Annotated in this window: 111 protein-coding genes, 2 tRNA genes, 1 other RNA gene, 2 pseudogenes and 2 riboswitches (2 of these 118 cut by a window edge); of the genes and pseudogenes, 43 read left to right on the top strand and 73 right to left on the bottom strand. The window is 64.0% G+C overall.

Going from position 1 to position 112,837, the window contains the following annotated elements; translation table 11 throughout:
• On the bottom strand, position 1 holds a 1-nt sliver of the coding sequence (locus tag LB554_RS06635; RefSeq protein ID WP_224523199.1) for a CbtA family protein. It extends 800 nt beyond the left edge of the window; only 1 of the gene's 801 nt is visible here; the start codon is cut by the window's left edge — 1 of its three bases falls inside, at position 1; the stop codon falls past the left edge of the window.
• 15 nt (positions 2-16) lie between these two features.
• Entirely contained in the window at positions 17-196 is a 180-nt protein-coding gene (locus LB554_RS06630; RefSeq protein WP_015317373.1) for a CbtB domain-containing protein, read from the bottom strand.
• 35 nt (positions 197-231) lie between these two features.
• A riboswitch (cobalamin riboswitch) is annotated at positions 232-431 on the bottom strand.
• 143 nt (positions 432-574) lie between these two features.
• Here LB554_RS06630 and LB554_RS06625 point away from each other — a divergent pair.
• Positions 575-1,750, top strand: a complete 1,176-nt coding sequence (locus LB554_RS06625) for an aromatic ring-hydroxylating oxygenase subunit alpha (RefSeq protein ID WP_224583673.1) — start codon at positions 575-577, stop codon at positions 1,748-1,750.
• 3 nt (positions 1,751-1,753) lie between these two features.
• Here LB554_RS06625 and LB554_RS06620 read toward each other — a convergent pair whose 3' ends face one another.
• A complete protein-coding gene (locus LB554_RS06620) occupies positions 1,754-2,953 on the bottom strand; it encodes an MFS transporter (protein ID WP_224583671.1) in 1,200 nt (399 codons plus the stop codon).
• 235 nt (positions 2,954-3,188) lie between these two features.
• On the opposite strand from LB554_RS06620, the gene LB554_RS06615 reads away from it, so the two are divergent.
• A complete protein-coding gene (locus LB554_RS06615) occupies positions 3,189-4,187 on the top strand; it encodes a heparan-alpha-glucosaminide N-acetyltransferase (RefSeq protein ID WP_224583669.1) in 999 nt (332 codons plus the stop codon).
• Positions 4,184-4,690 (top strand): methyltransferase family protein, encoded by a 507-nt coding sequence (locus LB554_RS06610; RefSeq protein ID WP_224583667.1) that lies wholly within the window; start codon positions 4,184-4,186, stop codon positions 4,688-4,690. Before LB554_RS06615 ends, LB554_RS06610 begins: the two co-directional genes overlap by 4 nt.
• 6 nt (positions 4,691-4,696) lie before the next feature.
• On the opposite strand, the gene LB554_RS06605 is transcribed toward LB554_RS06610, so the two are convergent.
• Together LB554_RS06605 and mgtE are read right to left on the bottom strand one after the other, a co-directional pair.
• Positions 4,697-5,083 carry a MerR family transcriptional regulator gene (locus tag LB554_RS06605; protein ID WP_006203215.1) on the bottom strand — a complete coding sequence of 129 codons (387 nt, stop codon included), beginning with the start codon at positions 5,081-5,083 and terminating at the stop codon, positions 4,697-4,699.
• 139 nt (positions 5,084-5,222) lie between these two features.
• Entirely contained in the window at positions 5,223-6,641 is a 1,419-nt protein-coding gene (gene mgtE, locus LB554_RS06600; RefSeq protein ID WP_224583665.1) for a magnesium transporter, read from the bottom strand.
• 388 nt (positions 6,642-7,029) lie between these two features.
• Here mgtE and LB554_RS06595 point away from each other — a divergent pair, with 388 nt between their 5' ends.
• The 7 genes from LB554_RS06595 to lipB all read left to right on the top strand — a co-directional run bounded on the left by LB554_RS06595 (position 7,030) and on the right by lipB (position 13,266).
• Positions 7,030-7,698: a LuxR C-terminal-related transcriptional regulator gene (locus LB554_RS06595; protein ID WP_140661014.1), complete on the top strand. Its 669-nt coding sequence runs from the start codon at positions 7,030-7,032 to the stop codon at positions 7,696-7,698.
• Between the two features lie 123 nt (positions 7,699-7,821).
• The gene (locus tag LB554_RS06590; RefSeq protein ID WP_140723999.1) at positions 7,822-9,012 is read left to right on the top strand and encodes an aminotransferase class V-fold PLP-dependent enzyme; all 1,191 of its coding nucleotides are present in this window, start codon (positions 7,822-7,824) and stop codon (positions 9,010-9,012) included.
• Between the two features lie 11 nt (positions 9,013-9,023).
• Positions 9,024-9,986: an HpcH/HpaI aldolase/citrate lyase family protein gene (locus LB554_RS06585; RefSeq protein WP_015317365.1), complete on the top strand. Its 963-nt coding sequence runs from the start codon at positions 9,024-9,026 to the stop codon at positions 9,984-9,986.
• Between the two features lie 21 nt (positions 9,987-10,007).
• Entirely contained in the window at positions 10,008-11,192 is a 1,185-nt protein-coding gene (locus LB554_RS06580) for a malate--CoA ligase subunit beta (protein ID WP_224583663.1), read from the top strand.
• A 13-nt stretch (positions 11,193-11,205) separates the two neighbouring features.
• The gene (gene sucD, locus LB554_RS06575; RefSeq protein ID WP_015317363.1) at positions 11,206-12,105 is read left to right on the top strand and encodes a succinate--CoA ligase subunit alpha; all 900 of its coding nucleotides are present in this window, start codon (positions 11,206-11,208) and stop codon (positions 12,103-12,105) included.
• A 189-nt stretch (positions 12,106-12,294) separates the two neighbouring features.
• Positions 12,295-12,379: transfer RNA gene (locus LB554_RS06570), tRNA-Leu, on the top strand.
• A 143-nt stretch (positions 12,380-12,522) separates the two neighbouring features.
• A complete protein-coding gene (lipB, locus tag LB554_RS06565) occupies positions 12,523-13,266 on the top strand; it encodes a lipoyl(octanoyl) transferase LipB (protein ID WP_224583661.1) in 744 nt (247 codons plus the stop codon).
• Positions 13,267-13,286: 20 nt separating this feature from the next.
• On the opposite strand, the gene LB554_RS06560 is transcribed toward lipB, so the two are convergent.
• The 6 genes from LB554_RS06560 to mce all read right to left on the bottom strand — a co-directional run bounded on the left by LB554_RS06560 (position 13,287) and on the right by mce (position 19,814).
• Entirely contained in the window at positions 13,287-14,537 is a 1,251-nt protein-coding gene (locus LB554_RS06560) for a site-2 protease family protein (protein WP_140615838.1), read from the bottom strand.
• 647 nt (positions 14,538-15,184) lie between these two features.
• Complete coding sequence (locus tag LB554_RS06555) at positions 15,185-15,865, bottom strand: ABC transporter ATP-binding protein (protein WP_140615836.1); 681 nt, start codon at positions 15,863-15,865, stop codon at positions 15,185-15,187.
• A complete protein-coding gene (locus LB554_RS06550; RefSeq protein ID WP_015317359.1) occupies positions 15,865-17,151 on the bottom strand; it encodes a lipoprotein-releasing ABC transporter permease subunit in 1,287 nt (428 codons plus the stop codon). The genes LB554_RS06555 and LB554_RS06550 overlap by 1 nt, the downstream gene beginning before the upstream one ends.
• Complete coding sequence (gene proS, locus LB554_RS06545) at positions 17,148-18,476, bottom strand: proline--tRNA ligase (protein ID WP_015317358.1); 1,329 nt, start codon at positions 18,474-18,476, stop codon at positions 17,148-17,150. Before proS ends, LB554_RS06550 begins: the two co-directional genes overlap by 4 nt.
• A gap of 652 nt (positions 18,477-19,128) precedes the next feature.
• Positions 19,129-19,413 (bottom strand): DUF1467 family protein, encoded by a 285-nt coding sequence (locus tag LB554_RS06540; protein ID WP_224583658.1) that lies wholly within the window; start codon positions 19,411-19,413, stop codon positions 19,129-19,131.
• On the bottom strand, positions 19,410-19,814 hold the full coding sequence (mce, locus tag LB554_RS06535; protein WP_015317355.1) for a methylmalonyl-CoA epimerase: 405 nt from the start codon (positions 19,812-19,814) through the stop codon (positions 19,410-19,412). Before mce ends, LB554_RS06540 begins: the two co-directional genes overlap by 4 nt.
• Positions 19,815-19,940: 126 nt before the next feature.
• Between mce and LB554_RS06530 the strand changes: the two genes are divergently transcribed.
• The gene (locus LB554_RS06530) at positions 19,941-20,831 is read left to right on the top strand and encodes an MBL fold metallo-hydrolase (RefSeq protein WP_224583656.1); all 891 of its coding nucleotides are present in this window, start codon (positions 19,941-19,943) and stop codon (positions 20,829-20,831) included.
• Here LB554_RS06530 and LB554_RS06525 read toward each other — a convergent pair.
• From LB554_RS06525 to LB554_RS06445, 17 genes and pseudogenes are all read right to left on the bottom strand, one after another.
• Complete coding sequence (locus LB554_RS06525) at positions 20,821-22,491, bottom strand: ribonuclease J (protein WP_015317353.1); 1,671 nt, start codon at positions 22,489-22,491, stop codon at positions 20,821-20,823. The genes LB554_RS06530 and LB554_RS06525 overlap by 11 nt on opposite strands.
• 91 nt (positions 22,492-22,582) lie before the next feature.
• Entirely contained in the window at positions 22,583-23,404 is an 822-nt protein-coding gene (locus tag LB554_RS06520) for a biotin--[acetyl-CoA-carboxylase] ligase (RefSeq protein ID WP_224583654.1), read from the bottom strand.
• 4 nt (positions 23,405-23,408) lie between these two features.
• Complete coding sequence (gene nuoN / locus LB554_RS06515; protein WP_015317351.1) at positions 23,409-24,845, bottom strand: NADH-quinone oxidoreductase subunit NuoN; 1,437 nt, start codon at positions 24,843-24,845, stop codon at positions 23,409-23,411.
• 19 nt (positions 24,846-24,864) lie between these two features.
• Entirely contained in the window at positions 24,865-26,370 is a 1,506-nt protein-coding gene (locus LB554_RS06510; RefSeq protein ID WP_015317350.1) for an NADH-quinone oxidoreductase subunit M, read from the bottom strand.
• Positions 26,370-28,343: an NADH-quinone oxidoreductase subunit L gene (nuoL, locus tag LB554_RS06505; RefSeq protein ID WP_224583652.1), complete on the bottom strand. Its 1,974-nt coding sequence runs from the start codon at positions 28,341-28,343 to the stop codon at positions 26,370-26,372. The genes LB554_RS06510 and nuoL overlap by 1 nt, the downstream gene beginning before the upstream one ends.
• A gap of 10 nt (positions 28,344-28,353) precedes the next feature.
• A complete protein-coding gene (gene nuoK, locus LB554_RS06500; RefSeq protein WP_023798863.1) occupies positions 28,354-28,662 on the bottom strand; it encodes an NADH-quinone oxidoreductase subunit NuoK in 309 nt (102 codons plus the stop codon).
• A 1-nt stretch (position 28,663) separates the two neighbouring features.
• A complete protein-coding gene (locus tag LB554_RS06495; protein WP_015317347.1) occupies positions 28,664-29,284 on the bottom strand; it encodes an NADH-quinone oxidoreductase subunit J in 621 nt (206 codons plus the stop codon).
• A 233-nt stretch (positions 29,285-29,517) separates the two neighbouring features.
• Positions 29,518-30,009 (bottom strand): NADH-quinone oxidoreductase subunit NuoI, encoded by a 492-nt coding sequence (nuoI, locus tag LB554_RS06490; RefSeq protein ID WP_015317346.1) that lies wholly within the window; start codon positions 30,007-30,009, stop codon positions 29,518-29,520.
• Positions 30,009-31,052, bottom strand: a complete 1,044-nt coding sequence (nuoH, locus tag LB554_RS06485) for an NADH-quinone oxidoreductase subunit NuoH (protein WP_015317345.1) — start codon at positions 31,050-31,052, stop codon at positions 30,009-30,011. Before nuoH ends, nuoI begins: the two co-directional genes overlap by 1 nt.
• A 2-nt stretch (positions 31,053-31,054) precedes the next feature.
• Positions 31,055-33,136, bottom strand: a complete 2,082-nt coding sequence (nuoG, locus tag LB554_RS06480; RefSeq protein ID WP_140615823.1) for an NADH-quinone oxidoreductase subunit NuoG — start codon at positions 33,134-33,136, stop codon at positions 31,055-31,057.
• A gap of 74 nt (positions 33,137-33,210) precedes the next feature.
• Positions 33,211-33,906, bottom strand: a complete 696-nt coding sequence (locus LB554_RS06475) for an NADH-ubiquinone dehydrogenase (RefSeq protein ID WP_224583649.1) — start codon at positions 33,904-33,906, stop codon at positions 33,211-33,213.
• A gap of 65 nt (positions 33,907-33,971) precedes the next feature.
• A complete protein-coding gene (gene nuoF / locus LB554_RS06470) occupies positions 33,972-35,276 on the bottom strand; it encodes an NADH-quinone oxidoreductase subunit NuoF (protein ID WP_015317342.1) in 1,305 nt (434 codons plus the stop codon).
• A 22-nt stretch (positions 35,277-35,298) separates the two neighbouring features.
• Positions 35,299-36,300 (bottom strand): annotated as a pseudogene (gene nuoE / locus LB554_RS06465) (NADH-quinone oxidoreductase subunit NuoE); the annotation flags it as partial.
• A complete protein-coding gene (locus LB554_RS06460) occupies positions 36,301-37,491 on the bottom strand; it encodes an NADH-quinone oxidoreductase subunit D (protein WP_224583645.1) in 1,191 nt (396 codons plus the stop codon). It lies immediately after the preceding pseudogene.
• Complete coding sequence (locus LB554_RS06455; protein WP_015317339.1) at positions 37,491-38,093, bottom strand: NADH-quinone oxidoreductase subunit C; 603 nt, start codon at positions 38,091-38,093, stop codon at positions 37,491-37,493. Before LB554_RS06455 ends, LB554_RS06460 begins: the two co-directional genes overlap by 1 nt.
• A gap of 4 nt (positions 38,094-38,097) precedes the next feature.
• Positions 38,098-38,679: a NuoB/complex I 20 kDa subunit family protein gene (locus LB554_RS06450; RefSeq protein WP_015317338.1), complete on the bottom strand. Its 582-nt coding sequence runs from the start codon at positions 38,677-38,679 to the stop codon at positions 38,098-38,100.
• Positions 38,670-39,035 carry an NADH-quinone oxidoreductase subunit A gene (locus LB554_RS06445; protein WP_010910112.1) on the bottom strand — a complete coding sequence of 122 codons (366 nt, stop codon included), beginning with the start codon at positions 39,033-39,035 and terminating at the stop codon, positions 38,670-38,672. The genes LB554_RS06450 and LB554_RS06445 overlap by 10 nt, the downstream gene beginning before the upstream one ends.
• A gap of 335 nt (positions 39,036-39,370) precedes the next feature.
• Here LB554_RS06445 and LB554_RS06440 point away from each other — a divergent pair, with 335 nt between their 5' ends.
• The 8 genes from LB554_RS06440 (at position 39,371) to LB554_RS06405 (ending at position 49,342) form a co-directional block, all read left to right on the top strand.
• Complete coding sequence (locus LB554_RS06440) at positions 39,371-40,570, top strand: winged helix-turn-helix domain-containing protein (RefSeq protein ID WP_224583643.1); 1,200 nt, start codon at positions 39,371-39,373, stop codon at positions 40,568-40,570.
• Positions 40,571-40,599: 29 nt separating this feature from the next.
• Positions 40,600-40,807: riboswitch (cobalamin riboswitch) on the top strand.
• Between the two features lie 37 nt (positions 40,808-40,844).
• Complete coding sequence (locus LB554_RS06435; RefSeq protein WP_224583685.1) at positions 40,845-41,273, top strand: DUF1636 family protein; 429 nt, start codon at positions 40,845-40,847, stop codon at positions 41,271-41,273.
• A gap of 2 nt (positions 41,274-41,275) precedes the next feature.
• Positions 41,276-42,313, top strand: a complete 1,038-nt coding sequence (gene cobW / locus LB554_RS06430) for a cobalamin biosynthesis protein CobW (RefSeq protein WP_224583642.1) — start codon at positions 41,276-41,278, stop codon at positions 42,311-42,313.
• A 19-nt stretch (positions 42,314-42,332) separates the two neighbouring features.
• Positions 42,333-45,857, top strand: coding sequence for a cobaltochelatase subunit CobN (locus tag LB554_RS06425; protein ID WP_224583639.1), 3,525 nt, complete (start codon positions 42,333-42,335; stop codon positions 45,855-45,857).
• Complete coding sequence (gene cobG / locus LB554_RS06420; RefSeq protein WP_224583637.1) at positions 45,854-47,191, top strand: precorrin-3B synthase; 1,338 nt, start codon at positions 45,854-45,856, stop codon at positions 47,189-47,191. The genes LB554_RS06425 and cobG overlap by 4 nt, the downstream gene beginning before the upstream one ends.
• Before the next feature lie 2 nt (positions 47,192-47,193).
• Positions 47,194-47,826, top strand: a complete 633-nt coding sequence (locus tag LB554_RS06415; RefSeq protein ID WP_224583634.1) for a precorrin-8X methylmutase — start codon at positions 47,194-47,196, stop codon at positions 47,824-47,826.
• Positions 47,823-48,581: a precorrin-2 C(20)-methyltransferase gene (locus LB554_RS06410; protein ID WP_224583633.1), complete on the top strand. Its 759-nt coding sequence runs from the start codon at positions 47,823-47,825 to the stop codon at positions 48,579-48,581. The genes LB554_RS06415 and LB554_RS06410 overlap by 4 nt, the downstream gene beginning before the upstream one ends.
• A complete protein-coding gene (locus LB554_RS06405) occupies positions 48,578-49,342 on the top strand; it encodes a precorrin-3B C(17)-methyltransferase (protein ID WP_140822121.1) in 765 nt (254 codons plus the stop codon). The genes LB554_RS06410 and LB554_RS06405 overlap by 4 nt, the downstream gene beginning before the upstream one ends.
• On the opposite strand, the gene LB554_RS06400 is transcribed toward LB554_RS06405, so the two are convergent.
• Complete coding sequence (locus LB554_RS06400) at positions 49,306-50,073, bottom strand: cobalt-precorrin-6A reductase (RefSeq protein WP_224583631.1); 768 nt, start codon at positions 50,071-50,073, stop codon at positions 49,306-49,308. The genes LB554_RS06405 and LB554_RS06400 overlap by 37 nt on opposite strands.
• Before the next feature lies 1 nt (position 50,074).
• Between LB554_RS06400 and cbiE the strand changes: the two genes are divergently transcribed.
• The 8 genes from cbiE (at position 50,075) to LB554_RS06360 (ending at position 56,903) form a co-directional block, all read left to right on the top strand.
• Positions 50,075-51,316: a precorrin-6y C5,15-methyltransferase (decarboxylating) subunit CbiE gene (gene cbiE, locus LB554_RS06395; RefSeq protein ID WP_224583629.1), complete on the top strand. Its 1,242-nt coding sequence runs from the start codon at positions 50,075-50,077 to the stop codon at positions 51,314-51,316.
• Positions 51,313-51,699, top strand: a complete 387-nt coding sequence (locus LB554_RS06390) for a cobalamin biosynthesis protein (RefSeq protein WP_224583627.1) — start codon at positions 51,313-51,315, stop codon at positions 51,697-51,699. Before cbiE ends, LB554_RS06390 begins: the two co-directional genes overlap by 4 nt.
• Positions 51,696-52,460, top strand: a complete 765-nt coding sequence (cobM, locus tag LB554_RS06385; protein ID WP_224583625.1) for a precorrin-4 C(11)-methyltransferase — start codon at positions 51,696-51,698, stop codon at positions 52,458-52,460. Before LB554_RS06390 ends, cobM begins: the two co-directional genes overlap by 4 nt.
• Positions 52,457-53,275 carry a uroporphyrinogen-III C-methyltransferase gene (gene cobA / locus LB554_RS06380; protein WP_140873428.1) on the top strand — a complete coding sequence of 273 codons (819 nt, stop codon included), beginning with the start codon at positions 52,457-52,459 and terminating at the stop codon, positions 53,273-53,275. Before cobM ends, cobA begins: the two co-directional genes overlap by 4 nt.
• Positions 53,272-54,585: a cobyrinate a,c-diamide synthase gene (locus LB554_RS06375; RefSeq protein ID WP_224583623.1), complete on the top strand. Its 1,314-nt coding sequence runs from the start codon at positions 53,272-53,274 to the stop codon at positions 54,583-54,585. The genes cobA and LB554_RS06375 overlap by 4 nt, the downstream gene beginning before the upstream one ends.
• A gap of 4 nt (positions 54,586-54,589) precedes the next feature.
• Positions 54,590-55,366, top strand: a complete 777-nt coding sequence (gene cobS, locus LB554_RS06370; RefSeq protein WP_140724064.1) for an adenosylcobinamide-GDP ribazoletransferase — start codon at positions 54,590-54,592, stop codon at positions 55,364-55,366.
• Between the two features lie 37 nt (positions 55,367-55,403).
• Positions 55,404-56,414 (top strand): nicotinate-nucleotide--dimethylbenzimidazole phosphoribosyltransferase, encoded by a 1,011-nt coding sequence (cobT, locus tag LB554_RS06365; protein WP_224583620.1) that lies wholly within the window; start codon positions 55,404-55,406, stop codon positions 56,412-56,414.
• A 90-nt stretch (positions 56,415-56,504) separates the two neighbouring features.
• The gene (locus LB554_RS06360; protein WP_224583618.1) at positions 56,505-56,903 is read left to right on the top strand and encodes a hypothetical protein; all 399 of its coding nucleotides are present in this window, start codon (positions 56,505-56,507) and stop codon (positions 56,901-56,903) included.
• A gap of 72 nt (positions 56,904-56,975) precedes the next feature.
• Here LB554_RS06360 and LB554_RS06355 read toward each other — a convergent pair.
• Positions 56,976-57,051 (bottom strand) — tRNA-Lys (locus LB554_RS06355).
• A gap of 106 nt (positions 57,052-57,157) precedes the next feature.
• Complete coding sequence (locus tag LB554_RS06350) at positions 57,158-58,066, bottom strand: PhzF family phenazine biosynthesis protein (RefSeq protein ID WP_224583617.1); 909 nt, start codon at positions 58,064-58,066, stop codon at positions 57,158-57,160.
• A 100-nt stretch (positions 58,067-58,166) separates the two neighbouring features.
• Here LB554_RS06350 and LB554_RS06345 point away from each other — a divergent pair, with 100 nt between their 5' ends.
• The 3 genes from LB554_RS06345 to LB554_RS06335 are packed head-to-tail and all read left to right on the top strand — an operon-like array spanning position 58,167 to position 61,379.
• The gene (locus tag LB554_RS06345) at positions 58,167-59,453 is read left to right on the top strand and encodes an efflux RND transporter periplasmic adaptor subunit (protein WP_224583615.1); all 1,287 of its coding nucleotides are present in this window, start codon (positions 58,167-58,169) and stop codon (positions 59,451-59,453) included.
• A gap of 4 nt (positions 59,454-59,457) precedes the next feature.
• Positions 59,458-60,165, top strand: a complete 708-nt coding sequence (locus tag LB554_RS06340; RefSeq protein ID WP_015317319.1) for an ABC transporter ATP-binding protein — start codon at positions 59,458-59,460, stop codon at positions 60,163-60,165.
• On the top strand, positions 60,162-61,379 hold the full coding sequence (locus LB554_RS06335; RefSeq protein WP_224583613.1) for an ABC transporter permease: 1,218 nt from the start codon (positions 60,162-60,164) through the stop codon (positions 61,377-61,379). The genes LB554_RS06340 and LB554_RS06335 overlap by 4 nt, the downstream gene beginning before the upstream one ends.
• A gap of 63 nt (positions 61,380-61,442) precedes the next feature.
• Here the strand turns inward: LB554_RS06335 and LB554_RS06330 are convergent, their stop codons facing one another.
• The 4 genes from LB554_RS06330 to LB554_RS06315 form a co-directional block, all read right to left on the bottom strand.
• Positions 61,443-61,868, bottom strand: coding sequence for a type II toxin-antitoxin system VapC family toxin (locus tag LB554_RS06330; protein ID WP_224583611.1), 426 nt, complete (start codon positions 61,866-61,868; stop codon positions 61,443-61,445).
• The gene (locus LB554_RS06325; RefSeq protein ID WP_224583609.1) at positions 61,865-62,119 is read right to left on the bottom strand and encodes a FitA-like ribbon-helix-helix domain-containing protein; all 255 of its coding nucleotides are present in this window, start codon (positions 62,117-62,119) and stop codon (positions 61,865-61,867) included. Before LB554_RS06325 ends, LB554_RS06330 begins: the two co-directional genes overlap by 4 nt.
• Before the next feature lie 81 nt (positions 62,120-62,200).
• Positions 62,201-62,917, bottom strand: coding sequence for a hypothetical protein (locus LB554_RS06320; RefSeq protein WP_224583607.1), 717 nt, complete (start codon positions 62,915-62,917; stop codon positions 62,201-62,203).
• A gap of 6 nt (positions 62,918-62,923) precedes the next feature.
• Complete coding sequence (locus LB554_RS06315) at positions 62,924-64,036, bottom strand: endonuclease/exonuclease/phosphatase family protein (protein WP_015317313.1); 1,113 nt, start codon at positions 64,034-64,036, stop codon at positions 62,924-62,926.
• A 189-nt stretch (positions 64,037-64,225) separates the two neighbouring features.
• Between LB554_RS06315 and LB554_RS06310 the strand changes: the two genes are divergently transcribed.
• A complete protein-coding gene (locus tag LB554_RS06310; protein WP_140724080.1) occupies positions 64,226-64,807 on the top strand; it encodes a BA14K family protein in 582 nt (193 codons plus the stop codon).
• A 79-nt stretch (positions 64,808-64,886) separates the two neighbouring features.
• On the opposite strand, the gene ilvC is transcribed toward LB554_RS06310, so the two are convergent.
• From ilvC to LB554_RS06295, 3 genes are all read right to left on the bottom strand, one after another.
• On the bottom strand, positions 64,887-65,906 hold the full coding sequence (ilvC, locus tag LB554_RS06305) for a ketol-acid reductoisomerase (protein ID WP_140788742.1): 1,020 nt from the start codon (positions 65,904-65,906) through the stop codon (positions 64,887-64,889).
• A 26-nt stretch (positions 65,907-65,932) separates the two neighbouring features.
• Positions 65,933-66,586, bottom strand: coding sequence for a TetR/AcrR family transcriptional regulator (locus LB554_RS06300; RefSeq protein ID WP_224583605.1), 654 nt, complete (start codon positions 66,584-66,586; stop codon positions 65,933-65,935).
• 148 nt (positions 66,587-66,734) lie between these two features.
• Complete coding sequence (locus LB554_RS06295) at positions 66,735-67,193, bottom strand: MarR family winged helix-turn-helix transcriptional regulator (protein ID WP_140822154.1); 459 nt, start codon at positions 67,191-67,193, stop codon at positions 66,735-66,737.
• A gap of 100 nt (positions 67,194-67,293) precedes the next feature.
• On the opposite strand from LB554_RS06295, the gene LB554_RS06290 reads away from it, so the two are divergent.
• Positions 67,294-68,031 (top strand): glutathione S-transferase family protein, encoded by a 738-nt coding sequence (locus LB554_RS06290; protein ID WP_140615768.1) that lies wholly within the window; start codon positions 67,294-67,296, stop codon positions 68,029-68,031.
• Here LB554_RS06290 and LB554_RS06285 read toward each other — a convergent pair.
• Together LB554_RS06285 and LB554_RS06280 are read right to left on the bottom strand one after the other, a co-directional pair.
• Positions 67,979-69,244 (bottom strand): FAD-dependent oxidoreductase, encoded by a 1,266-nt coding sequence (locus LB554_RS06285; RefSeq protein ID WP_224583683.1) that lies wholly within the window; start codon positions 69,242-69,244, stop codon positions 67,979-67,981. The genes LB554_RS06290 and LB554_RS06285 overlap by 53 nt on opposite strands.
• Positions 69,245-69,296: 52 nt before the next feature.
• Positions 69,297-69,707 (bottom strand): winged helix-turn-helix transcriptional regulator, encoded by a 411-nt coding sequence (locus tag LB554_RS06280; protein WP_224583603.1) that lies wholly within the window; start codon positions 69,705-69,707, stop codon positions 69,297-69,299.
• A 135-nt stretch (positions 69,708-69,842) separates the two neighbouring features.
• Here LB554_RS06280 and LB554_RS06275 point away from each other — a divergent pair, with 135 nt between their 5' ends.
• Complete coding sequence (locus LB554_RS06275) at positions 69,843-70,733, top strand: SDR family oxidoreductase (RefSeq protein WP_224583601.1); 891 nt, start codon at positions 69,843-69,845, stop codon at positions 70,731-70,733.
• Positions 70,734-70,767: 34 nt separating this feature from the next.
• Here the strand turns inward: LB554_RS06275 and LB554_RS06270 are convergent, their stop codons facing one another.
• From LB554_RS06270 to LB554_RS06255, 4 genes are all read right to left on the bottom strand, one after another.
• Entirely contained in the window at positions 70,768-71,808 is a 1,041-nt protein-coding gene (locus LB554_RS06270) for an SDR family oxidoreductase (protein WP_224583599.1), read from the bottom strand.
• Between the two features lie 36 nt (positions 71,809-71,844).
• A complete protein-coding gene (locus LB554_RS06265) occupies positions 71,845-73,764 on the bottom strand; it encodes a potassium transporter Kup (protein WP_224583597.1) in 1,920 nt (639 codons plus the stop codon).
• Positions 73,765-73,956: 192 nt separating this feature from the next.
• A complete protein-coding gene (locus tag LB554_RS06260; RefSeq protein ID WP_015317303.1) occupies positions 73,957-75,870 on the bottom strand; it encodes a potassium transporter Kup in 1,914 nt (637 codons plus the stop codon).
• Between the two features lie 96 nt (positions 75,871-75,966).
• Positions 75,967-76,707, bottom strand: a complete 741-nt coding sequence (locus tag LB554_RS06255; RefSeq protein ID WP_015317302.1) for a pyridoxine 5'-phosphate synthase — start codon at positions 76,705-76,707, stop codon at positions 75,967-75,969.
• A 160-nt stretch (positions 76,708-76,867) separates the two neighbouring features.
• On the opposite strand from LB554_RS06255, the gene LB554_RS06250 reads away from it, so the two are divergent.
• Complete coding sequence (locus LB554_RS06250) at positions 76,868-77,296, top strand: STAS/SEC14 domain-containing protein (protein WP_015317301.1); 429 nt, start codon at positions 76,868-76,870, stop codon at positions 77,294-77,296.
• 25 nt (positions 77,297-77,321) lie between these two features.
• Here LB554_RS06250 and LB554_RS06245 read toward each other — a convergent pair whose 3' ends face one another.
• From LB554_RS06245 to LB554_RS06205, 9 genes are all read right to left on the bottom strand, one after another.
• On the bottom strand, positions 77,322-78,449 hold the full coding sequence (locus LB554_RS06245; protein ID WP_015317300.1) for an ATP-dependent RecD-like DNA helicase: 1,128 nt from the start codon (positions 78,447-78,449) through the stop codon (positions 77,322-77,324).
• Positions 78,450-78,575: 126 nt separating this feature from the next.
• Complete coding sequence (locus LB554_RS06240; protein ID WP_015317299.1) at positions 78,576-78,941, bottom strand: nitrile hydratase accessory protein; 366 nt, start codon at positions 78,939-78,941, stop codon at positions 78,576-78,578.
• On the bottom strand, positions 78,928-79,587 hold the full coding sequence (gene nthB, locus LB554_RS06235; protein WP_224583595.1) for a nitrile hydratase subunit beta: 660 nt from the start codon (positions 79,585-79,587) through the stop codon (positions 78,928-78,930). The genes LB554_RS06240 and nthB overlap by 14 nt, the downstream gene beginning before the upstream one ends.
• On the bottom strand, positions 79,584-80,189 hold the full coding sequence (gene nthA / locus LB554_RS06230; RefSeq protein WP_140788760.1) for a nitrile hydratase subunit alpha: 606 nt from the start codon (positions 80,187-80,189) through the stop codon (positions 79,584-79,586). Before nthA ends, nthB begins: the two co-directional genes overlap by 4 nt.
• A 77-nt stretch (positions 80,190-80,266) precedes the next feature.
• The gene (locus LB554_RS06225; protein ID WP_224583593.1) at positions 80,267-83,428 is read right to left on the bottom strand and encodes an efflux RND transporter permease subunit; all 3,162 of its coding nucleotides are present in this window, start codon (positions 83,426-83,428) and stop codon (positions 80,267-80,269) included.
• Positions 83,425-84,687, bottom strand: a complete 1,263-nt coding sequence (locus LB554_RS06220) for an efflux RND transporter periplasmic adaptor subunit (protein ID WP_140615751.1) — start codon at positions 84,685-84,687, stop codon at positions 83,425-83,427. The genes LB554_RS06225 and LB554_RS06220 overlap by 4 nt, the downstream gene beginning before the upstream one ends.
• A 235-nt stretch (positions 84,688-84,922) precedes the next feature.
• Positions 84,923-85,519: a LysE family translocator gene (locus LB554_RS06215; protein WP_015317294.1), complete on the bottom strand. Its 597-nt coding sequence runs from the start codon at positions 85,517-85,519 to the stop codon at positions 84,923-84,925.
• 424 nt (positions 85,520-85,943) lie between these two features.
• Positions 85,944-86,519 (bottom strand): acetolactate synthase small subunit, encoded by a 576-nt coding sequence (gene ilvN, locus LB554_RS06210; protein ID WP_013894763.1) that lies wholly within the window; start codon positions 86,517-86,519, stop codon positions 85,944-85,946.
• Between the two features lie 78 nt (positions 86,520-86,597).
• On the bottom strand, positions 86,598-88,394 hold the full coding sequence (locus LB554_RS06205) for an acetolactate synthase 3 large subunit (RefSeq protein WP_224583591.1): 1,797 nt from the start codon (positions 88,392-88,394) through the stop codon (positions 86,598-86,600).
• A gap of 444 nt (positions 88,395-88,838) precedes the next feature.
• Here LB554_RS06205 and LB554_RS06200 point away from each other — a divergent pair, with 444 nt between their 5' ends.
• A complete protein-coding gene (locus tag LB554_RS06200; RefSeq protein WP_224583589.1) occupies positions 88,839-90,647 on the top strand; it encodes an NAD(P)/FAD-dependent oxidoreductase in 1,809 nt (602 codons plus the stop codon).
• On the opposite strand, the gene LB554_RS06195 is transcribed toward LB554_RS06200, so the two are convergent.
• From LB554_RS06195 to LB554_RS06185, 3 genes are read right to left on the bottom strand one after another with little or no spacing between them, the layout of a single operon-like run.
• Complete coding sequence (locus LB554_RS06195) at positions 90,635-90,829, bottom strand: hypothetical protein (RefSeq protein ID WP_224583588.1); 195 nt, start codon at positions 90,827-90,829, stop codon at positions 90,635-90,637. The genes LB554_RS06200 and LB554_RS06195 overlap by 13 nt on opposite strands.
• Positions 90,830-90,857: 28 nt before the next feature.
• Positions 90,858-91,442, bottom strand: a complete 585-nt coding sequence (locus LB554_RS06190; RefSeq protein WP_015317289.1) for an HD domain-containing protein — start codon at positions 91,440-91,442, stop codon at positions 90,858-90,860.
• Complete coding sequence (locus tag LB554_RS06185) at positions 91,439-92,590, bottom strand: gamma-butyrobetaine dioxygenase (protein ID WP_224583586.1); 1,152 nt, start codon at positions 92,588-92,590, stop codon at positions 91,439-91,441. The genes LB554_RS06190 and LB554_RS06185 overlap by 4 nt, the downstream gene beginning before the upstream one ends.
• Positions 92,591-92,708: 118 nt before the next feature.
• On the opposite strand from LB554_RS06185, the gene LB554_RS06180 reads away from it, so the two are divergent.
• Positions 92,709-93,590: a LysR family transcriptional regulator gene (locus LB554_RS06180; RefSeq protein WP_224583584.1), complete on the top strand. Its 882-nt coding sequence runs from the start codon at positions 92,709-92,711 to the stop codon at positions 93,588-93,590.
• 10 nt (positions 93,591-93,600) lie between these two features.
• On the opposite strand, the gene LB554_RS06175 is transcribed toward LB554_RS06180, so the two are convergent.
• From LB554_RS06175 to LB554_RS06165, 3 genes are read right to left on the bottom strand one after another with little or no spacing between them, the layout of a single operon-like run.
• Positions 93,601-94,131 carry a GNAT family N-acetyltransferase gene (locus tag LB554_RS06175; RefSeq protein ID WP_015317286.1) on the bottom strand — a complete coding sequence of 177 codons (531 nt, stop codon included), beginning with the start codon at positions 94,129-94,131 and terminating at the stop codon, positions 93,601-93,603.
• A gap of 42 nt (positions 94,132-94,173) precedes the next feature.
• Positions 94,174-94,482 carry a hypothetical protein gene (locus LB554_RS06170; protein ID WP_224583582.1) on the bottom strand — a complete coding sequence of 103 codons (309 nt, stop codon included), beginning with the start codon at positions 94,480-94,482 and terminating at the stop codon, positions 94,174-94,176.
• Positions 94,483-94,486: 4 nt separating this feature from the next.
• Entirely contained in the window at positions 94,487-95,050 is a 564-nt protein-coding gene (locus tag LB554_RS06165; protein WP_224583579.1) for a helix-turn-helix domain-containing protein, read from the bottom strand.
• Between the two features lie 154 nt (positions 95,051-95,204).
• Here LB554_RS06165 and LB554_RS06160 point away from each other — a divergent pair, with 154 nt between their 5' ends.
• The gene (locus LB554_RS06160; protein ID WP_140822185.1) at positions 95,205-97,037 is read left to right on the top strand and encodes an ATP-binding protein; all 1,833 of its coding nucleotides are present in this window, start codon (positions 95,205-95,207) and stop codon (positions 97,035-97,037) included.
• 253 nt (positions 97,038-97,290) lie between these two features.
• Here LB554_RS06160 and LB554_RS06155 read toward each other — a convergent pair whose 3' ends face one another.
• Entirely contained in the window at positions 97,291-98,085 is a 795-nt protein-coding gene (locus tag LB554_RS06155; RefSeq protein WP_140660958.1) for a GGDEF domain-containing protein, read from the bottom strand.
• Positions 98,086-98,190: 105 nt separating this feature from the next.
• Positions 98,191-99,156 (bottom strand): tRNA (adenosine(37)-N6)-dimethylallyltransferase MiaA, encoded by a 966-nt coding sequence (gene miaA / locus LB554_RS06150; RefSeq protein WP_140788793.1) that lies wholly within the window; start codon positions 99,154-99,156, stop codon positions 98,191-98,193.
• On the opposite strand from miaA, the gene serB reads away from it, so the two are divergent.
• Complete coding sequence (serB, locus tag LB554_RS06145) at positions 99,146-100,033, top strand: phosphoserine phosphatase SerB (RefSeq protein WP_224583576.1); 888 nt, start codon at positions 99,146-99,148, stop codon at positions 100,031-100,033. The genes miaA and serB overlap by 11 nt on opposite strands.
• Positions 100,030-100,602 carry a GNAT family N-acetyltransferase gene (locus tag LB554_RS06140; protein WP_224583574.1) on the top strand — a complete coding sequence of 191 codons (573 nt, stop codon included), beginning with the start codon at positions 100,030-100,032 and terminating at the stop codon, positions 100,600-100,602. The genes serB and LB554_RS06140 overlap by 4 nt, the downstream gene beginning before the upstream one ends.
• Before the next feature lie 41 nt (positions 100,603-100,643).
• On the opposite strand, the gene LB554_RS06135 is transcribed toward LB554_RS06140, so the two are convergent.
• The 6 genes from LB554_RS06135 to LB554_RS06110 all read right to left on the bottom strand — a co-directional run bounded on the left by LB554_RS06135 (position 100,644) and on the right by LB554_RS06110 (position 106,256).
• Positions 100,644-102,161 carry a DegQ family serine endoprotease gene (locus tag LB554_RS06135; protein WP_224583571.1) on the bottom strand — a complete coding sequence of 506 codons (1,518 nt, stop codon included), beginning with the start codon at positions 102,159-102,161 and terminating at the stop codon, positions 100,644-100,646.
• A 144-nt stretch (positions 102,162-102,305) separates the two neighbouring features.
• Positions 102,306-102,494, bottom strand: a complete 189-nt coding sequence (locus LB554_RS06130; RefSeq protein WP_015317277.1) for a DUF2065 domain-containing protein — start codon at positions 102,492-102,494, stop codon at positions 102,306-102,308.
• A 6-nt stretch (positions 102,495-102,500) separates the two neighbouring features.
• A complete protein-coding gene (gene hflC / locus LB554_RS06125) occupies positions 102,501-103,454 on the bottom strand; it encodes a protease modulator HflC (protein WP_224583568.1) in 954 nt (317 codons plus the stop codon).
• A complete protein-coding gene (gene hflK, locus LB554_RS06120) occupies positions 103,454-104,569 on the bottom strand; it encodes an FtsH protease activity modulator HflK (RefSeq protein WP_224583566.1) in 1,116 nt (371 codons plus the stop codon). The genes hflC and hflK overlap by 1 nt, the downstream gene beginning before the upstream one ends.
• Before the next feature lie 149 nt (positions 104,570-104,718).
• On the bottom strand, positions 104,719-105,243 hold the full coding sequence (locus LB554_RS06115) for a dihydrofolate reductase (RefSeq protein WP_140615719.1): 525 nt from the start codon (positions 105,241-105,243) through the stop codon (positions 104,719-104,721).
• A complete protein-coding gene (locus LB554_RS06110; protein WP_224583564.1) occupies positions 105,243-106,256 on the bottom strand; it encodes a DUF4424 domain-containing protein in 1,014 nt (337 codons plus the stop codon). The genes LB554_RS06115 and LB554_RS06110 overlap by 1 nt, the downstream gene beginning before the upstream one ends.
• A 181-nt stretch (positions 106,257-106,437) precedes the next feature.
• Here LB554_RS06110 and cobF point away from each other — a divergent pair, with 181 nt between their 5' ends.
• A complete protein-coding gene (gene cobF, locus LB554_RS06105; RefSeq protein WP_224583562.1) occupies positions 106,438-107,199 on the top strand; it encodes a precorrin-6A synthase (deacetylating) in 762 nt (253 codons plus the stop codon).
• A 166-nt stretch (positions 107,200-107,365) separates the two neighbouring features.
• On the opposite strand, the gene LB554_RS06100 is transcribed toward cobF, so the two are convergent.
• The 4 genes from LB554_RS06100 to modA form a co-directional block, all read right to left on the bottom strand.
• Complete coding sequence (locus LB554_RS06100) at positions 107,366-107,707, bottom strand: winged helix-turn-helix domain-containing protein (protein ID WP_015317271.1); 342 nt, start codon at positions 107,705-107,707, stop codon at positions 107,366-107,368.
• A 75-nt stretch (positions 107,708-107,782) separates the two neighbouring features.
• Positions 107,783-108,895, bottom strand: a complete 1,113-nt coding sequence (gene modC / locus LB554_RS06095; protein ID WP_224583559.1) for a molybdenum ABC transporter ATP-binding protein — start codon at positions 108,893-108,895, stop codon at positions 107,783-107,785.
• Positions 108,892-109,596, bottom strand: coding sequence for a molybdate ABC transporter permease subunit (gene modB, locus LB554_RS06090; RefSeq protein WP_224583557.1), 705 nt, complete (start codon positions 109,594-109,596; stop codon positions 108,892-108,894). The genes modC and modB overlap by 4 nt, the downstream gene beginning before the upstream one ends.
• A 41-nt stretch (positions 109,597-109,637) precedes the next feature.
• Positions 109,638-110,432, bottom strand: a complete 795-nt coding sequence (gene modA, locus LB554_RS06085; RefSeq protein WP_140615709.1) for a molybdate ABC transporter substrate-binding protein — start codon at positions 110,430-110,432, stop codon at positions 109,638-109,640.
• Between the two features lie 153 nt (positions 110,433-110,585).
• Between modA and LB554_RS06080 the strand changes: the two are divergent.
• A pseudogene (locus tag LB554_RS06080) lies at positions 110,586-110,793 on the top strand (TOBE domain-containing protein).
• A gap of 11 nt (positions 110,794-110,804) precedes the next feature.
• On the opposite strand, the gene LB554_RS06075 reads toward LB554_RS06080, so the two are convergent.
• Both LB554_RS06075 and LB554_RS06070 read right to left on the bottom strand, forming a co-directional pair.
• Entirely contained in the window at positions 110,805-111,599 is a 795-nt protein-coding gene (locus LB554_RS06075) for a thymidylate synthase (protein ID WP_224583680.1), read from the bottom strand.
• A gap of 173 nt (positions 111,600-111,772) precedes the next feature.
• A complete protein-coding gene (locus LB554_RS06070) occupies positions 111,773-112,084 on the bottom strand; it encodes a DUF2853 family protein (RefSeq protein WP_015317265.1) in 312 nt (103 codons plus the stop codon).
• Between the two features lie 168 nt (positions 112,085-112,252).
• Between LB554_RS06070 and ssrA the strand changes: the two genes are divergently transcribed.
• Positions 112,253-112,613, top strand: a transfer-messenger RNA (tmRNA) gene (gene ssrA / locus LB554_RS06065).
• Positions 112,614-112,719: 106 nt separating this feature from the next.
• Positions 112,720-112,837 carry the beginning of an AAA family ATPase gene (locus tag LB554_RS06060; protein WP_224583555.1) on the top strand. 449 nt of this gene lie beyond the right edge of the window, so only the first 118 of its 567 coding nucleotides appear in the window; it begins with the start codon at positions 112,720-112,722; the stop codon falls past the right edge of the window.

Genomic DNA, 112,837 nt, shown 5'->3' with positions numbered 1-112,837 from the left:
TGATGTCGGATCCTCGTTAGTGGCAGGGAAACGCCATCGAGTGGCGATAGTCGTGGGCAGCATTGTGGACCGCATCGATATGCGAGAAGCCGACAAAGCCGACGACGAAGATGCCGAGCAGCGCCGCGAGCGCGAGCTGCATGAAGCGCGACTGCGAGGAGACGGAGGCGCCGAGGGAGACGGAAGCGGTAGTCATGTCTTGTCCTTTCGCCCTCCACCCGAGGGCATCGAAGTCAGTTTCCTGTCGCCGGCAGGTCTCCTGGCTCGCGGATAAGCGCCCTTCCCCACCTTCCCGAAGAAAAATCTTCAGTGGCATATGGAGAGGACTACCGCACACAGTTGCGGGGGCAGCCACGGCATTGGGCAGGAATTCCTGCCCGCACCGCATTCCCTCTTGGCTCCAAAAAGGAACCGACGACATCGGGGACTATAGGGAAATTCGCCGCGCCCGGCAAACCAAATTCCGACAGCCGCCAGCGCAGGAGCGCCGTATCGGCGAAGCTGCCCTCATCCCGTCCCGATTGACAAACTTCATGGCCGGGTGTCGGCTGGCACCCCTCACGGGAAGCCAGCCATGCAGCCCAATGCCAGCGAGCGCGAGCCCTACAACGGCCTGACTCGAACGGAGCCGACGCTGCCCTCGTCGGCCTATTGGGACCAGGACAACTATCAGCGCGATCTCGACGGCATCTGGTACAGGAACTGGCTGCTCGTCTGCCGCGAGGCCGACCTTGCCCAGCCTTTGGCGTTCCGCACCTTCCGCGTCGGTACGCAGGAAATCCTCCTGCTGCGCGACGACACCGGCGAGTTGCATGCCTTCCACAACACCTGCCGGCATCGCGGCTCGCAGCTTTGCCAGGAAAGCGAGGGCCGGCTGAAGGCGCGGCTGATCACCTGCCCGTATCATGCCTGGTCCTATTCGCTGCGTGGCGATCTGGTGCGCGTGCCGTCGAAATCGCTGCCTGACGGCTTCGACAAGGCCGATCACCCGCTTTATCGCGTCGCGCTCTCGGTGTGGCGGGGCTTCGTCTTCGTCAATCTTGCGGAAGATGCCGCCAGCTCGGCGCAATCCTCCTTCGACCCGGCCTCCGGCGACTTCGGCAACTGGCCGCTGGAAACGCTGGTATCAGGGCACGTGCTGCGCAAGGTGATGAACTGCAACTGGAAGATTTTTTGGGAAAACTTCAACGAGTGCCTGCACTGCCCGGGCGTCCACAAGGACCTGTCGCGGCTGGTGCCGATCTATGGCCGCGGCCTGATGAGCCGGCATGACGATCCCGAATGGCTCCGCCACGCCGACAATGACGCGCCGGAATTTTTCGGCGGCCTGCGCGCCGGGGCTGAGACATGGTCGCGTGATGGGCAGGCGCACGGGCCGATCTTCCCGGGCTTGACGCCGGCGGAACGCAGCGCCGGTCAGACCTATGCCACCAGCCTGCCGTCGATGTTCATCGTCGGCCATGTCGACTATGTCAGGACCGTGCGGCTTACGCCGCTCGGTCCCGAACAGACCGAATTGACCGCGGAATGGCTGTTCGCGCCCGAGGCGCTCGCCGAGACCGACATCGACAACATCGTTGCCTTCGGCACACAGGTGCTGGAGGAGGACGCGGCAATCTGCGAGGTCAACCAGAAGGGCCTGCGCTCGATGCGTCATACAGCTGGCGTGCTGATGCCCGAGGAGTACGACCTGCACCGTTTCCACAACTGGGTGCGCGAACGGCACGCTGCGCGCTCACCCGAGGCCTGAAGATCACAGCGACTTCGGCAGATATCGCCAGGTCATGAAGCCGCAAAAGGCTGCCAGTAGCCCAAGCGTGACGAACACCGAGCCCAGGCCGAAGAAGGCCAGCACCACCGAATAGACCAGCGGCGGCGTCAGTTCGGAAAAATCGAGATAGGTGCGGTAGACCGCCGCCATCTGCGCGCGCTCATAAGAGCGCACCGAGCGCATGAAGGCGGTCGAACCCAGCGCGTCGAGCGCGATGGTGAAGAAGGCGCCGCACAGCAGGAAGGCACCGGTGAGCAACGGCACGGTTTCGCCCACGGCACCGGCCGCCAGCAGCGTCGCCGACATGGCGAAATAGGCAAATGTCATGGTCCTGCGGCCGCCGAAGCGTTTCCCCGCCTTGCCCCAGAAGATCGCCATGAACAGCAGCGCGTTGCCGGCCGAGACCAGCAGGCCGCCGGCCAATTCGCCCTCGCCGGTGATGACCATGAACAGCGGTCCATAGACGAAGAAGGTCGTCCAGAAGCAGGAACGGCCGAAGGCTATCAGCCAGGCCAATATCAGCCTCGGCTGGGCGACGAAGCGGCCGATGTTGGCGAGCGGATTGGCCGGTCGTGTCTTGCCCGGGCGGATCGACTGGTTGTCGCTCAGCCGATAGGTCCAGAACAGCGCCAGCAAAGCCATGGCGAACACCGCCACCGCGCCATGCGCGGCATAAATGCCGAAGCGCGTATAGAGAAAAATGCCGAGCGTCGGCCCGCAGGTCCAGGCAACCATCGACCACGCCATCCGCAGCGATTCGGCCTGCATGAAATCGGTCTTGCGGATGTGATCCATGATGTAGAGGTTGAGCGTGATCGACAGCGCGCTGGCGCCCATTACCCGGCACAGCATCCCGGCCAGTTGCCCGGCGAGCGTATGGGTGACGAAGAACAGCGAGCCGATAGCGAGCAGGCAGGCGCCCGCCGTGTAGACCCAGCGCCGCGCGAAGCGGCGGATCAGCATCGGCATGAATAAGGTCACCGACAGGCCGAGCAGGGACACGGCGGTGTAAAGTATGGAGACGATCTGCTCGTTGTGGAGAATCTCGTAGGCCTGGATCGGTATGACGCTCGACACCATGGCGCGGGCGAAGGATTCGACCGCGTAAAGCGAGGCGAAGGTGCGCGCATCCGCGGCCTTGAGGGCCGGAAGCCAGATCGGATGGCGAACATGGGTGGACATTGCTTCCCCAAAGCAGAATCGCGGCGTCGAATCTGCCGTGGACATTTCAGGCCCATTAAGAGGAAACCGACGCACATCCGGCAAAAGCGAAGCCGGTCAAAGGCTTTTCCGCGCTGGCCCAACCCGGCGGCTGGCGCGGACCCCGCCGCGTGGTCCAGGCCAAGGCGCCCGGTCTTCTTCTATCCGGTGCAACCGTGATAGTCGTCGTGGAGGGGCTGAATCAGATCGCGAGACCATGAGCATCCACACGCCGACCGTACCCGTCCCGCAGCCATCGAAGCGCATCGTCGCCATCGATATCTTGCGTGGCATCGCGCTGATCGCGATGGCGAGCTACCACTTCACCTGGGACCTGGAATTCTTCGGTTACACCGATCCCGGCCTCACCGCCTTCGGCTGGTGGAAGTTCTACGCCCGCTGCATTGCATCGACCTTCCTGTTCCTGGTTGGCGTCAGCCTCTATCTCGCCCATGGCCGACAGATCCGCTGGAACGGCTTCTGGAGACGGTTCGCCATGATCGCCGGCGCGGCGGTCGCCATTTCGGTCGTCACCCGCATCGCCACGCCCGACGGATTCATCTTTTTCGGCATCCTGCACGAGATCGCGCTCGCCAGCCTGCTCGGCCTCGCGTTCCTGCGCCTGCCGGCGCTGCTGACGCTTGCCGTCGCCGCGCTCGTCATCGCGGCACCAGTCTACCTGCGCTTCGAGGCCCTCGATCATCCCTGGCTCTGGTGGATCGGCCTGTCGGCGATCAACCCGCGCTCCAACGACTACGTTCCGCTGTTCCCCTGGTTCGGCGCCGTGCTTACGGGCATTGCGGTGGCCAAATTCGCCTCCACCTCCGGCATAAGGGCACGCCTGGCGAACCTGGCGCCCGGACGCTGGTCCAACCCGCTGGTCTTCATCGGCCGCCACAGCCTGGCTTTCTACCTGATCCACCAGCCGCTGCTGATCGGCTGCGTCTGGCTGTTCTCGCAAGTGATGCCGGCGCAAGTCGAAACCCCGCAGGTCAATTTCCTGAAAACCTGCCAGCGATCGTGCGAGCAGATGCGCAACGCAACCTTCTGTTCGAGCTATTGCGGCTGCATGCTCGAAACGCTCGAAGGCGAAGCCTCTCTTGATCGGCTCTTCAACAACGACCAGACTGCGGACTTCAGGGCGCATCTGTCCGATCTTGCCGCAACGTGCACCGCCAAGACCGAGGACAAGATGACGGAGGGAGGGACACAATGATCGGGCCAAAACCTGGGATCGAACCGAAGCCTGGGACCGGGCCGAAGCCTGGGCTGGTACCGTGGCCGCCGGTGATCTACGCCGCCGCCATCCTCGTCAGTGTCGTGCTCGGCCTCTACATCCCGCTGCCCTGGATCGGCGATCTCCTTGGCGACATCCTGTTCGCCGCCGGCTGGGTGGCATTGTTCGCCGTGGCCGTACTCTGGTTCACAGCGATCCGCACCATGATACGGGCCAGGACCACGCTCAATCCCAACGCCGTGCCCGATCATCTCGTCACGACCGGCCCCTTCGGCGTCAGCCGCAATCCGATGTACCTGGCCAACACGCTGCTGTTGATCGGCGTCGCCTTCGTCTCGGGCATCGCCTGGTTCTTCCTGCTTGCCTTCGTCGCCGCCTTCGTCACCCAGAAGGTCGCGATCGAGGGCGAGGAAAAGATATTGGCGGCGAAATTCGGCAAGAAATACCGCGACTATGCAAAAAGAGTCCGGCGCTGGATTTGAGCAGGGCTACGTGTTGACGCCGAGCTCGACCAGCCGCTCGACGCAAGACTCCTCGGCCTGGTCGAGTTCGGCCAGTGTCTCCTCGAGGTCGCGACGTTTCTGCCTGAGGTCTTCGCGCTTTTCCTCGATGCGCTTGATCATCAGCTTGAGCTGCCCGACCTCGCCCGGCGGCTCCTTGTACATCTGGATGATCTCGCGGATCTCGTTGATCGAGAAGCCGAGGCGTTTTCCGCGCATGATCTGCCGGATGAGGTGGCGGTCGGAAGGGCGAAACAGGCGTGTGCGGCCGCGCCGCACCGGCTGCACCAATCCCTCGTCTTCATAGAAACGCAGCGTCCGCGTCGACACGTCGAATTCGCGGGTCAGCTCGGTGATCGAATAATATTCCCGCATTGTCACTCCCTGCCGGAATTCCAGGCGATCGCCATGCGGCGTCTCCCTTCTGTCCCGAACCAAACCCTTGTCCGCCGGAATCGACGCAACACCCCGCACAAGCCTCGCACGGCATTTACGTAAAAGTCAATTGAGACACTTACCGGACGCCGAACCACCAACTCGCGAGGCCGAGGAAGGCAAAGAATCCAACGACATCGGTGACCGTGGTGACGAAAACCGCCGAAGCGACCGCGGGATCCACCTTGAACCTATGGAGCAGCAGCGGGATCAAGATGCCGGCAAGGGCCGCCACGAACATGTTGATGATCATAGCCGCCGCGATGATGCCGCCGAGATTAGGGTCGTGGAACCAACTTGCGGCGACGATGCCGATCAGCACGGCGAAGACGATGCCGTTGATGAAGCCGACGCCCATCTCGCGGCGGATGATGCGGCCGGCATTGTAGATGTCGAGATCCCTGGTCGCCAGCGCCCGCACGGTGACGGTCATGGTCTGCGAACCGGCATTGCCGCCCATGCCGGCCACGATCGGCATCAGCACGGCGAGTGCCACGATCCGCTCGATCGTGTGGTCGAACAGGCCGATCACCGATGCCGCCAGGAATGCCGTCAGCAGATTGACGAGCAGCCACGGAACGCGCGAGCGCGAGGTCGCCAGAATGCTGTCGGAGAGCTCTTCGTCACCGACGCCGCCCATGCGCAGCAGGTCTTCCTCCGCCTCCTGCTGGATGACGTCGACGACATCGTCGATGGTCAGCACGCCGACCAGCCGTTCGTTCTCGTCGACGACCGCGGCCGACAGAAGGTCGTATTGTTCGAATTCCCGCGCCGCCTCTTCCTGGTCCATGGTGGCGGGAATGGCGTGCCGCGTCTCATGCATGACCTCCCCCACCTTGACCGCGCGCTTGGCGCGCAGGATCTGGTCGAGATCGATGGCCCCCAACAACTTGAAGGTCGGATCGATGACGAAGATCTGGCTGAAGCGGTCCGGAAGGTTCTTGTCCTCGCGCATGTAGTCGATGGTCTGGCCGATGGTCCAGAAAGGCGGCACAGCGACGAACTCGGTCTGCATGCGCCGCCCGGCGGTCTCTTCCGGGTAGTCGAGCGAGCGCCGCAGCCTGATCCGCTCGGTGAACGGCAGCTGCGACAGGATCTCGTCCTGGTCTTCCGGCTCGAGGTCTTCGAGAATGTAGACCGCGTCGTCGGAATCGAGTGCCTGCACGGCCTGCGCGATCTGCGCATTGGGCAGATTGTCGACGATATCCATGCGGATCGCCTCGTCGACTTCGGTCAGCGCGGAAAAATCGAAGTCGGCGCCCAGCAGCTCGACCAACGCGCGCCGCTGCTCGGGATGCAGCGCCTCGATGAGGTCGCCAAGTTCCGACTGGTGCAGGTCGTCGACTTCGCGCTTGAGGGTCAGCGTATCGCGGTCGGCGATCGCCGCACCGATCTGGGCAAGGAAGGACGAAAGGACCGCGCCGTCCTCGCCATAGATGTCGGCGTGGGCGTCGTCAGCCGCCTTGGCGGAGGTCGTCTGCTTGTCCTGGCCTTCCACCAGCGTCTCCAGCCATCAGAATCCCGGAAAGGTTGCCAGTCAGGTCTAGACCATGATTCCGAAAAGTGGAAATCGGTTTTGGGTCCGACCACAAACAAGAAATTTGGAGCGGCGGCATGATTCGATTTCGCAGCCCGTCGCTCCAACGCACGGGAATTCCAGCCGAAAAGTCCCGCTTGCGCAACGGCGTCGTTTTCCGCCGACGCGACATTGTCCGGCGTGCGCGACTTGGTCGATTCCGTCAAAAGCGGGTGTGCTTGTCGCCCGGCCACGCGACAGCGCATGTCGCTGGGGAAAGAGCACCCGTGCGCGATTGGGGCAGAATTGTCATGATGCAGGTCCAGGCATCGGCTGGACCCCCAAGCCGCAACAAAAAAGCCGGAAGCCCTTGAAGATCAGGTCGCGGACAGAAAACAAGGCAATCGACGAGCGGCGCGTTCGCGTGGTCGTGGCCGAACGCAATCCGCTCGTCATATCGGCTCTGCGCGAAATGCTGGACTGCGACGGGCGCTTCGAGCTTTTGGCTTCCGTACAAAGCGGCAGGCATTTCCTGGAGCTGGCAGCGGTCCAGGAGTTCGATGTCGCCGTGATCGGCTGGAAGCTCTCCGACATGGACGGCGCTGATGTCCTGGCCGAGGTCCAGACCCGCAAGCTCGACGTTCGCATCGCGGTCTTTTCAAACGACCATGACATCGGCATCCTGAAACAGTGCGTGCGCCTGGGGGCCCAGGGCTACTGCTTCCAGTTCGACGATCCCGCCATCATCTTCGACACGATCCTGGCTGTCGCGCACGGCCGCATCTGCATCCCCTATATCGACATCAACAAGGTCAACGATACGCCTCTATCCCGGCTTACCGTGCGCGAGCGTGAACTGCTGGCGGTATTGTCCGACGGCTGGACCAATTTGCAGATCGCCACCCGGACCGGCATCTCCGAAAACACCGTGAAGTACCATCTCAAGAATCTGTACGACAAGCTGGACGTCCGCAACCGCGCCATGGCGGTCGCGCTCTATTCACGAGAGAGGCGTAGCCAAAGGCAGCCTTTCGGGTAGGGCGACCGGGTAGGCCATACCCACCCGCATGCGGTGAGATCTTACCCGCCAAGGTGTTGTCGGCATCGGCCGTCGAAACGAAACTCCCACCACCGCTTTGCTGGATCAGGAGGAGTTCGCATCATGGCCGGTTTCACCCATCTTTTCATTCCCGGGCCGACCAACATCCCCGAGCAGGTACGCCAAGCGATGAACCTGCCGATGGAGGACATGCGCGCGGCCACCTTCCCCGACCTCACCCTGCCGCTGTTCGAGGACATCAAACGGGTCTTCAAGAACGAGACCGGCCGCGTCTTCATCTACCCGTCCTCGGGCACCGGAGCCTGGGAAGCGGCGATGACCAATGTGCTCAGCCCAGGCGACCGCGTTTTGATGTCGCGTTTCGGCCAGTTCTCGCATCTGTGGGTCGACATGGCCGAACGGCTCGGTTTCGAGGTCGACGTCATCGACTGCGAATGGGGAACCGGCGTTCCGCTGGAACTCTATGCGGAGCGGCTGAAGGCGGACAAGACGCACCGCATCAAGGCGATTTTCTGCACACAGAACGAGACGGCGACAGGCGTCACCAGCGACGTCGCCGGCTGCCGCGCCGCGCTCGACGATGCGAACCACCCTGCCCTTCTTTTCGTCGACGGCGTCTCGTCGATCGGCTCGATCGACTTTCGCCAGGAAGAATGGGGCGTCGACTGCGCCGTCAGCGGTTCGCAGAAAGGCTTCATGCTGCCGGCCGGCCTCGGCTTCCTGTCGGTGAGCAGGAAGGCGCTCGTCGCTTCGAGAACCGCCACCCACCGGCGCTGTTTCTTCTCCTTCGAGGACATGATCCGCGCCAACGATGCCGGCTATTTCCCTTACACCCCGGCGACACAATTGCTGCGCGGCCTGCGCGCCTCGCTCGACCTGATCGCCGAGGAAGGGCTGGAGACCATCTTCTCCCGCCACCATCGCCTCGCCGAAGGTGTGCGCAAGGCGGTCGACGCGTGGGGGCTGAAGCTCTGCGCCAAGGCGCCAAAATGGCATTCGGACACGGTCAGCGCCATTCTCGTGCCGGATGGCATCGACAGCGGCGACGTCGTCAAGCGCGCCTACCAGGCCTACCAGACGTCGCTGGGCGGCGGCCTCAACAAGGTGTTCGGCAAGGTTTTCCGCATTGGCCATCTCGGCTGGCTGAACGAGGTGATGGTTCTGGCCTCGCTTTCGGCGGCGGAAATGGCGCTGCTCGATTGTGGCGTCCGGCTGGCGCCGGGCTCCGGCGTCGGCGCCGCCATCCAGCATTTCCGCGCCTCGGCCGCGCTGCCGGTCGCCGAAGCCGCCTGAGGGAGTCGACGATGAGCCACACCATTAACCACCTCAAGAAACTCAGGCTGCAGCGCAGCGAACTGGCGGTTCCAGGCTCCAGCCCGGAGATGATCGACAAGGCGGCCAACAGCGCCGCCGACTTCGTCTTCCTCGACATTGAGGACGCCGTCGCGCCGCCCGACAAGGAACGCGCACGCAAGAACATCATCCAGGCGCTCAACGACATCGACTGGCGCGCCAAGGGCAAGACCGTCTCGGTGCGCATCAACGGGCTGGACACGCACTACATGTACCGCGACGTTGTCGACGTCATGGAGCAGGCCGGCGACCGGCTGGACACCATACTGGTGCCCAAGGTCGGCGTTCCGGCCGACCTCTACATGGTCGAGGCCATGGTCAACCAGATCGAGATGGCCAAGGGCTTCAAGACCCGTGTCGGCCTGGAAGCCCTGATCGAGACCGCGCTCGGCATGGCCAATGTCGAGGCTATCGCCGCCACCCCTGGACGGCTGGAAGCCATGCATTTCGGCGTTGCCGACTATGCTGCAAGCTGCAAGGCGCGCACCGTCAATATTGGCGGCCTCAACCCCGACTATCCCGGCGACCAGTGGCATTTCGCCCTGTCGCGGATGACCGTCGCCTGCCGCGCCTACGGCCTGCGCGCCATCGACGGACCGTTCGGCGATTTCTCAGATCCTGAAGGCTACAAGGCGGCCGCCAGGCGCGCCGCCGCGCTCGGCATCGAAGGCAAATGGGCGATCCATCCGTCGCAGATTGCCTTGGCCAACGACGTCTTCTCGCCGCCGGAGAAGGAAGTCACGCGCGCCCGCCGCATCCTCGAAGTGCTGAAGGAGGCGGAGGCGCAGGGCAAGGGTGCCGCCGCGCTCGACGGCAAGATGATCGACGCCGCGTCGGAACGCATGGCGCGCAACGTTCTGGTGGTCAACGACGCCATCGAACGCGCCGGCCAGCAGCACGTCGCGGCACTTTGACGATTTGGGGAGGAGAAAAGAATGGACATCCACGAATACCAAGCCAAGGAACTGCTCGCCCGGCATGGGATCCACGTGCCGCGTGGCGGCCTGGCCTACAGCCCCGAACAGGCGACCTACCGGGCGCGCGAGATCGGCGGCGGCAAATGGGTGCTGAAGGCGCAGGTTCATTCCGGCGCGCGCGGCAAGGCCGGCGGCATCAAGCTCTGCGCCAATGACGAGGAAATTTCCAGCGCCGCCGAAGCCATGCTCGGGCGCAAGCTGGTGACCCACCAGACCGGCCCGCGTGGCAAGCTGATCTCGCGCCTCTATCTGGAGGAAGCCGTCGACATCGCGCAGGAGCTCTATCTCGGCTTCGTGCTCGACCGCAAGGAAGAGCGCGTCATGATCGTGGCCTCGGCCGCCGGCGGCATGGAAATCGAGGAGATCGCCGAGAAGGCACCCGATTCGATCATCCGCGCCACCGTCGATCCCGGCGTCGGCATGCAGCGCTTCCAGGCGCGCGAGATCGCCTTCGGGCTCGGGCTGGAGGACAGCCTGATCGGCAAGGCGACCGAGACCATCTTCAGCTGTTACCAGGTGTTCCGCGACTACGACGCCTCGATGCTGGAGATCAATCCGCTGGTGATGACCCGCGACGGCAGCCTGGTGGCGCTCGACGCCAAGATGTCGTTCGATGAGAACGCGCTGTTCCGGCGGCCCGAAATCTCCGAATTGCGCGACAAGAGCCAGGAAGACCCGCGTGAAACCTTCGCCAGCGATCGCGGCCTCTCCTATGTCGGCCTCGACGGCAATATTGGCTGCATCATCAATGGCGCCGGGCTCGCCATGGCGACGATGGACATGATCAAGATCGCTGGCGGCGAGCCGGCCAACTTCCTCGACATCGGCGGCGGCGCTTCGCCCGAGCGGGTCGCGAAATCCTTCCGCGCCGTGCTCGGCGACAAGAATGTCGAGACCATCCTGGTCAACATCTTTGCCGGCATCAACCGTTGCGACTGGGTCGCCGAGGGCGTCATCAAGGCCATCCGCGAGGTCGGCGTCAACGTGCCGCTGGTGGTGCGGCTGTCCGGCACCAGGGCCGAGGAAGGGCGCAAGATCCTGGCCGATTCCGGCGAGGCGGTGATCGTCGCCGACACGCTCGCCGAAGCCGCCGAAAAAGCCGTCGCCGCCTGGCGCGTGGCCGCCAACAAAAAAGCAGCCTGAGGGAGGACGGAAAATGGCAATCCTGCTCAACCGCAGCACACGCGTCATCGTGCAAGGTTTCACCGGCAAGATCGGCAGCTTCCATGCCGAGGACATGAAGCGCTACGGCACCAAGCTCGTCGGTGGCGTCACGCCCGGCAAGGGCGGCCAGACGCATCTCGGCCTGCCCGTCTTCAACACGGTCAAGGGCGCGGTGCGCGAGACCCGTGCCGAAGCCAGCATCGTCTTCGTGCCGCCGCCCTTTGCAGCCGATTCGATCATGGAAGCGGCGGATGCGGGGATAAAGCTCTGCGTCTGCATCACCGACGGCATCCCCTCGCAGGACATGATGCAGGTCAAGCGCTACATGCGCCGCTACCGCTTCGAGGACCGCATGCGGCTGGTCGGGCCGAATTGCGCCGGCATCATCACGCCGGGACAGGCGCTGATGGGCATCATGCCCGGCTCGATCTACCTGCCCGGCCGCATCGGCATCGTCGGCCGCTCGGGAACGCTGGGCTATGAAGCGGCCTCGCAGATGAAGGCGCTCGGCATTGGTGTGTCGACCAGCGTCGGCATTGGCGGCGATCCGATCAACGGCTCCTCCTTCAAGGACGTTCTGAAGCTGTTCGAGCAGGACGACGAGACCGACGCCGTGGTCATGATCGGCGAGATCGGCGGACCGCAGGAAGCCGAAGCCGCGATCTGGGCGCGCGACAATATGAGGAAGCCGCTGATCGCCTACATCGCCGGCCTGTCCGCCCCCAAAGGCCGCCGCATGGGTCATGCCGGCGCCATCATCTCGGCCTTCGGCGAGTCCGCGCAGGAAAAGGTCGAGATCCTGAAAGAGGCCGGCGTCATCATCGTGCCGACGCCGTCATCGTTTGGCGAGGTTGTGGCAGATACGCTGGCGCGGAGGAAGCAGGCGGCGTAGCCGCAGGTTCGGGCGAAAGACGGACGCGGCGACGCAGTCTCCAAGACGCGCCGCCGCCTTCGTTTCCGGGCGCGCAAAGCGATTGATCCGTTATAGCCATTCCCAGCGATTAAATACTCGTGGCGCACTTGTTTCGCTGGAAACGATTTGCTACACGCCGCGAGCCGGTCGGTTCCGGCTCTACCACGTGCGGTCGTGGCGGAATTGGTAGACGCGCAGCGTTGAGGTCGCTGTGGGGCAACCCGTGGAAGTTCGAGTCTTCTCGACCGCACCAAATCATCCTGACGACACAGCTGCGAATTGAACCAGCAAGCACTCATTGTCTTGCCGGCGCGTCGGATGCCCGGCGCCCAAGCGCACGGCGAACTGGACGTTTCCGCCTGATATCGCCATATGGAAGGCGACAAGAGAGACGCCATGCCAGAACGCAGCCAGATTGCCACGTCGTTCCTGCCCTTGCCCGGTTCGGCCCCGGTGGAATGGCTGGTCGAGCCGGGCCTTACCGCCTATCCCGATGCGCTTGCGTTCATGGAGACGCGCGCCGAGGCGATCCGCGGCGGGGCTGCCGGCGAAATGGTCTGGCTGGTCGAACATCCGCCGCTCTACACCGCCGGCACCAGCGCCCGCATCGAGGACCTGATCGAACCCGATCGCTTTCCGGTCTTTGCGGCCGGACGCGGCGGCGAATACACTTATCATGGGCCAGGCCAGCGGGTCGCCTATGTCATGCTCGACCTGAAGCGCCGGCGCGAGGACGTGCGCGCCTTCGTCGCGGCGCTCGAACAGTGGATCATCGGCACGCTCGCCGCCTTCAACGTGCGCGGCGAACGCCGCGAGGACCGGGTTGGTGTCTGGGTGGTACGGCCAGATCGCCCTGCTTTGCCCGACGGCTCACCTGCCGAGGACAAGATCGCGGCAATCGGCATAAGGCTGCGGCGGTGGGTGAGCTTCCATGGCATCGCCATCAATGTCGAACCGGAGCTCGAGCATTTCGGCGGCATCGTGCCGTGCGGGGTCCAGGACCACGGCGTCACTAGCCTCGTCGACCTCGGCCTGCCCGTCGGCATGGCCGATCTGGATCTGGCGCTGAAATCAGCCTTCGAGGATGTTTTTGGTCCCGTGGCGGCTTTGCCGGTCGAGGCTGCCCGCAAGACGGGTTGATCCTTTCGGACCCAACCAGCTCAGAGCAACTGCCCTGACGCCCACAACACGCCGCAGCCGTGGATGGCGAACACCGCCAGCAAGGCCCCGGCGATGACCAAACGATCGACAGTGCCGATCGGCTCCAGTTCGTGGCGTGGCTTCACCCCGCTGCCGACGGTGAGCAGGCTGAGAATCGAAAATACCGCACCGGCCGCGAGCAGGAAGCCCAGGGAAAAACCGGCCCGCCAGCCAAGCGCCAGAAAGGCCGAGAGCAGCGAGAAGGACGCCAGCGCCAGGACGACCGGCCCCGGGCAGATCTGGCGCAGCACCTGGCCACCGTCGAATTTCCACACAGGCACCAGATTCGCGATATTGAACAGGGCAGCGCAGCCTGCGAGTGCGGCGAGTAGCGCGGCAGCCGCCTTGTGACCCTCGCCGCCGGCAAGCACGCTGGCGGCGATGACGATCGGCACCAGGAAGGCGGAGAACCCCGCCCCCATCAACGCCACGAAGGCCACTTCGAAACGGCTGTTATAGGGCCGGCCGCCAATGGCGATGCCGCCAAGCAGCGGGATGAAGATCATCCGCGCCCTGCGATGGCCCGTCAGCCGGAACGCCGCCATGTGGCCGAGTTCGTGCAGCGCCACCACCGACGTCAGGATCGCGGCCAGCGCCAGCCCGCCGAGGTGAAGCCCGAAGAACGGCCACAGCATCAATGCCGACAGCACGGCAAAGCCGACCTGGCTCAGCGGATGCTCGAACCAGCCACCCTTGCGATACTGCCCGGTCCTTGCCCAACGCTGCAGCTTGGAGAGCTCGCGGCGCATGGCGAAATAGCGAAACACCAGGAAAGCCACGCCGCGGTACCGGTCGGTCCGGCTGAGCGTCACGCGCGTGCCGCTTCCCTCCGAAACCAGTTCGGCGGTCTCGCCATAGTCCTTCCAGAACGAGCTATCGAGCGCGGTGTCCTCGATCACCCGCATCGAGAAGCGGTTGCCCTCGACGACATCTTCAAACCGCGCCCTGCGCTCTATCGGCTTGCCATCGCGGCCTTCCCAAGAGAGCGTGATGCGGGCGACGCCCTCTTCGTCCAGCGGCTGCGCCGACAGGATCTCGCCGGACCAGCCGGCATCGCTGCCGAGCGGCCACAGCGCCTGCCACAGGCGCTGCCGGTCCATCGCCACGATGCGGCTCGACCTGACCGTGCGCAAACCAAGCGGCACGGTCATCAGGAGAAAGATCAGCCCGAGATTGCTGGCCACGAGAATGGCCGTGACGATGGGCGACACCTGGACGTTGCTCCCTGCCTTGGAGCCGCACCCTAACGTCGCGGCGGCAAGAAAAGCTTAACGGCGGGGCGGCATGGCCATCGAGAAACAGCGACGGCCGACGCTGCCAAATCACATGGCTCCGATCCAGATCGCCATGGAGACAAGAAACGCGCTCATGCAAACCAGCGAGATGACATCCTGAACCAGATCGGTCATAACTCTCTCCTGTTGTTGATATGTTTCTAATTTGTTCTAATTTTGTTCCATTGTCAACCGCTGGGAGGTATGGCCATGGGCGGGGAACTGTGCACGGTTAGCGAAACGTTAATTGGTCGCTAAGAGAGGGAGTTGGAAGCTTGCCAGGGTAGGCTTCAGCCCGGGAAGAACAAATTAGCGAGCGCTTGTATTAAATTTTGGCTGAGCCGAAAATGCCTGGGCCTGAGGCATTGCTGAGCGATCGACATGGGGAAATACGGAGGCGCAAATCAAGGTGAACGCTGGCGAAAGCGTATGCGACAAGGTCGCCGGCGGCGCCTCTCTCGCAATCTCGTAATTTGGTTGGCCATCCTGGCGACGAGCGCGATATCGTCCACTCTGATCGCAATGAGCGCTCACTGGCGGTTCTAAGCTACCCCCGCGCGGTACACGTCGGGTGAGAATCGTCCTTAGAGCGGCACCACCTTGCCGTCGGCCAACGTGACGCGCCGGTCCATGCGCGATGCAAGCTCGTGATTGTGGGTGGCGATCAGCGCCGCGAGGCCCGATTGCCGCACCAGTGCCTCCAGCGCCTCGAACACGTAGGAGGCTGTGACCGGGTCGAGGTTGCCGGTCGGCTCGTCGGCCAAAAGCACCAGCGGCGCATTGGCGACCGCACGCGCGATGGCGACGCGCTGCTGCTCGCCGCCGGACAGCTCGGATGGCCGGTGCGACGCCCGTTTGCCGATCTGCATGTAGTCGAGCAGTTGCGCCGCGCGCTCGGATGCCTCCTTGCGCGGCAGACCCTTGATGAGCTGCGGCATCATGATGTTTTCCAGCGCGGAAAACTCCGGCAGCAAATGATGGAACTGATAGACGAAGCCGACATCGTTGCGGCGGATCGAGGTGCGCTCGTCGTCGGACAACCGGCCACAGGCGCGTCCGGACAGGATCACGTCGCCGGCATCTGGCCGCTCCAGCAGCCCGGCCGTATGCAGCAGCGTCGATTTGCCGGTGCCCGACGGGGCCACCAGCGCCACCATTTCACCGCGCCGCAGCGCGAAATCGGCGCCGTTCAGGATGGTGAGCTTGCGCGGCCCCTGGACGTAGTGCCGTTCGACGCTCTTCAGCTCGATAAGGACCTCGGCCACTACTCGTACCTCAAGGCTTCGACTGGATCGAGGCGGGCCGCCCGCCATGCCGGAAACACCGTTGCCAGGAAGGACAGCGCAAGCGCCATGATGATGACATAGGTCGTCTCGCGCGGATCCATCTTGGCCGGCAACTGGCTGAGGAAATAGAGCTCCGGGTTGAACAGCACCTTGCCGGTCATCCAGGAGAAGAACTGGCGGATCGATTCGATGTTGGTGCAGATCACGACGCCGAGCAGCACGCCGGCGAGCGTGCCCGTCACGCCGATCGCCGCCCCAGTCATCAGGAAGATGCGCAGGATGGCGCCGCGCGAGGCGCCCATGGTGCGCAGGATGGCGATGTCATGCCCCTTGTCCTTCACCAGCATGATCAGTCCGGAAATGATGTTGAGCGCCGCCACCAGCACGATCAGCGTCAGGATCATGAACATGACGTTGCGTTCGACCTGCAGAGCCGAAAAGAAGGTCTCGTTGCGCTGGCGCCAGTCGACCATGTCGATCGGCCGCTGCGCCGCCGCTTCCACCTTGGGTTTCAGCGCGTCGACATCGTCGGGATTGTCGACATAGATCTCGATCGTCTGCGCCCGGCCGTCCATGTTGAAGTAGAGCTGCGCTTCGGAGAACGGCATGTAGACGATCGACGTGTCATATTCAGACATGCCGACCTCGAAGATCGCCGCGATCTTGTAGCCCTTCATGCGCGGTGTGGTGCCGAGCGGCGTCACATCCCCGTCCGGCGAGATCAAGGTAATGGTATCGCCGAGCGTCAGGCCGAGATTCTCGGCCATGCGCTTGCCGATGGCGACACCCTCGCCGGTATCGAAATCGGCGAGCGTGCCTTGCTTGATGTTGCTGGCCACGATGGCGATCTTGCCGAGATCTTCACCCCGGATGCCGCGCACCAGCGCGCCGGTGCCGCCGCCGACATTGCCTTGCGCCAGCACCTGGCCGTCGATCAGCGGGATGGCGTATTTGACCCCGGGTACGCCGTTGATGCGGCTGGCGACCTGGGCATAGTCCTCAAGCGGTGAATCGAGCGGCTGCACGATCAGATGGCCGTTGACGCCAAGGATGCGCGTCAAAAGCTCGGCGCGGAAGCCGTTCATCACCGCCATGACCACGATCAGCGTGGCGACGCCCAGCATGATGCCGAGAAAAGAGATCGAGGCGATCACCGAGATCACCGTCTCCTTGCGCCGCGAACGCAAATAGCGCCAGGCGACCGTGCGCTCGAAGATGGAAAAAGGGCCGGCGCCCGCCGATCGCGCTGCCGCCGCCTCGCTCATGCGGCGGCACCGAAGTGTTTGGCCGCGTCGGCGATCGGCAGCGTCACGCGCTCGCCGGTCTTGCGATTCTTGATCTCGACCTCGCCGGCGGCGACACCGCGCGGCCCGACGATCACTTGCCAGGGCAGGCCGATCAGGTCGGCGGTGGCGAATTTGCCGCCCGGCCGCTGGTCGGTGTCGTCATAGAGCACATCCTTGCCGGCGGCGGTGAAGGCGGCGTTGAGCTCGTCGCAGACGCGATCGCAGTCGGCATCGCCCGCCTTCATGTTGATCAGGCCGATATCGAAGGGCGCCACCGCTTCCGGCCAGATGATGCCGTTCTCGTCATGGCTGGCCTCGATGATCGCCGCGACCAGTCGCGACGGGCCGATACCATAGGAGCCGCCCGACGCGAAATGATCCTTGCCGTCGGGCCCCGTCACCTTGGCCCCCATCGGCTTGGAATATTTCTCGCCGAAGTGGAAGATATGGCCGACCTCGATGCCACGCGCCGAGACCCGGTCGCCTGTCGGAACCTTCTCCCAGGCCGCCTCGTCATGCATCTCGTCGGTGGCGGCGTAAGGCGTCGTCCACGTCTTGACGATATCTGCTATCTCGCCGTCATTGGCGAAGTCGGTGTTCGCGCCGGGCACCGCAAGCGACAGGTAATCGCGATGGCAGAAGACCTGGCTTTCACCAGTGTCGGCCAGGATGATGAACTCGTGGCTGAGATCGCCGCCGATCGGACCGGTGTCGGCCCGCATCGGAATGGCCTGCAGGCCCATGCGCGTGAAGGTCCTGAGATAGGACACGAACATCCGGTTGTAGGCGGCTCTCGCGCCTTCGAAGTCGAGATCGAAGGAATAGGCGTCCTTCATCAGGAATTCGCGCGAACGCATCACGCCGAAGCGCGGCCGCACCTCGTCACGGAACTTCCACTGTATGTGGTAGAGGTTGAGCGGCAGGTCCTTGTAGGATTTGACGTAAGCGCGAAAAATCTCGGTGACCATTTCCTCGTTGGTCGGACCGTAGAGCATGTCGCGGTCCTGCCGGTCCTTGATGCGCAGCATCTCCTTGCCGTAGTCGTTGTAACGGCCGCTCTCGCGCCACAGATCGGCCGACTGGATGGTCGGCATCAGGATCTCAAGCGCACCGGCGCGGTTCTGCTCCTCGCGGATGATCTTGCAGACCTTGTCCAGCACCCGTTTGCCCAGCGGCAGCCAGGAAAAACTGCCTTGCCCCTGCTGGCGGATCATGCCGGCGCGCAGCATCAGCCGATGCGAGACGATTTCGGCCTCGCGCGGGTTTTCTTTGAGGATAGGCAGGAAATAGCGCGACAAACGCATGGACAGGTCCGTGAATGAGAATGGCCACGCCAGAATCGGCGCGGCGCAGGCTTGCTTGCCCCGGCTTCATAGCGATTTCATGACCGAATGGAAACCCGGCCATCCCACCACGTAGGCCCCTTCCGAGCCCGAATTCCTCGCTTCCGGAACAACCCGCGCCGACAATGGAACGCACCGAACCTCTTCAGGTTTGGCCGTCAATTCTTTGCGCGCGTCAATTGCGAACATGCCGCAAAGGCTCCGTCGACCCTGACTGGACGTTTCAAAAGCAAAGCCTGCCACACTATTGTGCAGTGCAGCACGAGAATGCCCGTTTCAAGGCAAAATTCTTCGTGACATTTTCATTTCCGTTGGGCTAATGTGCCCCGATAACCGAGAGGGCAGAAAAAAATCTGCTCTCCTACGCGGTCAAAGTCTTGGGAGGATGCGATCTAGGCGCGGTTACTCGCTGCCGCCGGATACCGGAAACAGATCGGACGCGTTTAATTGCAAGGCCTTGTGCCTTGCATTTTTTTTGTGCAATCATCTGGTTAGCGCCGCGAATTGGCAGGCTACATGACCTTGCGTCAGCGGCCAGTAGCCGCCGGACAGGGCGGCATCTCAATCCCATCCGCAGCGCTCCGACCTTATCGGAGCACCCTTGCCGCGACGTCTATTTCCCTGGGGTCGGACTGAAATCCGGCACGATGTGCGGGATGTCGTTGAGGCTGTATCCCAGCCCGTGCGTCAGGCCGTAGAAAATGCCAATCAGGACCGCCGTTGCGATGGTGGTGCGGATCACGGCACGCAACATATGCGGCCCGCGCGGCGCGCTCGGCACCGTGCCCAGCGTCACGTCGTGATCGTCGTCCTGCGTTCTGACGCTGAACGGCAGGACGGCAAACAGCACCACCCACCAGGTCGCGAAAAACAGCGCGGTGAACGAGACCCAGCTCATGATTGCTCCAGTTCGATCAGCGTGCCGAAGAAATCCTTCGGATGCAGGAACAGCACCGGCTTGCCGTGCGCGCCTGGTTTGGGGTTGCCGTCGCCAAGCACCCGGGCGCCGGCGGCCTTGAGCTGGTCGCGCGCGGCCAGGATGTCGTCGACCTCGTAGCAGAGATGATGCATGCCGCCCGACGGGTTCTTCTCGAGGAATGCCGCGATTGGCGAGCCCTCGCCAAGCGGCTCCAGCAACTCGACCTTGGTGTTGCCGACATCGACGAACACTACGGTGACGCCATGCTCCGGCAACGCCTGCGGCTCGGTCACTTCGGCGCCGAGCGTGTTGCGGTAAGCTGCAACGGCGGCGGTCAAATCCGGCACCGCAAGCGCGACGTGGTTCAGCCGTCCGAGCATGTCCGAGCTTTTTCTCCCAGGTCCAACGACTGGCGTCATACGTCAAATCAGCCGAGATCAACAGCCTTTCGCGAGGAGCGCACTGTCGCACCTGTTGCGACCGGCAGCCACAAAGTACAAAGGCCAATGTCCGGAATCAGCCCTGCCCGCCCCCGCGTTTTCACCTTCGATCTCGGGTCGTTCAAAATTGCCGCTCTGCTCGATGCCGTCGATGTCAGAGACGGGCTTGCATCGGCCTTCGCGGCCGGACAGCCACCGGCGGCCGTGTTCGAACTCGCGGTTTCGAACTTCATCGACCAGGATCGCTACGAGCATTGCTTCATCCCGACGCTGATCGATACCGGTTCCGAAAAGATCCTGTTCGACACCGGCTGCGGAGATGAAGACAGTTCACTCATGGAGTGTTTGCAAGCCCTTGGGCTCGGCCCTGATGACATCGATATGGTGGTCATCACGCACGGGCACCCGGACCACATTGGCGGGCTTGTCCGGAACGGCGCATCCGTTTTCAGCCGCGCACGCCTGGTATTCGGCGCAGCGGAATTCGCCTTCTGGACCGAAGGAAATGCGGTGCGTCCGGCCAGGCTGGCCAATCGTGATCTCTTTAGGCGCATTTGCACCGGCCTGGCCGACCGCGCGACGTTCATAGCGCCTGGAGACGAAGTGGTGCCGGGCATCACTGCCATCGACGCGGCCGGTCACTCCGCCGGGCTTTTGGCCTTCCTTGTCGAGAGCGACGGACAGCAATTGCTGATCTGGTCGGACGCTTTCCTGCACTATGTCGTGTCGATCCAGCGTCCGCAGTGGCATGCCGATTTCGACGACGACAAGGAAAAGGCGATCGAGACCCGCAAGCGGCTGCTCGGCATGGCTGCCGAGCGGCGCCTGCTCGTCGCCGGCCACCACATGCCGTTTCCGGGCCTGGGCTATGTCGAGCGGACAGACCATTCCTTTCGCTGGATTCCGGTCAGCTACCAGCTGAACATCCGAGCCCCCGACGCCTCCGTCACCGGGTGACGAAAACCGTCACCAGCGGTTTCTTGCCCCACGCTTCATTGGCCGCGCCGCGCACCGCGCGCCGCACCGCCTCCTGCACCAGGTCGAGGTCCTTGCGGCGCTGGCGGGGGATCGAATCGACCGCACCGACAGCCGCATCGATCATCAGGTCCTCGAGCGTCTCGCCACGGGCATCGGTTTCGGCGACGCCAATGGCGACCAGATCGGGATCGCCGGCCAGCTCGTACTTGTCATCAAGCACGACATTGACCGCGACGTGACCGGCAAAGGACAGCTTGCGCCTGTCGCGAATACCCATCGCCTGATCGGTGCCGATCAGATTGCCGTCCTTGTAGACGCGGCCGAACGGCACCTGGTCGATGATCGTGGCGGGACCGGGAGCGAGCCGCAGCATGTCGCCGTCGCGCACCTGCGCCACCTGGCCGATGCCCGACGTCGACATCAGCGAGCCCTGCGCCACCAGATGCGCGGCCTCGCCATGTACGGGAACGCCGATTTGCGGGCGCACCCACTCATACATCTTGCGCAGTTCGCTGCGGCGGGGATGGCCGGAGACATGCACCAGCGCATCGCCGTCTTCGATGATCTTGATGCCGAGATCGATGAGGCGGTTCTTGATCTCGAGGATCGCCTTCTCGTTGCCGGGAATGGTGCGCGAGGAAAACACCACCGTGTCGCCCGCTGTCAGCGACACCGATTTCATCTCGTCGCGCGACAGCTTGGCAAGTGCCGCCAACGGCTCGCCCTGGCTGCCGGTGCAGATGATGACCAGGTTCTCGCGCGGGATGAAGCCGAAATCCTCCTCGGCGATGAACTCCGGCAGGCCGTCCATGTAGCCAAGCTCGCCGGCCACATCGATGACGCGCTTCAACGAGCGGCCGAGCACAAGGCACTGGCGGCCGGCATCGCGCGCTGCCCTGGCGATGGAAACGATGCGTCCGACATTGGAGGAGAAGGTGGTGACGGCGACGCGGCCCTTGGCCGCCTGGATGACGCCTTTCAGGCCCTCGCCCACGGCCACTTCCGAAGGCGACTCGCCTTCGCGCAGCGCATTGGTCGAATCGCAGATCAGCGCCAGCACGCCCTTGTCGCCATAGGCGCGGAACCGCGCCTCGTCGGTCTTGGGACCGATCGTCGGCTCCGGATCGATCTTCCAGTCGCCGGTGTGGATGACGGTGCCGGCCGGCGAGGTGATCGCCAGCGACATGGGTTCGGGAATGGAGTGTGCCACCGGAATGGCTTCGATCTCGAAGGGGCCCACCGTGAACTTTTCGCCCGCCCGGTAGATTGTCAGCGGGATCTTCGGCGCGCCCTGCTCGCCCTGACGCTTGGCTTCCAGCAGCCCGGCGCTGAACGGCGTCATCCAGACCGGCGCCTTCAGCTTCGGCCAGATGTCGAGCAGCGCGCCGTAGTGGTCCTCATGCGCGTGGGTGATGATGATGCCGCGCAGATTGGCGAGGTTCTCCTCGATGAAGCGCGTGTCGGGCAGGATCAGGTCGACGCCTGGATGCGCCGCGTCGGGAAAGGTGACGCCGACATCGATGATGATCCATTCGCGCGCGCTCGGCGGGCCGTAGCCGTAGAGGGCGAAGTTCATGCCGATCTCGCCGACGCCGCCGAGCGGCACGAAGACGAGTTCGGCGTTGTCCGCTTTCGCCATGATTTTTTCCTTCCTGACCCTCAGGCCAAGCCGTTAAAGCAATTCCAGCAAGTGCCTACCGGTTTTCCGTCCGGAATTGCTCAAAAACAAATTATATCCGCGCGGACGCCACCGCGCCGAAATGCACATCGCCGGCGGCGACCGTCAGAACAGACCCGTCATCGTCGCGGATCACGAAACGGCAGTCGTCGTCAATGGTCTCGAACACGCCACGCACCACATTACCGTCAATTCTGACACCAACCTCGCCGCCAAGGCCCGCCGCGCGGGTCAGCCAACGCTTCCTGATGGCGGCAAGGCCACGTCCTTCGTCCCACAGGCGGGCATTCTCGCTCCAGGCATCCGACAGCGCCAGAAACAGCGTTTCGGCATCGCAAGCCGCGCCCAACGCATGAAGCGATGTCGCGGGATAAGGCAAATCCCGCGGGTGCGCCACCACATTGACGCCGATGCCCACCGCCACCGCGAAGCGGCCACCGTCAAGCATCGCCGACTCCAGCAGGATGCCGGCCAGCTTGGCACCGGAGGCGAGCACATCGTTTGGCCATTTCAGCTCGAAACGGTTCTGTCCCTGGCTCGCTCCGTCGAGGCCTATCGCGATGCGGCCCTTCGGCACCACCGCGTCGAGCGCGTCGGCCAGCGCCAGCCCCGCGACAAAGCCGAGCGTCGCGGCAAGGCGCAATTCGCCGCCGGTGATGAGGAGCAGCGTCGCCGCCAGATTGCCTTCCGGCGTTGCCCAGGCACGGCCACGCCGGCCGCGCCCGCTTTCCTGCTTCTTGGAAACGACCCAGAGCTTGCCCGGATCGCCCGCCCGGACATGGTCCAGCGCCAGCGCGTTGGTGGAGCCGACACTGTCATGCGCTTCGAGCCGGAACCCTTCCGACGCCGAGGTTGGAGCCAGCCGAAATGCCATCCCGTCAGAAAAATGTCTTGGCGGCGGCTTCGGCATAGGTCCCGATCGGCCCGCCGATCAGCACGTAGAACAGCACGAAGGCGCCACTGACGCCGAGCACGACACGCAACTCGCTGGCCATCGGCACAAAGCCGCCGACCGGCTCATCGAACCACATGATCTTGATGATGCGCAGGTAGTAGTAAGCGCCCACCACGGAAGCGAGCACGCCGATGATTGCCAGCGCATAGAGGTTGGCGTTGATGGCGGCGAGGAAGACGTACCACTTCCCCCAGAAGCCGGCGAGCGGCGGAATGCCGGCCAGCGAGAACATCAGGATGGTCAGGATCGTCGCCATGATGGGGTTGGTCGACGAGAGGCCGGCGAGATCGCTGATCTGCTCGACATTGCCTTCCTTGCGCCGCATGGCAAGGATGAAGGCGAAGGTGCCGAGCGTCATCACCAGGTAGATCAGCATGTAGATGGCGACGCCGCGCACGCCGGCCTGGCTGTTCGCGGCAAGGCCGACCAGCGCGTAGCCCATATGGCCGATCGAGGAATAGGCCATCAGCCGCTTGATGTTGGTCTGGCCGATCGCGGCGAAGGAGCCAAGCGCCATCGAGGCGATCGAGATGAAGACGATGATCTGCTGCCAGTCGGAGGCGATCGGCTTGAACGCACCCATGGTGACGCGCACGATCAGCGCCATCGCCGCCATTTTCGGCGCTGCCGCCAGGAAGGCCGTCACCGGTGTCGGTGCGCCCTCATAGACGTCTGGCGTCCACATGTGGAACGGCACCGCCGAGATCTTGAAGGCAAGCCCGGCCAGCACGAAGACGAGGCCGACGACAAGGCCAAGCTGGCGCTCGCCGCCGCCCAGTGCCGTGGCGATCTCCTGGAAGCCGGTGTTGCCGGTATAGCCGTAGACCAGGCTGATGCCGTAGAGCAGCATGCCCGAGGACAGCGCGCCGAGGACGAAATATTTCAGGCCGGCTTCTGTCGAACGCAGATTGTCGCGATTGATCGCCGCCAGCACATAGATCGCAAGCGACTGCAGTTCGAGGCCGAGATAGAGCCCGATCATGCCGTTGGCCGAGATCATCAGCATCATGCCGAGCGTGCAAAGCAGGATCAGCACCGGATATTCGAACTTGTCGAAACGCTCCGCCTTGGCAAAGCGCATCGACATGATCAGCGTCACCGCCGAGCCGATCAGCGCCAGCACCTTCATGAAGCGGGCGAAGGAATCCTGGATGAAGGCATTGCCATAGGCGCTGCCCTGCCCTGCGTGGAAGATCAGCCAGGCGCCTGCGATCACCAGCACGGCGACGGCAAGGCCGGTCACCGTATTGGCGGTGTTGGAACGCGAATAGGCCCCGACCATAAGCAGCGCGAGCGCGCCGATGGCAAGGATCAGCTCGGGCGTCGAGAGCGACAGGCTGGAGAGAAGGTCCGGCGTCATGGTTCGCAAAACCCCTGGGTCAGTTCGCCGCCGCGGTCTGCGCGGCGCCGATGGATGCGGTGACATTGGTGACGAGCGACTTGACCGACTGGGCCGTCGCGTCGAAGACGGGTGCGGGATAGACGCCGAAGAAGATGACCAGTACGACCAGCGGATAGATGATCGCCTTCTCACGGGTCGACAGGTCGAGCAGCCCCTTCAGGCTGTCCTTGGTCAGCGCGCCGAAGATCACCCGGCGGTAGAGCCAAAGCGCATAGGCCGCCGACAGGATGACGCCGGTGGCGGCGAAGAACGCTACCCAGGTGTTGACCCGGAACACACCAAGCATGGTCAGGAACTCGCCGACGAAACCTGACGTACCTGGCAGGCCGACATTGGCCATGGTGAAGATCAGGAACACGGTCGCGTATTTCGGCATGTTGTTGACGAGACCGCCATAGGCGGCGATCTCGCGCGTGTGCATGCGGTCATAGATGACGCCGACGCACAGGAACAGCGCGCCCGACACCAGGCCGTGGCTGAGCATCTGGAAGATGGCGCCCTGCACGCCTTCCTGGTTCATGGCAAAGATGCCCATGGTGACGAAGCCCATATGGGCGACCGACGAATAGGCGATCAGCTTCTTCATGTCCTCCTGCATCAGCGCCACCAGCGAGGTGTAGATGATGGCGACGACCGACAGCGTGAACACCAGCGGTGCGAACATTTCGGAGGCCAGCGGGAACATCGGCAAGGAGAAGCGCAGGAAGCCGTATCCGCCCATTTTCAGCAGGATGCCGGCCAGGATGACCGAGCCCGCCGTCGGCGCCTCGACGTGCGCGTCGGGCAGCCAGGTGTGCACCGGCCACATCGGCATCTTCACCGCGAAGGAGGCGAAGAAGGCAAGCCACAGCCAGGTCTGCATGTTGGCCGGGAAGCTGTGCGTCAGAAGCGTCGGGATGTCGGTGGTGCCGGACTGGAAGAACATCGCCATGATGGCGAGCAGCATCAGCACCGAGCCGGCCAGCGTATAGAGGAAGAACTTGAACGAGGCGTAGACGCGCCGCTTGCCGCCCCATACGCCGATGATGATGAACATCGGGATCAGGCCGGCTTCGAAGAAGACGTAGAACAGCACGATGTCCAGCGCGCAGAACACGCCGATCATCAGCGTTTCCAGAAGCAGGAAGGCGATCATGTAGGCCTTGACGCGCTTCTCGATCGCTTCCCACGACGCCAGGATGCAAAGCGGCATCAGGAAGGTCGTCAGAATGACGAACAGCATGGAAATGCCGTCGACGCCCATATGGTAGGAAATGCCGGAATCGAGCCAGGCGACCTTTTCGACGAACTGGAATCCGGCCTGCGAATTGTCGAAGCCGGCCCAGATGAACAGCGACACCAGGAAGGTGAACGCCGTGGTGATGAACGCAATGGCGCGGATGTTGCGGCGCGCGTTTTCGCTGTCATCGTTGATGAACAGGATCAGCAGCACACCAACCAGCGGCAGGAAGGTGACCAGCGAGAGGATTGGCCAGGCGGTCATCAGAGCATCATCCAGGTGACGAGTGCGGCAACGCCGATCAGCATGGCGAAGGCGTAGTGGTAGAGGTAGCCGGTCTGCAGCTTGACGACGCGGTTGGTGACGTCGACGACGCGCGCCGAAATGCCGTCAGGCCCGAGCCCATCGATGATGGTCCCGTCACCGGTCTTCCACAGGAAGTGACCGAGACGCTTGGCAGGGCGAACGAACAGGAAGTCGTAAAGCTCGTCGAAATACCACTTGTTGAGCAGGAAGGCGTAAAGCCCGCGATGCTGGGCGGCCAGATTGACCGGCATCTCCGGCGAGCGGATGTAGAACTTCCAGGCCAGAGCGAAACCGATCAGCATGGCGATGAAGGGCGAGAGCTCCACCCACAGCGGCAATTCGTGGATCTCGTGCAGGATATGGTTGTCCGGCAGCGTGAACAGCGACGCCTTCCAGAATTCGGCATAGCCTTCGCCGATAAAGGAATTGTGGAAGATGACACCGGCAAACAGCGCCCCAGCCGCCAGGATGAACAGCGGCACCAGCATCACCGGCGGCGATTCATGGACGTGGTGCATCACCTCGTGGCTCGCCCGCGGCTTGCCATGGAAGGTCATGAAGATCAGCCGCCAGGAATAGAAGGAGGTGAAGCAGGCGGCGATGACCAGCAGGATGAAAGCCAGGCCGGCGACCGAATTGTGGCCGGCGAAGGAGGCCTCGATGATGGCGTCCTTGGAGAAGAAGCCGGCGGTGCCGATGACGGTCACCGGAATGCCGACGCCGGTCAGCGCCAGCGTGCCGATCACCATCATCCAATAGGTGGTCGGGATCAGCTGCCTCAGGCCACCCATCTTGCGCATGTCCTGCTCGTCGGAGACGGCGTGGATGACCGAGCCGGAACCGAGGAACAGCAGCGCCTTGAAGAAGGCGTGCGTGAACAAATGGAAGATCGCCGCGCCATAGGCGCCGACGCCAAGCGCCACGAACATGTAGCCGAGCTGCGAGCAGGTCGAATAGGCGATGACGCGCTTGATGTCGTTCTGGACCAGGCCGACGGTCGCCGCGAAGAAGGCGGTGAAGGCGCCGATGAAGGTGACCACCGTCAGCGCCGAGTGCGACAATTCGAACAGCGGCGAAAGCCGCGCCAGCATGAACACGCCGGCCGTCACCATGGTGGCGGCATGGATCAGCGCCGACACCGGGGTCGGGCCCTCCATGGCGTCCGGCAGCCAGGTGTGCAGCGGCACCTGCGCCGACTTGCCCATGGCGCCCATAAACAGCAGCAGGCAGACGACGGTCATTGCCGCCTGCTTGTCGAGCGCATGGCCGAGGAAGGTGAGCACGGCGGCACCCTGCGGCGCGCCTTCGGCCGGGATGAACGTCGCCGCATTGGCAAAGATCGTGCCGAGATTGACCGAGCCGAACAGCACGAAGACGCCGAAAATGCCGAGCGCGAAGCCGAAATCGCCGACGCGGTTGACGACGAAGGCCTTTATTGCCGCGGCATTGGCCGACGGCTTCTTGTACCAGAAGCCGATCAGCAGGTAAGACGCGAGGCCCACCCCTTCCCAGCCGAAGAACATCTGCACGAGGTTGTCGGCCGTCACCAGCATCAGCATGGCAAAGGTGAACAGCGACAGATAGGCGAAGAAGCGCGGCCGGTTCGGATCGTGGTGCATGTAGCCGATCGAATAGATGTGAACCAGCGCCGACACGGTGTTGACCACCACCAGCATCACCACCGTCAAGGTGTCGATCCTGAGCGCCCAGGAGACGTCCAGCCCGCCGGACTGGATCCAGTGCAGCACCGGCACGGTGAACACCTCGCCATGGCCGAAGCCGACGGAAAAGAAGGCGACCCATGACAGCACGGCCGCGATCACCAGGAAGCCGGAGGTGATGTATTCGGATGCCTTGGCACCGAGCGCATTGCCGAACAGGCCGACGATCAGGAAGCCGAGCAGCGGAAGGAAGACGATCGCTTGATACATAGTCGCCCCGTCAACCCTTCATCATGTTCACGTCTTCGACCGCGATCGAGCCGCGGTTACGGAAGAAGACGACGAGAATGGCAAGCCCGATGGCGGCTTCAGCCGCCGCGACCGTCAGCACGAACAGCGCGAACACCTGGCCGACCAGATCGCCGAGCGCCGCCGAAAAGGCGACGAAATTGATGTTGACCGCCAGCAGGATCAGCTCGATCGACATCAGGATGACGATGATGTTGCGGCGGTTGAGGAAGATGCCGAACACGCCGAGCGTGAACAGGATCGCCGATACGGTCAGATAATGTGCGATGCCGACGACCATCTCAGACTCCTTCGCCCGACTTGACCTTGCGGATTTCCATGCCGGTCGCCGCGGTGCGGCCGACCTGGGCTGCGATCGACTGCCGCTTGACCCCTTCCTTGTGGCGCAGCGTCAAGACGATGGCGCCGATCATGGCGACCAGCAGGATGAGGCCCGAAATCTGGAAGTAGTAGAGGTAGTCGGTATAGAGGATGTCGCCGAGCGCCGCCGTGTTCGATCGCGCGGCGAGATCCGGGATGGGCTTTGCGACCGTCGAGGCGAGCTTCGGCGCGAAGGTGTAGCCGCCCAGCACCACGATCAGCTCCGCCGCCAGGATCAGCCCGACCAGCGCGCCGATCGGCGCGTATTGCAGGGCGCCGCTCTTCAATTCGGCGAAATCGACGTCGAGCATCATGACGACGAACAGGAACAGCACCAGGACCGCGCCGACATAGACGACGAGCAGGATCATCGCCAGGAACTCGGCGCCGGTCAGCATGAACAGGCCGGCGGCGTTGAAGAAGGTCAGGATCAGGAACAGCACCGAATGCACGGGGTTGCGCGACGAAATGACCATGAACGCCGACGCCACGGCGACAAAGGCGAAGAGGTAGAAGAAGGCCGCCTCTAGTCCACTCAGCATTGGGGATCCCCCGGGTTCCTGTCCAAACAGGACGCTCCTGTTTGATGTTTGCGACCGCCTCCGGTCGGCAAGTTTCGTTGTGTCCTATCGCATGTTCCGATCGGGTTGAAATACCCGATCAGAAGAAACATGCGACAATTTTGTCTTCCGGAGGATGATCTTGTCCGAAAAGTCCGCAACTTTTCGGGATCATCCTCTGAACGAGGCCCCTCGGCCCGTCCATGCGTCAGATGTCAGCGATAGGGCGAGTCCAGTGAGATGTTGCGCGCCAGTTCGCGCTCCCACCGGTCGCCATTCGCCAGCAGCCTGTCCTTGTCGTAGTAGAGTTCCTCGCGCGTTTCCGTCGCGAATTCGAAATTCGGCCCCTCGACGATGGCGTCGACCGGGCAGGCTTCCTGGCAGAACCCGCAATAGATGCACTTCACCATGTCGATATCGTAACGCACCGTGCGGCGCGTGCCGTCATTGCGGCGCGGGCCGGCCTCGATGGTGATCGCCTGCGCCGGGCAGATCGCCTCGCACAACTTGCAGGCGATGCAGCGTTCCTCGCCATTGGGATAGCGGCGCAACGCATGCTCGCCGCGAAAGCGCGGGCTGATCGGCCCCTTCTCGTGCGGATAGTTGATCGTCTCCTTCGGCGCGAAGAACTGGCGCATCGACAGGAAGAAGGCGCTCACGAAATCCTGCAGCAGCAGCGATTTTGCGGCCTGGGACAAAGCGGACATCACGCAAACCCCGTGATCTTGAGGAAGGCGGCGGTGGCGACCACCATGAACAGCGAGATCGGCAGGAACACTTTCCAGCCCAGCCGCATCAGCTGGTCGTAGCGGTAGCGCGGCACGAAGGCCTTCACCATCGAGATGCCGAAGAACACGAAACAGACCTTCAGCACGAACCAGATCACGCCGGGCACCCAGGTAAAGGGTGCGAAGTCGAAGGGAGGCAGCCAGCCGCCGAGGAACAGGATGGTTGCCAGCGCGCACATCAGCACGATCGCGACATATTCGCCGAGGAAAAACAAAAGGAACGGCGTCGACGAATATTCGACCATGTGGCCGGCGACCAGCTCCGATTCGGCTTCGACCAGATCGAAGGGCGGACGGTTCGTCTCCGCCAGCGCCGAGATGAAGAAGATGACGAACATCGGGAACAGCGCCAGCCAGTTCCAGTCGAGGAACGTGTTGGGCAGGCCGAGCCGCGTACCAAGCCCACCCTGCTGCGACAGCACGATATCGCTGAGGTTGAGCGAGCCGGCGGTGAGCAGCACGGTGACGATGACGAAGCCGATCGAAACTTCGTAGGACACCATCTGCGCCGCCGAACGCAAAGCGCCGAGGAACGGATATTTCGAGTTGGACGCCCAGCCGCCCATGATCACGCCATAGACCTCGAGCGAGGAGATGGCGAAGACATAGAGGATACCGACATTGACGTTGGCGATCGCCCAACCCTGGCTGACCGGTATGACCGCCCAGGCCGAGATCGCCAGCACGGCGGAGACAAGTGGCGCCAGCAGGAAGACACCCTTGTTGGCGCCCGACGGGATGACCGGTTCCTTGAAGACGAATTTCAGCAGGTCGGCGAAGGCCTGCAGCGTGCCCCAGGGGCCGACGACGTTGGGGCCACGGCGAAGCTGCACGGCCGCCCAGATCTTGCGGTCGGCATAGAGAATGTAGGCGACGAAGATCAGCAGCACCACGATCAGCACGACTGATTTCAAGAGGATCAGCAGCGCGGGCAGCACGTAGAAGGAGAAGAAGGTGTCCATGCTTATTCCGCCGCCTGCTTGAAGCCGCTCTTGGCCAGTGCCGAGCATTCAGCCATCACGGCCGATGCGCGCGCGATCGGGTTGGTCAGGTAGAAATCCTTGACCGGCGAGGTGAAGGTTCCCTTGTTCAACCGCCCGCCGAGCTTCGCCACGCCGGCGATATCCTCGGCGTTGCCGGCCGCGACCTGGTCGATGCGGGCCAGATGCGGGTATTCGCCATAGAGCTTTGCGCGCAGCTGCGGCAGCGAATCGAACGGCAGTTTCTTGCCCAGTACGTCGGACAGCGCCCGCAAGATCGCCCAATCCTCGCGCGCGTCGCCCGGCGCGAAGCCAGCGCGGTTGGTCTGCTGCACGCGCCCTTCGGTGTTGACGTAGGTGCCGGACTTTTCGGTATAGGCAGCCGCCGGCAGGATGACATTGGCGCGATGCGCGCCGGCGTCGCCGTGCGTGCCGACATAGACGACGAAGGCGCCGCCGGTCTTGCTCATATCGATCTCGTCGGCGCCGAGCAGGAACAGGACATCCGTCTCGCCCAGCATGCCGGCGACGTTCTTGCCGCCCTCGCCCGGCACGAAGCCGAGGTCCAGGCCGCCGACGCGCGCCGCTGCGGTGTGCAGCACGGCAAAGCCGTTCCAGTCGGCGCGTGCGGCATTCACGGCGGCGGCGAGCCTGGCCGCTTGGCCGAGCACGGCCGCGCCATCGGCGCGCGCCAGAGCGCCCTGACCGACGATAATAAGGGGATGCGTCGCCTTCTTCAGCGTCTGGAAGAACTTGCCGTTGCCGTCCGCCAGATCCTTCAGCGAATCCGGCCCGGCGCCCAGCTGTTCGTAGTCATAGCGCGTGTCGCCGACATCGCCGATGACACCGACCGGCAGATTGCCGAGGCGCCAGCGCTTGCGGATGCGGGCGTTGAGCACCGAGGCCTCGAAGCGCGGATTGGCCCCGATGATCAGCACCGCGTCGGCCTGCTCGATGCCTTCGATGGTCGGGTTGAAGATATAGCTGGCGCGTCCGAGTGCCGGATCGAGCGCCGCGCCGTCCTGGCGGCAATCGGTGTTCTTCGAACCGAGCGAGGCCATCAGGAGCTTCAGCGCATAGATTTCCTCGACCGCCGCGAGATCGCCCGCGATGGCGCCGATCTTGTCGGGGGCCGCCGCCGAAACCGCGCCCTTGATCGCCGCGAACGCTTCGGCCCAGCTCGCCGGAACCAGCCTGCCGTCCTTGCGCACATAGGGGCGATCGAGGCGCTGCGTGCGCAGGCCGTCCCAGATGAAGCGGGTCTTGTCGGAAATCCATTCCTCGTTCACGGCTTCGTTGACGCGCGGCAGGATGCGCATCACTTCGCGCCCACGGCTATCGACGCGGATCGCCGAGCCGACGGCATCCATCACGTCGATGGATTCGGTCTTGGTCAGCTCCCACGGCCGCGCCTGGAAGGCGAAGGGCTTGGAGGTCAGCGCGCCGACCGGGCAGAGATCGATCACGTTGCCCTGCAACTCCGAGGTCATTGCCTGTTCGAGATAGGTGGTGATCTCGGCATCCTCGCCGCGGCCGATCAGGCCGAGTTCGGAAATGCCGGCAACTTCGGTGGTGAAGCGGACGCAGCGCGTGCAGTGGATGCAGCGGTTCATCACTGTCTTGACCAGCGGGCCGATATACTTGTCTTCCACCGCGCGCTTGTTCTCGTGGTAGCGCGAGGAATCGACGCCGAAGGCCATCGCCTGGTCCTGCAGGTCGCACTCGCCGCCCTGATCGCAGATCGGGCAGTCCAGCGGATGGTTGATCAGCAGAAATTCCATCACGCCTTCCCGGGCCTTCTTGACCATCGGCGTGTTGGTGAAGATTTCCGGCGGCTCGCCGTTCGGGCCGGGGCGCAGGTCGCGCACGCCCATGGCGCAGGAGGCCTGCGGCTTGGGCGGCCCGCCCTTCACCTCGATCAGGCACATGCGGCAATTGCCGGCGATCGACAGCCGCTCATGGAAGCAGAAGCGCGGCACTTCCGCGCCCGCGTCCTCGGCTGCCTGCAGCAGCGTGTAATGGTCGGGTACAGTGATTTCTTTCCCGTCGACCTTGAGCTTTGCCATTCGCCTCAAACCCCTGCGGATTTTCCCGCAATCTCATTTTCCGGGCGCGACAGACGCAGCGCCCGAGATTTCATTCACTTCTTCGCGGCCAGCGCCGCCGCCTGGGCAGTCCAGTCGTCACGGCCGATGCGGCCCTTGAACGACAGATAGTCGTCGACCCAGGCAATCTCTTGCGGCGACCATGCGGCGATCTGGGCAAACGTCCAGATACCGAGGCCGTTCAGCACCTTTTCCAGCTTCGGGCCGATGCCCGATATAGCCTTGAGGTCGGACGGCCTCGCCGGCTTCTCCATGGCCTTGGGCTGCCTGAAATCTTCCGGCAGCAGCACATCCGCCGCCTCGCTTGTTGCCGGAGCGGCATTGGCGGCCGGCGCGATGGTCGCGGCTTCCCTGGCTGCGATATCGGTGACTTCCTGGGCGAAGGACTGCGCCTCGGCAATCATCGTCTTCGCGGTCGCCCGCGCCCTGATGGACGACGAGTTCGCATCCTCGAATTGCTCGACGCGTGCCTCGAAATCCTCGATCAGCGGCTGCATGAGGCGGTGTGATGCCTCGGCGGCCCCCGAAAGCGCGCCCATCCAGACGCCGAACGCATGATTGGCGAGCCCCATGCCAAGCGCCGACATCGCCGCCGCACCCGCGACAGGGTGCGCGAAAAGGTTGACGGCGCTGGCCATCTCCTTCGGCATCAACCTGGTCAGGTCCTGGTTCATCTTCTCGATCTGGTCCAAATTGGGCATCAATGGGTAGGGTGTCGAATACGGCGCCATAGAGTTCTCCTGGTCGTTTCTTCGTTCGCCCCGCCCCGTTTCTTCCCGCGTTCAAAAGTTTCTTGTTATTCCGCCGCCACCATCACCGGTTCGGCCCGGTGCGCGTTGCGCGAAAACTCGTCGATGCGCCGCTCCACCTCGCCGCGGAAATGCCGCATCAGGCCCTGGATCGGCCATGCCGCCGCATCGCCCAGCGCGCAGATCGTGTGGCCTTCGACCTGCTTGGTGACGTCGAGCAGCATGTCAATCTCGCGCTTCTGAGCCTCGCCGCGCACCAGCCGCTCCATCACCCGCCACATCCAGCCGGTGCCCTCGCGGCACGGCGTGCACTGGCCGCAGCTTTCATGCTTGTAGAAGTAGGAAAGCCGCGCGATCGCCTTCACGACATCTGTCGACTTGTCCATGACGATGACGGCGGCCGTGCCGAGGCCGGACTTGAGATCGCGCAGCGCGTCGAAATCCATCGGCGTATCGATGATCTGCTCCGCCGGCACCAGTGGCACCGAGGCGCCGCCCGGAATGACGGCGAGCAGATTGTCCCAGCCGCCGCGGATGCCGCCGCAATGGGTCTCGATAAGCTCGCGGAACGGGATCGACATCGCCTCTTCGACGGTGCACGGATTGTTGACGTGGCCGGAAACGCAGAACAGCTTGGTGCCGACATTGTTGGGCCGGCCGAAGGACGAGAACCAGGCAGCCCCCCGGCGCAGGATGGTCGGCGCCACCGCGATCGATTCGACATTGTTGACAGTGGTCGGGCAGCCATAGAGGCCGACATTGGCCGGGAATGGCGGTTTCAGCCGGGGCTGGCCCTTCTTGCCTTCGAGGCTTTCCAGCAGCGCCGTTTCCTCGCCGCAGATATAGGCGCCGGCGCCGTGATGCATGTAGATTTCAAAATCGTAGCCCGACGTGTTGTTCTTGCCGATCAGCTTGGCCTCGTAGGCCTCCTCGATCGCCCGCTGCAGCGCCTCGCGCTCGCGGATGAACTCGCCGCGCACATAGATGTAGGCGGCAATCGCGCCCATGGCGAAGCCGGCCAGGAACGCGCCCTCGACCAGCGTGTGCGGATCGTTGCGCAGGATGTCGCGGTCCTTGCAGGTGCCGGGCTCGGATTCGTCGGCGTTGATGACGAGATAGCTCGGCCGGCCGTCGCTCTGCTTGGGCATGAACGACCATTTCAGCCCGGTCGGGAAGCCGGCGCCGCCGCGGCCGCGCAGGCCCGACGCCTTCATCTCGTTGACGATCCACTCACGCCCCTTGGCGACGATGCCGGGCGTGTTGTCCCAGGCGCCGCGCGCCATGGCGCCGGCCAGCGACTTGTCGAAGAGGCCGTATATGTTGGTAAAGATGCGGTCTTTGTCCTGAAGCATTTTTCGTCCCTCAGACCGGCTTCTTGGTCGGCTTGGCGGCAGGCTGCTTGGTCTCCGGCGCCTTGAAGGCGCTGCCCGGTTCGGCCCGGTTCTTCGGCCCATTGCGTTGTTTTGGAGTCGCCTCGACTTCAGGAGCGGCCTTGTTGGCGTTGGCGGCCGAGTGGAGGGGTGGCGCAACGCTAGCCGCGTTCTCGGTGACCGGCGCGACCTTGGCCGGCGACGGCGTCTTCAACGTCGGGTTGGTCTCTGGCGCGGCGGTCTTCGGCCTGCTGGATTTCGACGGAGCAACCGGACTAGGCGCAACTGGGGCGGCCGGTGCCGGCACCGGCGCAGCGATGATCGCGTCGGGCGCTGCCTTCGCGGCCCTGGCCGCTTCCCGGGCTTCACGGTCGCGAGTCGACTTGAGGATCGCCTTTTCGCTCTTCAACGTGGTCAGGCCGGAGGCCGGCTCCGAGCCGGTGCGGCCGTTCTGCGGTCCCGGATTCACCGAGGCGCCCTTGCCCGCATCGTAGAGATCAATGATTTCAGCCAGCCGTTCCGGTGTCAGATCCTCGAACGTGTCCTTGAACACCATGACCATCGGCGCGTTGACGCAGGCGCCGAGGCACTCGACCTCTTCCCACGACAAGGTGCCCTTGTCGTTGGTGTGGAATTGGTCGTGATGGATCTTCGAGCGGCACACATCCATCAGCGCTTCCGAGCCGCGCAGCATGCAGGGCGTGGTACCGCAAACCTGGATGTGCGCACGCGTGCCGACGGGGTTCAACTGGTACTGCGTATAGAAGGTCGCGACCTCGAGGCCGCGGATACGCGGCATGCCGAGCATGTCGGAAATCGTCTCGATCGCCGCCTTGGTGACCCAGCCTTCCTGCTCCTGCGCTATCATCAGCAGGGGAATGATCGCCGACTGCTCGCGGCCCTTGGGATACTTCTTGATCCATTGCTTCGCCGCTGCCGCATTCGCCCGGTTGAAGGCGAAGGAGGCTGGCTGGACGCTGGCTTCTGCGAGACGGCGGACTGACATTTAGCGATCGACCTCACCAAACACGATGTCGAGGGAGCCGAGGACGGCGGTGACGTCGGCCAGCATGTGGCCGCGGCAGAGGAAATCCATGGCTTGCAGATGCGCGAAACCAGGTGCGCGCAGCTTGCAGCGATAAGGCTTGTTGGTGCCGTCGGAGACTAGGTAGACGCCGAACTCGCCCTTTGGCGCCTCGACCGCCGCATAGACCTCGCCGGCCGGGACGCGGTAGCCCTCGGTATAGAGCTTGAAGTGATGGATGAGCGCTTCCATCGAACGCTTCATCGCCTGGCGCTTGGGCGGCACCACCTTGCCGTCGAGGTTCGACACCGGGCCGGTGCTTTCCTTGCCGAGCAAGAGATCGATGCACTGGCGCATGATCCGTGCCGACTGGCGCATTTCTTCCATGCGCACGAGGTAGCGGTCGAAACAGTCACCATTCTTGCCGATAGGGATGTCGAAATCCATTTCCGAATAGCATTCATAGGGCTGCGACTTGCGCAGGTCCCACGGCGAGCCCGAACCTCGGACCATGACGCCCGAAAAGCCCCAGGCCCAGGCGTCGGCCAGCGAGACGATGCCGATGTCGACATTGCGCTGCTTGAAAATGCGGTTGCCGGTGAGCAGCCTGTCGAGATCGTCGAGCGATTTCAGGAAAGGGTCGATCCACTTGCCGATGTCCTCGACCAGCTGGCGCGGCAGGTCTTGGTGGACGCCGCCCGGACGGAAATAGGCCGCATGCATGCGCGAGCCCGAGGCTCGCTCATAGAACACCATCAGCTTTTCGCGCTCGACGAAGCCCCACAGCGGCGGCGTCAGCGCGCCGACGTCCATGGCTTGCGTCGTCACATTGAGGATGTGCGACATGATACGGCCGATTTCGCAATAGAGCACGCGGATCAGCTGGCCGCGCCTCGGCACCTCGATGCCGAGCAGGCGCTCGGCGGCCAGCGCGAAGGCGTGCTCCTGGTTCATCGGCGCGCAATAATCGAGCCGGTCGAGATAAGGCAGCGCCTGCAGATAGGTTTTTGCTTCGATCAGCTTCTCCGTACCGCGATGCAAGAGCCCGATATGCGGATCGACGCGGTCGACGACTTCGCCGTCCAACTCCAGCACGAGGCGCAAAACGCCGTGCGCGGCAGGGTGTTGAGGTCCGAAGTTGATGTTAAAGTTGCGGACGGAGGTTTCAGCCATTACTGCTTTGCCTTCTCATCCCCTGGCAGCACGTAATCCGTGCCTTCCCATGGGGACAGAAAATCGAAATTGCGGAATTCCTGCTTCAGTTCCACAGGCTCGTAGATGACGCGCTTGGCTTCGTCGTCGTAACGCACTTCGACGAAACCGGTGAGCGGGAAATCCTTGCGCAGCGGATGGCCTTCGAAACCGTAGTCGGTCAGCAGGCGGCGCAGGTCCGGGTGGCCCGAAAACAGCACGCCATAGAGATCGTAGGTTTCGCGCTCGAACCAGTCGGCGCCGGGATAGACGCCGGTGATCGAAGGCACCATCGTCTCCTCGTCGGCCTGCACCTTGATGCGAATGCGCACATTCTGCTTCGGCGAAAGCAGGTGATAGACGACGTCGAAGCGCTTGGCCCGCGACGGATAGTCGGCACCGCAGACATCGATGATCGAGATGAACTGGCAGCGCGCATCGTCGCGCAGGAAGGTCATCACCTCGATCAGGTTTTGAGGCTCGACGTGAACGGTGAGCTCGCCATAGGCGAATACCGCATCGCCGAAGCGGCCAGGCAGCTTCTCGCCGAGATAGGTCGACAGTTCGCTTAAGGAGGCGGCCATGGATTTACCGTTCGATCGTGCCGGTGCGGCGGATCTTCTTCTGCAGCAGAAGAATGCCATAGAGCAGGGCTTCGGCGCTCGGCGGGCAGCCGGGCACATAGATGTCGACCGGCACGACGCGGTCGCAGCCGCGTACCACCGAATAGGAATAGTGATAGTAGCCGCCGCCATTGGCGCAGGAGCCCATCGAGATGACGTAGCGCGGCTCCGGCATCTGGTCGTAGACCTTGCGCAGCGCCGGCGCCATCTTGTTGGTCAGCGTGCCGGCGACGATCATGATGTCGGACTGGCGCGGAGACGCGCGCGGCGCGACACCGAACCGCTCCGAATCGTAGCGCGGCATCGAGGTGTGGATCATCTCGACCGCGCAGCAAGCCAGACCGAAGGTCATGAACATCAGCGAGCCGCTGCGCGCCCAGGTGATCAGCGCCTCGGTCGAGGTGACCAGAAAACCCTTGTCGGCAAGCTCATTGTTGATTTCGAGGAAGAAGGGATCGTCCTCCCCCACCGGCCTGCCGGTGTTGGGATCGATAATACCTTTGGGCTTCGGCGCGACGAGGGTGCCTGAACTGTCGTTCAATCCCATTCCAGCGCTCCTTTTTTCCATTCATAGGCAAAGCCGATGGTCAGCACTGCCAAAAACACCATCATTGACCAGAAACCGAGCATGCCGATCTTCGAGAAGGACACTGCCCAGGGGAAGAGGAAGGCAACTTCCAGGTCGAATATAATGAACAGGATCGACACCAGGTAGAAGCGGATGTCGAATTTCATGCGGGCATCGTCGAACGAGTTGAAACCGCACTCGTAGGCGGAAAGCTTTTCGGGATCGGGGTTGCGATACGCCACCAGGAACGGAGCCGCCAGCAGCGCCAGGCCGACGACCAGTGCCACGCCGATAAACAGGACGATGGGCAGGTACGAACTGAGAAGTGCGTTCATGCAGCGGCTTTCCGTTGGCGCCAATCCACTTTGACTACAGCACCGAACCTTAATGCGGAAGCGTGACAGATTAACCGCTGAACCGTTTTAAGGGGCCTATGCTGCAACGCGGCGAGGGTTAGCGCAGCACTTCCAGCGAAGCAAGTCAAACATTGTTCAAAACACCGAGCTGGACGGCATTCCGGGAGAAACTGGTCCCATCCGCTCCTGTTTGATTCCCTTCGCTTTTCACTCCACTTTTGTCTCCTGACAGGGTTGCCGCCAAAACCCTGCTAGCATGGACGGGAATCACGCCGGGCAATGACGCCAGACAGGTCCATCAGGGACGCATACGCATGAAGGAAAAGATCTCGCTTGCCGCCGCCCGGCGCATCGCCCTCGCCGCCCAGGGATTTCTCGATCCCCGCCCCGCCGGCACGCCGGACCGCCGCCATTTCGCCCGCGTTCTGTCCCGCACCGGCCTGTTGCAGATCGATTCCGTCAGTGCGGTGGTGCGCGCTCATTACATGCCGCTCTATTCGCGTCTCGGCCCCTATCCCCTCGCTTTGCTCGACAACGCCGCCGTAACGCGCAAGCGCACCGTCTTCGAATATTGGGCGCATGAAGCCTCGTTCCTGCCGGTCGAGACCTACCCACTGATGCGCTGGCGCATGCAGCGCGCCGAGCAAGGCGATGAAATGTATCTGGGGCTGGCCAAATGGGGCCGCGAGCACGCCGCCTATATAGAAGAGATCTACCGCGAGGTCGTCGCGCGCGGGCCGATCGCCGCTTCGGCGCTCGAAGGCCAGAAAGGCTCCGGTGGCTGGTGGGGTTGGAGCCATGCCAAGCACGCCTTCGAATGGCTGTTCTGGGCCGGGCGCATCACCACGGCGCACCGGCGCGGCTTCGAGCGCTTTTACGACCTGCCGGAGCGCGTGCTGCCGCAGGCGATCCTCGATCTGCCGGTACCGACGCCTGAGGACGCGCACCGCGAATTGCTGCGCATTTCCGCCCGTGCCCATGGCGTGGCGACATCAGGCGACCTGCGCGATTATTTTCGACTCTCGCCGGCCGACATGAAAGGCCGGCTGGAGGAACTGGTCGAGCTCGGCGACTTGCTGCCGGTCCGTGTCGAGGGCTGGGACAAGCCGGCTTACCTTCACAAGGACGCCCGTATCCCGCGCAAGATTGAGGCCCGCGCTCTGCTGGCGCCGTTCGATCCGGTCGTCTTCGAGCGTTCGCGCTCGGAGCGGCTGTTCGACTTCCATTACCGCATCGAAATCTACACGCCGGCCGACAAGCGCCAATACGGCTACTATGTCCTGCCTTTCCTGCTCGGCGACAGGATCGTGGCGCGCGTCGACCTCAAGGCTGACCGGCCGGCCAGTGTCCTGCGCGTCCATGCCGCCTACGCCGAGCCCGGCGCACCGCCCGAAACCGCAGCCCAGCTCTTCGAGGAATTGAACCAGATGCAGGGCTGGCTTGGCCTCGAGCGCATGGAAATAACGCCTGCCGGCGACCTCGGCCCGGCGCTGTCCGACATCGCGGTGTCGTAAGCTCGCGTTGACACCGCTGCCCGCAAGAGCCTAAATCCCATCCAGACGGTCTCCTCTCGGCAAAGGGAGGAGCCAAGAGGGAATGCGGTGCGGGATTGAAGATCCCAAATCCGCGGCTGTCCCCGCAACTGTGAGCGAAGAGCCAAGGCCGAAAGCCACTGGGATTGTCCCGGGAAGGCGGCTACCCAAGGCGATGACCCGCGAGCCAGGAGACCTGCCGTCTGGAATGCAAGAATCCGATCGCCTGGCGGGTTTTCCGGGCAAGGAGCCTGATGTGGATCGCGACAGCAGTTTTTCGGCTGAAACAACCGACATTTCGTCCGGCGGGGATCATCCCCTGGCCGGCATCACGGTCATCGTCTGCGCTTCCTGTCGCGACGAGACCGGCTCCGACGCCCATCCCCGGGCCGGCGAACTTTTGGCCGAAGATACGCGCCAAGCCGCCTCGGGCGAGAAGATTCGCATCCGCACGGTCGAATGCCTCGGCAATTGCAAGCGCCGGCTGAGCGCCGCGGTCCTGCGCGACGGCTGCTGGAGCTATGTGTTCGGCGATCTGACCACGACCAGCGGCGCCGATCTCGTCACCGGCGCGAAACTCTTCGCCACCTCGAACGACGGCCTCATTCCCTGGCGAGGCAGACCCGATAGCCTCAAGCGCGGCCTCATTGCCCGCATCCCTCCCCTCGACATGCTGAAAGATTGATCATGACAACATCTCTGTCCCGCGTTCCCTGCACCGTCGTCACCGGCTTCCTCGGCGCCGGCAAGACGACGCTGGTCCGCCATCTCCTGGAAAACGCCGGCGGCAAGCGGATCGCCATCATCGTCAACGAGTTCGGCGACATCGGCATCGACGGCGAGATCCTCAAGGGATGCGGCATCGACACCTGCCCAGAGGAAAACATCGTCGAACTGGCCAATGGCTGCATCTGCTGCACCGTGGCCGACGATTTTGTGCCGGCGCTCGACAGGATCCTGTCGCTGACGCCGAAGGTCGACCATATCCTGATCGAAACCTCGGGCCTCGCTCTGCCCAAACCGCTGGTCCAGGCTTTCCAGTGGCCGACGGTGAAGAGCCGCGTAACGGTCGATGGCGTCATCGCCGTGGTCGACGGTCCCGCACTGGCGGAAGGCCGCGTCGCCAATGACATGGACGCCCTGCAGGCGCAGCGCGCGCAGGACGAGAGCCTCGACCATGACGATCCGGTCGAGGAAGTGTTCGAGGATCAGATCGCCTGCGCCGACCTGATCATCCTGTCGAAGAGCGACCAGATGGACGCCGCCGGTTCAGCCCGCGCCAAGGCCATCGTCAACGAACACTCCGCCCGCGCCGTGAAGATCGTGCCGACGTCTCATGGCAAGGTCGATCCCTCGGTGCTGCTCGGGCTCGGTCTCGCCGTCGAGGACGACATCGAGAACCGCAAGTCCCACCATGACGGCGCATTCGATCACGAGCATGACGACTTCGACACGTTCATCGTCGACATTCCCTCGATCGCCAATCCCGACGAGCTGGCAAAGCGCGTCGCCGCGGCCGCCGAACAGGAAAACGTGCTGCGCGTGAAAGGCTTCGTCGAGGTCGGCGGCAAACCGATGCGGCTCCTGCTGCAGGCCGTCGGCCCGCGCGTCAATCATTACTACGACCGCGCCTGGACCGCCGGGGACGACCGCCGCTCGCGCCTCGTCGTCATTGGCCTCAAGGGGCTGAACCGCCCGGCGATCGAACGTATCCTCGCCGGCTGATTTTCAGGCCCGGGCCGCGATGCACATCCTCACCACGACCTCCGCCTCGCTCGACGATCTCGCCGAGCCCGTCGACCTCAGGCAGGCGCCGGCGGATATCGTGGCCCTGTCCTTCACCGACAGCGATCTCGCCGGACTGGCTGCGGCGTGGAAGGCCGATGCCGGTCGCCTGCCCTCGATGCGGCTGGCCGCACTGCGCGACCTGCGCCATCCCATGTCCGTCGACCTCTGGATAGACTGCGTCGCCCGCCACGCCAAAATCATCCTGGTGCGCATCCTCGGCGGCTACGACTGGTGGCGCTATGGCTGCGACCAACTGGCGGTGATTGCCCGCGAACGCGGCATCAAACTGGCGCTGCTTCCCGGTGAAAGCCATGACGAGGATCTCAGGCTGATCGAAGCCTCGACGCTGCCGCGCGCCGAACTGGACGGCCTGCTCGGCTATTTCCGCGAGGGCGGCCCGGCCAATATGAGCACGCTGGTGCGGATGCTGGCGAGATTGGCCGGACAGGACACACCCGTCGCCAGTCCGGTCAGCGTGCCGAAGGCCGGTTACTATCAGGCTGGATTGGGGGTCGCGGAGGAGCCGGCCGGTTCAAATGCCGGCACACCCATCATCCCGATTCTCTTCTACCGATCGATGCTGCTTGCCGCCGATGTCGCCCCGATCGATGCGCTGGCCGAGGCTTTGCGCTCCAGGGGATTGGCTCCGGTGCCGATCTTCGTTTCCAGTCTGAAGGATCCGGTGTCGCTGGCGTTCGTCGAAAATGCCATCGCATCGCTGAAACCCGCCGCGATCGTCACCGCGACCGCTTTCGCTTCCGGCGCCGAACCCGGCGTCGAAACCTTGTTCGACCGCGCCGGCGTGCCCGTCTTCCAGGTCATCGTTGCCACCACGCGCCGCGACATCTGGGAAAAAAACCAGCGCGGCCTGGCGCCCGCCGACCTTGCCATGCATGTCGTGCTGCCCGAACTTGACGGCCGCATCCTCGCCGGCGCCATTTCCTTTAAGGCCGAGAGCGATATCGATCCGGCGCTTGGCCATCGTGCGTTGGCGAACCGCCCGGAACTGGATCGGGTGGAGCAAGTGGCGGGTCGAGTCGCGGCTTTCATCCGGCTGCGGGAGACAAGACGGGAGGAGCGCAAGCTCGCGATCCTGATTCCCGATTATCCCAGTGCCCCCGGCCGCACAGGCTATGCGGTCGGGCTGGACGTGCCGTCCAGCGTGCTGGCCATGCTGCACGACTTGAGCGAACAGGGCTATGCCGTTGACGGGATTCCGCAAACGCCGCGTGAATTGCTGGATTTGCTGGAGCGGGGCAGTGATGGGCTGAGGCTGGCAGACTATAACTCCTTTTCGACGGAGTTACCGACGTCTGCAACTGCCGCTGTAGAGGCTGCTTGGGGCAGAGCGGAAAGCGAGACAGGTCTTCGCGAGGCGCCCCCCTCTGTCCTGCCGGACATCTCCCCCTCTAGGGGGGAAATTGAACTTTCGTCGCGGCTTTCGCCAACCACCAACATTGCTGAGGGAACGACGGCCTCCGAACTGCCAATCTCCCCCCTTGAGGGGGAGATGTCCGGCAGGACAGAGGGGGGCGCTCAAGCGCCAGCCGCCAGCTTCCCCTTCCGCGCCGCGCATTTCGGCAATGTCACCGTGGCACTCGCCCCCGACCGGGGCCGCTCGGCCGACCGTCGCGCCGACTACCACGATCCGACCCTCCCCCCGCGCCATGCCCTGATCGCCTTTGGCCTGTGGCTGCGCAAATCGCTCGGGGTTCACGCTCTCGTCCATGTCGGCGCCCACGGCACGCTGGAATGGCTGCCCGGCAAGACCGTCGCGCTGTCGCAAACCTGCTTTCCCGAGATCGTCACCGGCGCATTACCCGTCATCTATCCCTTCATCGTCTCCAACCCCGGCGAAGCAGCGCAGGCCAAACGGCGCATCGCCGCCGTCACGCTTGGCCATTTGCCGCCGCCGCTGGCAGGCGCCGGGCTGGACGAGGACCAGCACAAGCTCGAACGGCTGGTCGACGAATACGCCCAGGCCGACGGGCTCGACCGCCGTCGCCGCGACCGGCTCGCCAGGCTGATTGTAGAAACCGCGCAAAAGACCGGCCTTGCCTCGGAGGCCGGCGTCGCCAAGACCGACGCGCCCGACGAAGCGCTGCGCCGCATCGACGCCTGGCTCTGCGACCTCAAGGATTTCGCCATCAAGGACGGGCTGCACATCTACGGCCGCGCCCCAAACGACGAACCAGACTCCATGCGCCGGCAAAGCGCGGACGCCGAGAAGGCCTCCCTGCTCGCCGCGCTCGATGGCCGTCACGTCAAGGCGGGCCCGGCCGGCGCACCCGCGCGCGGGCGCTCCGATGTTTTGCCCACCGGCCGCAACTTGTTCACCTCGGATCCGCGCACCATGCCGACGCCGACCGCATATGATCTTGGCAAAGCCGCGGCGGAAGAAGTGGTGCGCGGCTACATGCAGTCGCATGGCGACTGGCCGCGTTCGCTGGTGCTCGATCTCTGGGGCTCGGCTTCGCTGCGCACCGGCGGCGAGGAGATCGCGCAGGGGCTGGCCTTGATGGGCTGCCGGCCGCAATGGGACACTGCCACCGGCCGCATCACCGGCATCGAGGTGCTGCCCCCGGCCGCGCTCGGCCGCCCGCGTGTCGACGTCACCTGGCGTATATCAGGTCTGTTCCGCGACATGTTCCCGACCCAGATCGCGCTGATCGACGCCGCCGCCAAGGCCGTCGCCGCGCGCGACGAGGACGATTCGGAAAACCCGCTCGCCGCCAAAACCCGCGCCGACGGCAAGGTCAGCCCACGGATCTTCGGCACTTCGCCCGGCACGTACGGCGCCGGCGTCGAGGACATGCTGTCGAGCGGCGACTGGACGGCGCGCGAAGAGATCGGCCGCGCCTATCTCGACGCGACCTCGCATGCCTATGGCGGTGCCGGCGGCGAAGGCGTCTCGGCACCTGGAGCGTTTGAAGACCGCATCGCCGAGGCCGATCTTCTCGTCCACACCGGCGACGACCCCGGCCGCGACATTCTCGAAGGCTCCGCCGACGTCGCCTTCATCGGCGGCTTCTCGGCCGCCTTGGCCACACTTGGCAGGAACGCCGACGTCATCGTGCTCGATACGACCGATCCGCGAAAGCCGAAACCGCGATCGGTCGGCGAAGCGGTGTCACGCGTGGTGCGCGCCCGTGCCGTGAATTCACGTTTCATATCGGGCCAGATGCGCCACGGTCCGCGCGGCGCCTCCGAATTCGCCGAAACCGTCGACCGGCTGGTCGGCTTTGCCGAGACCACCCATGCGATTTCAGGCGCGCTGATCGAGGCTGTGCACGACGCCTATCTTGGCGACGCGGACGTCCGCGCCTTCATCCTGCGCGAAAATCCCGCAGCCGCCAAAGTCATTGCCGAGCGCTTCTTGTCGGCGCGCCGGCGCGGCCTCTGGCATCCCTTGCGCAATTCCATCGACGACGATCTGGCCGCGCTGATCGCCGAGGCTAACGCGCTCGGGGTCGCGGCATGAACGCCTTCTCGCGCCGTGGCGCCTGCCCTGCTCTGTCCGCACCGATGCAGACAGGCGACGGCCTGCTGGTGCGGCTCAACCCGGTCGCTGGAGGCCCATCTTCCGGAGGGTTGTCCCCGAAGCTCTTGATCGCCCTGGCTGAGTCCGTCTCGCGGCACGGCAACGGCATCATGGAAGTGACGGCCCGCGGCAGCCTGCAGATCCGCGGCCTGACAACCGAAAGTGCCGCGTTGCTGGCGGCGGAGGTCGATGCGCTGGGCATCGCGGTGCGCACCGGCGTACCGGTCGAGACCGGCCCGCTGGCGGGTATCGACCCACACGAGATTGCGGATCCCCGGGCGATGGCTGAGCGGATCATGGCGGCGATCGAAGATGCCGGACTGGCACCAAGGCTGGGGCCGAAGGTTTCGGTGGTCGTCGACGGCGGCGGGCAGCTGACTCTGGATGCGGTGACGGCCGATGTCAGGCTGAAGGCGGTTGGGGTCAGCGCTGGCACCCTTTGGGCCATATCAGTTGCCGGTGACCGCCAAAGTGAGAAGCGACTTGCGACGGCTGGCGAAGATGCGGCGCGCGACATTGCTGTCGCGGCGCTTCGGATGGTCGCTGAGAAGGGTCGGGACGCACACACACGGGATTTGTCGGAGCGGCAGTTGGCCTCTCTCGGAGGTTGGCACTCTACGGCGCCCCCCTCTGAGGGAGGCGCCTCGCGCAAGCCTATCGGCCTTTTCTCCTTAGCCGGCGACATTTTCACCTTCGGCATCGGCCTCCCCTACGGCAGCATGCCGGCGGACAAGATCATCGGCCTCGCGCAAAAAGCTCTTGCTCTCGGCACGTCAGAGATCCGCCTCGCCCCCGGCCGCGCCTTGCTTTTCCTCGGCCAGCCGGCGGAAGCCAATCAATCCCTTCAAGATACCGCCGCCACCCTCGGCTTCGTCACCTCTCCCACCGACCCGCGCACGCGCATCGCGGCTTGCCCCGGCACCCCGGCCTGCGCCTCCGGCCGGATCGCGACCCGCGACATCGCCGAGGCGATCGCCACCGAAAACGCCGACATCCTCGATTTCACGCTGCACGTCTCCGGCTGCGCCAAGGGCTGTGCGCATCCCGGCCCGGCAGCACTCACAATTGTCGGCGGCGAAAATGGAGCCGGACTTGTCGTGAACGCGACGGCAAAGGCCCTTCCTGCCGGCTACAGGCCGGGTTATGACGCCGCGCGCGGCTTCAGCCGCGTCGCGGCGATGATCCGCGGCGCACGACATCAGGGCGAAACCGCCGCCGCTTGCCTGACAAGGCTTGGCACGGCAGCAATCGCCGAAATGTACCAACAGGAATGAGCATGGCCGCCTACGACTACATCCACGACGGCACGGCGATCTACGAGCGCTCCTTCGCCATCATCCGCGCCGAGGCCGATCTCTCGCGCTTTTCCGAGGCCGAGGCCGATGTCGCCATCCGCATGGTCCATGCCTGCGGCCAGGTCGAGGCGGCAAGTCATTTCGTTTTCTCCCCCGATTTCGTCAGCGCCGCGTGCAAAGCCCTTGCCGCCGGCGCGCCGATCTTCTGCGACGCCGAAATGGTCTCGCATGGCGTCACCCGCGCCCGGCTGCCGGCCGGCAATGAGGTGATCTGCACCCTGCGCGACCCGCGCACGCACGACATCGCGAGGCAGATCGGCAACACCCGCTCGGCGGCCGCCATCGACCTCTGGGGCGAGCGCATCGCCGGTTCGGTGGTCGCCATCGGCAACGCACCGACCGCGCTCTTTTATCTCCTGGAGAAGTTGCGCGATGGCGCGCCCAAGCCGGCAGCCATCATAGGCATGCCGGTCGGCTTCGTCGGCGCTGCCGAATCCAAGGACGCACTGGCCGAGAATTCCTATGGCGTGCCCTATGCCATCGTGCGCGGCAGGCTTGGAGGCAGCGCCATGACCGCCGCCGCGCTCAATTCACTGGCGAGGCCGGGCCTGTGAACGCGCTCCCCAAAGGCCGTCTCGTTGGTGTCGGCACCGGTCCCGGCGACCCAGAATTGTTGACGCTGAAGGCCGCGCGGGTGCTGGCCGAGGCCGATGTCGTGGCGTATTTCGCCAAACGCGGCAACAACAGCAATGCGCGCGCCATCGTCGAGGCGCGTTTCCGGCCCGACATGCTGGAACTGCCGCTGCTCTATCCCGTGACCACCGAGATCGACAAGGATCACGACGATTATCGGTCGCAGGTCACGGGTTTCTACGAGGAGTCGGCGGAACAGGTCGCCGAGCACCTCGACGCCGGCAGGGTGGTTGCCGTGCTGTCCGAAGGCGATCCCCTGTTCTACGGCTCCTACATGCATCTGCATGTCCGCCTTGCCCATCGTTTCCCCACCGAAGTCATTCCCGGCATCACCGCAATGTCCGGCTGCTGGTCGCAGACCGGTGTGCCGATCGTCCAGGGCGACGACGTGCTGACCGTGCTGCCCGGCACGATGAGCGAGTTCGAGCTGACGCGCCGCCTCGCCGACACCGACGCCGCCGTCATCATGAAGGTCGGCCGCAACCTGCCCAAGATCAGGCGCGCGCTTGAGGCGACCGGCAGGCTGACGCGCGCCGTCTATGTCGAGCGCGGCACGATGGCCGGGAGCGTCTCGATGAAACTTGCCGACAAGCCGGACGACAAGGCGCCCTACTTCGCCATCGTGCTGGTTGCCGGCTGGTCCGGTCGACCGGGCGCGGCTGGAGCCCAGATATGAGCGGCCGTCTCACCGTCATCGGCCTTGGGCCCGGCAATGCCGACCAGGTCACGCCGCAAGCCAGCCGCGCTATCGTCGAGGCAAAATTCTTCTACGGCTACAAGCCATATCTCGACCGGCTCGACCTGCGCCCGGACCAGACCCGTGTCGCTTCCGACAACCGCGAGGAACTCGCCCGCTCCAAGGATGCCTTGACCAAGGCCGCCGAGGGTCACGACGTCGCCGTGGTGTCGGGCGGCGATCCCGGCGTCTTCGCCATGGCCGCAGCGGTCTGCGAGGCCATCGAGGCCGGTCCGGCCGAATGGCGCGCGGTCGATGTCGCTGTCGTGCCCGGCGTCACCGCCATGCTCGCGGTCGCCGCCCGCATCGGCGCGCCGCTTGGCCACGACTTCTGCGCTATCTCGCTGTCCGACAATCTGAAGCCTTGGGATCTGATCGAACTGCGTCTTCTGGCGGCGGCCGGCGCCGGCTTCGTCATTGCGCTCTACAATCCGATCAGCAAGGCGCGTCCCTGGCAGCTTGGCCGCGCCTTCGAATGCCTGGCCGCCATCCTGCCCGGCACGACGCCGGTGATCTTCGGCCGCGCCGCCGGCCGGCCCGACGAGCGCATCGAGGTCTATCTGCTGGCCGATGTCGACGCCGAAAAGGCCGACATGGCGACCTGCATCATCATCGGCTCGCCGGAGACCCGGATCATCAAGCGCGGCGAAAAGCCGGCGCTGGTCTACACGCCGCGCTCGGCGTCGGGCTCGACGAAATGACGCACCATCGTGGCCAGCGCTTCGACTGTTTCAGCCGAGGGCACATCCGGCAGGACGGGCCTGCGCACCATGATCACCTCGATGCCGAGCGTTCGCGCCGCGGCAATCTTCCCGTATGTCGCCGTGCCGCCGCTGTTCTTCGACACCACGACATCGATGCGATGCTGCTCGAGCAGCACGCGCTCGTCGGTCTCGCCAAACGGCCCGCGCGCCAGCAGATAGTCGGCATCGGGCACAACCAGCTTCGGCTCGACCGGATCGACACTGCGGATGAGGTACTGGTGTTGGGGTGCGGCCTCGAAGGCGGCGACCTCCTGCCGGCCCAGCGCCAGAAATACACGGCGTGGCGCCGGTCCAAGCGCCCGTGCCGCCCCGGCAACGCTGTCGACCTCAAGCCAACGGTCGCCCTGGACGACATCCCAGCCCGGACGCCGCAAGGCAAGGATCGGTACGCCGGCGTCGCGTGCCGCCTGCGCGGCATTGGCGGAGATACGCGCCGCGTAGGGATGCGTGGCGTCGATCAGCAGACCAGTGCCTGTCTCCCTGAGATAAGCGACCAAACCGTCGGCACCGCCGAACCCTCCACTTCGCACGGGTACGCCCTGCGCGACGGGGTTTTCCGTACGGCCGGCCAGCGACAGCGTGACCGAGCAATCGGCGCGCGCCGCCAGTCTTCCGGCCAGTTGCCGGGCTTCGGTGGTGCCGCCAAGGATCAGAATGCGGTGGGTCATCATGCCTGCTGAGGGTCCCCGCGCCGCCAAGCCCAACCCGAGATGGCTCACAATCGTCGGCATCGGTGAGCACGGTTTAGCGGGTCTCGGCGACGAGGCCAAGCGGCGGATCGCCGAGGCGGAGTTCATCTTCGGCGGCAAGCGGCACTTGGCGCTCGTCGCTTCCTTCGCCAAGGGCAAGCCGCGTCCCTGGCCGGTTCCTTTCGATGCCGGGATGGCCGACGTCCTGGCGCTTGCCGGTAGGAACGTCTGCGTGCTCGCCTCCGGCGACCCGTTCTTCCACGGGGTCGGCGCCACCCTCGCCCGCAAGGTCAAGCCGCGCGAGATGCACGTCATACCAGCGCCGTCGGCGTTGTCGCTGGCCGCGGCGCGGCTTGGCTGGGCGCTACAGGATATCGAGACCGTCTCACTGCACGGCCACCCGATCGACCTGATCCGCCCACTGCTGCAGCCCAACGCCCGCATCCTGGCGCTGACATCCGATGGCTTCGCTCCGGCGGCGGTTGCCCGCCTGCTCGCCGAACTCGACTTCGGCACTTCGCGGCTGACGGTGCTGGAAGCGTTGGGCGGGCCGAAGGAGACATTGCGCTCGGTTCGCGCCGATGCCTTCGACCTCGAAAACATCAATCCGCTCAATGTCCTGGCCATCGAAATTGATTCGGCCCCGCAGGCGCGCGTGCTGTCGCTCACGGCAGGCCTCGCCGACCATCTGTTTGAGCATGACGGCCAGATCACCAAGCGCGAAATCCGCGCTATCACCCTGTCGGCGCTGGCGCCGAGGCGCGGCGAATTGCTGTGGGATGTCGGCGCCGGCTCGGGCTCGATCGGCATCGAATGGATGCTCGCCCACCCTTCGCTGAGCGCCATCGCCATCGAGGTCGACCCGTCCCGCGCCGCTCGCATCGCCCACAACGCCGTCGCTTGCGGCGTTCCCGGCCTCCTCATTGTGGAAGGCAGCGCGCCCAAGGCCCTGGCCAGACTGGAGACACCTGATGCCATCTTCATCGGCGGCGGCGGCAGCGACGCCGGCGTCATGAATGCCGCCATCAGAGCCTTGCGCGCCGGCGGCCGTCTTGTCGCCAACGCGGTGACGTTGGAAATGGAAGCCCTGCTCCTCGCCCAGCACACAAAGCGCGGCGGCGACCTCACCCGCATCGGCATCTCCCGCGCTTCGCCGGTCGGCTCCATGCAGGCATGGCGGCCCGCCATGCCCGTCACGCAATGGAGCTGGGTGAAGCCATGATGGTCGCGGGCATCGGCAGCCGAAGGGGCGTCACCGTCGAGGACGTGCTCGCGGCCGTAGAAACCGCACTCGAAACGCATGGCCTGGCGATGACAGCTCTTTCGGCACTGGCCACCGCGGCGCTCAAGAAGGATGAAGACGCCATCGCCGCCGCCGGTCGCAAGCTGAACCTTCCAGTCATTATCGTCGACGACGCAGCCCTTCAGGCCGCCTCGCCGGGGACGCTCAGCAGCTCCAGCCTCTCGCGGGAGCTGGCAGGCACGTCATCGGTCTCGGAAGCCTCCGCCCTTGCCGTCGCCGGCAGAGGCGCGACGCTGCTTGGGCCCCGCACCGTGCTCGGTCCGGTCACCTGCGCCATCGCCATCAGCGGAGACGCGCCATGACCGTCCATTTCATCGGCGCCGGCCCAGGTGCGGCCGACCTCATCACGCTGCGTGGCGCAAGGCTCCTGGCGAGTTGCCCGGTCTGCCTCCACGCCGGCTCCATCGTCGCCCCGGAACTGCTGCAGCATTGCGCGCCGGGAACGAAGCTGATCGACACCGCGCCGATGTCGCTCGACGAGATCGAGGCTGAATATGTGGCCGCCCACATGGCCGGCCATGATGTTGCCCGCCTGCATTCCGGCGACCTGTCGGTGTGGAGTGCCGTCGCCGAGCAGATCCGCCGGTTGGAAAAGCATGACATCCCCTACACGCTGACGCCGGGTGTCCCTTCCTTCGCGGCCGCCGCCGCCGCACTTCGCCGCGAGCTGACCATCCCCGAAGTCGGGCAAAGCCTGGTGCTGACCCGCGTTTCCGGACGTGCGTCGAAAATGCCGCCCGGCGAAACGCTGGCCGGCTTCGGCCGCACCGGCGCCACGCTGGCCATCCACCTTGCCATCCACGCCATCGACCGCGTCGTCGCCGAGCTGACGCCGCACTATGGCGGCGATTGCCCGGTGGCGATCGTCTTCCGCGCCTCGTGGCCGGACGAACGCGTGCTGACCGGCACGCTGGAATCCATCGAAGCACAACTGGCGGCCGATCCGATGGAGCGCACAGCCATCATCTTCGTCGGCCGCTCGCTGGCGGCACAAGATTTCGGCGAGAGTTCATTGTACGACGCCCACTACCAGCGGCGTTTTCGCGGACGGGACGGATTGTGAGCGCCAGCACTGGAAATAACCGCGAAAACGCCACACTCGAACAGGCGCTCGCGCGGCTGAACTTCAAGCCGCGTTCGCTTGAGCCGGGGCATGTCTGGCTGGCCGGCGCCGGTCCCGGCGATCCCGGCTGCCTGACGCTGGAGGTGCTGGCGGCATTGGCCGAGGCGGATGCGCTGGTCTACGACGCGCTGGTATCGCCCGATGTGGTTGCTGTTGCCGGAAGTGCCGAGCTTTTCTTTGCGGGAAAACGCGGCGGCAAGCCCTCGATGAAGCAGGACGACATCACAGCCCTGCTGGTTCGACTGGCGCGCGAAGGCCGCCGCGTCATCAGGCTGAAGGGCGGCGACCCCTATATTTTCGGCCGTGGCGGCGAAGAGGCGCTGGCGCTGGCGCGTGAGAACATCCCGTTCCGCGTCCTGCCAGGCCTCACCTCGGGTCTCAGCGCGCTCGCCGCCACCGGCATTCCCGCCACCATGCGCGGCATCAACAAGGCTGTCATTCTGGCGACCGGCCACGCCGCCGGCACCGATGACGATCTCGACTGGGCGGCGATCGCCCGTACCGGCCAGCCAGTCGTCGTCTATATGGGCATGGCAAATCTGCCTCTCATAGCAGCCGCCCTGCTCGACGGTGGACTGGCGCCATCGACACCGGCGGCCGTGATCGTCGCCGCGACGACGCCTCAGGAAAGGACCGTCGTCGCCACGCTCGCCACCATTGCCGAGGCAGCGGCGGCGGCCGGGCTCGCCTCGCCGGCATTGATCGTCGTCGGCGGCATCGTCGCCATGCGCGCGGCACTGGCGGGCGGGGCATGACGGCCCGGGCGATCATCATCGGCGCGCCGCGCTCCGGTTCGGGCAAGACCAGCGTCACCATCGGCATCCTGCGCGCACTCACCCGGCGTGGCCTGAAAGTGCGCGGCGCCAAATCCGGCCCCGATTATATCGATCCCGGCTTCCACACCGCCGCCACCGGCCTGTCCGGCGTCAATCTCGACAGCTGGGCGATGTCGCCGCCGCTGCTCAATGCGCTCGCCGCGCAAGCGGCCGACGACACCGATTTCGTCATCCTCGAAAGCGCCATGGGCCTGTTCGACGGCATCCCAGCCTCGCCTGGCCGCACCGGTTCGGCTGCCGATCTGGCCCGGCTCTACGGCCTGCCGGTGCTGCTGGTGCTCGACGTGTCAGGTCAGTCGACGACGGCGGCGGCCGTCGCCAAGGGTTTTGCCACCTACGACCCTGATGTGCGCATGGCCGGCGTCGTGCTCAACCGGCTGGGCAGCGAGCGCCATCGCAAGCTGTCCGGCGACGCCATCGAGGCGATCGGCCTGCCCGTTGTCGGCGCTATTTTGCGCGACCCCTCGCTCAATTTGCCAGAGCGCCATCTCGGCCTCGTCCAGGCCGGCGAATATGACGACCTGATGGCGCATCTCGACCGGCTCGCCGACATGGCGGAGAAGTCGCTCGACCTCGACGCGGTCATGGCGCTGGCAACACCTCTCGTCCCCGCGGTCGGCGACTTCGCCGACGCGCTGCGGCCGCCCGGCCAACGCATCGCGTTGGCCGAGGACGCCGCCTTCACCTTCCTCTACCCGCACGTCGCCGCCTATTGGCGCAAGGCGGGCGCGGAAATCGTCCCGTTTTCGCCGCTCGCCGACGAAGCGCCGGACGAGGCGTGTGATGTCTGCTGGCTGCCCGGCGGCTATCCCGAGTTGCATGCCGGCAAACTCGCGGCCGCCGTGAATTTCCATGCGGGGATGGCACGTTTCGCCACGACAAAGCCGATCCATGGCGAATGCGGTGGCTTCATGGTGCTTGGTGAAGCGCTGGAGGATGCATCAGGCGAAACGCATCGCATGCTCGGCCTGCTCGGCCATTCCACCAGCTTCGCCAGGCGCAAGATGAATCTTGGCTACCGCGAGGCGCGGCTGCGTGCCGATTGCCCGCTGGGCGCACAGGGCGCGCTGATCCGGGGTCACGAATTCCACTATGCGCAGATGACGGCCACCGGCAATGACGAGCCGCTGGCTGACCTTGCCGATGGCCAGGGCAATCCGCTCGGCGCCTCAGGCTACCGGCGCGGCCACGTCAGCGGCACCTTCTTTCATGCGATTGCGAGGAGCTAGGGCCATGAAGCTCCCGAAAATCACCCTGTCGCCCCGGCAAGTCCTCGACGACATCGCGCTTTGCCTGGTCTTCTTCACCCGCCTGCCGCTGCCCGTGTTTGATTTTCGCGGCCGCAACCTCGCCGCCGCGATCTGGGCCGCCCCCATTGCCGGCCTTGTCGTCGGCCTGATCGGCGCCATCGTTTTTGCCACGGCGGAACGCTTTGGCCTTGCCATTGGGCCGGCGGCTGCCCTTGCCCTTGTTGCAACCGTGGCTACCACGGGCTGCCTGCACGAGGATGGATTGTCGGACGTTGCCGACGGCTTCGGTGGCGGCAAGTCGCGCGGCCGCAAGCTCGAGATCATGCGCGACAGCCGCATCGGCGCTTATGGCGCCATGGCGCTGGCGCTGGCGCTGCTGATCCGCTGGAGCGCGCTGTCGCAAGTGGTGGAACCCACACAGGCTCTGTTTGCGCTCGTGGCGGCGCACGCAGCCTCGCGTGGCGTGCTCGGCGCCTTCATGCATCTCTTGCCACCGGCGCGGTCCGACGGCCTGTCGGCTGGCGCCGGCACCGTTTCGCTCGAAACGGCAATAGCCGGAGCCGTGCTCGGCGCGATACCACTGCTCCTGCTCGGGCTTGGCGGCGCCATTGCCGCGCTCATCCTGCTCGGCCTGTTCTTTGCCGCCTTCCACGCCCTTTGCCTCAACCAGATCGAGGGCCAGACCGGCGACACGGTTGGCGCCTTGCAGCAGTTGAGCGAAATCGCGGTGCTTCTCGTCGCTTCCGTCGCCCTTTCCTGACCCCTTGACCTGATTCCCTTCCGGAGACATTGCCCCCATGCCCTTCAAATCCCTCGATGAACTGCGCGCCGCCTGCCTCGACCTGCCTGCCGGCAGCGAAGTGGCCGCCAGTGCCGTCGCTCGCCGCCAGGACACGCTGACCAAGCCGCAAGGCAGCCTCGGCAAACTCGAAGCGATCGCCGCCTGGCTGGCGCGCTGGCAAGGCCGCGACATGCCAAGGCTCGACCGCGTGAAAGTCTTCGTCTTCGCCGGCAACCACGGCGTCACCGCGCAGGGCGTGTCGGCCTATCCCTCCGAAGTCACCGTGCAGATGGTGGCGAATTTTGCCGGCGGCGGTGCCGCCATCAACCAGCTCGCCCGCATCGCCGGCGCGGAACTCGACGTCATCCCGCTTGATCTCGACCATCCCACCGGTGACTTCACGCAAGTGCCGGCAATGGATGAGAAGGCCTTCCTCGCCGCTGTCTCGGCGGGCTATGACGCCGTGACGAAAGACCTCGACCTGGTCTGCTTTGGCGAAATGGGCATCGGCAACACCACGCCCGCCGCCGCCATTTCGGCTGCCTTGTTCGGCGGCGGCGCCGAAAAATGGACCGGGCGCGGCACCGGCGTCGACGACGCCGGCCTGAAGCGCAAGGTGGTCGCCATCGAAGCCGGCCTGAAGCGCCACGCCGCGGCCCTCGCCGATCCGCTGGGCATCGCTGCCGCGCTCGGCGGGCGCGAACTCGCCGCCATCTTCGGCGCCACGCTCGCCGCCCGCCATCTCGGCATACCCGTGCTGCTCGACGGCTTCGTCTGCACCGCCGCCGCCGCGCCATTGGCGAAGCTGCACCCGACCGGCCTTGCCCATACGATCGCCGCCCACGTCTCAGCCGAATCGGGTCACCGCGGCCTCCTCGAAGCGCTCGCCCTGCCGCCGCTGCTCGATCTCGGCATGCGGCTCGGCGAAGGCTCCGGCGCGTGTCTGGCCGTCAACATCGTCCGCTCGGCGCTGGAGTGCCATGCGACGATGGCAAGCTTTGCCGAGGCTCGGGTTTCGGAGAAATAATCCGTCAAACTTTTAACGTGATTGAGCCAAAATAATAACGTCGTTTTGATTGTTACGTGAGATCAGTAGATCTCATGTGGAGATCAGGCGATGTATTTGAAGGCGATACCTGTCATTGCACTGCTTCTTGGCACTGCTGCGCCAGCTTTTTCGCAGTATGTCGATGAGAACGGCCGCTTCCGGCACGCGGGCGACGATGGGCTGGCCAAGGTCCAGTCCAGCCTGACCATGACCCTTCCGGTCAAGGACGAAGAGGATGTCGCCACACAGCAGCAAACCGCGCTGCGTTCGTTCTACAAGGTCGCTGCCGCCAGTTGCGCCATGGTGCTCGATACCGTCGCCGACACGTGCGAGGTAACCAGCGTGACCACGAACGTCAACGCCAGGGATCGCAGCATGGGAGGCGCTGCGGGATCGCAGATGACGGTGACCGGGCAGATCGCCATGAAGGTCAAGTTCAAGGCCAGTATTGGCAAACCGGCGCAGTGAACGGCCATTGCGGTACGAGACGCTCCAAACGCGTCCCGTCTCTAGGTCTATCCACCAAGTCTTCTAGGAATTTGGTGGGTGCGCACAGGATTGAACTGTGGACCCGCTGATTAAGAGTCAGCTGCTCTACCAACTGAGCTACGCACCCACTCGGCCGGCAAAAACCGGCGTTGGCGGGCATATAGCCGCCGATACCGGTCCTGTCCAGCCCTGCTGGAATCATTTCCCGACAAATCGACCGGGGCTCTCTCCAATCAGGCGAAAAGCTTGCCTTCCGCCACCTTGATCGCATGCCCGCCAATGCGCGCGGACGCCAGTTTTCCGCCTTGCACGGTCAGTTCGAGGCGGATGCGCGACGGTCGGCCCATCTCCAGTCCCTGTTCGATCCATAGCTGCGAAACCCCGTCCGTCGGGCCGTCGAAATGCATGATGGCGCCGGCGAAGGCCGCCGCCGCCGAACCGGTCGCTGGGTCCTCATAGGAAGGCGTGCCGGGAACGATCATGCGGACATGGAACGCGCTTTCGTGGTTCACCGTTTCGCGGCAATAGACGTACGGGCTGGCGAAGGCCCATTCGCTCTTGCGCGGCGCCAGTTCCGACCACGCCTGATTGTCCAGCCGGATGCGGCCCGCCGCTTCGAGATTGGCGATAGGAATGGTCACATAGGGCACGCCCGCCGACCAGAAGGCGATGCGGTGATTCTCGAAGCCGATCTCGTGCGGCGCCAGGCCAAGGGCAGCGCCGATCGCCTCCGGATCGGCATCCAGCTTCAGCGGCTCCGGCAATTTCGCCAGGTCGAACTCGGCGAAGGTGGCGCCATCGTGCGTGCTGACCGCGCAACGCACCGGGCCGATGTTCTCTTCAAGCACGAAGATGCCGGCGCCGCCCTCGCCCGCCAGTTCGGCCAGCGCGATGGCCGAGCCCACCGTCGGATGGCCGGCGAATGGCATTTCATAGTCGGGCGTGAAGATGCGGATGCGGTTGCGGTGCTTGGGATTGTCCGGCGGCAACACGAAAACCGATTCGGACAGGTTGAACTCGCGCGCGATGGCCTGCATCGCTGCCGTGTCCAGACCTTTGCAATCCAACACCACGGCCAGCGGGTTGCCGGCCAGTCGCTCTGTCGTAAACACATCGTAAAGCAAGTAATTCCGGGTTTGCATCCTGCCTCAATCCCAACATGGGCGAAATTTAATTTGATATTCGAACCGGTAAGCCTGATCTGTGCACAGACAGGGACATTACGCATCATAGGGGTCCGACGTGGACCAGATTGTCAATCTGCCAAAGACGGAATCGGATTCCGCCATCGAGACGGCGCTTGGGCTCGACCAGACCGGTCGGCGCAGGACGCGCCGGCGTGGCTGGCTCTATGCGTTGCTGACCCTCATCGTGCTTGCCGCCGGCCTTGGCCTCTATCAATGGTATGCGGGCACGCCGACCAGGATTGACTACACCACGGTGCCGGCCGCCAAGGCCGACCTCACCGTCCAGGTGTCGGCGACAGGCACGCTGCAGCCGCTCACCCAGGTCGACATATCAAGCCAGCTCTCAGGCATCATACGCTCGGTCGCGGTCAACGAGAACCAGCAGGTGAAGAAGGGTGACGTGCTGGCGGCCCTCGACACCGCCAAGCTGCAGGTCCAGATCGAACGCGCCGAAGCGTCCGCCAAGGGAGCGGCCGCCAATGTGGAGGACGCCAGGGTGACGCTCGCCGAGAACGAGAGCGCGCTTGTCCGCGCCGCGGCCCTGACCAAGCGTGGCATGGCAACCGACCAGTCGCTCGAGGCGGCGACCGCGACGCGCGACCGTTCCAAGGCGGCACTCGATAGCGCCGAGGCCAATCTCGCCATCGCCAATGCCGATCTCAAGTCGCAGCAGACCGACCTTGCCAACAGCACCATCTTCGCGCCGATCGACGGCATCGTGCTGACGCGTTCAGTCGACCCCGGCCAGACGGTCGCTTCCTCGCTGCAGGCGCCGGTGCTGTTCATCATCGCCGCCGATTTGAGGAACATGGAACTGGTGGCGGCGGTCGACGAAGCCGATATCGGCGCGGTCAAGTCGGGCCAGCATTCCCGCTTCACCGTCGACGCCTTCCCGGAGCGGCCGTTCGACGCCAAAATCCGCGACATCTCCTATGCCTCGGTCACGACGGACGGCGTCGTCACCTACAATGCGCGGCTCGAAGTCGACAACAACGAGTTGCTGCTGCGGCCCGGCATGACCGCCACCGTTTCTGTGGTCACGAGGGAAGCCAAGGACGTGCTCACCGTGCCCTCTTCCGCTTTCCGCTATCGCCCGGCGCAGCAAGCGGCGCGCGGCTGGAGCCTGAGCGACCTGTTCACCGGCCGCATGGGCCGCGGCAATCGCCAGCGCCCGGCGGCGAAGGCCCCGACCGATGGTTCCCGCACGCTCTATGTGCTGGAGAACGGCCGCCCGCGTCCGGTCAACGTCAAGATCGGTTCGACCGATGGCGAACTGACCGAGATCACCTCCGGCCTGGAGGAAGGCGCTCAGATCATCACCGCTTCGCAGTCGCGGAGCTGAGGCAGTGGCCGCGGGCGCCCCCCTCATCACCTTCGACAAGGTCTGGAAGAGCTACGGCCAGGGCGAAGCCAAGGTGCATGCGCTGGCCGGAGTCGATCTTGCCATCCGGCGCGGTGAATTCGTCGCCATCATGGGCCCATCGGGCTCCGGCAAGTCGACGGCGATGAACATCATCGGTTGCCTCGACACGCCGACGGCCGGAACCTATTCCTTCATGGGCGTCGATGCCGGCCGGCTCGACCGCAACCGCCGCGCCATGCTGCGCAACCTCTATGTCGGCTTCGTCTTCCAGGGCTACAATCTCTTGGCCCGCACCACCGCGGCCGAAAATGTCGAGCTGCCGCTGATCTATCGCGGCGTCGCCGCCCGCGAGCGCCGCGACCTTGCCATGCAGGCGCTAGCCGAGGTCGGCCTTGTCGGTCGCGAGCATCACACGCCGGCCGAACTCTCCGGCGGCCAGCAGCAGCGCGTGGCGATCGCACGCGCCATCGTCACCAGGCCGACGCTGCTCGTCGCCGACGAGCCGACCGGCAATCTCGACACCGCACGCACGCATGAGATCATGGAGCTGCTGACGCGTCTGAACAAAGAGCTTGGCCTGACCGTCACCATGGTCACCCACGAAGCCGATGTCGCCGAATATGCCGAGCGTACCATCCGCTTCCTCGACGGCCATGTCGCCTCCGACACCATGAATATGGAGATGGCATGATCTGGGAAACCGTCCGCCTCTCGCTGCGCTCGATCCGCCGCAACGTGCTGCGCTCGTTCCTGACCTTGCTCGGCATCGTCATCGGCGTTGCCGCCGTCATTGCCATGCTGACCATCGGCTCCGGCACCACGCAAAAGGTCAAGTCCGACATTTCCAAGCTCGGCAGCAATCTGCTGGTCGTCCGAGCCGGGCGCCCGGCCGGCCCCGGCGGTCCGGGCGGGCTCGACCAGGCGGTGCGGCCGCTGGCGGAAAAGGATCTGGCGGCGCTGGTTGCGCATCTCACCGGCGCGCGCGCCATCTCGCCGGCCGCGCAGAAGCAGGTGCGCGTCATCTTCGGCACCGAGAGCCTGACCTCTGGCGTCACCGGCACCGACAGCGCCTATCTCGACGCACGCGACTGGAAGCTGGTGTCCGGCCGGCCGTTCAGCGATTCCGAAACTCGCTCCGGCACCGGTGTGTGCCTGATCGGCGAGACGGTGCGCCAGCAATTCTTCGGCGCCGGCGATCCCGAGGGCGAGATCATCCGCGTCAACCGCACCTCCTGCAGGATCATCGGCCTGCTCGAGCCGAAAGGCTACACCGGCTTCGGCCAGGACCAGGACAATGTCGTGCTGATGCCGCTCGCCGCCTATCAACGCCGCATCGCCGGCAATCGCGACATCGACAACATCTACATCGCCGCCGACGACCGCACGCCGACCACCGAGTTGCAGCCGCGCGTCGAGGACATTTTGCGCGATGCGCGCCGCATTACGCCCGACCGCGAGAGCGATTTCGGCATCCGCGACATGACCCAGATCGCCGACGCCATGGCCAGCGCCACCACGACGATGACCGGCATGCTGGGCGCGGTCGCCGGTGTCAGCCTGCTGGTCGGCGGCATCGGCATCATGAACATCATGCTGGTGTCGGTCACCGAACGCACGCGCGAGATCGGCATCAGGCTCGCCATCGGCGCGCATGAAAAGCACATCCTCATCCAGTTCCTGGTCGAGGCGACCGTGCTGTCGCTGCTTGGCGGCATCATCGGCATCCTGATTGGGCTGGCGCTGGCCGGCCTTGCCTCGGTGACGCTGACCATACCTTTCGCGCCAAGCCCGGCCGTCATTCTGCTTGCCGTCGGCTTCTCCGCGCTGATCGGCATGGTGTTCGGCTTCTTCCCGGCGCTGCGCGGCGCCAGGCTCGATCCGATCGACGCCTTGCGTCACGAATAGCATGGCCGCGCCGGCGGGCTTGTCCTATCCCTTGCTCGCCTATGGCTTGGTAGGGAACGCCGGTTATACCGCTGCTTCCCACGGATTGACGGTACTCAGTCCGGCGGCCGCGAATGGGCTGGTGTCGCGGGTGGCGACCGTGAGGCCGTGTACCGCGGCCGTGGCCGCGATATAGCCGTCGGCGTTGCCGATCGCCTTGCCTGCGGCTCTCGCCTGCACCATGAGGTTAGCATAGGCGCGCGACGCGTCGAGGTCGAACGGCAGAATGCGGTCAGCGAACAGCGGCAACGCGTCCTGATCGAGACGGTCATGGAGGATCGTGCGACGCTTGCCGGCAGGCATGGCCGCGATCCCGAAACGCAGCTCAGCCACGGTGACGGCCGATAAATACAGGGTTTCGGCGGCCTGGGCGTCGATCCACGCGATGACGCGAGGATCGGGTGCAGGTCTCCACGGCTCGGAAATGACATGGATGTCGATGAGGATCATTCGAACCGCACCGGCTCGCCCGGTGTTTTGTCGCGGAGCTGCTGCAAGGCATCGACATCCCCATGCGACAATCCGGCCTCGCGGCCAATGGCGGCGAGCAGCGAGCCGAGCTTGATCCGATTGGCCGGCCGCACGGCCGTTTCCAGGATCTCACGCATTTCGGCCTCAGTGCTGCGGCCATGATGCGCTGCTCGCACCTTCAAGGCGCGGAGCGTTTCCTCTGGCAAATTGCGGATCGTGACGGCGCTCATCGATATCATTCCAATCCACAATGATGTCATTGCTATCAGTATGGAAAATCTGCTATCAGATACAACTGGTACGCACCGATATTAGTCTGCGCGCGCGAAATGCCACTCGATCAGCGGCTTCATGTGCGGCGACAGGCCGTCCGGCAGGTCGCCGGCATGGCGGATGATCACCGGCCCCTCGATCTCCGGGTCGGCTTCGGTGGCGACGAAGGCCAAGATTTGGCGCGCGATCTCATTGGCGGGCGCGTCGACGTGATAGCGGCGGAAGATGACGGTGCCGCTTGCCGTCGACAGGGCGTGCCAGCGCACACCACGCCTGGCGTTCGACAGGTCGATGCCGGTCTCCTCGCGCACCTCGCGCATCATGTTGAAATCGACATCGACGAGACCGTCGCGGAAATCGATCGGCTCGAACGAACCGGCGGCGAAATAGACCCGGCCGGCACTGACGGTTCGCGGTCCCATGCGGATCGCCACCAGAGCGTTGTCCCCGGCCACCAGCACGGCATGGGCATAGGCGTGTTCGGCGCCGGAATTCTCGCGCCGCTTCCGCCACAGCATGAAGGTCGAGTAATTGACCGCATGGCAGCGGCCGATAAGGCTGCGGTCGCGATAGGCAAGCTCGGAAAGCAGCACCACAATGCCGTCGAACAGCGCCGGATTGGCCTCGATCTCGCCCCGCCAGTTCTCGGCAATCACCGCGGCATTCTCCACCGCGAAGGGATGCGGGCCGGGATCGAGACGGACATCGATGGCATCGACCGGCAGGATGACATTGCGCGGAAGATCAAAACTCATGTCGGCTCAGGCCATGTCCAGCGTGATCGCCACCGGGCAATGGTCCGAGGCCTTTGGCCGGTCCCAGCCGGCGCGCGGGAAGCGCTCGACTTCCTGGCCCGCGGGAAAGATCGTGCGCCAGGGCTGGCCATTGCGGATGATGTCGGGAACTGCGGTGGCGTTCTTCGCCGCCAGCCCCTTCGACAGCAGGATATAGTCGAGCTGGCACAGATGCCGCTCTTGCGGCCCGCGTGTGTGATAGAAGGTCCAGCGGTTCATTTCCGGCCGCCGCTCGACCACATTTTCACAGAAGCCGCCCGCCGTCAGCACATTGATGCAGGACAGGTTCTCGTCGACCACCTCGAAACGGTAGCCGTCGACCTCATCGCCGGCGATCTTCACCCGCTGGCGGTAATCGTTCATGTCGCCGCAGATCGCCCAGCGCTTGTCGGCCGCGTGCTCCGCCCCGAAACGCTCCTCGATGATGCGCCGCACGGCCTGCGCCTCCGCGATGCGCACCGGCATTGTCGCCTCGCGTCCGTCGAGCCCGTTGCGGGGCGAGCCCATGGACTTGAAGTGCACGAGATAAAGCGTCATCGGCGCGCCGCCCACCTTGATGTCGACCTCCAGGCAGTCGCGCCGGAAGATGCGTTCATTGGGCTGGTTGCCGAGGGCCGCCAGCTCGGGCGTATGCAACCCGAACTGCTCGTAGGTGACATAGGCGTGGCTGGTCATGCGCACGAATTCGATCGGCTGTCCCTGCGCGGTCTCGTTGCGCATCATCACCGCGACATCGATGCCGCGCGAATCATTGCCCGACGTGGTGTATTTCTGGCGGTAGCCCTGCCCCACCATCTTGAACAGATAGCCGTACTCGAAGGCCTTCAAGGCCTCGATGTTGTCGACCTCCTGCATGCAGATGATGTCGGCACGAGCGGCTGCAATCGCCAACGCCGTCAGTTGGCGCGTGTCGTCGGATTGCGCGATGGCGCGCGCCTGTTCCAGCATCTTGTATTCGGCCTCGCTCTGGATATCGAAGAGCGCCAGCGTGCGATCCTCGTTGAGCTGGTTGCGAAAGCCGGAAAAATCGAACCTGTTCATCAGGTTCTCGACATTGAAGGTGGCAAGGCGCAGCGACATGCGCTGACCTTTGCCTGCAAGAGCGGCGGAAAACAAGATCGCAGGACCACAAGCGGGGATCCCTTGGTCCCGGTGGCTTTCGCGCCATGGTTGACGGAACCTTTCCGTTCATCCGCCGTTCAGACGCAAAGGTCCACGGTAAGCCCATTCCCAGGGTAGGCGTGGGGCCTGTTCTCTTGGAGAAGTGCAATGAACGCGCTCTTTTCTTCCACTGTCAAATCCGGGCTGATAGCGCTCGGTATTGTCTCCGGCATCACGGCGCCATCCGCTGCCGCGCCGATTCTGCAGCCGGATGTGTCGATCCCGGCCAGCACCGCCGCCCCGACGGTCATCCCGGTCCGCGAGGGCTGGGCTGGCGGAAACAACGGCGGCGATTGGAGATGGCGCCGGTCAGGCAATTGGAACGGCCGCCACTGGAATGGCGGAGGCAACTGGAGCGGCCGCCACTGGAACGGTGGCGGCAACTGGAACCGCGGCGACAACTGGCGCTGGCGCCACGGCCGTCATTATTATCGTGGCGGACGCTACTACGATGATGGCGCTGCCGCGGTCCTCGGTCTCGGCCTGGGGCTCGGCCTCGGCAGCATGTACAACAACTACAACAACTACGATTACTATGCGCCGGCGCCGCGCCGCTATTATCGCGCCGGCCGGCTGTCGAACGCGCATGTGCAATGGTGCTACAACCGCTACCGCTCGTATCGCGCCTACGACAACACGTTCCAACCCTATAATGGCCCGCGCCAGCAATGCTGGTCGCCCTATAGTTGAGTTGCCTGCGGCTGATACCAGAAATGAAAACGGCGCCACGTGGCGCCGTTTTCGTTATTGATCGCGAAGCGTGGTTCGCTCAGTTCTTGGCCTTGTCGACCAGCTTGTTCTTGGAAATCCACGGCATCATGGCGCGCAGCTTGGCGCCGACTTCCTCGATCTGGTGGCCGTCGTTGTTGCGGCGGATGCCCTTGAAGCGGGACATGCCGGCGCGGTATTCCTGCATCCATTCCGAGGTGAACTTTCCAGTCTGGATGTCCTTCAGCACGCGCTTCATCTCGGCCTTGGTCTCGGCGGTGATGATGCGCGGACCCGAGACATATTCGCCCCACTCGGCGGTGTTCGAGATCGAGTAGTTCATGTTGGCGATGCCGCCTTCATAGATCAGGTCGACGATCAGCTTGACCTCGTGCAGGCACTCGAAATAGGCCATTTCCGGCGCATAGCCGGCTTCCACCAGCGTCTCGAAGCCGGCGCGGATCAGTTCGACCAGGCCGCCGCACAGCACGACCTGCTCGCCGAACAGGTCGGTCTCGCATTCCTCGCGGAAATTGGTCTCGATGATGCCCGAACGGCCGCCGCCAACGCCGCAGGCGTAGGAAAGCGCGAGATCGAGCGCGTTGCCCGAGGCGTCCTGGTTGACGGCGACCAGGCACGGCACGCCGCCGCCCTTCTGGTATTCGCCGCGCACCGTGTGGCCCGGGCCCTTTGGCGCGATCATGACGACGTCGACGGTCGACTTCGGCTCGATGAGGCCGAAATGCACGTTGAGGCCGTGCGCGAAAGCGATCGCGGCGCCGTCGCGGATGTTCGGCGCGATTTCGTTCTTGTAGATGTCGGCCTGCAATTCGTCGGGCGTCGCCATCATCATCAGGTCGGCCCATTTGGCGGCATCGGCGACGCTCATCACCTTGAGCCCGTCGGCCTCGACCTTCTTGGCGGTCGCCGAGCCGGCCTTGAGACCGATCGCGATCTCCTTGGCGCCGGAATCCTTGAGGTTGAGCGCATGCGCCCTGCCCTGGCTGCCATAGCCAATGATGGCGACCTTCTTGCCCTTGATCAGGTTCAGATCGGCATCACGATCGTAATAGACACGCATTTTGTCTTCCTTCCCGTTTTTGAAGATCAGAGGCCTTGCGGCCCGTTTTTTGCTCCGAAAAGAGCGAGAAACTGCTGCGTCGCGCGGACGGCATCGCCGCCGATCGTCGCTTCAGTCAATTCCAGCCGGTCGCCGAGCAGCAGGCGGATCTGCACGTCCCGGCCAACCAGCCCGAAAAAGGTACGGAACGCCGTCTCGGCATCCGTAAATTCAAGGAGCCCGGCCTGCCGGCCGGCTTCCAGCACGGGCTTCAGCCGCTTGGCCAGCGCAAAGCGCCCATTCTCCAGCACGACGGCGCCGAGATTGTCCTTCCCCGAACCGGCATGGCCGACCGCCACCCTATTGAGGGCGATCGACGTATCGCTGGAGATCACCTTCAACCAGTCGGAGGCAAAGCGCTCCAGGCTCGCCGTGAGCGAGGCAAGGTCAAGCCCCTTGCCGTCGACCGAAGCCACCCGCACTTTCGAGGCCTGCCACTGCACGGTCGCCGTCAAGAGTCCGTCGCGATCGCCGAACCATTTGTAGAGTGTTTCCTTCGAGCAGCTCGCGCGACGCGCCACGGCGGTCATGGTCAGATGATCGCCCTCCTCGACCAGCAGCCGCAAAGCCGCGTCCAGGACGGCCTGCTGCCGCTCCGTCAGCGCCTCGCTGTTGTCGATGTCGGGCACGCTGTGCAACACGCTCTTCCCTCGGAAGGACAAGGCAGGGCGTGAATTCGACCTGCCGTACCGTACGTTACGGTTCGGCATATTGCGCAATCCGGTGAGCGGCGCAAGGGCAAAGGAGAAAAAATCCGCTTATGTCCGCGCAGCCGCGCAATCCGTGTGCTCAGTCCGCGGTAGGCGGATGACGCAGGCGGCCCAGCAGCGCCGAGACCGTGCTCAGCTCATCCGACGACAGCTTCGCGCCAACCAACTCCTCGATCGACCTGCCATAGATCGCCCACATGCGGCGGCGCGTCTCCCGTCCCTTGGGCGTGACGCGGATGGTCTGGCCGCGGCCATCATCGGCCACCGGCAGTTTCTCGACCAGCCCGTCGGCCTCGAGCCGAGCCAATAGACGCGAGATGTTGTACTGCGCGAACAGGGTGCGTTCGATCAGTTGAAACGGCCGCAACCCACCCTCGCCCGCCTCGGCAAGCTCGTGCAGCACATCGTACCAGGCGAGCGGCGGCAGGCCGCCCTCCTTCAGCGCGTCTTCGGCCCGTTCCATCAGTTGGCGCGAAACCCGCATCAGGCGGGCCCAGGCCTTGATGGCTTCAGGCGAAGGCTTGGCTTTTTCGGTCATGGCCCACCCTAGGCGATAGATGCAGATGCATCAAGCTTGACGTTCAATGCACATGCATCTACATAAATGCAATTGCATCGATATCGAAAGGCACATTCCTATGAAACCCGCCGACACTCTTGTTCTCGTCAGCCATCCGCTCTGCCCCTATGTCCAGCGCGCCGCGATTTCGCTGGCCGAGAAAGGCGTGCCGTTCGAGCGGATCGACATCGACCTTGCCGACAAACCGGACTGGTTCAAGGCGATCTCGCCGCTCGGCAAGGTGCCATTGCTGTGCGTACGGCAAAATGGCGACGAGACGATAATCTTCGAATCCGCGGTCATCCTCGAATTCCTCGAGGAAACGCAGGCCAATCCCCTCCATCCCGCCGACCCCTATGCACGCGCCCGGCACCGTGCCTGGATCGAGTATGGCTCAGCCATCCTCAACACCATCGGCCGGTTCTATTCAGCGCCGAGCGAGGCCGGCTTCCTCGCCGAAGCCAGCGCGCTATCGGCGATGTTCGACCGTGTTGAGGCTGAACTGCCGGGCGGCGCCGGGCGGAGCGGGCCATGGTTCGCTGGCAGCCGCTTTTCCCTCGTCGATGCCGTTTACGGTCCGGTCTTCCGCTACCTCGACGCCTTCGATCGGATCGGCGATTTCGGTATTCTTGACGGCAAGCCGCTTGTCCAGGCTTGGCGCAGTGCGTTGAGTGACCGTCCGTCGATCAGGCAGGCCGTGGCGCCGGACTATCCGCAGCGCCTGCATGCCTTCCTGCGGGCGAAGGGATCATTTCTATCAAGCCTCATTCGGCAAGGCGATCCGGCCATAGCGCTTCGGCAAGCCCAGCCCGCCTGAACGGATCGATCACCGTGCCGGCGACCATGGAGGCCAGGAACCGCGGCGCCGGCGGGATCTTGGCGATCGTCGCCACCAGCCTGTCGCGGATGAAGGGCAGCGCCACCGAATCCGACTGGTAGAAGGGCGTGAACGCCAGCGACAGTGCCTGAAAGACCCTGACATGCCGGCGCCGCGCTCGCGCATAGACTTCCAGCGCTGTCTCCACGCCGTCCGCTCGCGCCAGCGCATAGCTAAGTGCCGCGGCGTCGAGTAGCGCCATGTTGGCGCCCTGGCCAAGCTGCGGGCTGGTCGAATGGGCGGCGTCGCCGATCACGGCCAGCCGCCGGCAAACCGGAAACTTCATCGTGTGATGGCCGTAGCGGGCCAGCGAGAGCTGGTCGAAACTGTCGATCTGGCTGGTGAACGCCTCGGCCTGCGGCCACAGCCGCACCACCCGCTCCTTCCAGGCATCGATGCCGAAGCTGCGGACTATATCGGCATCCGCCGGTTTCAGGCTCCAGAAGAAGGCCGCCATCCTTTCGGCGCCCGGCTCGGGCCGCCCGATCGGCAGCACGCCGATCATCACGCTGGCCTTGTCGTAGCGCTGCAGAAGCGCGTGCTCGTCAAAGCCCTCGCCGCGCCAGCCGAGCGATGCCCAGAACGCGCCATAGGTGAGTGGCCGTGGCGCTTCGGCACTACCGGCGCACCGCCGCAGCTTCGAGCGCGCGCCGCTGGCGTCGACAATTAGATCGAACGGCCCTTCCCTTCGGCCATGACCTCGGATCAGCGTGACCCGCTCGCCGGTCTCCAGGGCCTCGATTTCGACGCCGGTCTCGATGGGGATCGCCTCGCGCCGGGCAGCGCGAAAGAGTACGCCGAACAGGGCGGCCCTGTGTACCGCCAGGCCGAAACGGTTGCCGCGCTGGGCATCGTAGCGGACATCGAGCACGGTGCGGCCGCTCGACGCATCGACGCCATGCAGCCGGTCGATCCTGCTGCCCAGCGCCATGATGTCGTCGAGCAGGCCGAGATCGGCGAGCACCGTCAGCCCAGTCGGCTGCAGGATCAGCCCGGAGCCGACCGGCCTCGGTTCCTCGAAGCGCTCGAAGATGGTGACGCGGTGGCCGGCGCGCTTGAGATAAAGCGCCGCGGCGAGCCCGGCCGGACCAGCGCCGGCGATTGCGATACCGTAGGAAATGCCGCTGCCCCCAAGCCGATTGGCCGGGACAATCCTTCAGCCGCCGGACGAAATCAAGTCGCGACGCCGAGCGCTAGCCTGCTGGTCAAGCTTGCGTCGAATCGAAGGCAGTCCGCGCGCCGCGCACTGCGTCGTGGTTGTTTTCGGCCCACTGCAGCAGATACTGCAAAGCGTCGAACATCGATCGCCCAAGGTCGGTCAGGCTGTATTCGACACTGGGCGGCTTGGTCGGAAACACCTCGCGGCGCACATAGCCGTCGCGCTGCAGATCGTAGAGCGTCTGGGTCAACATGCGCTGCGAGATATCGGGAACCAGCCGCCGCAGCTCGCCGAAGCGATAAGGCTGCTCGGCCAGCGCCGTTGTCAGCAGCGAACTCCATTTGCCATTGAGTCCCTGGATGACGTCGCGGACCGGGCAATCGGCAATGTTTCCGCCGTCGGTCATCGCTTTGTAGACTTCGAGTTTGGATTTCAGATTGACGGTCCGGCTGTCCATGGCTGGTTCCCTGCGCGTGCCTACCTCCCCAAAAACTGCCTTCTTTACCGCACCGGGTCAATTCCTATTTTAGTGCTGGTCTCTTTTTGAGACCACCACCCGAACCGCCCTTCCGGCGCAATGTCAGGATCCCCCATGACCGCAACTCTTCTCGTCACCGGCGCGTCCGGCCAGCTCGGCCGCAGCGTCATCAACCATCTGCTGGACACGTTCGAGGTGCCGGCGGCCCGGATCATCGCCACAACCCGCACGCCCGCCAATCTTGCCGACCTGTCGGCGCGCGGCGTCACAGTTCGCGAGGCTGATTTCGACGATCGGGCCTCGCTTGCCCAAGCCTTCGCGGGCGCCGACCGGGCGCTCATCATTTCGACCAACGAGCTGGCGATCCAGGGAAAGCGGCGCGAGCAGCAGCTTGCCGCCGTCGCGGCGGCCAGGCAGGCTGGCGTTGGCCACCTGCTTTACACCTCGTTGCCCAACACCGAACCCGGTTCCGCCGTGCTCTTTGCCCCCGATCACTACGACACCGAGCAGGCGATCAAGGCCAGCGGCATTCCCTACACGATCTTCCGCAACGGCTGGTACGACGAGAACCTGTTCATGGCGATGCCGCAAATCCTCGCATCGGGCCAATGGTATACGTCGGCGGCCGACGGCGCGATTTCCTATGGCGCGCGTGACGACCTTGCCGCGGCCATAGCCGCGGGGCTGGCTTCGGATAACACCGAAAGCACGACTTACACGCTGACTGGCCCCAAGGCCTATACTTCAGCCGAAGTCGCCGTGCTCGTCACCGAAGTCACAGGCAAGCCGATCCAGATCGTCCAGCTCTCCGATGAAGCGCTGACCGAAGGCATGAAGGCAGCCGGGCTTCCAGAGCCGATCGCCAGGCTCCTGGTGTCCTTCGACGCCGCCACGCGCGCCGGCGACCTTGGCATGGTAACGGATTCGGTCGAGACACTTTCCGGTCGGAAATCGGTACCGCTGAAGCAGTTCCTCGAGGCCAACAAGGCCGCACTGGCGGGTTGATGTCAGCGCGGCGGGAAGTCTTTCTCCCGCCGCGCTATTTCGGGGTCTTGACCAGCCCGAGCCGGACCAGGCTTTCGGCGGTGGCGGCCAGCGCGTCCTCGCGCGAGCGCGGCGCCCAGCCGAGCATGCGCACCGCCTTGGCGTTGGTGGCGTTCTTGACCTTGCCGAGTTCCGTCACGAGTTGCGCGGCTTCCGCGTTGAACAGCCCCACCACCCGCACCAACCAATCGGAAAGCTCCCGTGTCGTGACCCGCGAGGCGGCCGCGCCGAGCCGCGTTTTCACCGTCTGGGCGATCTCCCGCACGGTCATGAAATCGCCGGCAACAGCCAGGAAGCGCTCGCCACTGGCGGCGGGATTGGTCATTGCGCGCACATGCAGGTCCGCCACGTCGCGCGCGTCGACCACGCCGAACGACAGGCGCGGCAACCCAGGCATCGCACCGTTCATCATGCGCTGAACAAATTCGGTGGAGGTCGAATGGTCGGACCCGAGCACCGGTCCGAAAATGCCGACCGGATTGACGACGGCCAACTCCAGCTTGCCACCCTCGGCGGCGATGAAATCCCAGGCCGCGCGCTCGGCGAGCGTCTTCGATTTCACATAGGCGCTGACCTTGGCCGTCGGATCGGTCCAACTCTCCTCGGTGAAAGGCCGGCCGCCGGGCGGCATCTTGCCATAGCCGATGGCGGCGAAGGACGAGGTCAGCACGACGCGTTTGACGCCAGCGTCTCGCGCCGCCCTGAGCACGCGCAACGCGCCTTCGCGAGCCGGGATGATCAGGTCATCCTCATGCTTCGGCGCGCCGGGCGGAAATGGTGACGCGACATGCAGGACATAGTCGCAGCCGGCGACAGCGTCGGGCCAGCCGGCATCGCTCATGAGGTCGGCGATGGCAAAGGAAAGCCTGTCGCCCGGCTCGCCGCCGCCGGCCTCGAGCATGGCGATAACGTCGGCTTCACGCCTGGCGGAGCGCACCGTCGTGCGCACGCGATAGCCCGCCTTCAACAGGGCAAGAATACAGTGCGCGCCGAGGAAACCCGATCCGCCGGTGACAAGCACCAATTCGCCGCCCATGGCCACCTCCCCGTCAGGCCGAGGCGATCGACCTCGTCAGATCGCCACCTGCGTGCCGATTTCTACCACACGCCCGGTCGGGATCTGGAAATATTCGGTCGCGTCGGCCGCCGTGCGCGCCAGGCCGATGAACAGCCTGTCCTGCCACACCGGCATGCCTGAATTGGGCGAGGCTTTCAGCGACCGCCGCGACAGGAAGAACGACGTCGTCATGATGTCGAATTTCCAGCCCTGCTTGCGGCAGATCGCCAGCGCGCGCGGGATGTTGGGCTGTTCCATGTAGCCGAAGGTCAGCGTCACCCGCATGAACAACTCGTTGACCGTCTCCATCTTGACGCGTTCGCTGTCGGGCACGACGGGCTGCGGCGCGGTCACCACCGAAAGGATGACGTTCTGCTCGTGCAGCACCTTGTAGTGCTTGAGGCTGTGCATCAGGGCGGTCGGCGCGCTCAAGGGATCGCTGGTCAGGAACACCGCGGTGCCGGACACCAGCTGCGGCTTCTTCTTCAGCAGATTGCCGGCGAGGAAATCGAGCGGGATTTCGTTGCGGCGGGTCTTGTCGAAGAGATAGCGGCTGCCACGCACCCAGGTCCACATGCCCAGCACGATGGTGAAGGCCACCACCAGCGACGCCCAGCCGCCTTCGAACACCTTGACGATGTTGGAGGCGAAGAAGCCGACATCGATGAAAGCGAACAGCACGGTCAGCGGGACCGCCACCGACAGCTTCCACTTCCAGATACGGGTCATAACCACATAAAGCAGCACCGTCGTCACCAGCATGTTGCCGGTCACCGAGATGCCGTAGGCGGAGGCCAGCTTGCTGGACTCGCCGAAGCCGACCACCAGCATCATCACCACCAGCGCCAGCAGCAGGTTGACGCGCGGCATGTAGATCTGGCCGGACTGCTTTTCCGACGTGTGCAGGATTTGGAGCCTGGGCAGCATGTTGAGCTGCACCGCCTGGCGGGTCAGCGAAAAAGCCCCTGAAATAACCGCCTGGCTGGCAATGACCGTCGCCGCCGTCGCCAGCACCACCATCGGGATCAGCGCCCACCCCTCGTTCATTTCGAAGAACGGATGGCCGACCACGCCGTTCTTCGCCAGCACGAAGGCGCCCTGCCCGGCATAATTCAACAGCAGGCAGGGGAACACGATCGAAAGCCAGGCGAGCACGATGGGTTTGCGGCCGAAATGGCCGAGATCGGCGTAAAGCGCCTCCGCGCCGGTGACGGCAAGGAAGATGGCGCCGATGGTGACGAAAGCCACATCGGGCGAATGGATCAGGAAGGCGACGATATAGTGCGGGCTGACCGCCCACAGGATCTCCGGATCGGCGATGATGTGCTTGAGACCGGAAAGGCCGATGGCCAGGAACCAGATCGCTGTCACCGGGCCGAAGACCAGCCCGACGCCACCGGTGCCGAAACGCTGAACCGCGAACACCATGGCGAGGATGACCAGCGTCAGTGGCACGACGTAAGGTTGGAAGGTGGGGGTGACGACATTCATGCCCTCGACCGCCGACAGCACCGAAATCGCCGGCGTGATGACGGCGTCGCCGAAAAACAGCGAAGCGCCGACGATGCCGATGCCGAGCATCAGCGCCGAGCGTTTCGGAAAACTGCCGCGCGCCAGCGCCATCAGCGACAGCACGCCGCCCTCGCCGCGATTGTCGGCACGCAGCACGAACATGATGTATTTGATGGTGACGATGATCGTCAGCGACCAGATGATCAGCGACAAAACGCCAAGAATGTCGCCACGGTCGGCAACTTGCCCGCCCGACGACGCGACCAGCGCCTCGCGGAACGCATAGATCGGGCTGGTGCCGATATCGCCATAGACCACGCCGAGCGCGCCCAGCATCAACACCTTGGTGCTGTGCTGTTCGATTTCGGGATGGCTCGATTGGTCGACGGGTTCTGCCTCATTACCAGCACTGGCAAGGGCCATGTACGACACTCCGATAAACGCGCGGTGCTCTACGCTTGCTGCACTGCAATATCAAGTGCCGTAACGTTATGGCACTCATGTTGGCAGCGCGCGGCTTCTTGTGGGCGACTTCGAGCGAATGCCGGTCAATGCGGCATTCGCGGGCTCATGTCCGGACCCATGGCAAAACCTGCGGGCCGGCGAGCACGTCTGTTAAATGGCGACCTGCGTGCCGATTTCAACGACGCGGCCGGTCGGGATCTGGAAATACTCCGTCGCGTCGGCCGCCGAGCGCGCCAGTCCGATGAACAGCCGGTCCTGCCACACCGGCATGCCTGAATTGGGCGAGGCTTTCAGCGACCGCCGCGACAGGAAGAACGACGTCGTCATGATGTCGAATTTCCAGCCCTGCTTGCGGCAGATCGCCAGCGCGCGCGGGATGTTGGGCTGTTCCATGTAGCCGAAGGTCAGCGTCACCCGCATGAACAACTCGTTGACCGTCTCCATCTTGACGCGTTCGCTGTCGGGCACGACGGGCTGCGGCGCGGTCACCACCGAAAGGATGACGTTCTGCTCGTGCAGCACCTTGTAGTGCTTGAGGCTGTGCATCAGGGCGGTCGGCGCGCTCAAGGGATCGCTGGTCAGGAACACCGCGGTGCCGGACACCAGCTGCGGCTTCTTCTTCAGCAGATTGCCGGCGAGGAAATCGAGCGGGATTTCGTTGCGGCGGGTCTTGTCGAAGAGATAGCGGGTGCCGCGTATCCACGTCCACATGATCAGTCCCATCAGGCAGGCAACGGTGATCGAGACCCAGCCGCCTTCCACGATCTTCACGACATTGGCCAGGAAGAAGCCGCTGTCGATGACGCCGAACAGCAAGGTCAGCGCCAGGGCGAGCGCCAGCTTCCATTTCCACATCTTGCGCATCACCACGAACAGCAGGATCGTCGTCATCAGCATTTCGCCGGTCACCGAGATGCCGTAGGCGGACGCCAGCGAACTCGAACTGCCGAAACCGACCACCAGCAGCATCACACCCATTGCTATGAGCAGGTTGACGCGCGGCATGTAGATCTGCCCGGACTGCATTTCCGAGGTATGCTGCACCTCGATGCGCGGCAGAAGATTGAGCTGCACCGCCTGGCGGGTCAGCGAAAAAGCTCCTGAAATGACCGCCTGGCTGGCAATGACCGTCGCGGCCGTTGCAAGTCCCACCATCGGCATCAGTGCCCAGTCAGGCAGCATCTGGAAGAACGGATTGGTCGGTTTTCCGTCATTGGCGAGCACAAAGGCGCCCTGCCCGAAATAGTTGAGCAGCAGGCAGGGGAAAACCACGGAAAACCATGCCAGCACGATCGGCTTGCGTCCGAAATGGCCGAGATCGACATAAAGCGCCTCAGCCCCGGTTACCGCCAGGAACACGGCGCCGACGGTGACAAAGGCGGCGGTCGGTGTGCTGGCCAGATAAATGACCGCGTAATAGGGATTGATGGCAAGCAGGATCGATGGATCGTCCATCAAGTGATAGATGCCGGCAACGCCGATGGCCAGGAACCACAGCGCCGTCACCGGCCCGAACACCGCCGCCACCTTTCCCGTGCCGAAGCGTTGCACGGAGAACAGGATGGCAAGGATGACCAGCGTGATCGGCACGACATAGGCGTCGAGCGTTGGGGTGACCACGGTGAGGCCTTCGACCGCCGACAGCACCGAGATGGCCGGCGTTATGATCGAATCGCCGAAAAACAGCGCCGCGCCGCAAAGACCGATCACCAGAATCAGTCGAGCGCCTTTGGGATAGGCGCTGCGTGCCAATGACATCAGCGACAGCGTGCCGCCTTCGCCCTTGTTGTCGGCACGAAGCACGAAGGCAACGTATTTGACGGTCACGATGATCGTCAGCGCCCAGACGATCAGCGACAGCACGCCAAGCACGTGAACGCGCGTATCGATGCCGGGCGAAGCGTGAAGCGCCTCGCGAAAGGCGTAGATCGGACTTGTGCCTATGTCGCCATAGACAACGCCGAGTGCGCCCAGCATGAGAACCTTGGTGCTGTGCTGCTCGACCCCGGCATGGCTCGATTGCTCGACGGTTTCAGCTTCGCTCCCGCTATTGGCAAGGGCCATCGACCACTCTCCGATAAGCGCGCGGTGCTTTATGCATGCTGCGATACGATATCAAATGCACGCGATGGCTGCCATACCAATACGAAGCATTGCCCCCTACCAACCGCAGGCCCTGAGGAACCGGCCCACTGTGCCGGCCATGCCATACTCCAACGCGTCGGCTGTCAACCCATGTCCGATCGACACTTCGGCCAATGCCGGAATGCGCCTGGCCAGCGCGGGCAGATTGGCCACCGTCAGATCGTGCCCGGCATTGACCTGGAGACCGGCGGCAAATGCCGCGTCAGCGGTTTCGCCCAATCTTTCCAGTTCTTTGGCCGCCTTACCTGAATCGGAATGGTAGCTGCCATAAGGACCGGTATAGAGTTCGATACGATCGGCGCCCGTGTCGCGCGCGGCCGCCATGCCGGCGGGGTCGGCATCGGAAAACAGCGAGACCCTGAAACCACCCTTCTTCAGGCGTCTGACGATCGGCGTCAGCAACGCCGCATCGGTGACGAAGTTCCAGCCATGGTCGGAGGTTGCCTGGGAGGGATCGTCGGGCACAAGCGTCACCTGTTCGGGCTGATGCTTCTCCACCAGCGCCAGGAAATCCTCGCTTGGGTAGCCCTCGATGTTGAATTCCGCCTGCGGGAACTCGTCGTCGATCAGCGCCCTGATCTCGGGCAGGTCGGAATGCCTTGTGTGACGTTCGTCGGGGCGCGGATGCACCGTCAGCCCATGCGCTCCGGCGGCAAGGGCGAGGCGTCCGACAGCGATCACATTGGGCCACGGCAGGTCGCGCCGGTTGCGCAGCATGGCGATGGCGTTGAGGTTGACGGAAAGCTTGGCTGGCATGGTTTGGCGTCCGTGAAACAGGCGATCGAGGCGCGCCACGCTCATTCGTTCCGGCACGGCGCATTTGAGACGGCGCATCTATAGCGTCTTTGACGGGAACAGATAGGGCCTTTCCGGTGTTCCAGAAGACCAACATACTCCACGAAAGGGAGGCACCACCTTGAATTTCCTCCAATCCGTGCCGGCGATCCGCCGCATCGAGACCAGCCGCGACGACCTCTTTGCCATCGATGTGGTCGGCCATGTCTCGGCCGCCGATGCCGAAAACCTGTTCGGCCTGCTGGAGGCGGCCTATTTGCTCCATCAGAAAATCGACGTGGCCGTGCGCATAGTCGATCATGAGGGCGTCGACTGGGCCGACATCTCGGACGAGACCATCAAGAAGGGTGCCGTCCATGCATTGGAACATATTGGCCGTTGCGCGGCGATCGGCGCCCCTGACTGGACGCCGAATGCACGACACGCCTTGCCGGCTTCCTCGCCCGTCGAATTCAGGCATTTCAAGATCGAGGACGAAGCCGCTGCCTGGGAATGGCTCGGCGCGCGGCCGACGAGTGAGGAGGCGACCGCCGCTCCAGAAAGAGGATGAAACGGTTCTCCCGGCTACCCCCCTTCTACCTGACGATGGTCAGGCGTTCGGCGGCCCGGGTGATAGCTGTGTAAAGCCAGCGCTGGCGCGTTTCCTTGAAGGCCCAGCTCTCGTCGAACAGCACGATCTCGTTCCACTGCGAGCCCTGCGCCTTGTGCACCGTCAGCGCATAGCCATAGTCGAAATCGTCGAAGCGCTTCTTCTGCTGCCAAGAGATTTCGGCGTCAGGATCCTCGAACGCCGCCTTCAGCAACTTGATTTTCGCGACGCCGCGATCCGGATCGTCCTCCTCGGGCGAAACCAGAAGATTGATCCCGGGCTTGACCGTCTCGCGCGACGAGGTCATCACCTTCCACAGCGAGCCGTTGAGCAAGCCCTTGGCGGGATCGTTGCGCAGGCACACCAGCTTGTCGCCGGCTTGCGGATAATCGGCATTGAAGCCCTTGAGCTCGCGCAGGCGCTGGTTGTAGCGCCGCCGCGTGCGGTTGGTGCCGACCAGCACCTGGTCCGCCCTCAGCACCAGTTCCTGATTGACGTCTTCCTTGCCGATCACCTTCGCGGTGCCGTAGTCGCCGCGCATGAATTCGCGGCCCTCGCGCACATCGAGCGCCAGCCGCAGGATCGGATTGTCGCGCGCCTGCCGGTGGATCTCGGTCAGCAGGAAGTCTGGCTTATGGTCGGTGAAGAAGCCGCCACCCGAGATCGGCGGCAACTGGCCGGGGTCGCCCAGCACCAGGATCGGCGTGCCGAAACTCATCAGGTCACGGCCAAGCTGCTCGTCGACCATCGAGCACTCGTCGATGACGACCAGTTTGGCGCGCGAGATCGGGCTCTGCCGGTTGAGTGAGAAGGTTGGCGACATCGAGGTCTTGCCGGTGACCTCGTCGGCCACCGATTCCTCGCCCTTGGGCCGGTAGATCAGCGAATGGATGGTGCGGGCGTTGACCGCGCCCTTGGAGCGCAGCACCTGGGCGGCCTTGCCGGTGAAGGCTGCGAACTGCACCTGGCCGTCGACATGTTCGGCGAAATAGCGCGCCAGCGTCGTCTTGCCGGTGCCGGCATAGCCAAACAGCCGGAACAGCTGCGGCGTGCCGGTCTTCAGCCAGCGGGCGACCGCTTGCAGCGCCTCATCTTGTTGGGGTGAAAATTCCATCTGATCGTGTGACCGGATTCGCGAGGCAAACACAAGATCGCCGCCACCACCATCGACACGCCGGTGGCGAACTTCCCTGCTGTTCAGGCTATCAGCCGCAAGCAAGAACGTAAAGGGAACGAAAATTCAGTTGGCAGCGTGCGGATCGTTCTCCAGCAGGATCGGCTTGCCGTGTGGCGTGGCGTGCGCGGCGCGCTCCCAGGCCCGCGCCATCGCATCGACGTCCGGCTTGGCAGCCAGCCCCTTGGAGGCGAGCAGCCCTTCCAGCGCCGCCAGCCAATGCTCGTAATAGTCATGGCCGTCCGCCGCGGCATCCGGCTTCTTCACCTCGGCTGACAGGGCATCCGCCCATTCGTTCCACGAAAACAGGCCCTTGTCGTGCAGTGCCACAGTCATGGCGAAGGCTTCGGCCTGCCATGGCTCGGCGAACACCGGTGCGTCGAAGCCGGCGGGCAAACTGGCGGCGGATCCCTTCGCTTCAGGCCGGCTCAAGATAGCTCTCCCAGGCGTCGATCGAGACGGTCAGTGTCGGGTCGGCGCCCTCGCCCCAGATTTCCGTGCCATCGAAAACCACGGTATAGACCCATTGCGGATTCTCACCCTGCCCATGCGCGTTGCTGTCGGGAAAGACGAAGCCGTCGCGCACCGCCTCGATGGTGCCCAGCTTGTCGCGCGCATAGCGCGGCAGTCTGGTATGGCCGGTCGGGTTGAAGTTTTTCGTCCGCACCGAATCCCCGGCCTTGAAGCGCGGCGCTGTCTCCACCGGCCGATCGCAAGGACCGCCGTCGGCCAGCACAGCGGGAACGTTTTCCGCCTTCAGCACTCTTTTGGGCTTCACCGCCGGATCGATCGCCTCGCCCGCCCCGAGGTCGCGCTCGCTGACAAAACCATGCCGCTTGAGCAGGGTCTCCAACGCCTTGATCCAGATCTGATAGTAGCTGGAGCCATAATAATCGGCCGGATGCAGGGACTCCCGTGCGTGCCGGCTCTCGTCGATGTTCCAGGCACCCATGCCGCCGGCGCAGAGCGTCACGCCGAGCGCCCGCCTCTCCCATTCGGCGTGGAAATACGGCTCGTCTCGTTCGGGCGCAACCGGCCCGAAACCCATCTGTCCGCCGAGATCCTGCGGCCCGTTCATGCCGGTTGACTCGCCAGAGCCGTGCCGATCATGGCATCGCGGCTCACCAGCTCAGACAGCCGCTCCTCGCTCCAGCCTTCGGTGCCCTCCGGTCGCATCGGCACCACGAGATAGCGCAGTTCCGCCGTCGAATCCCAGACGCGTATCTTCGTCCCCGCCGGCAGCACCAGCCCGAACTCCTCGAGCACGCCGCGCGGATCGATCACCGCGCGCGACCTGTAGGGCGGCGCCTTGTACCATACCGGCGGCAGGCCAAGCACCGACCACGGATAACACGAGCACAATGTGCAGACGACGAGGTTGTGGGTATTCCCGGTGTTGAACACCGCCTGCATATGCTCGCCTTGCCGGCCGGTATAGCTCAGCGATTCGATCGCCGCCGTCGCGTCGCGCTTCAGCCACGCGGCAAAAGCGGGATCGCTCCAGGCCTTGGCCACCACCCGGGCGCCGTTGCGCGGACCGATCTTCGTCTCGTAGGTATCGACGATAACGTCGATCGCGGCCGGATCGATCAGCCCCTTGCGGGTCAGGATGGTTTCCAGCGCGCGCACCCGCGCGGCAAACGGATCGAGTTCGTTGTCGTGGTCATGATCGTGGGACATGACGGCAAACTAAAGTTCCGATCCGCCGGCCGCAAGTATCACGGCTTGGGCCAGCGGAACTCGGTGCGTGCCGCCTGCTACTCGGCGGCAGTCTTCTGCGGTTCACCGGGGATGTCGTCATTGGTGCCGAACAGCGAGGGCTGGTCGCCCTCTTCGACCAGGTGCAACTCGGCCTTGCGCTTCGGCATGAGCCTGACCAGCCAGCCCGAGAAATTCTCCATGTAGACGTAGATCACCGGTGTCACGAACAGGGTCAGCGCCTGCGAGGCGAGCAGGCCGCCGACGACGGCAACGCCCAGCGGCTGGCGCAGTTCCGCGCTGGCGCCGGTGCCGAGCGCGATCGGGAACGTGCCCATCAGTGCCGCCAGCGTCGTCATCATGATCGGCCTGAACCGCATCAGGCAGGCTTTGTGGATGGAATCGGTGGCCGACATGCCCTCTCGTCGCAGTTCGAGTGCGACGTCGACCATCATGATGCCGTTCTTCTTGACGATGCCGATCAGCATCAGGATGCCGATCACCGCGATGACGGACAGATCCATGCCGGCGAAACGCAAGGCGACAACCGCCCCGAGCACAGCCGACGGCAGGCCGGTCAAGATGGTGAGCGGGTGAATGAAACTCTCGTACAGAATGCCGAGCACGATATAGATGGTCAGGATGGCGCCGCCGACCAGCAGGCCCTGGTTGGCAAGCGAATCCTGGAAGGTCTTGGCGGTGCCGGCGAAGGTCGTCGAGATCGCCGTCGGCATGCCGATCTGCTCTTTCAGCGCGTCGATGCGTTTCACACTGTCGCCCAGCGCCACGCCCTGCGGCAGGTTGTAGGAGATCGTCACCGCCGGAAGCTGGCCGAGCTGGTTGACCGTCAGGGCTCCGGCCGTGCGGTCGACCCGGGCGAAGGCGCCGAGCGGCACCAGGCTGCCGCTCGCCGTCCGCATCTGGATGGCGAGCATCCGCTCCGGCGACCATTCGATCTTGGGATCGAGTTCGGTGATGACTTCGTAACTGTCGGCCGAGCCGAAGATCGTTGAAACCTGGTCGGTGCCGAACCCGCCATAAAGGGCCGAGCGCAGCGTGTCGGTGTCGATGCCGAGTTGGGCGGCCTTGTCGCGGTCCACCACCAGCGTCGCCTGCAAGGCGTTGTTCTGCAGGTCGCTGGTGACGTCGGTGAAGGTCGTGTGGTCGGCCGCCATTGCGTCATTCAGTTTCTGCGCCCACTGATCCGTCAGGCCGGTATTGAGGCCCTGAACCACGAGCTGGTAGGCACTGGCCGACGAGCGTGAGCCGAGCCGCAGATTCTGCACCGGCTGCATGTAGGTCTCGATGCCCGCCACGCCGGCCAGAGCCTTGCGCAGATCCGAAAGCACCTTCTCGATATCGGGACGCTGGTCCTTGCCCTTGAGCTGGACGAAGAGCTGTCCCTGGTTCAGCGCATTGTTACCGCTGCCCGCCGACCACGCCACATGGTCGACATAGGGCGACTTCGAGAACACGCTGGCCACCTGCCCTTGCAGCTTGGCCATGGCGTCGAACGAAATGTCCTGGCGCGCGATGGTGGTCACCGAAATCTGGCCGATATCTTCTTGCGGGAAGAAACCCTTCGGCGAAACCTCGATCAGCCACACCGAGGCTGCCGCGGTGCCGACGAAGACGAGGAACACCAGGAAGGTGTGCCGCAGGCAGAAGCTCAGAATCCGATCGTAGCCGCGCGTGAGGAAATCGCGCTTGTGGCCAGCACCATGTGCCTCGCGGTCGGCCTTGGTCACCGACAGCAGCCGCGAGCACAACATCGGCGTCAGCGTCAGCGACACGAACATGGAGGCCAGGATGGCGACGGTCACCACGACGGCGAACTCGTTGAAGATGCGCCCGATCACGCCACCCATCAGAAGCACCGGGATGAACACCGCCACCAGCGAGATCGAGATCGAGATGATGGTGAAACCGATTTCGCGCGCGCCCTTCAGCGACGCGTCGAAGGCCGACAGCCCATCCTCTTCCATATGGCGGAAGATGTTTTCGAGCATCACGATGGCATCGTCGACGACAAGGCCGACGGCGAGCGTCAGGCCCATCAGCGATATGTTGTCGATGGAAAAGCCGAACAGGAACATCGCGCCGAGCGTGGCGATCAGCGAGATCGGCACCGCCACGGCCGGGATGATGGTCGCCGTCACGCGACGCAGGAACACGAAGATCACCATCACCACCAGCGCGATGGTCAAGAGCAGCGTGAACTGCACGTCGTCGACCGCCTGGCGGATCGAACTCGAGCGGTCGTTGAGCAGCTTGATCTGGGCTGCGGCCGGCATCTGGTCCTGGAAGGACGGCAGCATCGCCTTGACCTTGTCGACGACGTCGACCGTGTTGGCGTCGGGCTGGCGCTGCACCGCCATGATGATCGCGCGGGTACCGTCATACCAGCTTGCGGTCGTGGTGGTCTGCACTGAATCGACGACACGGGTCACCTCGCCCAGCCGCACCGGGTGGCCGTTCTTGGTAGCGATGATGAGGTTTGAGAAACCGGCCGCGTCGGTAAGCTGCGTGTTGGCGGTGATGGTGAGCTGCTGCTTGTTGTTCTGCAGCACGCCGAGCGGCGTGTTGCTGTTGGCGGACGCGACCGCCGCCTGCAGCTGATCGATCGAGATGCCGCGCGCGGCAAGCGCGGTCGGATCGATCTGGATGCGCACCGCGTATTTCTGCTGGCCGAAGATCGAGACCTGCGCGACGCCGTCGATGGTCGACAGCGACGGCGAGATGACGTTTTCGGCGAAGGCATCGAGGTCGGTCAGCGGCACCGTGTCGCTGACCAGCGACATCAAGAGGATCGGCGCATCGGCCGGATTGACCTTGCGGTAGCTCGGCGGCGACGTCATCTGCGGCGGTAGCGATTTCTGCGTGCGCGCGATCGCCGCCTGGACGTCGGCGGCGGCCGCGTCGATGTTGCGGTTGAGCACGAACTGGATGGCGATCGAGGTCTGGCCGAGCGAGTTGGTGGTCGAAATGGAATCGATGCCGGCGATTGTCGCGAACTGCTTGATCAGCGGCGTCGCCACCGATGTGGCCATGGTTTCCGGCGAAGCGCCGGGCAGCGAGGCCGAGACGTTGACGACCGGGAATTCGGCGCTCGGCAGTGCCGCCACCGGCAGGAATTTGTAGGCGAACAGTCCGCCCAGCACGAGGGCGAACGACATCAGAAGGGTGGCTACTGGCCTGCGGATACAGAATTCGGAGATCATTGGGCCGCCTCGCCGGCGTTGGTCGCCTCGGCCACCTTGGGCGCGGCCGCCTTGCCTTCATGCACCGCGGCGCCGTTCTTCAGCCTTGTCTGGCCCTCGGTGACGACCTTCTCGCCGCTTTTCAGCCCCTGGCTGATGGCGCTGTTTGCGCCTTCGGTCAACGCCACCTGCACCGGCCGCATCTCGACAGTGCTGTCCGGCTTGACCACGTAGACGAACGGCCCCTTCTGGCTGGGCTGCACCGCCACGGTCGGAACCGAGGTCATCCGCGGCATGATGCCGGCGTCGAGCACGACATTCACATACTGGCCCGGCCAAAGGGAAAGATCGGCATTCGGAATACTTGCCCGCGTCGCGATCGTGCCCGATGCGGTGTCGACGCTGGAATCGACGAAATCGAGCGTGCCCTTGCCGATCGGCGTCGGGTCGCCGTTCTGGATCAACGTCACCGCGTTCTGCTGTGGATTGGCGAGCGCCTTGTGAAGCAGCGCAAGGTTGCTTTCCGGCAGATTGAAGTTGACCTGCAGCGGGTCCATCTGGGTGATGGTCACCAGTGGCGTCGCCGTGCTGCTGTTGCCGTTGCTGACGGTGACGAGGTCGCCGACGGCGACATTCACGGCACCCAGCCTGCCGGCGATCGGCGCGGTGATGGTGGCAAAGCCAAGCTGGACATTGTCGGCGTCGATCGTCGCCTTGTCGGCATCGACGGTCGCCGCCGCCGCCTTCTGCGCGGCAACGGCCTGGTCGTAGGTCTGCTGCGTACCGGCCTGCTTGGCGACAAGGTCCTTAGCGCGCTGAAGGTCGGAGTTCGAGCTGGCGAGCAGCGCCTGGTCCTTGGCAAGCGCTGCCTGGTCCTTGGCGAGTTGCGCCTTCAGCGCCCGGTCGTCGAGTGAGAACAGGAGGTCGCCCGCCTTCACCATCTGCCCGTCCTTGACGTCGATCGACACGATCTGGCTGGAGACGCGCGCGTTGATGTTGACCACGGCCGGAGAGGAGACGAAGCCAATGGCATAGCGGCGGATCGGGAAATCCGCGGTCGTCGCCGTCGCCGAAACGATCGAGGCCGAACGGGCACCGTTGCCGCCACCCGCCGCCTTGTCCCCCGCCGCCGGCTTTTCGGTCGCTGGCTTGTCTGTCGCGGCGACCTGCTTTGCGCCGAGGAACTGCTGAGCCTTGTTCAGCGCGTCCGGCGACAGATAGAGCCAGGCCGCGCCGACACAGGCGACCGCCAGCAATGAAAGCATGACTTTTCCACGCATCGACAAAAGACCTCTCCGTCCGACACGCCATAGCCAGGTGGTCGTATTCTAGCGCAATTCCCGGCTCACTGCCGCGATTTCGCCGAATAGATAGGACGCGGGTTTGTCGGAAAAGGGCCAAAACACGGCATTACGAAGATTTAATGTGCACTGCACAATAGCTGTGCAGCCGGCTATCCTCAAAGCCGGAAGCCGGATGGGCTCCGAAAAATGGCCTCCGAGAGGGCAGCCTTATCTAGCGCAGCATCGGCCAAAGCGTCGCCGCCAGCAGCACGCCCATGGCGATGTTGAACCATTTCAACCGCACCGGGTCGGACAGGAAGCCGCGTAGTGCCGTGCCGAATCCGGCCCAGACCGAGACACTGGGAAGATTGACCACAGTGAAAGCCACGCCGATCAGAATGACGGACAAGAATGGCCGTTCGGGATTGGTATAGACGGCCATCGCGGTGATTGCCATCACCCAAGCCTTGGGGTTGACCCACTGGAAGGCCGCGGCATCGATGAATCGCATCGGCCGCGCATCCGTCTCGCCCTTGCCGCTGAGCGAGCGCGACATGGCAATCTTCCAGGCGAGATAGAGCAGATAGACGGCGCCGGCGATCTTAAGCCCGGTGTGCAGCGCGGGGAACGCGGTCAGCACCGCCCCAAGCCCGAAGCCGACGGCAAGCAAAAGGACGAGAAATCCGATGCTGATGCCGAGCATATGCGGGATAGTCCGCACGATGCCGAAATTCACGCCCGACGCCAGCAGCATAAAGTTGTTCGGGCCCGGCGTGACCGAGGTCACCAGGGCGTAGAGCAGCAGGGCAAGGAAGGCGTCGAGGGTCATGACGGCTCCAAAGGTCAGCAATACTGACTTAAATCGACCGGGCGCCGGACGCAACGTCATTCGAGTGGTCCAATGCGCGCCGCAGTGATCCGCCTGTACGGCCAGCGGCGCGTCAGTTCCGACGGCGATACTTCAGAGCCCAGAGAAGCCAACTGAAGATGACAATGGACCCCGCGTGGAAGAAGATCAGGTCCCAGAATCTGGTTGGATTATCTGCATAGGCAACCCATTCATTGCCTCGTAAGGCTGGGACTGTCATCGTCACCCAGCCGTGGGCAAGCACCCAGATCGAGTATGCGATCAGTGCGTACATCATCACATGTATCACCAGATCTTGTCGTGGGGTCATGCGCCACCAAGTCTCAGTTCGCTTTTCGGATCGCCTCGCCGACCGTGATTGCTGAACTTTAATTTCGTATGACTGCTACATCCCCTGCGGGCCGCGGTTCATGGCTGCCACGCCGGTGCGGCAGATCTCGACCAGGCCGAGCGGCTTCATGATGGCGATGAACTGGTCGAGCTTGGAGCCCTTGCCGGTGATCTCGAAGATGAAATGCTCCGTGTTGGCGTCGATGACGCTGGCGCGGAACGCGTCGGCGAGCCTGAGCGCCTCGACCCGGGCCTCGCCGGTGCCGGCAACCTTGACCAGCGCCAGTTCCCGTTCCAGCGGCCGCTCCTGTCCGAACTCGTGCGAACGCACGGTGAGATCGACCACGCGATGCACCGGCACGATGCGCTCGAGCTGATGCTTGATCTGCTCCAGCACATGCGGCGTGCCGCGCGTCACGATGGTGATTCGCGACAGGTGTTTTTCATGCTCGGTTTCCGAGACGGTCAGGCTCTCGATGTTGTAGCCACGCCCGGAAAACAGGCCGATGACCCGGGCAAGCACGCCCGGTTCGTTATCGACCAGCACGGAAAGCGTGTGGTTTTCCGGCCGTTCCGTTTCCTTGGCGATGAAGTAGGCGGAACCGGTGGGTTGAAGGTGCTGTGCGTTCATGACATGAATCTCAAATTCTTGATCTAACTATCTGTTTCCGCACGGCTTATCTTGACAAGCCCTGCCCCGGTCCGTCGTCTACACCAGTTCCCTGCCCTTGGCGTCGATTGCATTGGCCACTACCTCGTCGGTGGCCTCGTCCGGCAACAGCATCTCGTTATGCGCCTTGCCAGACGGGATCATCGGGAAGCAGTTGGCGAGCGTCGCCACGCGGCAGTCGAACAGCACCGGTTTCCTGACCGAGATCATCTCCTTGATCGCGTCGTCCAGTTCGTCTGGCTTGTCGCAGCGAATGCCATGGCCGCCATAGGCCTCGGCCAGCTTGACGAAGTCGGGCATCGCTTCGGTGTAGGAATGCGACAACCGGTTGCCGTGCAGCAGCTGCTGCCACTGGCGCACCATGCCCATATACTGGTTGTTGAGGATGAAGATCTTGATCGGCGCGTCGTGCTGCACGGCGGCACTCATCTCCTGCATGGTCATCTGCACCGAAGCATCGCCGGCAATGTCGACGACCAGCGCGTCGGGATGCGCGATCTGCACGCCGAGCGCGGCCGGCAGGCCGTAGCCCATCGTGCCCAGCCCGCCTGAGGTCATCCAGCGGTTCGGCTTCTCGAAATGATAATGCTGCGCCGCCCACATCTGGTGCTGGCCGACCTCGGTGGTGATGTAGGTATCCATGTCCTTGGTCAGCTCGTAGAGCCGCTGGATGGCGTATTGCGGCATGATCACGTCGTTGTTCATCTTGAATGCGAGTGAATCGCGCCCGCGCCATTTGGCGATCTGCTCCCACCAGGGGTAGAGCGCCTTCTTGTCGCCCTTGGCGGTTGCCCGCCACAGCCGCACCATGTCTTCCAGCACCCGCCCGACATCACCGATGATGGGCACTTCGGTGTGGACGTTCTTGTTGATCGAGGACGGATCGATATCGATGTGGATCTTGCGCGAGTTCGGCGAGAACGCATTCAGCCTGCCGGTGATACGGTCGTCGAAGCGCGCGCCGATGCAGAGCATGACGTCGCAATCATGCATGGCCATGTTGGCTTCGTAGGTGCCGTGCATGCCGAGCATGCCGAGCCAGTTCTTGCCCGACGCCGGGTAGGCGCCGAGCCCCATCAGCGTCGAGGTGATCGGGAAACCGGTGAGGTCGACCAGTTCGCGCAAGAGATGGCTCGCTTCCGGGCCGGAATTGATGACACCGCCGCCCGAATAGATCACCGGCTTCCTGGCGCCGGCCATCAGTTCGACCGCCGCCTTGATCTTCTCCAGGTCGCCCTGGACCTTGGGCTGGTAGCTGGTGCGCGGCGCGATCTGCGGCGGCACATAAAAGCCCTTGGCGAACTGCACGTCCTTCGGGATGTCGACCACGACCGGACCGGGACGGCCGGTCGTCGCGACATGGAAGGCCTCGTGGATGGTCGCGGCGAGTTCGTTGACGTCCTTCACCAGCCAGTTGTGCTTGGTGCAGGGCCGCGTAATGCCGACCGTGTCGCATTCCTGGAACGCATCGGAGCCGATGAGCGAGGTCGGCACCTGACCGGTCAGGCAGACCAGCGGGATCGAATCCATCAGCGCATCCTGCAGAGGCGTCACCGCATTGGTGGCGCCGGGACCCGATGTCACCAGCATGACTCCGGCCTTGCCGGTCGACCGCGCATACCCCTCTGCCGCATGGCCGGCGCCCTGTTCGTGCCGCACGAGGATGTGCTCGACCTCGTCCTGCTGGAAGATCTCGTCATAGATCGGGAGAACGGCGCCGCCGGGATAACCGAAGACATGCTTGACGCCATTGTCCTTCAGCGCCTGCACCACCATTTCGGCGCCGGTCATTTCCCTACCTGCCATCTCGCGCCGCTCGTTCTGTCCATTGCTCATCGGTCTGGTCCCGTACTGTCCGCCATTGGGCGTTGCTGGTCGTTTAGTCGTGTTTCAGGCAATAAAAAAGGCCCCCGAGGGAGCCTGTTTCTGCGCATGGGGGGATTTCGCCCGGCGGTTACACCGCCTTGCCCACGCGCCTTCCTACGAGAATGAGTGCCGTTTTCATGGTGGCGGACCATAAAGGCGAAGTCGCGGGGTCGTCAATGGGGTACCGCACGAATTCACTCAGCCGTGAGATCGGCTCCGCCGCGCGCTACCATAGTACAGTTGAGCCCATCCCATCGACGCACCACTATGCCGGGCTGACGACGTGCCTGGGAGGAGACGCGTTGCCGGCGAATGGGAGTCCCATTCCAGGCAGGGAGGTCCTGGCCGGCCGCTTGCTGTTCCAGTGGAAGCCCGAACAGGCGTTCTTGGAAACCGACAACCGGAGGAGAAACCATGCTCGAGAGAACACCCACCACGAAGGCGCAGGCCCTGCTCGACAAGCTTGGCAAGGCGCTGGAGACCGGCGACATCGACGCGGCGGTCAACTGTTTCCAGGCGGATTGCTACTGGCGCGACCTCGTCACCTTCACCTGGAATCTCCGGACGATGGAGGGCCAGGAGCAGGTCCGCGACATGCTGAAAGCAACCCTGGCTGGAACTCGGCCGAGCGACTGGAAGGTGGCCGACGGCGAGGAGGCGACCGAGGCGGACGGCGTCACCACCGCCTGGATCACCTTCGAGACCGAGGTGGCGCGCGGCTTCGGCCTGGTGCGGTTCAAGGGCGACCTGATCTGGACCTTGCTCACCACCATGGCCGAACTCAAGGGCCATGAGGAGAAGGCCGGTTTCAATCGGCCGCTCGGCGCCAAGCACGGTCACGGCAAGGACAGGAAATCCTGGCGCGAGGAGCGTGATGACGAGATCGCCGAACTCGGCCGCGGCAAACAGCCTTATGTCGTGATCATCGGCGGTGGCCAGGGCGGCATTGCGCTCGGCGCGCGCCTGCGCCAGCTCGGCGTATCGGCCATCATCATTGAGAAGAACGAGCGTCCCGGCGATTCCTGGCGCAAGCGCTACAAGTCGCTCTGCCTGCACGATCCGGTCTGGTACGACCATCTGCCCTATATCGACTTCCCCAAGAACTGGCCGGTCTTCGCCCCGAAGGACAAGATCGGCGACTGGCTGGAGATGTACACGAAGGTGATGGAGCTGAACTACTGGTCCTCCACCTCGGCTAAATCCGCGAAATACGACGACAAGACCAAGGAATGGACCGTCGTGGTCGAACGCGACGGCGAAGAGATCGTCCTCAAGCCCAAGCAGTTGGTGCTGGCCACCGGCATGTCCGGCAAGGCGAACTGGCCGAAATACAAGGGCCAGGACATCTTCAAGGGCGAGCAGCAGCATTCCTCGACCCATCCCGGCCCCGACAAATATCGCGGCAAGAAGGTCGTGGTCATCGGCTCCAACAACTCCGCCCACGACATCTGCGCGGCTCTCTGGGAGGGTGGCGCGGACGTCACCATGGTGCAGCGCTCCTCCACCCATATCGTCAAGTCCGACACGTTGATGGATATCGGGCTCAGCGCACTCTATTCCGAGCAGGCGGTGGAGAACGGCATGACGACGCGCAAGGCCGACCTGATCTTCGCCTCCCTGCCCTATCGCATCCTGCACGAGTTCCAGATCCCGCTTTACCAGCAGATGAAGGAACGCGACGCGAAGTTCTACGCGGACCTGGAAAAGGCCGGCTTCCTGCTCGACTGGGGCGATGACGGCTCAGGCCTGTTCATGAAATATCTGCGCCGGGGTTCGGGTTACTACATCGATGTCGGCGCCTGCGACCTGGTCATAGACGGCTCGATCAAGCTCAAGAGCGGACCAGGTGCGGCGGTGCGGGAATTGACGCAAACCGGCGTCAAATTCGCCGATGGCACCGAATTGCCGGCCGATCTCGTGATCTACGCCACAGGCTACGGCTCGATGAACGGATGGGCGGCGGACCTCATCTCGCAGGAGGTGGCCGACAAGGTCGGCAAGGTCTGGGGCCTTGGCTCCAACACCGCCAAGGATCCCGGCCCCTGGGAAGGCGAGCAGCGCAACATGTGGAAGCCGACCCAGCAGGAGGCGCTGTGGTTCCATGGCGGCAACCTCCATCAGTCACGCCACTATTCGCAATATCTGGCGCTGCAGCTCAAAGCCCGGCAGGTTGGCTTGCCGACACCAGTCTACGGGCTGCAGCAGGTCCATCACAAGGGATAGTCAGCTTCTCCTGCATCGACACGGTGAACCTGTCCCGCGTCGGCGACATCGAACAAGGCGGCAACGGCGAGTTCGCCGCTGGGGCTGGTCGGCGATGGCGTGAAAACGCCCTCGTCAGCCAAACGCTCGCGGCAGGGCCGGTATGCCGCCACCGCGCTTTCGCCGTCGAAGCAGAAGGACATGGCTGTCTCCTCCTGATCATTGGTCTCGTCAGGGCCGATTGGCGAAGTCGTGCACGACGCGCTGCAGCAACGGCACATAGTCGCGAAACGCCCGCGTCCGCATGTTGGCGACCTTGCCGCCCTCGTCCCAGATGCGAACCCGCACCGCTTCCTCATGGAACGGGTTCTCGCGGAACGCAGCCACCTCGTCGGCACTCATCGGTCCGCCCTGCAGCGACAAGGTATGAACCGAAGCCGGCGACAGCCTGGAGAAATAGGTCGGGTCGGCGGCGCAGAGATAGCGCTTGGCGGCAACGTGCAGCCGGACGCACTCGACGATGACAGGCGGGAAGAACGGCGCCAGCACTTCGCCGCCGGCCTCGTCATGGTGCTTGTCCTCGACATCGTCAGGCGAATAGGTGCCGAACTCGCTGGTGTAATGGCCGATGTCGTGCAGCAGCGCGGCGGCCACCAGCACGTCTGGGGCTCCATCCTGTTCCGCCAGCCAAGCCCCTTGCAGCATATGCTCGGACATCGTCACCGGCTCGCCGAGATAGGATTCGGCGCCCCGGCGCTCAAAAATGTCGGCGATGAATTCGACGATGGTGTCCGCGTTCAGATCCTGGCCGATCATTCCGCGGCCTCCTTGAAGCCGTGTTCGATCGCCGCGAGCGTCGACAACAGGCCGTCCTTGTCGGCGTAGCATCCCTGCAGCCAGCGCTTGCCGGTGCCGGAAAACGCCTTGCGGGCATGCATGACGCGGGTGTTGTCGACGATGAAGGCCTGGCCGGGCTCAAGCTTGAAGGTGACTTCGAAGGATGGATCCTCGATCAGCTCGGCGAAGCGGCGGTAGGCGGCATAATAAGCGCCCATCTCGGCGAACGGCACGTCGACGGTCGGCGCCAGCGAACGGTTGTTGAAGCGGATGCAGATCAGTTCGCCGTCGGGTCCAAGCTCGATCATCGGGCGCTTCGCCTGCAGCCGCACGCCGGACGACCCCGCATATTCGAACCGCGCCGCATGGGAACTCAACAGCCGAAAACCTTCGGGATTTTCCGTTTGAAGAGCGGCCGCGGCCGCAAAGCCGTCCACGACGCTGGATTCACCGCCCTCCACCGTGTTCTCGATGCAGGACAGGATCTGCAGCGTCGGCACCGGATCGCGATAGGGATTGTCGGTATGCGCCTGCAGGCCCAGATTGGTGTAGGCAAGATTGTTCGGGTTGACCTCGGCGCGCACTTCGAACCAGCGCCCGTAATTGGTCTCCCTGACATAGCCGAACAGGTCGGACACCTTGCACAGCGCCCCGGATTCGGCCGGCAGCCCGTCCATCACCGCAAAACCATAAGTCCTCACCGCCGAAAGCCATTCGCGCAGGACACCGCGGCCATGCAAGGCCGCCGGATAGCTGGCGCGCGGCACCGCGTTCTGCATCGTCGCCCTGGTCCAGCGCTGGATGACATCGCCTGTCCAACCAGGCTGGCGTGTCTCGTCGCGATCATAGGCGTTCGCACGCAGCCATTGGGCGGGAAAGCTGACCGTTTTTCCCTCCGGCTCGAAGCTGATCTCCAGCGCTCCGGCCTTGATGGCGGCAGCGCCAATTCTCGTCTTCGCCGGAATGTCGAGGATGGTGATCAGGCGTTGGCCATTGCCGGCGCTGCGCGTCTTGTCGTCAAGCGCGTTGTCGCGCAGCCAGACGGCGTGGAAGCGGGTACGCTTGCCGTCTGTCCAACCAAGTTCGATTGTTCTGCCTTCATCGCCAACCAGCACGTGGGTGAGCATGGAAATCCGTCCTGTCGCCTTGTTGCCCACGGTTCGTACCGTGGTTTGGATTGCATGTTGACCTCCCGAAAGGCATAATTCCAATTATCATTTTTTGGCCAATGGCAGCGATTTGGTAATGGCTCGGCGAACCGCTCCTACCCTCCCTCCACTCGACTGGCTGCGCAGTTTCGAGGCTGCGGCACGGCTGTCGAACTTCACCGCGGCGGCAGCCGAACTCGGCCTGACCCAGGCGGCCGTCAGCCAGCACATCCGGCTGCTCGAGGAAAGGCTGAAGACGCGTCTGTTCTCGCGGCTGGCGCGTGGGGTCGCGCTTTCGCCGGAAGGTGCCGCCTACCTGCCCCACATCCAGTCGGCCTTCGCCACCATTGGCAGCAGCACCACGGAACTGTTCGAACCGCGCGCCGTCCAGACCGTCTCGCTCCGGGTGCCGATCTCGTTTGCGCTGCTGGCGCTGGGTCCGGCGCTGCCCGACCTCGCCGAGGCGCTGCCGCGCATCCAGCTTGATCTGGTGACGATCCATCGCCCGACCGACTACGATTTGCCAGGCTCGGCGCTCGACATCCGTTTCGGCAACGGATCCTTTCCCGGACGCGAGGCCGAGAGGCTGACCGCCGAGCGGCTTGTGCCGGTGGCAAGCCCGGCCTTGGCCAGTGCCGCCGACTGGACATCGCTGCCGCTGCTTCTGGTGGCCGGCGCACGCGAGATGTGGGCCGAATGGTTCGCGGCGGCCGGATTGGCCGGCCATCCCCGGCGCTCGCATCGCTTCGACAGTTTCGTTGCCGCCATGCATGCGGCGAGCGCCGGTGCCGGCGTCCTCCTTGGGTCGCGGCCCCTAATCGACGCGGCGCTCGACGGCGGAGCGCTGGTCCGGCTTTCCGTTTTTGAGCTGCCCAGCACGTCAGGGCATTTCCTGACGAGGCCGTCGACCGCGCACCTGACCAGCGCCGAGCAGGATTTCCGCCATTGGCTGCTGAAGCGCCTCGCCGGGAAGGCATGAGTGACTGGCGTTACCGCGACGCTGTGCCGATGCGCTTCCAGTAGATCAGCGTGCCCGTCAGCCCGCCATGCGGCTTCAGCGCATAGTCCGGAACTTCGCCGGCCAAGGTGAAGCCGAGCTTCTCATAAAGTCCCGACGCACCCTCTTCGCTCGCCGTATCCAGAACCAGCAGCGTGCGTCCCTTCTCCGCCGCGAGGCGTTCGGCGGCTCGCATCAGGCGCGTCCCGACACCCCTGCCCCGCTGCCCGACCGATGTCATCAGCTTGGCGATCTCGGCCCGATGCGGCTGATTGGGCGGACAGTCGAGCAGCAGGGTGACGGTGCCGACCAGAGCGCCGCCGTCCCATGCCCCAAGCACCATTCTTTGCCCTCGTGCCGCCGCGGCCAGCGACGTCTCCCAGAACGCGCTGGCAACATCCAACGCCAGCGGATGCATGAAGCTGACCGATCCGCCGGCGGCAACCGTTTCGACCAGCAGATCGGTCAGCTGTGCGAGTGTTTCCCGGCTTGCGGTCAACGGCCCGATTTCTATGACGTTCATACCTGGTCCTCTGGAAACGATTGATGGGTCGACAGCGCCGCTTCAGTCGAGATGGCGCACACGCCGCCGCTTGCGCGCGGCCTTGATGGCGCCGATGCGTTCGGTGTCTTCTTCCTTGAGATGCCGACCGCGCTCCAGGATCTCGAGCGTGTACTCCTTATAGGTCAGGCCCAGCCGTTCGGCCTTGTCCATCCGCATCAGCATGACTTCGCGGCTCGGCGCCTTCCATGCATTGGCGTGCGCGGCCTGCCAGGCCAGGAAGATGTATGGATCGCCCTTGCCCCATGGCGGCCCCTTGTAGTCGTCAAGAGGCGGCCCCCCATTGTGGGAGCGCTTTGGCCGTCGTGCCATGACGTCAGCTCCTGACCAGGGCGACGAGATAATCGGCGCCCGGCTCCAGCGCATGAAAGGTGCAATCCGACGGCGCTCCGAGCGCCAGGCAGTCGCCCGGTTCGAGCCTGTGCACCTGGTCACCCTCGGTGAATTCGAGTTTTCCCGAGATCAGCCAGATCTGCTGCTTGATGAAGGCGTAGGAAGCCGCCGGCAAGCTGACCTTCGCGCCCGCCGGCAGATGGACCTTGATCAGTTCGAGCGGCATGTCGCAGACCGGCGACAAATGCCGCCTGACATAGCCTGTGTCGGGGTCGCGCCACACTGGCTGGCCGGCTGCGCGCAGCAGCCCGCCACCCTTCAATTCCGCCCGTGCGATGAGGGTCGAGAGCGTCATGCCGAAGGCCGCCGCTATGCGCACCAGAAGTGCCGCCGTCGGGCTGGTCATGCCACGCTCGATCGTGCTCAGCATTGCCTTGGAAACACCGGAGTGTTCGGCGAGCTCGGCCAGCGACCAGTCCCGCATGGTCCTTTCGGTATGGATGCGCCTGCCGATGGTCGAGGAAATATCGTTCGCTATATCATCCATTCGTCCATTATAACGAAACCGACAAGTGCGTGAAGAGCCATTTCAAAGCAATTTTCACCAGGACCTTAATCCTCTCTACACCATCCGACCTCATCCGACCTTAACCCCGTTCCTGTAGGGTACGGCCTCAAGGGAAATGGGGATTGGCCTGTCCATGTATGTCGAACGCGAAGCTTCGGTCGGAGAACCGACATCGCAGGAGCGCCGCACAGCCGACCAGCACGACAAGCGCATCCTGGGCAATGTCGTGCAATGCGACGGTGCGCGCGCCACCATCAGCGCCTATGCCGACGACGCCGACGGCGCGATCACCGGCCTGTGGACGGTCGGCAAGATGATCTCGATCAACCTTGGCACGACACGAACCGTCGGCCTGGTCTACGCGATCGGCAAGTCGGATCTGGCCTGGAACAGTGACGGCAAGAACGCCATCGAGGTCAGCATCGAGCTGATCGGCGAAGTCCGTGACGGCGCCGAACCCGGGGCCAGGCCGATCTTCGACCGCGGCATCACCATCTATCCGCATATCGGCGCCGTCGCGCACCGCATCCGCACCCGCGACCTGCAGGCGGTCTATGACCTGGCCGGCCGCCATTCCATCACCATCGGCTCGCTGGCGCAGGACGAGGCGATCGCCGCCAACATCGCCATCGATGACACGCTGGCGCGCCACTTCGCCATTGTCGGCACGACCGGCGTCGGCAAGTCGACAGCGGTGTCGCTGCTGCTGCGCAAGTCGATCGCGGCGCGACCGGACCTGCGCATCCTGATCCTCGATCCGCACAACGAGTTCGCGGCTTCGCTGCCAGAATATTGCGTCAGGGTCGATTCCAAGACGCTCGACCTGCCGTTCTGGATGTTCACGCTGGAGGAATTCGCCGAAGTGCTGTTTCGCGGACGCGAAACGGTGCCGGAAGAGATCGATGCCCTTCGTGACCTCATTCCGCTCGCCAAGAATCTCTATCGCAACCCCGGTTCAGGCGCCTACCTGAGGCGCGGCAGCGATGCGCTGACCGCCGATACGCCGGTACCCTACCGCATCGCCGACCTGCTCAAGCAGATCGACGAGCGCATGGGCATGCTCGAAAGCAAGACCGATCGTCCAACCCTCAAATCGCTGAAGACACGCATCGAATCGGCGGCGGCCGATCCGCGCTACCGCTTCATGTTCAATTCGCGCCTGATCGAGGACACCATCCACGAAACGATCGGCAACATCTTCCGCGTGCCGCATCATGGCCGTCCGGTGACCTGCTTCGAGATGGCCGGCATGCCGTCGGAAGTGGTCAATTCCGTCTGCTCGGTGCTGGCGCGTCTGGCCTTCGACCTTGCTCTGTGGAGCGAAGGCAAGCTGCAGCTGTTGTTCCTATGCGAGGAAGCGCACCGCTACATGCCCGCCGATGCGCGTCTCGGCTTCGCGCCGACCCGGCACGCGCTGTCGCGCATCGCCAAGGAAGGCCGCAAATATGGCTGCTATCTCGGCGTCGTCACCCAGCGCCCCGGCGAGCTGGACCCGACTATTCTCTCGCAGTGCTCGACCTTCTTCGCCATGCGGCTCGCCAACGAGCAGGACCAGGCGATCATCCGCTCGGCAATCGCCGACTCTTCTGCCTCCACGCTCGCTTTCCTGTCCTCCATGGGCCAGCGCGAAGCGATCGCCTTCGGCGAAGGCGTGGCGACGACCATGCGGCTGAAATTCGAAAGACTGCCCGCTCACCTGCTTCCAGGCACGGCCAAGCGCGAGGAAGACGTGACGTCCAAGGCCGGCGAGGTCGACCTGGTGGCGATCGTGGAGCGGCTGCGTAACGTGCCGAAACCGCAGAGCCAGGCGATGGCTTTCGCCGAGGTGGTCGATTCCGGCCGGCAGGCGGGCGACCCCGACTACCGCAAAGCGCCGGCGGCGGCGCGCGTGCAGTCGGACGAAGATTTCGACACACGCTACGGCCTCAAACCCGCCACCTTCGGCCTGCGCCCGCAGAACGATTGAGCTGAGCGTCAGGCCTCCATGAATAGTCCCGAGAATCCGTGCAAGCGGCCTATCCCGTCTTCGTCGGAAAGCTTGGGCGAAGCCCGTCAGGGAGTTGGTCAGGCTGAGCCGATTGGTGTTTTGGTCCGCGAGCATCGGCCTTCGCCGGCCGCAGCCTTAAAGCGCAACGTCTCATAAGTGCTTCGGCCGGCGAAGGCCGGAAGCGCAGAAGCCGGCATCAAGCGGCCAGCATCACGAATTCAGTGATGGGATCTTAGGCGCAGACGCGGTTGCGGCCTTGCCTTTTGGCTTCGTAGAGCTGGCGGTCGGCGCGGCGATAAAATTCCTCCGCCGTTTCCTTGCGATCCCAGACGGCAAGCCCGACGCTGGTGGTGATCTTGAGCCGGACATTGTTGCCGGAGAGGATCGACATGTTGGCGATCGCCTTGCGGATGCGCTCGGCGAATTTGGCCAGAAGGTCCGCCTCCATGTTGGGCGTGACCACGGCGAACTCCTCACCACCCAGGCGCGCCACCACATCGTGGAAACGTGTCATGTCCCTGAGGCATCTGGCGACAGCCTTGAGCACCTCGTCGCCAACATCGTGGCCGTGCGTGTCGTTGACCTGCTTGAAATGGTCGAGATCGAGGATCATCAGCCCGACCGGTTTTTCGATGCGCCGGAACTCCTCGAGATATTCCTTCAGCGCGTCGTCGAAATAGCGCCGGTTCTGCATGCCGGTCAGGCCGTCGGTCAGGGCGGCATGCTCGAGCGTTTCGGAGCGGGCGCTGAGCGACACCGTCATGGCGCGCAGCTTGCCCTCTTCGGTCGCCTGCTTGCGGATCAGCGGATAAATGAAGAAGATGCCGAAAAACAGCGCGGTGGCGAGCAGTACACCGGTCGCGAACAGGAGTTTGTTGAGGTAGATGACCTTGTCGAGGCCGGAGGCCGTATGGAGTTCCGTGGCGAAGGATTGCAGTTGCCCATAGGCGTGCAGGGTCACCAGGCCAGCAGCCAGGATCACGAAGATAAAGACGAAAAAAGCGGATTCCGCTTTGTGGAAACGCATCTGCTCCCCGATGGAAAAATACCCCATGACCTTATCGCAGGGACCGACTTACGGAGCGTTAATTCCGACAACTTCGGCGAGAACCCTTCCCTCAGGGGCAACTTTTTAAGTTGCATTAGCAACAAGTGTTTGGATCGTGGTTTCGAGATCGTCACCGGGGCGAAGTCTCTGCCATTCCGGCCCCAACTGATGGCGAAACCAGGTAGCCTGCCGCTTGGCATATTGCCTTGTCGCTATCTTGGCGCGCTCGATCGCCTCGGGAAAGCTCGACTGCCCTGAGATCGCGGCCTGGAGCTCGCGGACCCCGATCGCCTTCATCGCCGGCAGGTCTGGATCCAGACGAAGGGCCGCAAGCTGCTTGACTTCCTCCAGCGCGCCCTTGTCCAGCATCTGGTCGAAACGCCTTTCGATGCGGTCAACCAATGCTGCCCGATCCGGCTCGACGACCAGGAAATGCGCGCTCGGCCTGTCGATGAGCGGCAGGCCGCGCTCTGCCTGCCAGTCCAGGATCGACCGGCCGGAGGCGTCGAGCACCTCGAGCGCCCGCACGATGCGCTGGCTGTCGGTTGGCTTCAACTGCATGGCGACGCTCGAATCCTCGCGCAGCAGCAAGGCATGCAGCTTGACCGCGCCTTGCTCCTTCAATTCGTAGCGCCAGCGGTCGCGTATCCGTTGTGGAATATCAGGCATTTCCGAAATCCCTTCCGCCAGCGCACGAAAGTACAGGCCAGTGCCACCGACGAAGATTGGCCGCCGCGAGAGCGTCCCGTCATCAATGAGTTTCATAACGTCGCGCAGCCAGGCGCCGGTCGAGTAGGCGGTGCCGGGATGGACATGCCCATAGAGAAAATGCGGCGCTCGTGCGAGTTCGGCCGCCTGCGGCCGGGCCGTCAGCACGTCGAGAACCGCATAGCCCTGCATGGAATCGGTGTTGACGATGACGCCGCCTGTGCGTTCGGCCAGTTCAAGCGCCAGCGCCGACTTGCCGCTGGCGGTCGGCCCGGCTATCAGGATCGCGTTCTTCACGCGGCCTTCGTCCGCATCCGTGCCGGAATTCTCGATGCCGCTCATTGCCACGCTTGTTTCCCGTCCCGCCGATCGCGCTCTGTCGCCATCGCTTGCGAATATGGCCTCACGGTCGGTGGGCGCAAGCGCTGTCGTATGGCTGGCCGAAGGCATTGCCTGTGACATTGCCCTGCCGCCAGCGGCGCAGGCTGATGAAACGACCGCGAGCCTTCGTACCGCACTGGCCGCTGAGCCCGTCGACGTGATCGTCCAGCAGGCTGAAACACGCCGCAAGAAAATCCTTCTCGCCGACATGGATTCGACCATGATCGACCAGGAGTGCATCGACGAGCTGGCCGACGAGATTGGCGTCAAGGATCATGTCGCGGCGATCACCGCACGGTCGATGAACGGCGAGATCGCCTTCGAGCCGGCGCTGCGCGAGCGCGTGGCGCTCCTCAAGGGGCTCGATGCCGCCGTCGTCGACCATATCGTCGCCAATCGGCTGACCTTGGCCTCGGGCGGCCGCGCGCTGGTCCAGACCATGCGCGCCAACGGCGCCTGGACGGCGCTCGTCTCGGGTGGGTTCGAGGTTTTCACGACGCGCATCGCTGCGATGCTTGGCTTTCAGGAAGACCGCGCCAACCGCCTTCTCGACCAGGATGGACGCTTCACCGGGCTGGTCGGCGAGCCGATCCTCGGCCGCGCCGCCAAGGCCGAGGCGCTGCTCGAAATCTGTGCACGTCTTGGCCTGACGCCGGCCGATGCCATCGCCGTCGGCGACGGCGCCAACGATCTCGACATGATCCGCCTGGCCGGAACCGGTGTCGCGCTGCATGCCAAGCCCACCGTCGCGGCGCAGGCAAAAGTCCGGATCGACCATGCCGACCTCACTGCGCTGCTCTATCTGCAGGGCTACCGGCAGGAAGAATTCGTCCAATGAAGCCAATCCGTACCGAACGCCTGATCCTGCGCAATTGGGAGGATCGCGACCGCGAATTGTTCCATCGCATCAATTCCGACGATCGCGTGATGGAGTTCTTCCCGTTTCGCCGCGACCGTGCCGCCGCCGACGCCAAGATGGATGAGTTCCGCGCCTGGGTCGATGAGGACGGCTACGGCTTCGCCGCGGCCGAGATTGCCGCGACCGGCGAATGCATCGGTTTCGTCGGCCTCCTCGCGACCGATGATGTGCCATCGCTGCCGGCCGACACAATCGAGATCGGCTGGCGGTTGGCTCCCGAATTCTGGGGCAAGGGCTATGTCACCGAGGCCTCGGAGGCATGGCTGGCCCACGGCTTCGAGACACTGGCCGTCGACGAGATCGTTTCCTTCGCCGTGGCGGAAAACCACCGCTCGACCGCCGTTATGAAACGCCTCGGCATGACCGCCGACCCATCGAGCGATTTCGACCACCCCAGCATTCCAGACAGCCATCCCGCGCTCAAGCGGCATGTGCTCTACCGGCTGTCGCGCGAGGACTGGCAGGCAAGAAAAAGGGCGGCTCTCTAACCGCCCTTCCATCAAAATCAGATTTCTGCCGGCGTACTGGATCAATCCATCCGGATCGTAACGAAGCGCAACTCACCGGTCTTCGACGCCAGCATCAAGAGCGCGTTCTTGCGGCCCTGCTCCTTCAGCGCGCCGATCCGGTCCATGACGTCCTTGGGCGTGGCGACCGACTCCTGCGCGATCTCGGTGATCACCTCGCCCGGCTGGATACCGCGTTCCGCGGCGGCGGAGTCCTTGGCCACGTCGGTGATGACAACGCCGGAAACATCGCCGGCGATGCTGAACTTCTTGCGCGTCTCGTCATTGAGTTCGCCGACCGTCATGCCAAGCACCGAGGCGGTCGAGACGGCCGGAGCCTTGTCAGCGCCCTTGTCCTGGTCGGGATTGCCATTCTCGCCGCTCGCCAGCTTCTCGCCATCCTCGAGCCGGCCGAGCGTCACCTTCACCGTCTGCTCGACACCCTTGCGCACGATCAGCACGTCGACGGCCTTGCCCACCGGGCTTTCGGCGACGACGCGCGGCAGGTCGCGCATTTCATGGATGTCCTTGCCGTCGAACTTGATGATGACGTCGCCGGCCTGGATGGTGCCGTTGTCGACAGGTCCGCCCTTGATGACGCCGGCCACCAGCGCGCCCTTGGCGGTCGCCATGCCGAGGCTTTCCGCGATGTCGTCCGTCACCGGCTGGATGCGCACGCCGAGCCAGCCGCGCCGCGTCTCGCCATATTGGCGCAACTGCTCGACGACGCCCGAGGCGAGCTGCGAGGGAATGGAGAAGCCGATGCCGATCGAGCCGCCGGACGGCGAAATGATCGCGGTGTTCATGCCGATGACCTCGCCGGCGCTGTTGAACAGCGGTCCGCCGGAATTGCCGCGGTTGATCGCCGCGTCGGTCTGGATGAAGTCGTCATAGGGGCCTGAATTGATGTCGCGGTTGCGTGCCGAGACGATGCCGACCGTCACCGTGCCGCCGAGGCCGAACGGATTGCCGACCGCCATCACCCAGTCGCCGACGCGCATCTTAGTGGAATCGCCGAATTTCACCGCTGTCAGCTTGTGGCCTTTCGGATCGACCTTCAGCACCGCGACGTCGGTCTTGGTGTCGGTGCCGACCAGCGTCGCCTTCAAGGTCACGCCATCGGAGAAATTGACCTCGATGTCGTCGGCATCGGCGATCACGTGGTTGTTGGTGACGACGATGCCTTGTTCGGCGTCGATGACGAAACCCGAACCGAGCGACTGCACCTTCTGCGAGCCGCCATCCTTTTCGCCACCGCGGTTCTTGAAGAAATCGTCGAAGAAATCCTGGAACGGCGAGCCTTCGGGCAGTTGCGGCATCGGCACCGCGCCCGGCCCTTCCGTGCCCTTCACCGTTTGTGATGTCGAGATATTGACCACCGCGCCAAGCACGCCTTGCGCCAGGTCGGCGACCGAGGCCGGTCCGTCGGCGGCGAATGTCGGGGCCACGAAGGACGGAACGGCGACGGCGCCCAGGACCAGCGCTGCCGCGCCGGCGACCAATGTCCGTCGAGCGGCGTCCAAAAGGGTGTTGGATGTCATCGAGAAGCCTCCCGGCATTTCTAAAAGAGAAAAGCGCTTCGACGAAAACGCCGTGTCGCGCCATGATGGCAAGAAATACGGCACGTTTGCGGCTATGACTATCGGTGGAGTGTAAATCGAGCGTTATTCCGCAAACCGCCGCCTCTACACGCCCCGCACCAGCCAGACGACGCCAACACCAATGGCGATCGCCGCCAGCCCGCCGATCCGCAACGCATTCTCCGGCATCGACAGCACTTCGCCCGCGAGCTTCTTCGCAAGGCGGGGAAAGCCGCCATAGACCAGGCCCTCTATGACGAGGACCAGGCCTATCGCCGCGAAGAAATCCTGCACCGGCCGTTACTGGCCGGTGCTGGGTTGTGTCGTCGGCGCGGCAGGTGCCGCAGCCGGCGCCGTCGGTTTCGCCGGTCCTTCCTTGCCGTCGGGATCGCGGAAGTAGCGGAAGAACTCCGAACTCGGCGACAGCACCATGGTCGTCCCGGTGTTGTCCAGCGCGGTGCCATAGGCATTCATCGACCGGTAGAAGTCGAAGAAGGCGGGATCGCGCTTGTAGGCATCGGCGAAGGTGGCGCTGCGCTGCGCCTCGCCCTCACCGCGCAGGATCTCGGACTCCTTCTGCGCTTCGGCAACGATCTCGACCACTTCACGATCGGCGCGCGCCGTGATGCGCTGTGCCGCTTCGTTGCCGCGTGCCCGCAGCCGCGCGGCCTCCGCCAGGCGTTCCGCCTTCATGCGGTCGTAGGTCTGCTGTGAAACTTCGGCCGTCAGGTCGGTGCGGCGGATGCGAACATCCTCGATCTGCAAGCCGAGCGACGTGGCGTCGGGCCTGAGCTGATCGCGCACCTCGCGCATCATCACGGCACGCTCTTCGGAAAGCGCGGCCTCGAAATCGCGCAGACCGTAGACGCGGCGCAGGGCAGCGTCGAGACGCGTCCTGAGCCGCGCTTCGGCCAGTTCAATCTGACCGGACACGGCGGCCCGGAAGACGCGCGGATCCGAGATGCGATAGGCGATGAAGGCATCGACCTCATAGAATTTGCCGCCCGAGACCTGGACGCGGATGTTGTCGAGGTCGAAGCGCAGCACCCTGTTTTCGATCAGTTGCACCGTATCGGCGTCGAAGAACGAGAACGGCGCCTTGAAGTAGATGCCGGGCTCGCTCTTGACGTCGACGATCTCACCGAAGCGGAGCACCAGCGCCTGCTGGCGCGCATTGACCACGAAGACCGAGGAATAGATCAGGAACAGGACGACCGCCGCCACGACGACGACGATGGGAAGACGGTTGGCCATCACTTGGTACCTCCCGTGTTCGCGGCGGGCGCGGCCGGTGCTGGCGGTTTCGGCTGCAATGTGGGCAGCGGCAGATAAGGCAAGACACCCTGTCCGTTGTTCTGCTCGACGATGACCTTGCTCGAGTCCTTCAGAACCCTCTCCATGGTTTCCAGATAAAGGCGTTTGCGCGTGACATCGGGGGCCTTGGCATATTCGTCGTAGACCGAGATGAAGCGCTGCGCCTCACCTTCGGCTTCCTGCACCACACGGTTTTTGTAGGCGGCCGCGTCTTCGCGGACCTGGGCCGCCTCGCCGCGTGCCTGGCCGAGCTTCTGGTTGGAATACTGATTGGCCTGCTCGACGAACTTGTCCTCGTCCTGCTCGGCGCGCTGCACCTCGTCGAACGCATCTGCCACCTCGCGTGGCGGTGCCGCATCCTCGATGGAGACGGCGTTGACGTTGAGACCGGCCTTGTAGCCGTCCAGCGTCGTCTGGATGATCTCGCGCACCGAGGCCGCGATGCCCTGGCGATCGTCGCGGAAAATGTCCTGCGCCGGCCGGCGGCCGACGGCTTCGCGCATGGCGCTCTCGGCAACCTGCCGCAGCATGCCGTCCGGGTCGGAGACGTCGAACAGGTAAGCGCGGGGATCGGAGACCTGGTAGGCCACGGAGAACTGCACATTGACGATGTTCTGGTCGCCCGAGAGCATCAGCCCGTTGCCGCTGGTGTTGCCGCCGCCAATGTCGACGAGCTGCTCTGAAATCTTCGCCGTCTCGACGGTCTCGAGGGGCCACCAGTGGAAATGCAGGCCTGGCTGGGAAAGCTCGGCCTTCGGCTTGCCGAAGCGCAGTTCGACCGCGACCTCGTCGGGCTGCACGGTATAGACCGCCTGGAAGGCCCACAGAACAACCAGCACCGCGGCGATCAGGCCGAACACCGCCGGACTGGCGCCACCGCCGCCGGGCAGCGCGCGCCGCAGCCGATCCTGGCCACGGCGAATGATGTCTTCGAGGTCGGGAGGCGACCCCTGCGGGCCGCTTGGCCCCTTCGGTCCCTGCCCCCAGGGTCCCTGATTGTTACCGCCGCCACCCCACGGGCCGCCGCCTCCGCCACCTTTGTCGTTCCAGGGCATGAATGTCCTTTCGCTTGGAATTCCCTCAAGCACCGCGGTTACGGCGCAAATCCAGTGTCGTTCTTCTATAGGGACGCCACGGCGCGCTTTCAACGCGATGCGCCGCCGACTTCATCCGTTTTGGGCCGGTAGCGACCCTTTGTCGTCCTTTATCTTCGAACTATCTCGCGGCGGCGCTCATAAACCGTATAGCGCGTCGCATGGCTGTCCTTTTCTCCTGACGCAATCTCCCGCGAACTGACCACTTGCCATGCATCAGGGTCGATCGGCGGGAAATGCGCGTCGCCATCGACGGCGGCCAACACATGGGTCACGTGCAGGCGCTCGGCCAGCGGCAGCGCCTGGGCATAGATTTCGCCGCCGCCGATGATGCAGACCTCGTCGACGCCCGTCATGCGGCGTCCGCGCACGGTTGCCAGCTGGATCGCGGCTTCGAGCGTATGCGCCACCTCGACGCCCTCGGCACGCCAGGCCTTGTCGCGGGTGACGACGATGTTCAGCCTGCCCGGCAGCGGCCGGCCGATGCCTTCATAGGTCTTGCGGCCCATGATGATGGGCTTGCCCATCGTGTCGGCCTTGAACCGCTTGAGGTCGGTGGAGAGCCGCCAGGGCAACCCGCCGTCCCGCCCGATCACGCCGTTCTCGGCAATGGCGACATAGATCGCGACATGCATCAGTTTGCATCCCCGCCATTGCTGTCCGACGGGACGAGCAGGAGGATGTCGATGTCGTGCTCGGGATAGAAATCGTTCGCCTTCATCTCGAAACGCGTCGGCCCGACCTTTTTGACGTTGTCGCCGCAGAACGAGACCAGGGCTTTCGGGTTGCCCTTGTCAATGGTCAGCTTGAACTTGCCGATGGTGCCCGCCGCCCAGTTGCCGCCGGTGGTCAGGATATAGGCGATGCGGCTTTCGTAGAATTTGGGATAGCCGTCCGGATTGTCCTTCGCCGCCTTGCGCACCGCATTCTCGAATGTGTCGTCCATGCAGTAGCGGCTCTTGTACGCCGCGTATGAGTTCTGGAACTGGCCTTCATTGAAGAAACTGACCGAGGATGTGCCGCCCACGCTGGGCTTGTAGCGGTGCGAGACGTGAACGTCCTTGTTGGCCGGAAAGGCCGCGCGCCACCAATAGGTCGAGCGCAATTGCCAGAACGGCGAATAGACCGGTTTTTGGCCACTGTCGGCTGTGGAATCCCCGATGATGATGCCGCGGTCGACCCAGTCGTCAGCCACCCCTTGCGGCAGCTTCGCCAGCGCCGCCTTGGCCGCGTCGCCGAACGGGTTGAAGGGCACGTTTTGCGCCTTGAGGTCGGCGCCGATGTCGATGCCGAGCGCGAGCACCTTCTGCTCGAGTTGGGGCTTGGCCGCGACGCCGTCGATCGTCACCTCGAAGCCGAGGAAATTATCGCTCTGGTTTTCCGGGATCGCCGGCATCTCTTCGGGATCGCCCGAAATGTCGGGCATCGGGAAGGCGACTATCGCCTCGACATCCTTGTCGGTGTTGTTGTGGAAGACGTAGTCCACCGTCACCTTTTCGGGCGAGATGAAAAGATCCTCGCTTTGCATCGCCACGGCATCGCTGCGCGACAGGATCAGGCCGCCGGTGCCAAGCTCGGCAACCGAATCATTGGCCATTGCAGGCGCGACCGAAAGCGCCAACGCTAAAGCCAGAACAGATCGCAACATCGAAGCCCCCTCGGCTGGAATGCCTGGATGACCCTAGCCGTTTCGATGCGGCGTTTCAAAGCCCTTCCGCTTGCTGGGTGTGCGTGACCGGTCTGGACACGCACGCAGTCTGGACACGCACGCGGTCTGGACACGCAGGCGGTCTGGACTAACAGGTTCCGATGGGGCAGGAGTTCGCGCCATGCGCAAGCTTCTCGTCATCGGCATCGGCGCCGGCAATCCCGACCACATGACCGTCCAGGCCATAGCAGGGCTGAACAGGGCGGACGTCCTGTTTATTCCCGACAAGGGCACCGACAAGACCGATCTTGCCAACCTGCGGCGCGGCATCTGCGACCGCTTCGTCACCAACCCGGCCTCACGCAGGGTCGAGTTCGACGTGCCGGTGCGTGCCGAACCGACCTCTTCCTATCGTTCGACCGTCGACGACTGGCATGAAGCCATCGCCGCCATCTACGAGGCACTGATCCGCGACGAGATCTCCGGGGATGGCTGCGGCGCCTTCCTGATCTGGGGCGATCCTTCGCTCTATGACAGCGCTCTGCGCATCCTCGAGCGCGTGCGCCTGAGGGGCAATGTTGCGTTCGACCTGGAAGTCATCCCCGGCATAACGGCCGTCCAGGCGCTGGCAGCCAGCCACAAAACGGCGCTGAACCGCATCGGCGATCCCGTGCTGATCACCACCGGCCGCCGCCTGACCGAGGAAGGCATGCCGGACAATGCCGGCAGCGCCGTCGTCATGCTCGACGGCAAATGCGCCTTCAACACGCTGGCAGACCGGGACCTTTTCATCCAATGGGGCGCCTATCTCGGCACGCCCGACGAGATCATCATCTCCGGCCGCCTTGGCGATGTCGGCGCCGAGATCGAAAAGCGCCGCGACGAAGCCCGCCGGAAGAAAGGCTGGATCATGGATACGTATTTGCTGCGAAAGCCGGAGTAGTGGAATAGTGAGTAGTAAATAGTGAGTAGTCAGTAGTCAGTGAGGACTAGGCTGTACTCACTACTCACTACTCACTACTCACTACTCACTACTCACTACTCACTACTCACTACTCCCTACTCACTACTCACTACTCACTACTCCCTACTCACTACTCCCTACTCCCCTATCCCGCCTCAATCTCCGACTGCAACGCGTCCATATGCGTCGCCGCGGCCGCACTCGCCGCTCGCTCGATGGCGCGAAAACGGCTGACCACGGCCAGGCCGACGGTCGTCAGTTGCGCGCCGCCGCCCTTGCGGCCGCCGGTCTGCGCCGCCACCAGCGGCTTGCCGAACACCCGGTTCATGTCCTCGACCAGGTCCCATGCGTGCTTGTAGGACATCTCCATGCCGCGCGCGGCGGCCGAGATCGACCCGAAGGTGGCGATGTGCTCCAGAAGCTCGATCTTGCCAGGACCGATCCGTCCGTCCGGATCGAGATTTATCCGCAAGCTCAGCGACGGCATTTTTTGCTCCTCCGCGACCGCTTCAGCTTCCGCGACCGTTATTCCAAAACAATATAGCGCCAATCACCGCCGCTGTCAGCCATCGACGTCGAGCGGCAGACCGGCGCCGGTATTTCCCCGATCGAAGCTCACGGTCTTGACCACCGCGAAAACCTTGCCGCCGAGCCGCAGCTTCAGCGCCTGCCGCGACTGTTCCGTGATGCGGGCGAGCACCGTTGCCCCATTGCAGTCGATGCCGATTTCAACCGTCGGCCCCTCGCCGGGACTGATCGCGACGATCGTGCCGGGCAGGATGTTGAGGGCACTGAGGCCCGTCGGTTTCTCCGCGGCGATCATCACGTCGCGAGCGCGAATGCGGATACGCACGGGAGCCCCGGCCTTCATCCCAAGACGCGGCACGCGGATCTCGCCGGCGGCCGAGCCGAGCACGGTCATCCCAAAAGCCTCCTCGTGACGCAGCACCTTCGTGTCCAGCACGGCGCCGCCCTCGCCGCGCTCTTCCACCGGCAACAGGTCGAGCCTTTGCATGACAGCGTCGGTCGGGCCGCTAGCCGTGACCTTGCCCCGCGCCAGCATCACGACGTCGCTCGCCAGCCGCGCCACCTCGGCGACCGAATGGCTGACATAGACGATCGGGATCTTCGTTTCGTCGCGCAGCCGCTCGATATAGGGCAGGATCTCGGCCTTGCGCGCTTCGTCGAGCGAGGCCAGCGGCTCGTCCATGAGCAGCAGTCTGGGGCTGGCCAGCAGCGCCCTGCCGATCGCCACGCGCTGCTTCTCGCCGCCCGAGAGTTTTGCCGGTCGTCGCCCAAGCAGCGGGCCGATGCCCAGCAATTCTACAACGGCGTCCATGTCCGCATAGCGTTCCGCCGCCGGCGTGAACCAGCGACCGTAGCACAGATTGCTCATCACGCTCATATGCGGAAACAGGCGCGCATCCTGGAACACCATGCCGATGCGGCGTTTGTGCCTTGGCACGAAAATGCCGGCACCCGCGTCGACCAGCACGCGGCCATCGACCTCGATGCGCCCCTTGTCCGGCCGGATCAGCCCGGCAATCATGTTGATCAGCGTCGTCTTGCCGGAACCGGACGGTCCGAACAGCGCCGTCAGCCGTCCGGCGCTCTCGAAGCGGGCATCGATGGTGAAATCGCCAAGCCGGTGGCCAATGTCGACAAGGACGCTCATTCGATGTCCATCCGCCGCCCGACCCGCCGCGCCAGCACTTCCGATGCGACCAATGCCGCCATCGAGATGACGATCGAAATCAGCGTCAGTCGCAGCGCCCCTTCGTCGCCGCCCGGCACCTGGGTAAAAGTGTAGATCGCCGACGGCAGCGTCTGCGTCTCGCCAGGAATGTTGGAGACGAAAGTGATCGTCGCGCCGAACTCGCCCATCGCCTTGGCGAAGGACAGGATGGCGCCGGCGATCAGCCCGGGCAGGATCAGCGGCAGCGTGATGGTGCCGAACACCCACAGCGGGTTGGCGCCGAGCGTTCCCGCCGCCGCCTCCATCTTGCGATCCACCGCCTCGATCGACAGCCGGATCGCCCGCACCATCAGGGGGAAGCCCATGACACCGCAGGCAAGGGCGGCACCCGTCCAGCGAAACGAGAAGACGACGCCGAAATGTTCGGCGAGGAAGACGCCGGCCGGGCCGCGTTTGCCGAACGTCAAAAGCAGGAGATAACCGGTCACCACGGGCGGCAGGATCAGCGGCAGGTGCACCACCCCGTTGAGCAGCGTCTTGCCCCAGAATTGCCCCCGGGCAAGCAGCAGCGCGATCGCTATGCCCGGCGGCAGGCTGGCGAGCATCGCCACCGTCGCCACCTTGATGGACAGCCGGACCGCATTCCATTCGTCGGGAGTGAGGTCCAGCAGCCAGCTCATAGTGCGGTATCGGGCCTTTTCGAACTCAGTTGCTCGCCGACTCAGTTGCTGGGCGTGAGCACGGTAAAACCCTGTTCCCTAAAGAGCGCGCCGGCCTTGGCGGACTGCAGGCACTTCAGGAAGGCCGGCGTATCCTTGTCCTTCGAATCGGCGGTCTGGGCAACCGGATAGATGATCGGCGGATGTGAATTCTCGGGGAAGGTGCCGACCACCTTGACGCCCTTTTCGGCGTGCGCGTCGGTGGCATAGACGATGCCGAGCGCGGCCTCACCAGTCGAAACCAGCTTCAGCGCCGCCCGGACATTCTCGGCCTGCGCCACCTTGCCCTCGACCGAGGACCAGACGCCGAGCGATTCAAGCGCCGCCTTGCCGTATTTGCCGGCCGGCACGGCCTTGAAGTCGCCCATGGCAAGCTTGCCGTCGCCGACGAGCTTGGCGAGGTCAAAGCCTTTCTCGATCTTGGTTTCGACCGTCGAATCCTTCGGCGCCACCAGCACGATCTCGTTGCCCAGCAGCTTCACTTCCGTGTCGGGCTTGGTCAGCTTCTTGTCGGAGAGATATTTCATCCAATCGAGATCGGCGGAGATGAAGACGTCGGCCGGCGCCCCACCCTCGATCTGCTTGGCCAATGCCGAACTCGCGGCATAGGAAACGGTCGCGGCCTCGCCGACATCGGCTTCGCAGGCCTTGTTCACCGCATCGAGCGCATCCTTGAGACTGGCCGCCGCGAACACCACGACCTTGTCTTCCGCGTGCGCTGCTGGCATTGCCGCCATCAATGTCGCCGCAAAGCCGCCAATGGCGATCATCCTCAACCCGAAACCTTTGCGTGTCATCGAAAACTCTCCCTGGGTTCAAACTCCGGTTGGCTCGAAGCCTGTAGACCGATATATCCGCATGGATATAACAAGGGAAGGCCCGGCCGGCTGAAACTCGATCCGGCGCTGCATGATTGTTCTGATAAGACCGCCGCCGCGAAAGGAACTGCAATGAAGATCAGCGCCCGCAACGTGCTCGAGGGAACGATCACCGAAATCGTCAAGGGAGCCACCACCTCGCGTCCGCATCGACATCGGCGGCGGCATCATCGTCACCGTCTCGATCACCAATGAAGCTGTCGCCGACCTCAAGCTCGAAAAGGGCAAGCAGGCCTACGACGTGGTCAAGGCCTCGGACGTGATGGTCGGCATCGACTGAAAAGCCGCGGCTCAGACCGCGATGGGCGCCTTGATCGACGCGTCGGCGACGTAGTTTTCCAGCCGGAAATCCTCGAAGCGGAAGGCGAAAAGGTCCTTCACCTCAGGATTGATCCACATCGTCGGCAGGGTCCTTGGCGTGCGCCGCAACTGTTCGCGCGCCTGCTCGAAATGGTTCGAGTAGAGATGCGCGTCGCCAAGCGTGTGCACGAAATCGCCCGGCTTCAGCCCTGTCACCTGCGCCACCATCAGCGTCAGCAGCGCGTAAGACGCGATGTTGAACGGCACGCCGAGGAAGATGTCGGCGGAGCGCTGGTAGAGCTGGCAGGAAAGCCGGCCCTCGGACACGTAGAACTGGAAAAGGCAGTGGCAAGGCGGCAGCGCCATGGCTTCCACCTCGGCGGGATTCCAGGCCGAGACGATCAGCCGCCGCGATTGAGGATTGCGGTGGATCTCCTTGAGAAGATTGGCGATCTGGTCGATCGAGCCGCCATGGCCGTCTGGCCAGGATCGCCACTGCCTGCCGTAGACCGGGCCGAGATCGCCATTCTCGTCGGCCCATTCATCCCAGATCGAAACGCCGTGGTCGGTCAGGTACTTGATGTTGGTGTCGCCGGCCAGGAACCAGAGGAGTTCATGGATGATCGACTTCAGATGCAGCTTCTTGGTGGTGGTGACCGGAAATCCGCGCGCCAGATCGAAGCGCATCTGGTAGCCGAAGACGGAGCGCGTGCCGGTGCCGGTGCGGTCGCCACGATCGGCGCCGTTGTCCAGCACATGCTGCAGGAGATCGAGATATTGGCGCATCGGTTCCGGGCTCGATTCGGGATCTCTCCGATCATAGCGCATATAGGCGCTGACGCCACGCTTGTCTGAGATCGTCCCCACTTAGCAGGGACGAAGCCCGCCCAGAATCCTCACCGGCGAACCGGAAGCGCGGAAATCGCCAACCGGCCGCCAGGATGAAGTAACCAAAGGTCTCAGAGAGAGCCGAGCTTGCCCAGGTCCTTGGCCACCAGATAGTAGAAGGTCACGCGGTTCTTGGTGTTGTCGGCGTGCATCGCCTTGCAAGTCTTCTCGATCGCGGCGTCGGCTTTCGCCCCGTCGCTGACGCCGAGCTTCTTGGCCACCCAGCTCTCCTTGACCCGCGCCAATTCCTTCGGATCCGTGCAGGACACCAGCGAGGAATCGCGGTTCCTCAGCGCAATGCCCAGGTGCTTGACGATTTTTTCGACCGCATCGGCGCTTGCCGCGGCGTCATATTTCTTCACATCCGCAAGATAGTCGGCCATCAGAATTCCCCTCGTCGGCGCCACGGATCCGATCGATGAGGGCTGTGGCGCGCTTCGCAACTTGTGCGCTAGGTCGGTAACTCCTCACCGCCCGCAAAGCTTCGGTTGAGACCGCGCCCAAGTCAACCCTTCGCGTCGCAATTTGACACAGGGACAAAGCACCATTGCGGCCTTTCATTTCCGCGCAAGCCCCCCTATATTCGTTTTGTCGGCTTGACCGACTATGGCGATAAATGGGCGATGAAATAAGCCGTTCGGACCCGGGGGCGGTACCCGGCGCCTCCACCAAAAGCCGCTGTTGAGGACAGAGCGGTTTTTGCTGGGGGCGAAATAGGATCGACGAAGGTGTAAAGATCGTACTTTTGCCCGGCATTGTACCACCGTCATCGGGCTAAACTTATAGTTGCCAACGACAACTATGCGGAAGCACGTCTCGCTGCTTAATGCAGTGCGATAGCTTCAAATCAAGCCCTAGGGGTTCGCACTTCTAGGCGGGGTTCGGAGGTACCTGGCAACAGAAACCTCCACTTCTCCCCCTTTCATTTTGCGTGACGCACAACGGTTCCTGCCGTCAAGACTTCGCACGTCCACGGCTGCGAAGCCGCTGCGTTGCGTGCCCTTTCTCCATGGACAAAATGCAAAACAATTCCGATCGATTCTTCGTGCTGACCGGCGGCCCCGGTTCCGGCAAGACCACCTTGATCGAAGCCTTGCGGCAGGCGGGCTTTGCGACATCCGCCGAGGCCGGGCGCG

The sequence above is a fragment of the Mesorhizobium sp. CO1-1-11 genome (assembly GCF_020164995.1).
GTDB classification, from domain to species: domain Bacteria; phylum Pseudomonadota; class Alphaproteobacteria; order Rhizobiales; family Rhizobiaceae; genus Mesorhizobium; species Mesorhizobium australicum.
This window is presented reverse-complemented; position numbering and strand designations above follow the sequence as displayed.

Coding starts and splice junctions, on each gene's coding strand:
- LB554_RS06630 (WP_015317373.1), bottom strand. CDS start 196: ATGACTACCGCTTCCGTCTCCCTCGGCGCCTCCGTCTCCTCGCAGTCG.
- LB554_RS06625 (WP_224583673.1), top strand. CDS start 575: ATGCAGCCCAATGCCAGCGAGCGCGAGCCCTACAACGGCCTGACTCGA.
- LB554_RS06620 (WP_224583671.1), bottom strand. CDS start 2,953: ATGTCCACCCATGTTCGCCATCCGATCTGGCTTCCGGCCCTCAAGGCC.
- LB554_RS06615 (WP_224583669.1), top strand. CDS start 3,189: ATGAGCATCCACACGCCGACCGTACCCGTCCCGCAGCCATCGAAGCGC.
- LB554_RS06610 (WP_224583667.1), top strand. CDS start 4,184: ATGATCGGGCCAAAACCTGGGATCGAACCGAAGCCTGGGACCGGGCCG.
- LB554_RS06605 (WP_006203215.1), bottom strand. CDS start 5,083: ATGCGGGAATATTATTCGATCACCGAGCTGACCCGCGAATTCGACGTG.
- LB554_RS06590 (WP_140723999.1), top strand. CDS start 7,822: ATGGCCGGTTTCACCCATCTTTTCATTCCCGGGCCGACCAACATCCCC.
- LB554_RS06585 (WP_015317365.1), top strand. CDS start 9,024: ATGAGCCACACCATTAACCACCTCAAGAAACTCAGGCTGCAGCGCAGC.
- LB554_RS06580 (WP_224583663.1), top strand. CDS start 10,008: ATGGACATCCACGAATACCAAGCCAAGGAACTGCTCGCCCGGCATGGG.
- sucD (WP_015317363.1), top strand. CDS start 11,206: ATGGCAATCCTGCTCAACCGCAGCACACGCGTCATCGTGCAAGGTTTC.
- lipB (WP_224583661.1), top strand. CDS start 12,523: ATGCCAGAACGCAGCCAGATTGCCACGTCGTTCCTGCCCTTGCCCGGT.
- LB554_RS06550 (WP_015317359.1), bottom strand. CDS start 17,151: ATGAGCGAGGCGGCGGCAGCGCGATCGGCGGGCGCCGGCCCTTTTTCC.
- proS (WP_015317358.1), bottom strand. CDS start 18,476: ATGCGTTTGTCGCGCTATTTCCTGCCTATCCTCAAAGAAAACCCGCGC.
- LB554_RS06540 (WP_224583658.1), bottom strand. CDS start 19,413: ATGAGCTGGGTCTCGTTCACCGCGCTGTTTTTCGCGACCTGGTGGGTG.
- mce (WP_015317355.1), bottom strand. CDS start 19,814: ATGCTCGGACGGCTGAACCACGTCGCGCTTGCGGTGCCGGATTTGACC.
- LB554_RS06530 (WP_224583656.1), top strand. CDS start 19,941: ATGTCCGGAATCAGCCCTGCCCGCCCCCGCGTTTTCACCTTCGATCTC.
- LB554_RS06525 (WP_015317353.1), bottom strand. CDS start 22,491: ATGGCGAAAGCGGACAACGCCGAACTCGTCTTCGTGCCGCTCGGCGGC.
- LB554_RS06520 (WP_224583654.1), bottom strand. CDS start 23,404: ATGGCATTTCGGCTGGCTCCAACCTCGGCGTCGGAAGGGTTCCGGCTC.
- nuoN (WP_015317351.1), bottom strand. CDS start 24,845: ATGACGCCGGACCTTCTCTCCAGCCTGTCGCTCTCGACGCCCGAGCTG.
- LB554_RS06510 (WP_015317350.1), bottom strand. CDS start 26,370: ATGACCGCCTGGCCAATCCTCTCGCTGGTCACCTTCCTGCCGCTGGTT.
- nuoL (WP_224583652.1), bottom strand. CDS start 28,343: ATGTATCAAGCGATCGTCTTCCTTCCGCTGCTCGGCTTCCTGATCGTC.
- nuoK (WP_023798863.1), bottom strand. CDS start 28,662: ATGGTCGTCGGCATCGCACATTATCTGACCGTATCGGCGATCCTGTTC.
- LB554_RS06495 (WP_015317347.1), bottom strand. CDS start 29,284: ATGCTGAGTGGACTAGAGGCGGCCTTCTTCTACCTCTTCGCCTTTGTC.
- nuoI (WP_015317346.1), bottom strand. CDS start 30,009: ATGTCCGCTTTGTCCCAGGCCGCAAAATCGCTGCTGCTGCAGGATTTC.
- nuoH (WP_015317345.1), bottom strand. CDS start 31,052: ATGGACACCTTCTTCTCCTTCTACGTGCTGCCCGCGCTGCTGATCCTC.
- nuoG (WP_140615823.1), bottom strand. CDS start 33,136: ATGGCAAAGCTCAAGGTCGACGGGAAAGAAATCACTGTACCCGACCAT.
- LB554_RS06475 (WP_224583649.1), bottom strand. CDS start 33,906: ATGGCGCCGTATTCGACACCCTACCCATTGATGCCCAATTTGGACCAG.
- nuoF (WP_015317342.1), bottom strand. CDS start 35,276: ATGCTTCAGGACAAAGACCGCATCTTTACCAACATATACGGCCTCTTC.
- LB554_RS06460 (WP_224583645.1), bottom strand. CDS start 37,491: ATGGCTGAAACCTCCGTCCGCAACTTTAACATCAACTTCGGACCTCAA.
- LB554_RS06455 (WP_015317339.1), bottom strand. CDS start 38,093: ATGGCCGCCTCCTTAAGCGAACTGTCGACCTATCTCGGCGAGAAGCTG.
- LB554_RS06450 (WP_015317338.1), bottom strand. CDS start 38,679: ATGGGATTGAACGACAGTTCAGGCACCCTCGTCGCGCCGAAGCCCAAA.
- LB554_RS06445 (WP_010910112.1), bottom strand. CDS start 39,035: ATGAACGCACTTCTCAGTTCGTACCTGCCCATCGTCCTGTTTATCGGC.
- LB554_RS06440 (WP_224583643.1), top strand. CDS start 39,371: ATGAAGGAAAAGATCTCGCTTGCCGCCGCCCGGCGCATCGCCCTCGCC.
- cobW (WP_224583642.1), top strand. CDS start 41,276: ATGACAACATCTCTGTCCCGCGTTCCCTGCACCGTCGTCACCGGCTTC.
- LB554_RS06425 (WP_224583639.1), top strand. CDS start 42,333: ATGCACATCCTCACCACGACCTCCGCCTCGCTCGACGATCTCGCCGAG.
- cobG (WP_224583637.1), top strand. CDS start 45,854: ATGAACGCCTTCTCGCGCCGTGGCGCCTGCCCTGCTCTGTCCGCACCG.
- LB554_RS06415 (WP_224583634.1), top strand. CDS start 47,194: ATGGCCGCCTACGACTACATCCACGACGGCACGGCGATCTACGAGCGC.
- LB554_RS06405 (WP_140822121.1), top strand. CDS start 48,578: ATGAGCGGCCGTCTCACCGTCATCGGCCTTGGGCCCGGCAATGCCGAC.
- LB554_RS06400 (WP_224583631.1), bottom strand. CDS start 50,073: ATGACCCACCGCATTCTGATCCTTGGCGGCACCACCGAAGCCCGGCAA.
- cbiE (WP_224583629.1), top strand. CDS start 50,075: ATGCCTGCTGAGGGTCCCCGCGCCGCCAAGCCCAACCCGAGATGGCTC.
- LB554_RS06390 (WP_224583627.1), top strand. CDS start 51,313: ATGATGGTCGCGGGCATCGGCAGCCGAAGGGGCGTCACCGTCGAGGAC.
- cobM (WP_224583625.1), top strand. CDS start 51,696: ATGACCGTCCATTTCATCGGCGCCGGCCCAGGTGCGGCCGACCTCATC.
- LB554_RS06375 (WP_224583623.1), top strand. CDS start 53,272: ATGACGGCCCGGGCGATCATCATCGGCGCGCCGCGCTCCGGTTCGGGC.
- cobS (WP_140724064.1), top strand. CDS start 54,590: ATGAAGCTCCCGAAAATCACCCTGTCGCCCCGGCAAGTCCTCGACGAC.
- cobT (WP_224583620.1), top strand. CDS start 55,404: ATGCCCTTCAAATCCCTCGATGAACTGCGCGCCGCCTGCCTCGACCTG.
- LB554_RS06360 (WP_224583618.1), top strand. CDS start 56,505: ATGTATTTGAAGGCGATACCTGTCATTGCACTGCTTCTTGGCACTGCT.
- LB554_RS06350 (WP_224583617.1), bottom strand. CDS start 58,066: ATGCAAACCCGGAATTACTTGCTTTACGATGTGTTTACGACAGAGCGA.
- LB554_RS06335 (WP_224583613.1), top strand. CDS start 60,162: ATGATCTGGGAAACCGTCCGCCTCTCGCTGCGCTCGATCCGCCGCAAC.
- LB554_RS06330 (WP_224583611.1), bottom strand. CDS start 61,868: ATGATCCTCATCGACATCCATGTCATTTCCGAGCCGTGGAGACCTGCA.
- LB554_RS06325 (WP_224583609.1), bottom strand. CDS start 62,119: ATGAGCGCCGTCACGATCCGCAATTTGCCAGAGGAAACGCTCCGCGCC.
- LB554_RS06320 (WP_224583607.1), bottom strand. CDS start 62,917: ATGAGTTTTGATCTTCCGCGCAATGTCATCCTGCCGGTCGATGCCATC.
- LB554_RS06315 (WP_015317313.1), bottom strand. CDS start 64,036: ATGTCGCTGCGCCTTGCCACCTTCAATGTCGAGAACCTGATGAACAGG.
- LB554_RS06310 (WP_140724080.1), top strand. CDS start 64,226: ATGAACGCGCTCTTTTCTTCCACTGTCAAATCCGGGCTGATAGCGCTC.
- ilvC (WP_140788742.1), bottom strand. CDS start 65,906: ATGCGTGTCTATTACGATCGTGATGCCGATCTGAACCTGATCAAGGGC.
- LB554_RS06295 (WP_140822154.1), bottom strand. CDS start 67,193: ATGACCGAAAAAGCCAAGCCTTCGCCTGAAGCCATCAAGGCCTGGGCC.
- LB554_RS06290 (WP_140615768.1), top strand. CDS start 67,294: ATGAAACCCGCCGACACTCTTGTTCTCGTCAGCCATCCGCTCTGCCCC.
- LB554_RS06280 (WP_224583603.1), bottom strand. CDS start 69,707: ATGGACAGCCGGACCGTCAATCTGAAATCCAAACTCGAAGTCTACAAA.
- LB554_RS06275 (WP_224583601.1), top strand. CDS start 69,843: ATGACCGCAACTCTTCTCGTCACCGGCGCGTCCGGCCAGCTCGGCCGC.
- LB554_RS06270 (WP_224583599.1), bottom strand. CDS start 71,808: ATGGGCGGCGAATTGGTGCTTGTCACCGGCGGATCGGGTTTCCTCGGC.
- LB554_RS06265 (WP_224583597.1), bottom strand. CDS start 73,764: ATGGCCCTTGCCAGTGCTGGTAATGAGGCAGAACCCGTCGACCAATCG.
- LB554_RS06260 (WP_015317303.1), bottom strand. CDS start 75,870: ATGGCCCTTGCCAATAGCGGGAGCGAAGCTGAAACCGTCGAGCAATCG.
- LB554_RS06255 (WP_015317302.1), bottom strand. CDS start 76,707: ATGCCAGCCAAGCTTTCCGTCAACCTCAACGCCATCGCCATGCTGCGC.
- LB554_RS06245 (WP_015317300.1), bottom strand. CDS start 78,449: ATGGAATTTTCACCCCAACAAGATGAGGCGCTGCAAGCGGTCGCCCGC.
- nthB (WP_224583595.1), bottom strand. CDS start 79,587: ATGAACGGGCCGCAGGATCTCGGCGGACAGATGGGTTTCGGGCCGGTT.
- nthA (WP_140788760.1), bottom strand. CDS start 80,189: ATGTCCCACGATCATGACCACGACAACGAACTCGATCCGTTTGCCGCG.
- LB554_RS06225 (WP_224583593.1), bottom strand. CDS start 83,428: ATGATCTCCGAATTCTGTATCCGCAGGCCAGTAGCCACCCTTCTGATG.
- LB554_RS06220 (WP_140615751.1), bottom strand. CDS start 84,687: ATGCGTGGAAAAGTCATGCTTTCATTGCTGGCGGTCGCCTGTGTCGGC.
- LB554_RS06215 (WP_015317294.1), bottom strand. CDS start 85,519: ATGACCCTCGACGCCTTCCTTGCCCTGCTGCTCTACGCCCTGGTGACC.
- ilvN (WP_013894763.1), bottom strand. CDS start 86,519: ATGAACGCACAGCACCTTCAACCCACCGGTTCCGCCTACTTCATCGCC.
- LB554_RS06205 (WP_224583591.1), bottom strand. CDS start 88,394: ATGAGCAATGGACAGAACGAGCGGCGCGAGATGGCAGGTAGGGAAATG.
- LB554_RS06200 (WP_224583589.1), top strand. CDS start 88,839: ATGCTCGAGAGAACACCCACCACGAAGGCGCAGGCCCTGCTCGACAAG.
- LB554_RS06195 (WP_224583588.1), bottom strand. CDS start 90,829: ATGTCCTTCTGCTTCGACGGCGAAAGCGCGGTGGCGGCATACCGGCCC.
- LB554_RS06190 (WP_015317289.1), bottom strand. CDS start 91,442: ATGATCGGCCAGGATCTGAACGCGGACACCATCGTCGAATTCATCGCC.
- LB554_RS06185 (WP_224583586.1), bottom strand. CDS start 92,590: ATGCTCACCCACGTGCTGGTTGGCGATGAAGGCAGAACAATCGAACTT.
- LB554_RS06180 (WP_224583584.1), top strand. CDS start 92,709: ATGGCTCGGCGAACCGCTCCTACCCTCCCTCCACTCGACTGGCTGCGC.
- LB554_RS06175 (WP_015317286.1), bottom strand. CDS start 94,131: ATGAACGTCATAGAAATCGGGCCGTTGACCGCAAGCCGGGAAACACTC.
- LB554_RS06170 (WP_224583582.1), bottom strand. CDS start 94,482: ATGGCACGACGGCCAAAGCGCTCCCACAATGGGGGGCCGCCTCTTGAC.
- LB554_RS06165 (WP_224583579.1), bottom strand. CDS start 95,050: ATGGATGATATAGCGAACGATATTTCCTCGACCATCGGCAGGCGCATC.
- LB554_RS06160 (WP_140822185.1), top strand. CDS start 95,205: ATGTATGTCGAACGCGAAGCTTCGGTCGGAGAACCGACATCGCAGGAG.
- LB554_RS06155 (WP_140660958.1), bottom strand. CDS start 98,085: ATGCGTTTCCACAAAGCGGAATCCGCTTTTTTCGTCTTTATCTTCGTG.
- serB (WP_224583576.1), top strand. CDS start 99,146: ATGCCGCTCATTGCCACGCTTGTTTCCCGTCCCGCCGATCGCGCTCTG.
- miaA (WP_140788793.1), bottom strand. CDS start 99,156: ATGAGCGGCATCGAGAATTCCGGCACGGATGCGGACGAAGGCCGCGTG.
- LB554_RS06140 (WP_224583574.1), top strand. CDS start 100,030: ATGAAGCCAATCCGTACCGAACGCCTGATCCTGCGCAATTGGGAGGAT.
- LB554_RS06135 (WP_224583571.1), bottom strand. CDS start 102,161: ATGACATCCAACACCCTTTTGGACGCCGCTCGACGGACATTGGTCGCC.
- hflC (WP_224583568.1), bottom strand. CDS start 103,454: ATGGCCAACCGTCTTCCCATCGTCGTCGTCGTGGCGGCGGTCGTCCTG.
- hflK (WP_224583566.1), bottom strand. CDS start 104,569: ATGCCCTGGAACGACAAAGGTGGCGGAGGCGGCGGCCCGTGGGGTGGC.
- LB554_RS06115 (WP_140615719.1), bottom strand. CDS start 105,243: ATGCATGTCGCGATCTATGTCGCCATTGCCGAGAACGGCGTGATCGGG.
- LB554_RS06110 (WP_224583564.1), bottom strand. CDS start 106,256: ATGTTGCGATCTGTTCTGGCTTTAGCGTTGGCGCTTTCGGTCGCGCCT.
- cobF (WP_224583562.1), top strand. CDS start 106,438: ATGCGCAAGCTTCTCGTCATCGGCATCGGCGCCGGCAATCCCGACCAC.
- LB554_RS06100 (WP_015317271.1), bottom strand. CDS start 107,707: ATGCCGTCGCTGAGCTTGCGGATAAATCTCGATCCGGACGGACGGATC.
- modC (WP_224583559.1), bottom strand. CDS start 108,895: ATGAGCGTCCTTGTCGACATTGGCCACCGGCTTGGCGATTTCACCATC.
- modB (WP_224583557.1), bottom strand. CDS start 109,596: ATGAGCTGGCTGCTGGACCTCACTCCCGACGAATGGAATGCGGTCCGG.
- modA (WP_140615709.1), bottom strand. CDS start 110,432: ATGACACGCAAAGGTTTCGGGTTGAGGATGATCGCCATTGGCGGCTTT.
- LB554_RS06075 (WP_224583680.1), bottom strand. CDS start 111,599: ATGCGCCAATATCTCGATCTCCTGCAGCATGTGCTGGACAACGGCGCC.
- LB554_RS06070 (WP_015317265.1), bottom strand. CDS start 112,084: ATGGCCGACTATCTTGCGGATGTGAAGAAATATGACGCCGCGGCAAGC.